This is a genomic window from Vibrio sp. 2092 (genome assembly GCF_033339635.1).
Lineage (GTDB): Bacteria > Pseudomonadota > Gammaproteobacteria > Enterobacterales > Vibrionaceae > Vibrio > Vibrio alginolyticus.
In genome coordinates this window covers 1-115343 of sequence record NZ_JAWOUY010000007.1, presented here as the reverse complement: position 1 = coordinate 115343, position 115343 = coordinate 1, and the positions used below count along the sequence as shown (strand labels likewise).

108 protein-coding genes and 1 pseudogene (1 of these 109 running past the window's edge) are annotated in these 115343 nt (G+C 45.2%); 51 read left to right on the top strand and 58 right to left on the bottom strand.

What is annotated here, in order from left to right:
• Window positions 1-968, top strand: the 3' portion of a protein-coding gene (gene groL, locus R7P80_RS14070; protein ID WP_053304624.1) for a chaperonin GroEL. The gene continues 631 nt to the left of window position 1, outside the view; the window shows 968 of its 1599 coding nt (coding positions 632-1599); its start codon lies off the left edge, out of view; its stop codon occupies window positions 966-968.
• A 105-nt stretch (window positions 969-1073) separates the two neighbouring features.
• Entirely contained in the window at window positions 1074-1283 is a 210-nt protein-coding gene (locus tag R7P80_RS14065; RefSeq protein ID WP_005373984.1) for a hypothetical protein, read from the top strand.
• A gap of 131 nt (window positions 1284-1414) precedes the next feature.
• On the opposite strand, the gene R7P80_RS14060 is transcribed toward R7P80_RS14065, so the two are convergent.
• Window positions 1415-2026: a LysE family translocator gene (locus R7P80_RS14060; RefSeq protein ID WP_033906294.1), complete on the bottom strand. Its 612-nt coding sequence runs from the start codon at window positions 2024-2026 to the stop codon at window positions 1415-1417.
• 109 nt (window positions 2027-2135) lie between these two features.
• Here R7P80_RS14060 and R7P80_RS14055 point away from each other — a divergent pair, with 109 nt between their 5' ends.
• Together R7P80_RS14055 and R7P80_RS14050 are read left to right on the top strand one after the other, a co-directional pair.
• Entirely contained in the window at window positions 2136-3026 is an 891-nt protein-coding gene (locus R7P80_RS14055) for a LysR family transcriptional regulator (RefSeq protein ID WP_225491673.1), read from the top strand.
• A 58-nt stretch (window positions 3027-3084) separates the two neighbouring features.
• On the top strand, window positions 3085-3456 hold the full coding sequence (locus tag R7P80_RS14050; protein ID WP_005373979.1) for a VOC family protein: 372 nt from the start codon (window positions 3085-3087) through the stop codon (window positions 3454-3456).
• A gap of 99 nt (window positions 3457-3555) precedes the next feature.
• Here the strand turns inward: R7P80_RS14050 and R7P80_RS14045 are convergent, their stop codons facing one another.
• Entirely contained in the window at window positions 3556-3777 is a 222-nt protein-coding gene (locus R7P80_RS14045; RefSeq protein WP_017635120.1) for a hypothetical protein, read from the bottom strand.
• Between the two features lie 122 nt (window positions 3778-3899).
• On the opposite strand from R7P80_RS14045, the gene R7P80_RS14040 reads away from it, so the two are divergent.
• On the top strand, window positions 3900-4427 hold the full coding sequence (locus tag R7P80_RS14040; protein WP_005373975.1) for a TetR/AcrR family transcriptional regulator: 528 nt from the start codon (window positions 3900-3902) through the stop codon (window positions 4425-4427).
• 44 nt (window positions 4428-4471) lie between these two features.
• Here the strand turns inward: R7P80_RS14040 and R7P80_RS14035 are convergent, their stop codons facing one another.
• On the bottom strand, window positions 4472-5422 hold the full coding sequence (locus R7P80_RS14035; protein ID WP_225491674.1) for a helix-turn-helix domain-containing protein: 951 nt from the start codon (window positions 5420-5422) through the stop codon (window positions 4472-4474).
• 184 nt (window positions 5423-5606) lie between these two features.
• Between R7P80_RS14035 and R7P80_RS14030 the strand changes: the two genes are divergently transcribed.
• The 4 genes from R7P80_RS14030 (at window position 5607) to R7P80_RS14015 (ending at window position 10554) form a co-directional block, all read left to right on the top strand.
• Window positions 5607-7019 carry an ethanolamine ammonia-lyase subunit EutB gene (locus R7P80_RS14030; RefSeq protein WP_115386484.1) on the top strand — a complete coding sequence of 471 codons (1413 nt, stop codon included), beginning with the start codon at window positions 5607-5609 and terminating at the stop codon, window positions 7017-7019.
• Window positions 7012-7896 carry an ethanolamine ammonia-lyase subunit EutC gene (gene eutC / locus R7P80_RS14025; protein WP_225491675.1) on the top strand — a complete coding sequence of 295 codons (885 nt, stop codon included), beginning with the start codon at window positions 7012-7014 and terminating at the stop codon, window positions 7894-7896. The genes R7P80_RS14030 and eutC overlap by 8 nt, the downstream gene beginning before the upstream one ends.
• A gap of 11 nt (window positions 7897-7907) precedes the next feature.
• Entirely contained in the window at window positions 7908-9311 is a 1404-nt protein-coding gene (gene eat, locus R7P80_RS14020; protein WP_047102787.1) for an ethanolamine permease, read from the top strand.
• Window positions 9312-9498: 187 nt separating this feature from the next.
• Window positions 9499-10554, top strand: a complete 1056-nt coding sequence (locus R7P80_RS14015; RefSeq protein WP_047102786.1) for an NAD(P)H-dependent flavin oxidoreductase — start codon at window positions 9499-9501, stop codon at window positions 10552-10554.
• Window positions 10555-10592: 38 nt separating this feature from the next.
• On the opposite strand, the gene R7P80_RS14010 is transcribed toward R7P80_RS14015, so the two are convergent.
• Complete coding sequence (locus R7P80_RS14010; protein ID WP_005388723.1) at window positions 10593-11072, bottom strand: peptide-methionine (S)-S-oxide reductase; 480 nt, start codon at window positions 11070-11072, stop codon at window positions 10593-10595.
• 217 nt (window positions 11073-11289) lie between these two features.
• Between R7P80_RS14010 and R7P80_RS14005 the strand changes: the two genes are divergently transcribed.
• Window positions 11290-12030, top strand: a complete 741-nt coding sequence (locus R7P80_RS14005) for a DNA-binding transcriptional regulator YciT (protein ID WP_017635127.1) — start codon at window positions 11290-11292, stop codon at window positions 12028-12030.
• Here R7P80_RS14005 and R7P80_RS14000 read toward each other — a convergent pair whose 3' ends face one another.
• The 4 genes from R7P80_RS14000 to R7P80_RS13985 form a co-directional block, all read right to left on the bottom strand.
• A complete protein-coding gene (locus R7P80_RS14000) occupies window positions 12031-12924 on the bottom strand; it encodes a DMT family transporter (RefSeq protein WP_005373960.1) in 894 nt (297 codons plus the stop codon).
• Between the two features lie 154 nt (window positions 12925-13078).
• Window positions 13079-13435: a VOC family protein gene (locus tag R7P80_RS13995; RefSeq protein WP_042523322.1), complete on the bottom strand. Its 357-nt coding sequence runs from the start codon at window positions 13433-13435 to the stop codon at window positions 13079-13081.
• 29 nt (window positions 13436-13464) lie between these two features.
• The gene (locus tag R7P80_RS13990) at window positions 13465-14118 is read right to left on the bottom strand and encodes an isochorismatase family protein (RefSeq protein ID WP_033906301.1); all 654 of its coding nucleotides are present in this window, start codon (window positions 14116-14118) and stop codon (window positions 13465-13467) included.
• A 32-nt stretch (window positions 14119-14150) separates the two neighbouring features.
• A complete protein-coding gene (locus R7P80_RS13985; protein WP_005373953.1) occupies window positions 14151-14876 on the bottom strand; it encodes an NUDIX domain-containing protein in 726 nt (241 codons plus the stop codon).
• A 298-nt stretch (window positions 14877-15174) separates the two neighbouring features.
• On the opposite strand from R7P80_RS13985, the gene pncB reads away from it, so the two are divergent.
• The 4 genes from pncB to R7P80_RS13965 all read left to right on the top strand — a co-directional run bounded on the left by pncB (window position 15175) and on the right by R7P80_RS13965 (window position 18848).
• Window positions 15175-16485 carry a nicotinate phosphoribosyltransferase gene (pncB, locus tag R7P80_RS13980; protein WP_047102848.1) on the top strand — a complete coding sequence of 437 codons (1311 nt, stop codon included), beginning with the start codon at window positions 15175-15177 and terminating at the stop codon, window positions 16483-16485.
• Between the two features lie 320 nt (window positions 16486-16805).
• Complete coding sequence (locus tag R7P80_RS13975; protein WP_005373947.1) at window positions 16806-17165, top strand: hypothetical protein; 360 nt, start codon at window positions 16806-16808, stop codon at window positions 17163-17165.
• Window positions 17166-17379: 214 nt separating this feature from the next.
• Entirely contained in the window at window positions 17380-17898 is a 519-nt protein-coding gene (locus R7P80_RS13970) for a glycine zipper 2TM domain-containing protein (protein ID WP_054576165.1), read from the top strand.
• 170 nt (window positions 17899-18068) lie between these two features.
• Window positions 18069-18848 carry a methyltransferase domain-containing protein gene (locus R7P80_RS13965; RefSeq protein WP_017819786.1) on the top strand — a complete coding sequence of 260 codons (780 nt, stop codon included), beginning with the start codon at window positions 18069-18071 and terminating at the stop codon, window positions 18846-18848.
• 62 nt (window positions 18849-18910) lie between these two features.
• Here R7P80_RS13965 and R7P80_RS13960 read toward each other — a convergent pair whose 3' ends face one another.
• Window positions 18911-19792 carry a DMT family transporter gene (locus R7P80_RS13960; RefSeq protein WP_005373940.1) on the bottom strand — a complete coding sequence of 294 codons (882 nt, stop codon included), beginning with the start codon at window positions 19790-19792 and terminating at the stop codon, window positions 18911-18913.
• A 93-nt stretch (window positions 19793-19885) separates the two neighbouring features.
• Here R7P80_RS13960 and R7P80_RS13955 point away from each other — a divergent pair, with 93 nt between their 5' ends.
• The 3 genes from R7P80_RS13955 to R7P80_RS13945 all read left to right on the top strand — a co-directional run bounded on the left by R7P80_RS13955 (window position 19886) and on the right by R7P80_RS13945 (window position 23393).
• Window positions 19886-20770, top strand: coding sequence for a LysR family transcriptional regulator (locus tag R7P80_RS13955; RefSeq protein ID WP_005387224.1), 885 nt, complete (start codon window positions 19886-19888; stop codon window positions 20768-20770).
• Between the two features lie 180 nt (window positions 20771-20950).
• A complete protein-coding gene (locus R7P80_RS13950) occupies window positions 20951-21565 on the top strand; it encodes an outer membrane beta-barrel protein (RefSeq protein ID WP_005373936.1) in 615 nt (204 codons plus the stop codon).
• A 160-nt stretch (window positions 21566-21725) separates the two neighbouring features.
• The gene (locus R7P80_RS13945; RefSeq protein WP_225491676.1) at window positions 21726-23393 is read left to right on the top strand and encodes an ABC transporter substrate-binding protein; all 1668 of its coding nucleotides are present in this window, start codon (window positions 21726-21728) and stop codon (window positions 23391-23393) included.
• A gap of 75 nt (window positions 23394-23468) precedes the next feature.
• On the opposite strand, the gene ompV is transcribed toward R7P80_RS13945, so the two are convergent.
• The 4 genes from ompV to R7P80_RS13925 form a co-directional block, all read right to left on the bottom strand.
• Window positions 23469-24245 carry an outer membrane protein OmpV gene (ompV, locus tag R7P80_RS13940; RefSeq protein WP_017635134.1) on the bottom strand — a complete coding sequence of 259 codons (777 nt, stop codon included), beginning with the start codon at window positions 24243-24245 and terminating at the stop codon, window positions 23469-23471.
• 222 nt (window positions 24246-24467) lie between these two features.
• Window positions 24468-25001 carry a copper resistance protein NlpE gene (locus R7P80_RS13935; RefSeq protein ID WP_225491677.1) on the bottom strand — a complete coding sequence of 178 codons (534 nt, stop codon included), beginning with the start codon at window positions 24999-25001 and terminating at the stop codon, window positions 24468-24470.
• A 260-nt stretch (window positions 25002-25261) separates the two neighbouring features.
• The gene (locus tag R7P80_RS13930) at window positions 25262-26491 is read right to left on the bottom strand and encodes a glycine betaine/L-proline ABC transporter ATP-binding protein (protein ID WP_225491678.1); all 1230 of its coding nucleotides are present in this window, start codon (window positions 26489-26491) and stop codon (window positions 25262-25264) included.
• Window positions 26484-27383 carry an ABC transporter permease gene (locus R7P80_RS13925; RefSeq protein WP_005373926.1) on the bottom strand — a complete coding sequence of 300 codons (900 nt, stop codon included), beginning with the start codon at window positions 27381-27383 and terminating at the stop codon, window positions 26484-26486. The genes R7P80_RS13930 and R7P80_RS13925 overlap by 8 nt, the downstream gene beginning before the upstream one ends.
• A 500-nt stretch (window positions 27384-27883) precedes the next feature.
• Between R7P80_RS13925 and R7P80_RS13920 the strand changes: the two genes are divergently transcribed.
• The 3 genes from R7P80_RS13920 to nqrM are packed head-to-tail and all read left to right on the top strand — an operon-like array spanning window position 27884 to window position 28888.
• Window positions 27884-28174 carry a DUF134 domain-containing protein gene (locus R7P80_RS13920; RefSeq protein WP_005373924.1) on the top strand — a complete coding sequence of 97 codons (291 nt, stop codon included), beginning with the start codon at window positions 27884-27886 and terminating at the stop codon, window positions 28172-28174.
• Complete coding sequence (locus R7P80_RS13915; protein WP_137282820.1) at window positions 28171-28677, top strand: NifB/NifX family molybdenum-iron cluster-binding protein; 507 nt, start codon at window positions 28171-28173, stop codon at window positions 28675-28677. The genes R7P80_RS13920 and R7P80_RS13915 overlap by 4 nt, the downstream gene beginning before the upstream one ends.
• Window position 28678: 1 nt before the next feature.
• Window positions 28679-28888 carry a (Na+)-NQR maturation NqrM gene (gene nqrM / locus R7P80_RS13910; protein ID WP_017635136.1) on the top strand — a complete coding sequence of 70 codons (210 nt, stop codon included), beginning with the start codon at window positions 28679-28681 and terminating at the stop codon, window positions 28886-28888.
• Here nqrM and R7P80_RS13905 read toward each other — a convergent pair.
• On the bottom strand, window positions 28866-29678 hold the full coding sequence (locus tag R7P80_RS13905; RefSeq protein ID WP_195723030.1) for an aminoglycoside phosphotransferase family protein: 813 nt from the start codon (window positions 29676-29678) through the stop codon (window positions 28866-28868). The two genes, nqrM and R7P80_RS13905, sit on opposite strands and share 23 nt — an antisense overlap.
• Before the next feature lie 187 nt (window positions 29679-29865).
• On the opposite strand from R7P80_RS13905, the gene R7P80_RS13900 reads away from it, so the two are divergent.
• Window positions 29866-30060 (top strand): hypothetical protein, encoded by a 195-nt coding sequence (locus tag R7P80_RS13900; RefSeq protein ID WP_005373920.1) that lies wholly within the window; start codon window positions 29866-29868, stop codon window positions 30058-30060.
• 75 nt (window positions 30061-30135) lie between these two features.
• Here R7P80_RS13900 and fusA read toward each other — a convergent pair whose 3' ends face one another.
• From fusA to R7P80_RS13875, 5 genes are all read right to left on the bottom strand, one after another.
• The gene (gene fusA, locus R7P80_RS13895) at window positions 30136-32160 is read right to left on the bottom strand and encodes an elongation factor G (protein WP_154204193.1); all 2025 of its coding nucleotides are present in this window, start codon (window positions 32158-32160) and stop codon (window positions 30136-30138) included.
• 293 nt (window positions 32161-32453) lie between these two features.
• Window positions 32454-33446, bottom strand: a complete 993-nt coding sequence (dgcA, locus tag R7P80_RS13890) for an N-acetyl-D-Glu racemase DgcA (RefSeq protein WP_154204194.1) — start codon at window positions 33444-33446, stop codon at window positions 32454-32456.
• A gap of 50 nt (window positions 33447-33496) precedes the next feature.
• The gene (dgcN, locus tag R7P80_RS13885) at window positions 33497-34501 is read right to left on the bottom strand and encodes an N-acetyltransferase DgcN (RefSeq protein ID WP_225491692.1); all 1005 of its coding nucleotides are present in this window, start codon (window positions 34499-34501) and stop codon (window positions 33497-33499) included.
• 101 nt (window positions 34502-34602) lie between these two features.
• Window positions 34603-35484, bottom strand: a complete 882-nt coding sequence (locus R7P80_RS13880) for a LysR family transcriptional regulator (protein ID WP_025767997.1) — start codon at window positions 35482-35484, stop codon at window positions 34603-34605.
• 163 nt (window positions 35485-35647) lie between these two features.
• Complete coding sequence (locus R7P80_RS13875; protein WP_225491679.1) at window positions 35648-36856, bottom strand: MFS transporter; 1209 nt, start codon at window positions 36854-36856, stop codon at window positions 35648-35650.
• A gap of 201 nt (window positions 36857-37057) precedes the next feature.
• Here R7P80_RS13875 and soxR point away from each other — a divergent pair, with 201 nt between their 5' ends.
• The gene (gene soxR, locus R7P80_RS13870) at window positions 37058-37492 is read left to right on the top strand and encodes a redox-sensitive transcriptional activator SoxR (protein WP_005373898.1); all 435 of its coding nucleotides are present in this window, start codon (window positions 37058-37060) and stop codon (window positions 37490-37492) included.
• 9 nt (window positions 37493-37501) lie between these two features.
• Here the strand turns inward: soxR and R7P80_RS13865 are convergent, their stop codons facing one another.
• Together R7P80_RS13865 and R7P80_RS13860 are read right to left on the bottom strand one after the other, a co-directional pair.
• Complete coding sequence (locus R7P80_RS13865; RefSeq protein WP_005373896.1) at window positions 37502-37897, bottom strand: DUF2391 family protein; 396 nt, start codon at window positions 37895-37897, stop codon at window positions 37502-37504.
• A gap of 13 nt (window positions 37898-37910) precedes the next feature.
• Complete coding sequence (locus R7P80_RS13860; protein WP_005373890.1) at window positions 37911-38756, bottom strand: tetratricopeptide repeat protein; 846 nt, start codon at window positions 38754-38756, stop codon at window positions 37911-37913.
• Window positions 38757-38956: 200 nt separating this feature from the next.
• On the opposite strand from R7P80_RS13860, the gene R7P80_RS13855 reads away from it, so the two are divergent.
• On the top strand, window positions 38957-39427 hold the full coding sequence (locus R7P80_RS13855) for an ASCH domain-containing protein (protein WP_149192157.1): 471 nt from the start codon (window positions 38957-38959) through the stop codon (window positions 39425-39427).
• A gap of 54 nt (window positions 39428-39481) precedes the next feature.
• On the opposite strand, the gene R7P80_RS13850 is transcribed toward R7P80_RS13855, so the two are convergent.
• Both R7P80_RS13850 and R7P80_RS13845 read right to left on the bottom strand, forming a co-directional pair.
• Window positions 39482-40069: a class I SAM-dependent methyltransferase gene (locus R7P80_RS13850; protein WP_017635142.1), complete on the bottom strand. Its 588-nt coding sequence runs from the start codon at window positions 40067-40069 to the stop codon at window positions 39482-39484.
• A gap of 90 nt (window positions 40070-40159) precedes the next feature.
• Window positions 40160-41677 carry a phospholipase D family protein gene (locus R7P80_RS13845; protein ID WP_149192156.1) on the bottom strand — a complete coding sequence of 506 codons (1518 nt, stop codon included), beginning with the start codon at window positions 41675-41677 and terminating at the stop codon, window positions 40160-40162.
• Window positions 41678-42195: 518 nt separating this feature from the next.
• On the opposite strand from R7P80_RS13845, the gene R7P80_RS13840 reads away from it, so the two are divergent.
• From R7P80_RS13840 to R7P80_RS13820, 5 genes are all read left to right on the top strand, one after another.
• Window positions 42196-43353: an efflux RND transporter periplasmic adaptor subunit gene (locus R7P80_RS13840; protein WP_149192155.1), complete on the top strand. Its 1158-nt coding sequence runs from the start codon at window positions 42196-42198 to the stop codon at window positions 43351-43353.
• Between the two features lie 13 nt (window positions 43354-43366).
• A complete protein-coding gene (locus R7P80_RS13835) occupies window positions 43367-46525 on the top strand; it encodes an efflux RND transporter permease subunit (protein ID WP_158155752.1) in 3159 nt (1052 codons plus the stop codon).
• A 324-nt stretch (window positions 46526-46849) separates the two neighbouring features.
• Window positions 46850-47116 carry a hypothetical protein gene (locus R7P80_RS13830; protein ID WP_005373876.1) on the top strand — a complete coding sequence of 89 codons (267 nt, stop codon included), beginning with the start codon at window positions 46850-46852 and terminating at the stop codon, window positions 47114-47116.
• A 339-nt stretch (window positions 47117-47455) separates the two neighbouring features.
• Window positions 47456-48676 carry a hypothetical protein gene (locus R7P80_RS13825; protein ID WP_025767991.1) on the top strand — a complete coding sequence of 407 codons (1221 nt, stop codon included), beginning with the start codon at window positions 47456-47458 and terminating at the stop codon, window positions 48674-48676.
• Window positions 48677-48680: 4 nt separating this feature from the next.
• Entirely contained in the window at window positions 48681-49520 is an 840-nt protein-coding gene (locus R7P80_RS13820) for a hypothetical protein (RefSeq protein ID WP_025767990.1), read from the top strand.
• 507 nt (window positions 49521-50027) lie between these two features.
• Here R7P80_RS13820 and R7P80_RS13815 read toward each other — a convergent pair.
• The 9 genes from R7P80_RS13815 to R7P80_RS13775 all read right to left on the bottom strand — a co-directional run bounded on the left by R7P80_RS13815 (window position 50028) and on the right by R7P80_RS13775 (window position 60550).
• Window positions 50028-53129 (bottom strand): efflux RND transporter permease subunit, encoded by a 3102-nt coding sequence (locus R7P80_RS13815; protein WP_225491680.1) that lies wholly within the window; start codon window positions 53127-53129, stop codon window positions 50028-50030.
• The gene (locus R7P80_RS13810) at window positions 53126-54454 is read right to left on the bottom strand and encodes an efflux RND transporter periplasmic adaptor subunit (protein WP_053307186.1); all 1329 of its coding nucleotides are present in this window, start codon (window positions 54452-54454) and stop codon (window positions 53126-53128) included. The genes R7P80_RS13815 and R7P80_RS13810 overlap by 4 nt, the downstream gene beginning before the upstream one ends.
• Complete coding sequence (locus tag R7P80_RS13805) at window positions 54441-55097, bottom strand: TetR/AcrR family transcriptional regulator (protein ID WP_225491681.1); 657 nt, start codon at window positions 55095-55097, stop codon at window positions 54441-54443. Before R7P80_RS13805 ends, R7P80_RS13810 begins: the two co-directional genes overlap by 14 nt.
• Before the next feature lie 192 nt (window positions 55098-55289).
• On the bottom strand, window positions 55290-55949 hold the full coding sequence (locus R7P80_RS13800) for an HAD family hydrolase (protein ID WP_017633566.1): 660 nt from the start codon (window positions 55947-55949) through the stop codon (window positions 55290-55292).
• A gap of 2 nt (window positions 55950-55951) precedes the next feature.
• Complete coding sequence (locus R7P80_RS13795; RefSeq protein ID WP_225491682.1) at window positions 55952-56971, bottom strand: ABC transporter ATP-binding protein; 1020 nt, start codon at window positions 56969-56971, stop codon at window positions 55952-55954.
• Window positions 56968-57756, bottom strand: coding sequence for an ABC transporter permease (locus R7P80_RS13790; RefSeq protein WP_025767984.1), 789 nt, complete (start codon window positions 57754-57756; stop codon window positions 56968-56970). The genes R7P80_RS13795 and R7P80_RS13790 overlap by 4 nt, the downstream gene beginning before the upstream one ends.
• 2 nt (window positions 57757-57758) lie before the next feature.
• Window positions 57759-58649, bottom strand: a complete 891-nt coding sequence (locus tag R7P80_RS13785) for an ABC transporter permease (RefSeq protein ID WP_025767983.1) — start codon at window positions 58647-58649, stop codon at window positions 57759-57761.
• Window positions 58646-59470, bottom strand: coding sequence for an alkaline phosphatase family protein (locus R7P80_RS13780; RefSeq protein WP_005373854.1), 825 nt, complete (start codon window positions 59468-59470; stop codon window positions 58646-58648). Before R7P80_RS13780 ends, R7P80_RS13785 begins: the two co-directional genes overlap by 4 nt.
• Before the next feature lie 12 nt (window positions 59471-59482).
• Window positions 59483-60550, bottom strand: coding sequence for an ABC transporter substrate-binding protein (locus R7P80_RS13775; RefSeq protein WP_005373851.1), 1068 nt, complete (start codon window positions 60548-60550; stop codon window positions 59483-59485).
• Window positions 60551-60760: 210 nt separating this feature from the next.
• On the opposite strand from R7P80_RS13775, the gene R7P80_RS13770 reads away from it, so the two are divergent.
• Window positions 60761-61489, top strand: a complete 729-nt coding sequence (locus tag R7P80_RS13770) for a UTRA domain-containing protein (RefSeq protein WP_005387087.1) — start codon at window positions 60761-60763, stop codon at window positions 61487-61489.
• Between the two features lie 62 nt (window positions 61490-61551).
• On the opposite strand, the gene R7P80_RS13765 is transcribed toward R7P80_RS13770, so the two are convergent.
• Window positions 61552-63138 (bottom strand): BCCT family transporter, encoded by a 1587-nt coding sequence (locus R7P80_RS13765; RefSeq protein ID WP_171344237.1) that lies wholly within the window; start codon window positions 63136-63138, stop codon window positions 61552-61554.
• A 303-nt stretch (window positions 63139-63441) separates the two neighbouring features.
• Here R7P80_RS13765 and R7P80_RS13760 point away from each other — a divergent pair, with 303 nt between their 5' ends.
• Window positions 63442-65850: a beta-mannosidase gene (locus R7P80_RS13760; protein WP_225491683.1), complete on the top strand. Its 2409-nt coding sequence runs from the start codon at window positions 63442-63444 to the stop codon at window positions 65848-65850.
• Between the two features lie 101 nt (window positions 65851-65951).
• Here the strand turns inward: R7P80_RS13760 and R7P80_RS13755 are convergent, their stop codons facing one another.
• Window positions 65952-66206 (bottom strand): hypothetical protein, encoded by a 255-nt coding sequence (locus tag R7P80_RS13755; RefSeq protein ID WP_005387084.1) that lies wholly within the window; start codon window positions 66204-66206, stop codon window positions 65952-65954.
• 167 nt (window positions 66207-66373) lie between these two features.
• Between R7P80_RS13755 and R7P80_RS13750 the strand changes: the two genes are divergently transcribed.
• A complete protein-coding gene (locus tag R7P80_RS13750) occupies window positions 66374-66733 on the top strand; it encodes a DUF6559 family protein (RefSeq protein ID WP_054865478.1) in 360 nt (119 codons plus the stop codon).
• 137 nt (window positions 66734-66870) lie between these two features.
• Complete coding sequence (locus tag R7P80_RS13745; RefSeq protein WP_054730624.1) at window positions 66871-67905, top strand: ABC transporter substrate-binding protein; 1035 nt, start codon at window positions 66871-66873, stop codon at window positions 67903-67905.
• Window positions 67906-68012: 107 nt separating this feature from the next.
• On the opposite strand, the gene tyrS is transcribed toward R7P80_RS13745, so the two are convergent.
• From tyrS to ppsA, 4 genes are all read right to left on the bottom strand, one after another.
• Window positions 68013-69272 (bottom strand): tyrosine--tRNA ligase, encoded by a 1260-nt coding sequence (gene tyrS, locus R7P80_RS13740; RefSeq protein WP_225491684.1) that lies wholly within the window; start codon window positions 69270-69272, stop codon window positions 68013-68015.
• 82 nt (window positions 69273-69354) lie between these two features.
• Window positions 69355-70161 (bottom strand): response regulator transcription factor, encoded by an 807-nt coding sequence (locus R7P80_RS13735; protein ID WP_025767978.1) that lies wholly within the window; start codon window positions 70159-70161, stop codon window positions 69355-69357.
• 193 nt (window positions 70162-70354) lie between these two features.
• Complete coding sequence (locus R7P80_RS13730) at window positions 70355-71134, bottom strand: hypothetical protein (protein WP_005373824.1); 780 nt, start codon at window positions 71132-71134, stop codon at window positions 70355-70357.
• Between the two features lie 170 nt (window positions 71135-71304).
• A complete protein-coding gene (gene ppsA / locus R7P80_RS13725) occupies window positions 71305-73677 on the bottom strand; it encodes a phosphoenolpyruvate synthase (protein WP_005373822.1) in 2373 nt (790 codons plus the stop codon).
• 251 nt (window positions 73678-73928) lie between these two features.
• Between ppsA and R7P80_RS13720 the strand changes: the two genes are divergently transcribed.
• The gene (locus R7P80_RS13720) at window positions 73929-74765 is read left to right on the top strand and encodes a pyruvate, water dikinase regulatory protein (protein WP_005373820.1); all 837 of its coding nucleotides are present in this window, start codon (window positions 73929-73931) and stop codon (window positions 74763-74765) included.
• Between the two features lie 76 nt (window positions 74766-74841).
• Here R7P80_RS13720 and ansB read toward each other — a convergent pair whose 3' ends face one another.
• Both ansB and R7P80_RS13710 read right to left on the bottom strand, forming a co-directional pair.
• Complete coding sequence (ansB, locus tag R7P80_RS13715; RefSeq protein WP_136976629.1) at window positions 74842-75906, bottom strand: L-asparaginase 2; 1065 nt, start codon at window positions 75904-75906, stop codon at window positions 74842-74844.
• 370 nt (window positions 75907-76276) lie between these two features.
• The gene (locus R7P80_RS13710) at window positions 76277-77533 is read right to left on the bottom strand and encodes an adenylosuccinate synthase (RefSeq protein WP_017819812.1); all 1257 of its coding nucleotides are present in this window, start codon (window positions 77531-77533) and stop codon (window positions 76277-76279) included.
• Window positions 77534-77638: 105 nt separating this feature from the next.
• On the opposite strand from R7P80_RS13710, the gene R7P80_RS13705 reads away from it, so the two are divergent.
• From R7P80_RS13705 to R7P80_RS13695, 3 genes are all read left to right on the top strand, one after another.
• Window positions 77639-78508: a LysR family transcriptional regulator gene (locus tag R7P80_RS13705; RefSeq protein ID WP_005373812.1), complete on the top strand. Its 870-nt coding sequence runs from the start codon at window positions 77639-77641 to the stop codon at window positions 78506-78508.
• Window positions 78509-78527: 19 nt separating this feature from the next.
• Window positions 78528-78920: a ribosome recycling factor family protein gene (locus tag R7P80_RS13700; protein WP_054577722.1), complete on the top strand. Its 393-nt coding sequence runs from the start codon at window positions 78528-78530 to the stop codon at window positions 78918-78920.
• A gap of 77 nt (window positions 78921-78997) precedes the next feature.
• The gene (locus R7P80_RS13695; RefSeq protein WP_017633575.1) at window positions 78998-79612 is read left to right on the top strand and encodes a LysE family translocator; all 615 of its coding nucleotides are present in this window, start codon (window positions 78998-79000) and stop codon (window positions 79610-79612) included.
• A gap of 92 nt (window positions 79613-79704) precedes the next feature.
• On the opposite strand, the gene R7P80_RS13690 is transcribed toward R7P80_RS13695, so the two are convergent.
• From R7P80_RS13690 to doeA, 6 genes are all read right to left on the bottom strand, one after another.
• The gene (locus tag R7P80_RS13690; RefSeq protein WP_017633576.1) at window positions 79705-80226 is read right to left on the bottom strand and encodes a DUF2058 domain-containing protein; all 522 of its coding nucleotides are present in this window, start codon (window positions 80224-80226) and stop codon (window positions 79705-79707) included.
• Between the two features lie 171 nt (window positions 80227-80397).
• Window positions 80398-81801, bottom strand: a complete 1404-nt coding sequence (locus tag R7P80_RS13685; protein WP_132937004.1) for an aspartate aminotransferase family protein — start codon at window positions 81799-81801, stop codon at window positions 80398-80400.
• 41 nt (window positions 81802-81842) lie between these two features.
• On the bottom strand, window positions 81843-83363 hold the full coding sequence (locus R7P80_RS13680; RefSeq protein WP_065275156.1) for an NAD-dependent succinate-semialdehyde dehydrogenase: 1521 nt from the start codon (window positions 83361-83363) through the stop codon (window positions 81843-81845).
• A 155-nt stretch (window positions 83364-83518) separates the two neighbouring features.
• A complete protein-coding gene (locus R7P80_RS13675; protein ID WP_053349313.1) occupies window positions 83519-83998 on the bottom strand; it encodes an Lrp/AsnC family transcriptional regulator in 480 nt (159 codons plus the stop codon).
• 124 nt (window positions 83999-84122) lie between these two features.
• On the bottom strand, window positions 84123-85130 hold the full coding sequence (gene doeB, locus R7P80_RS13670; RefSeq protein ID WP_005373782.1) for a N(2)-acetyl-L-2,4-diaminobutanoate deacetylase DoeB: 1008 nt from the start codon (window positions 85128-85130) through the stop codon (window positions 84123-84125).
• A 54-nt stretch (window positions 85131-85184) separates the two neighbouring features.
• Entirely contained in the window at window positions 85185-86372 is a 1188-nt protein-coding gene (gene doeA / locus R7P80_RS13665) for an ectoine hydrolase DoeA (RefSeq protein WP_005373780.1), read from the bottom strand.
• 271 nt (window positions 86373-86643) lie between these two features.
• Here doeA and R7P80_RS13660 point away from each other — a divergent pair, with 271 nt between their 5' ends.
• On the top strand, window positions 86644-88077 hold the full coding sequence (locus R7P80_RS13660; protein ID WP_080996739.1) for a PLP-dependent aminotransferase family protein: 1434 nt from the start codon (window positions 86644-86646) through the stop codon (window positions 88075-88077).
• A 20-nt stretch (window positions 88078-88097) separates the two neighbouring features.
• Here the strand turns inward: R7P80_RS13660 and R7P80_RS13655 are convergent, their stop codons facing one another.
• Complete coding sequence (locus tag R7P80_RS13655; RefSeq protein ID WP_170896895.1) at window positions 88098-89120, bottom strand: helix-turn-helix domain-containing protein; 1023 nt, start codon at window positions 89118-89120, stop codon at window positions 88098-88100.
• A 131-nt stretch (window positions 89121-89251) separates the two neighbouring features.
• Between R7P80_RS13655 and R7P80_RS13650 the strand changes: the two genes are divergently transcribed.
• Genes R7P80_RS13650 through R7P80_RS13640 form a run of 3 tightly spaced genes read left to right on the top strand, consistent with a single transcriptional unit; the run spans window position 89252 to window position 91629 of the window.
• Window positions 89252-90013 carry an SDR family NAD(P)-dependent oxidoreductase gene (locus tag R7P80_RS13650; protein WP_054702561.1) on the top strand — a complete coding sequence of 254 codons (762 nt, stop codon included), beginning with the start codon at window positions 89252-89254 and terminating at the stop codon, window positions 90011-90013.
• A gap of 40 nt (window positions 90014-90053) precedes the next feature.
• Window positions 90054-90566 (top strand): 2,4'-dihydroxyacetophenone dioxygenase family protein, encoded by a 513-nt coding sequence (locus R7P80_RS13645; RefSeq protein WP_023585584.1) that lies wholly within the window; start codon window positions 90054-90056, stop codon window positions 90564-90566.
• A gap of 4 nt (window positions 90567-90570) precedes the next feature.
• Window positions 90571-91629, top strand: coding sequence for a zinc-binding dehydrogenase (locus R7P80_RS13640; protein WP_170896896.1), 1059 nt, complete (start codon window positions 90571-90573; stop codon window positions 91627-91629).
• 82 nt (window positions 91630-91711) lie between these two features.
• On the opposite strand, the gene R7P80_RS13635 is transcribed toward R7P80_RS13640, so the two are convergent.
• Window positions 91712-92836 (bottom strand): alkene reductase, encoded by a 1125-nt coding sequence (locus R7P80_RS13635; protein WP_170896897.1) that lies wholly within the window; start codon window positions 92834-92836, stop codon window positions 91712-91714.
• Window positions 92837-92846: 10 nt separating this feature from the next.
• Complete coding sequence (gene grxB / locus R7P80_RS13630; protein WP_170896898.1) at window positions 92847-93476, bottom strand: glutaredoxin 2; 630 nt, start codon at window positions 93474-93476, stop codon at window positions 92847-92849.
• Between the two features lie 199 nt (window positions 93477-93675).
• On the opposite strand from grxB, the gene R7P80_RS13625 reads away from it, so the two are divergent.
• A complete protein-coding gene (locus tag R7P80_RS13625) occupies window positions 93676-94611 on the top strand; it encodes a LysR family transcriptional regulator (protein ID WP_225491685.1) in 936 nt (311 codons plus the stop codon).
• On the opposite strand, the gene R7P80_RS13620 is transcribed toward R7P80_RS13625, so the two are convergent.
• Window positions 94564-95475 (bottom strand): LysR family transcriptional regulator, encoded by a 912-nt coding sequence (locus R7P80_RS13620; protein WP_017447931.1) that lies wholly within the window; start codon window positions 95473-95475, stop codon window positions 94564-94566. The two genes, R7P80_RS13625 and R7P80_RS13620, sit on opposite strands and share 48 nt — an antisense overlap.
• A 220-nt stretch (window positions 95476-95695) precedes the next feature.
• Between R7P80_RS13620 and R7P80_RS13615 the strand changes: the two genes are divergently transcribed.
• Window positions 95696-98575, top strand: a complete 2880-nt coding sequence (locus R7P80_RS13615) for an amylo-alpha-1,6-glucosidase (protein WP_225491686.1) — start codon at window positions 95696-95698, stop codon at window positions 98573-98575.
• Window positions 98576-98681: 106 nt separating this feature from the next.
• Here the strand turns inward: R7P80_RS13615 and R7P80_RS13610 are convergent, their stop codons facing one another.
• The 3 genes from R7P80_RS13610 to R7P80_RS13600 all read right to left on the bottom strand — a co-directional run bounded on the left by R7P80_RS13610 (window position 98682) and on the right by R7P80_RS13600 (window position 101429).
• Window positions 98682-100250: a DEAD/DEAH box helicase gene (locus R7P80_RS13610; protein ID WP_025767967.1), complete on the bottom strand. Its 1569-nt coding sequence runs from the start codon at window positions 100248-100250 to the stop codon at window positions 98682-98684.
• Between the two features lie 285 nt (window positions 100251-100535).
• Window positions 100536-101246: a biotin/lipoate A/B protein ligase family protein gene (locus R7P80_RS13605; RefSeq protein WP_005373753.1), complete on the bottom strand. Its 711-nt coding sequence runs from the start codon at window positions 101244-101246 to the stop codon at window positions 100536-100538.
• A 27-nt stretch (window positions 101247-101273) separates the two neighbouring features.
• Window positions 101274-101429, bottom strand: coding sequence for a hypothetical protein (locus tag R7P80_RS13600; RefSeq protein WP_162171729.1), 156 nt, complete (start codon window positions 101427-101429; stop codon window positions 101274-101276).
• Window positions 101430-101471: 42 nt separating this feature from the next.
• Here R7P80_RS13600 and R7P80_RS13595 point away from each other — a divergent pair, with 42 nt between their 5' ends.
• On the top strand, window positions 101472-101792 hold the full coding sequence (locus tag R7P80_RS13595; protein WP_225491687.1) for a DUF4156 domain-containing protein: 321 nt from the start codon (window positions 101472-101474) through the stop codon (window positions 101790-101792).
• A gap of 79 nt (window positions 101793-101871) precedes the next feature.
• On the opposite strand, the gene R7P80_RS13590 is transcribed toward R7P80_RS13595, so the two are convergent.
• The gene (locus tag R7P80_RS13590) at window positions 101872-102900 is read right to left on the bottom strand and encodes a hypothetical protein (RefSeq protein ID WP_025767965.1); all 1029 of its coding nucleotides are present in this window, start codon (window positions 102898-102900) and stop codon (window positions 101872-101874) included.
• Between the two features lie 411 nt (window positions 102901-103311).
• Window positions 103312-104460: a PLP-dependent aminotransferase family protein gene (locus R7P80_RS13585; RefSeq protein ID WP_017819834.1), complete on the bottom strand. Its 1149-nt coding sequence runs from the start codon at window positions 104458-104460 to the stop codon at window positions 103312-103314.
• Between the two features lie 124 nt (window positions 104461-104584).
• Between R7P80_RS13585 and R7P80_RS13580 the strand changes: the two genes are divergently transcribed.
• Window positions 104585-105454, top strand: a complete 870-nt coding sequence (locus R7P80_RS13580; protein ID WP_025767964.1) for an AraC family transcriptional regulator — start codon at window positions 104585-104587, stop codon at window positions 105452-105454.
• Between the two features lie 80 nt (window positions 105455-105534).
• Window positions 105535-106419: a LysR family transcriptional regulator gene (locus R7P80_RS13575; RefSeq protein WP_225491688.1), complete on the top strand. Its 885-nt coding sequence runs from the start codon at window positions 105535-105537 to the stop codon at window positions 106417-106419.
• Between the two features lie 95 nt (window positions 106420-106514).
• Here R7P80_RS13575 and R7P80_RS13570 read toward each other — a convergent pair whose 3' ends face one another.
• Window positions 106515-107318 carry an SDR family NAD(P)-dependent oxidoreductase gene (locus R7P80_RS13570; protein WP_225491689.1) on the bottom strand — a complete coding sequence of 268 codons (804 nt, stop codon included), beginning with the start codon at window positions 107316-107318 and terminating at the stop codon, window positions 106515-106517.
• Window positions 107319-107546: 228 nt separating this feature from the next.
• Here R7P80_RS13570 and R7P80_RS13565 point away from each other — a divergent pair, with 228 nt between their 5' ends.
• Entirely contained in the window at window positions 107547-107786 is a 240-nt protein-coding gene (locus R7P80_RS13565; RefSeq protein WP_005373737.1) for a YdcH family protein, read from the top strand.
• Between the two features lie 73 nt (window positions 107787-107859).
• On the opposite strand, the gene R7P80_RS13560 is transcribed toward R7P80_RS13565, so the two are convergent.
• Window positions 107860-108531, bottom strand: a complete 672-nt coding sequence (locus R7P80_RS13560; RefSeq protein WP_225491690.1) for a cupin domain-containing protein — start codon at window positions 108529-108531, stop codon at window positions 107860-107862.
• Window positions 108532-108739: 208 nt separating this feature from the next.
• Between R7P80_RS13560 and R7P80_RS13555 the strand changes: the two genes are divergently transcribed.
• The 4 genes from R7P80_RS13555 to fabG all read left to right on the top strand — a co-directional run bounded on the left by R7P80_RS13555 (window position 108740) and on the right by fabG (window position 112615).
• Entirely contained in the window at window positions 108740-109882 is a 1143-nt protein-coding gene (locus R7P80_RS13555; RefSeq protein WP_017633595.1) for a hypothetical protein, read from the top strand.
• On the top strand, window positions 109872-110798 hold the full coding sequence (locus tag R7P80_RS13550; protein ID WP_025767961.1) for a metal ABC transporter solute-binding protein, Zn/Mn family: 927 nt from the start codon (window positions 109872-109874) through the stop codon (window positions 110796-110798). The genes R7P80_RS13555 and R7P80_RS13550 overlap by 11 nt, the downstream gene beginning before the upstream one ends.
• Before the next feature lie 2 nt (window positions 110799-110800).
• Window positions 110801-111595, top strand: coding sequence for a metal ABC transporter permease (locus tag R7P80_RS13545; RefSeq protein ID WP_005373725.1), 795 nt, complete (start codon window positions 110801-110803; stop codon window positions 111593-111595).
• A gap of 300 nt (window positions 111596-111895) precedes the next feature.
• A complete protein-coding gene (gene fabG, locus R7P80_RS13540; protein ID WP_033906346.1) occupies window positions 111896-112615 on the top strand; it encodes a 3-oxoacyl-ACP reductase FabG in 720 nt (239 codons plus the stop codon).
• 261 nt (window positions 112616-112876) lie between these two features.
• On the opposite strand, the gene R7P80_RS13535 is transcribed toward fabG, so the two are convergent.
• Window positions 112877-114481, bottom strand: a complete 1605-nt coding sequence (locus R7P80_RS13535; RefSeq protein ID WP_225491691.1) for a S8 family peptidase — start codon at window positions 114479-114481, stop codon at window positions 112877-112879.
• A 394-nt stretch (window positions 114482-114875) separates the two neighbouring features.
• Between R7P80_RS13535 and R7P80_RS13530 the strand changes: the two are divergent.
• Window positions 114876-115199, top strand: a pseudogene (locus R7P80_RS13530) (IS1-like element transposase); the annotation flags it as partial.
• Window positions 115200-115343: the final 144 nt, after the last annotated feature.

Below are 115343 nucleotides of genomic sequence, written 5' to 3'. Positions count from 1 at the left end.
GCAGCGTAGAGCTAGACAACCCTTACATCCTATTGGTGGACAAAAAAGTCAGTAGCATCCGCGAGCTATTGCCTGTATTAGAAGAAGTGGCGAAATCTTCTCGCTCGCTATTGATCATTGCTGAAGACATCGAAGGTGAAGCGCTAGCGACATTGGTTGTGAACAACATGCGCGGCATCGTGCGTGCGACTGCGGTGAAAGCGCCTGGCTTTGGTGACAACCGTAAAGCGATGATGGAAGACATTGCGGTACTAACTGCTGGTACGGTCATCTCTGAAGAAATCGGCCTAGAGCTCGAAAAAGCAACGTTAGAGCAACTAGGTAGTGCGAAGAAAGTGACCATTACCAAAGACACAACAACCATTGTGGGTGGCGCAGCAGAAGCAAGCGCGATTGCTGATCGTGTGGCTTCGATTGAAAAACAAATCGAAACAACCACTTCTCAATACGACAAAGATAAGCTTCAACAACGTGTTGCGAAGCTATCTGGCGGCGTAGCGGTGATCAAGATCGGCGCTGCAACCGAAGTTGAGATGAAAGAGAAGAAAGATCGCGTGGACGATGCGCTACACGCTACTCGCGCAGCGGTTGAAGAAGGTATTGTTGCTGGTGGTGGTGTTGCCCTAACTAAGATCGCGAAAGAATTGGCGGATCTAAAAGGCGACAATGATGACCAAAACGTGGGTATCCGAGTTGCGCTACGTGCAATGGAAGAGCCTCTTCGTCAAATCGCAACTAACGCAGGTGACGAAGCTTCTGTTGTGGCGAACGCTGTCAAAGCTGGTGATTCCGATTACGGTTACAACGCTGCAACAGGTGAATACGGCAACATGATCGAAATGGGCATCTTGGACCCTGCGAAAGTAACACGTTCAGCGCTTCAATTCGCAGCGTCTGTTGCTGGCTTGATGATCACCACTGAAGCGATGATCACCAACCACGTTGAAGACAAAGAACTTGATATCTAACGTCATCAACCGTTAGTGATTAAGTAAGCGTTAAAATAACAATAACATTGCAAAACCTAAGCGGGCTCGCTTGAGCCCGCTAATCAGTCATTTGAGGTAAGTGTTATGACCCGTTTACCTGCGTTTTCTTTCTCAATATCTGAGCCGGGCGGTAATGAAGCTTCGTCAACGTGGCCGACTGCTATTCACTTCCCCCTCGTTCCAGCTGGGCCAGAGTTTTCGATCGAAAATGCTCTGCCTAAACGTCCGACAGTGACGATATTCACTATCGATCTGTCTCAGTTATTTAAAGGGGACGCTCGGGTCATCCATTAACTGTATCGAAACAGCCAGCGCACGTTGGCTGTTTTTTTCTAATTTAAAGTATTGAAAATGTAGATTTTTAATTGATTACTGCCACTTGTTCAATGATCAATTTGAGTTGGGATAATCGGACCGCAAGCGTACTACACCTTTAAGCCCAGCATCGCGCCGAAAATGATCAATCCCGCCCCACATGCTTGATTGAGTCGATGCTTAATCTTCAACAAGAAAGCTTGTAGCTGGGATGACGTGAATAAAACAGCAACGATAGAAAACCAAATACCATGCAGCGCAATCATATAAATCCCGTAAAAAAAGGCGATGTGTTGCTGACTAGAGTCGGGAGAAATCACTTGGCTAAAAATACTCAGAAAAAACAGCATCGTCTTGGGATTGAGTAAATTACACAGAAATCCCTGCATGAAAAATCGCCACATTGAATACTCGCTCTGTTGAATGGTTTCTGAGTTTGACGCAGGCTGCGAGGAGAATATTCCTTTAATCCCAAGGTAGACAAGATAAGCGGCCCCAAGATAGCGCACGAGATTAAACAACCATTCATTTTGTGAAATTAAGTAACTGATCCCCAGCATGGAGTAAGCGATGTGGATGCTTATCGCCATGCTGATACCAATCGCACTGTACACGCCTGCTTTTCGTCCTTGATTTAAGCTATTTCTTAATACCAAAACAAAGTCTGCGCCAGGGCTAATAACAATAAGCACACCTAATAACGCAAGAGTTACAAATTCCATATCGGTTTCCTGTTTGAATGATGAAGTCTGGGATGTAGCGGAATTGTAGGCGTCTTTATTACTGACTATAATCGAAAAATATTCCCATATTGGTGAGAAAAACTCACAGATGCGTCACCTGAAATCTTTTTATGTCTTCCACGTTGCGGCGAGTTCTTCAAGCTACACTGAAGCGGCTGACAAACTAAACATTACCCACGGAGCCGTGAGTAAGCAGATCAAGCAACTTGAGCAATATCTGTCTCAACCTTTGTTCTTCAAAGAGGGCAGGAAAGTCGTGTTGACGGCAGAAGGCGAATTACTCAAGACATACACAGAAACGGCATTCCAAACGCTAGAAACAGGCGTGAATACGCTTATTCAAGAGAAGCATCAGCATCTTGAAGTGTCTTGTGAACCGACATTAACCATGCGCTGGTTGATGCCAAGGTTGGCCGCGTTTAATGATGAACACCGTGCTGATGTTCGTTTGTCGACGGCTGGTGGCCCGGTAACATTAGGATCAACTGGGCTTTCGATGGCGATTCGTCGAGACGATTTTGCGCAGCATCACGATTACGACAAAACCATTCTTGTGGAAGAGTGGGTGGGGCCGGTATTTTCTCCTGAGTATTGGCAATCCATTAAAGACAATTTGAAAGCAGCTCGATTGTTGAATAGCCAAACCAGACCGAATGCTTGGGCGGATTGGCAGCAATCAACACGTTGTGAAACTTTCAACGGCAACACTCAGCAATCATTCGCGCATTTTTATTTTTGCATACAAGCCGCGGTGGATGGCTTAGGCGTCGCAATGGGATCGTATCCTTTTGTCATGGACGATATTAAGCGTGGTAATTTGGTCGCACCATTTGGGTTTTCTCCATCAAGTTGCAATTACGTTTTATTGAGTCAAGATAAAAAGCGTACAGAACTCGAACATAAATTTATCACGTGTTTACAAACGCAAATGGCAGAGTGTGTGCCACTGTCATCACAGCAGATTAAGCAAGGCGAATAGAAGGCGTAGAGCGAGATTACGTCAGTCAGTTTTATGGAAAAAGCTTAGGAAATTGGAAATGGAAAACCTCAATATTGTTGAAATCAAATCATTTGTTCCGGCGAAAGATTACGCGCTATCAAAACGCTTTTATGAGGCGATTGGCTTTGAAATGGCGTCGGACTTCGGTGATGTAGCATACTTCTCTCAAGGTAGCTGCGCGTTTCTTTTACAGAATTTTTATGAGCCAGAACACGGCAATAACTTCATGATGCACTTGCTCGTAGAAGACGCAGAAAGCTGGCATCAGCACTTATCCAAAGTGGGTCATGAAGAATTTGGTTCGCGTTTGACAGAGCTAGTCGAGCAACCTTGGGGCATGCGCGAATGTTGTTTGTTTGACCCTAGTGGCGTTTTATGGCGAATTGGCCAGAACATGAATACTGACTAACGCCAGTCTTATTTTCACCACATCTACGCGCAGATATTGAGATCTCGATATCTGCGCGTTTTCTTTTTTTACTTAGCCTTGCCAACGTTTGTAGCGCACTCACGCCTTTTTCGAGGTGGTGTGCGATGGGCTAACGCCAAAAAACTCCTCAAGCAGCATGGCTTTGAGTTCCGCTCTGACTTCTGCGCCACCGATTAACGCCAAAAGTGCGAGTCCTCCTGGAATAAGGATGACCATTAATATCGGTCTTAAAATATACGAAAAGCAGAAGATGGTCGGGAAGAAAATCAATCCTTGGCCTAGTTTGTTTAATACGTACATGAGCGATTCCTTTTGTTTTTATATAAAATGAGCATGCTCAATTTTATAAATGAGCACGCTCAATTTGTCAATCTCAACCACGCAAGGTATGATCCTTTCAGGTTCATTAAGCAGACACATCAATGACGAAGCGACAACAAACCAGAGATAAAATTCTAAAAGCCGCATGGGCATCTTTTGCTCAAAATGGCTATGACATGACGACCACAAGGCAGATAGCGAGAGAAGCAGGAGTAGCCGATGGCACAGTGTTTAGCCATTTCCCGACTAAACTGTCGATTTTGCGCGAAGGGATGCTGGCGCAACTGCAACAGATCAGCCAAGAAACGCTAGTCAGTGTGGAAGGTAAAACCGATATCGACATTGGTTTGGCGCTGACGGAGAAATACTATCGCTACTATTTTGCGAACGTTGAGCTGAGCCGAGCTTTGTTGAAAGAGGTGATTTGGGATTTGGATTATTATCAGTCGTTTAACCAAGCTTTGTTTCAATCTGTAAACGGAAGCTCCGTCCTTGAGGGAAAAATACCGCTGATTTTTGACTGCTATTTTATGACGTTAATCTCGCACTTGAGCCGTGCAGAACCGGATGTTGAAGCGGCACTTGAAGAGCTTCATGCTAAGTTTCAGCAAATCATTGCGACTGCATAACATGGCCCCAACGCAGGAGCTGAAAGAATATACTGCCTGTCATTTTATTTGCTGGGCTCCCATTTTCTCGTTTCAGTTGGCGTCTCACCAAATAGCCGCTTGTAGCTTTGACTGAACTGCCCGAGATGGAAAAAACCAAAGTCAAAAGCGATTTCTGCAATTGTTCGATTATCTTCAGGGCTTTGTAGCACTCTACGTACTTGATTCAGGCGCATTCGATGTATGAACTGCTTTGGGGAAGTATTACAGCAATGTTCAAAGGTGTACTGTAGTGTGCGACGACTGACGTGTACTGCGTCACACAGTTCACTGACGGTTATCGGCGTACGGTAGTCTAGATCCTGTAGCTGTTGTTTTATACGGTGCATCACGTGTTGACGATGAGAGATTGATATCGGATGGCTCGTGTGCAGTGAACTGAGTGAGAACAACTCCAGCACAATATCTTTTAAGATTGCTTGATGTGTGGTTTCAGACCATCTTGGCTCGGCGGAACCAAGTAACATGCCTAAGCAGTATTTAAGTTGTTGAATGTGTTTTTCCGTCAACCCCGTTAAGTGCAATGTGTTGTTTTGGATGCTCCCAAGCTCAAGTTGATTTTCTATGATGTGAACGAAGTTTTTGTCGAGCACTATTCCATAGATAGAAAACTGCTCCGGTGTCATTAACTCAAAATCAGCGCCACCTTGCCTAAGCAAAAGTTGGCTTGAATTAAACTGACTGTGATTTAGGTGTAGCGGCTTATTTTCCGTACTCAAACCCAACCAAATACCTCCCTGTTCAATCCTGCATTGCTGTCTTAGCGAGCGGTTACTGTCTTCACGAAATACATGGAAATTGGGAAATCGTCGTTCTCGAATTTGACCTAAAAATCGACCATCGCTGAGTTGGTCATATTCCTGTTGCCAGTTTATCAGACTCGCAGCTTGTTGGTTTGCATCCTTAGTGTGATGGATGCACAGCATTGGTGCAGTTTGGGGCATTTGGTTACTCATCCTTGTGATGCTCATTCCTTTTTTGTGAGTCATGTTGGAGCAGTATTTACATAACTCATTGTTTATTATTGGTTTATAAATGTTGCCAGTTTTTGATAACGCTACGGAACACATTTGGCAATACTTTCTTAAAGCTTATTGATAGTTCAGCAAAAAGCGAACCAAATAGTGAAGAGGAAGAGCAATGACGGCAACTTATCGTCGGCAACAAGGAAGTAAAGTCTATACCTTTAAGTCATTAGCTGACTTGATGGCGAAAGCGACACCGGAGCGCTCAGGCGATGCGTTAGCCGGGGTTTGTGCTCAGTCAGCGGCAGAACGTGTAGTCGCACAAATGGCGCTGTCTGAGTTACCACTTAAAACGTTTCTTAACGAGGCGGTTATTCCATACGAAAGCGACGATATCACTCGCCTAATTATCGATACGCATGACCTTGCAGCCTTTAAGCCGATTGAGCACTTGACGGTCGGAGATTTTCGAAATTGGCTGCTGAGTGAAGAAGCCGATGGTGAAACGTTGGCTAAAATTCGTCAAGGTTTAACACCAGAAATGGTGGCCGCAGTCAGTAAGATTATGCGCAACCAGGATTTGATTCTCGTTGCTAAAAAATGCCAAGTTGTCACGGCTTTTCGGAATACGATTGGTTTGCCGAGTCGCCTGTCTACTCGCTTACAGCCGAATCATCCCACTGATTCTCTCAACGGTATCGCAGCGACCATTTTTGATGGTCTGATGTACGGAAATGGCGATGCGGTTATCGGTATCAATCCGGCAACAGATAATGTACCTCAAGCTATTAAGTTAATGAACTTAATGGATGAGGTGATTCAACACTATCAAATACCGACTCAGTCTTGTGTGTTAACTCATGTCACGAACACGATCGAAGCCATTGAAATGGGTGCACCAGTCGATCTCGTTTTTCAGTCGATAGGCGGCACGCAAGGGACGAATGATACCTTCGGAATCGACTTGTCGATTTTGAAAGAGGCCCATGAAGCCGCGTTGTCTTTGAATCGAGGTAGCGTAGGAAACAATGTGATGTATTTTGAAACCGGACAAGGTACAGCGCTGTCTGCGAATGCATTTCATGGGGTCGATCAGCAGACTTGTGAAGCCCGCGCTTATGCTGTCGCGAAACAGTTCGATCCTTTGTTGGTTAATACTGTCGTTGGGTTTATTGGCCCTGAGTATCTGTTTGATGGCAAACAGATCATTCGTGCTGGGCTTGAAGATCATTTCTGTGGAAAGTTGCTTGGTTTACCTATGGGTTGCGATATCTGTTACACCAATCATGCCTATGCCGATCAGAATGACATGGATAACTTGCTGACACTATTAGGTGTGGCCGAGTGCTCGTTCATCATGGGTATTCCAGGGTCTGATGACATCATGCTCAACTATCAAACTACCTCATTTCACGATGCCCTTTACGCAAGAAAAGTACTCGGTTTGAAGCCAGCACCAGAGTTTGAAAAATGGTTAATGGAGATGCAGATTTTCGAGAGCGTGCAAGACGTTCGGTTAAGTGAGCAAATCTCTCGCTCGTTTTCGGGAGCAATTAACCAACTGAATAAGGGGTATTCTCATGGGTAAAGTAATCACCATTGCTCAGTCCCCACAAGATGAGTCTGGAGTTGTCACACACAACCCTTGGGGCAAGTTACGCGACTTCACCTCTGCTCGGATCGCTCTGGGTCGCAGCGGAAACAGTGTACCAACCAACGAGTTACTCTCATTTCAGCTGGATCATGCCCAAGCTATGGATGCAGTGCATTGCAGTTTGAATGTTGACTCTCTCGTTGCTGGTTTATCGGACTCTTACTCGATTCTTGAAAATACCTTAGAACCTCCAGTGGTAGTGAGCAGTCAAGTGAGTGACCGGCTTATGTACCTGCAAAGGCCCGATCTAGGAAGGCTGCTTGATGAATCTTCTTGGCAAACGCTCAACTTGATAGCAAATGAGCATAACACTGACATTGATCTTGCGATTGTTATTGCTGATGGACTTTCTTCCGTCGCAATTCAAAATCATGCCGTGCCTGTTGTTACTCGATTGATTTCTCTTTTAAGCGCTGATGATGAACATCAATGGAAATTCGCACCTATCACAGTCGTAAAGCAAGGAAGAGTAGCGGTAGGGGATGATGTTGGTGAATGTTTTAACGCCAAGGCCGTGCTGGTTTTAATTGGAGAGAGACCCGGTCTAACTTCTCCGGATAGCATGGGTATGTATCTCACTTGGGGGGCTAAACGAGGCTCTAAAGATTCCCAAAGAAACTGCATTTCCAATGTGCGCCCTCAGGGGCTCAACTATGACGATGCCTGTGAACGCGCATTTTACTTGCTCAAGGAGGCTCGAAAATTACAACTGTCAGGAGTGAATCTGAAAGATCGCTCCGATATCAATGAGCCAAGTGGCGCAAGCGTTGAAGATAAACACAGCGACAACTTTTTAATTTCATCAAAGTAGAAGGATTTACTATGTCTAAACATCAGGAGTACTTGGCCAAAAGGCAGCTAAAAAGAGGCACCGCAGGTTGGATTTTACTTGCTGGCTTAGGTGTCTCGTATGTTATATCTGGTGACTTCGCCGGTTGGAACTTTGGCATCGCTCAAGCAGGATGGGGAGGCTTTCTTATTGCTGCTATCGCGATGGCAGTAATGTATTTCACGCTAGTATTGTCTTTAGCTGAAATGTCTGCGGCTATTCCTGCTGCGGGTGGTGGTTACAGCTTCGCAAGACAGGCGATGGGGCCGACAGGTGGCTTTTTCACTGGCTTATCAGTTTTGATTGAATATGCGCTCGCGCCTGCTGCGATAGTGATTTTTATTGGCTCAGCAGTGAATGAATTGGTTGGTATCGATGGCCCTGTTGTTTACGCACTTTTCTACGCCGTCTTTATCGCTATTCATATGGCAGGGGTTGGCGAAGCTCTCAAAGTAATGATGGTCATCAGCGGTTTGGCTGTGCTAGCTATTCTCATTACTGCTGCTGTGCTTATTGGTCACTTTGACGTTAATAACTTATTCGATATTGCTCCGGCGACGGCTCAGGCAACAGAAATCTTGCCGTTTGGGTGGTATGGCGTATGGGCTGCGTTGCCATTTGCAATGTGGTTGTTTCTTGCGGTTGAAGGTGTGCCTTTAGCGGCAGAGGAGGCAAAAAATCCGGCAAAAGATGTTCCCAAAGGCATCATTGGTGCGATGCTGTTTTTATTGCTAACCGCAACTCTCGTAGTCGTCCTTTTGGCTGGTGCGGTTGGCTCAAAGGTCATAGGCGATAGCGCGGTGCCATTAGTTGACGCCCTAAAGCTTACGGGCAATTCAACGGTAGCAATGGCCGTGAACTTACTTGGATTGGCTGGCCTTATCGCTTCTTTCTTTTCAATCATTTATGGTTACAGTCGCTTGGTGTTTGCGCTTTCCCGCGCGGGTTATTTACCGCAAACTTTGTCATTAACCAGTGACAAAAAAGTGCCTTCTCGTGCGCTTTTGGTTCCGGGCGTTTTTGGGTTCTTGGTTTCACTTACGGGTGAGGGGGACTTAATCTTGGCGATGGCTGTTGTCGGTGCGACTGTATCGTACGCATTAATGTCCTTGAGCCATATTTTATTGCGAATTAAACAGCCGGAATTAACTCGTCCATATAAAACGCCTGGTGGGATAATTACTTCGAGTATTTCTCTGGTGCTTTCTTTGGTCGCAATGACAGGTGTTTATGCTTTTGATCCCTCAGCCTTTTTTATGACAATGGGATTGTTTCTTATCGGTGGTGTTTATTATGGGTTATACAGCCGCAACAAATTGGTGGCAGCAACCGCCGAGGAAGAGTTTGCCATGCTGTCTGTAGCAGAGCTAGAGCTTGAATCAGATGTCGTACGATAGTCACTTTGATTCTTGTTATTCAGCATATTAAGGGAGCCATAGGCTCCCTTTGTCATTTCTATCAAAAGTGCATAGCGCACAAATGCATCACTTTAACTTTATAAGCGGTTAATCATGTGAAAGTCTAGTCTGGATAACGATGGCGAAGATCCATCACAGGTAAAGGTTAAGTTTTCAAGGAAAGAGCATGATAAACAAGGTATTTAATACACTTTTGGGAACAGAGTTACCGATTATTCAAGCGCCAATGGCTGGTGTGCAAGACAGCCAAATGACCATAGCCATCAGTAATGTTGGCGGGCTTGGCTCGTTACCTTGTGGAATGCTGAACAAAGACGCCATCGTAAAAGAACTTCAATTTATCAAGCAGGCAACTAACCGACCGTTTAACCTCAATTTCTTTTGCCATGAAATGCCGGAATATGACGCCAACAAGCACGAAAAGTGGCAAAAAACGCTGCAACCGTATTTTTCCGAGGTTGATGCAACCGTTCAGGCTCAGCCAAACGCTCCGACAAGGATGCCTTTCAATCATGATATTGCTGACGCGATTGAACCATTTGCACCGCCAGTGATCAGTTTCCACTTTGGTTTGCCAGATGATGATCTGTTAGCTCGAATTAGAGGGTGGGGAGGGAAGATCCTTTCGTCAGCGACTACGGTGGACGAGGCACTTTGGCTAGAAGCAAAAGGCGTTGACGGCATTATCGCCCAAGGCTTGGAGGCTGGTGGACACCGAGGTATGTTTTTATCGGATGATTTAACTACTCAATTAAGTTTGATGGCGTTATTACCACAAATCGCCAAACGGGTGAATTTGCCCGTTATTGCTGCAGGCGGAATCGCTGATAGAAGTGGGGTGGAAGCCGCGTTGAGATTAGGAGCGAGTGCCGTTCAAGTTGGCAGCGCCTATTTGTTGTGTGATGAGGCGAAAACATCGTCTTTACATCGATATGCCATTGCCAGTGAACGCGCGCAACATACCGCTGTGACCAATGTTTTCTCGGGCCGACCAGCGAGAGGCATTGTGAATCGCGCGATGTCGGAGCTAGGCTACATCAGTGAGTTTGCGCCGAAATTCCCATACGCCTCCATTGAAATGGCTCAACTAAGAGCGCTTATGGAAAAGCAAAACCGAGATGAATTCACACCGTTGTGGTGCGGACAAAACTCGTCGGGTTGTAAGGAAATATCGGCGGCAGAAATGACATTGTCATTAGTGGAAGGCATCGATTTAAACTGATATGCATCTTGCCTTTTAAAGCGATGCTGACTGAATGGTTACGAGTTATCCCTGTATTTATGTAGTAAATCTAATGGGATGTGGCAGTAATCATTCGGAAAGTTTGTGAGTCTGTCTTGGTGCTCATCATCACTTGGCACATAATTTGTGAGTGGCAGTACTTCTACGGCGATCTTGTCGGCGTCCGGTCGTGCTGCGATAAACGCTTTCGCGATGGTGAGATGCTGTTCGTTTTGGCTATAAACACCAGTACGGTACTTCTCACCTACGTCTTCACCTTGCTTGTTAACGCTGTAAGGGTCGATTATCTCAAACAAATACCCCATTAAAGTTTCAACCGAAACTTGCTCAGCATCGAACTGGGTTTTCACGCACTCTGCGTAGCCATCGTATTCGGATTGAGTGTTATCCGTTGTGCCATTTGCTCGCCCGGCTTCTGTGTTGATTACGCCCGGAAGGTGGCGCATAAATTCTTGCACGCCCCAAAGGCAGCCGCCTGCGAAGTAAATTTCTTCCATTACTTTGATCCTAGTCTCTATCGTTGTTGGGATGTAGGGAGTTAACCCCTCTTCTTCCATCCCATTTTCGTTGCCCTATTATCTGTTGATGGGAGCGATATTCGCAAGGTACAGCTTGGCTAATCAGACCACGCGTTTTTTCCTTTTTACTTTCAAGTTCTTTTCATATGAAACATCAGGTGAGTATACTGTAAGCTCATCAATAAGGAGCGAACCTGTGAACCCAAGACAAAATGAAATCCTGCAATTAGTGAACGACCGTAAACGCGTTCAAGTCACAGAGCTTTCTGACATCATTGGCGTGTCGGGTGTGACCATCAGACAGGATTTGAACTTTCTGGAGCAACAGGGCTACCTAAAGCGCGTTCACGGCGCAGCTACCGCGTTGCAAAGTGATGACATTGATGCCCGTCTAGAAGTACGTTTCGATATTAAACAATCGCTCGCAAACCAAGCTGCGGATTTGGTCGCACCGAATGAGACAGTGCTGATTGAAGGAGGCAGTGCCAATGCGTTGTTGGCTCGGACATTGGCTGAGCGCGGCGATGTGACCATTATTACGCCATCGGCGTATATCGCCCATCTCATCCGTAACACTTCTGCCAACATTATCTTGCTTGGTGGCGTATATCAGCACCAAGGCGAGAGCTTGGTCGGACCGCTGACTAAGTTGTGTATTGAGAACATTCATTTCAGCACGGCCTTCTTGGGTATTGACGGCTTCCATCAAGACACTGGCTTTACTAGCCGCGACATGATGCGTGCTGAGATCGCAGAAACCATCATTGCGAAAAAAAGGCGCAATATTGTTCTAACGGATTCTAGTAAATTTGGGCAAATTTATCCCTCATCAATTGGTAAGACTGACGAAATATCAGTGCTGCTGACTGACAAAGCCGCTCCGAAAAGCGACCTTGAACAAATCAAAAAGCGAGGTGTGGAAGTTATATTAGGCTGATTAAGCCACGCTTCGTTTTCGCTTCGCGAGCATTGCTGTTGGGGAGAAACCGGTGACTAGCATAGTGCCGCTAAGCACTAGAATTGTTCCTATGATGGTGTTAGAGCCGACGGGCTCATCTAGCACCAAGTAGCCCCATAAGATACCAAAAACAGGAACAAGAAAAGTGACAGTCAGTGCTGACGCTGGGCCGATATCAGAAACTAAGCGGAAATAGAGTAAATAAGCGAACCCTGTGCATACAACGCCGAGCGTGACAACAGAGCTCCATTCGAAATGACTTGGTTCTGCACGCATTGGTAAGAATGGTAGCAGCGGCAGTACCCAAATAACCGCCGCCCACATGCTGCCGTGAGCATTGTCAAAAGCAGGTACTTGTGGCGCATTTTTAGTGTAGTTGGTAGCAATGCCATAGCTGAAAGAAGCCATCAAACTGGCGGCAATAGGGAGCATGGCTTCTTCACCTATGGTTGAAGTATCTAAGCCGACCAAGACTGCAACGCCTCCAATGCCTATTAGCATACCGAGAACAGATTTCGCTGTGAGTGGGCTGCGGTACCAAACAAAGCCAACTAGTGCTCCCCATATTGGGGCGGTTGAGTTCAATATTGCTAAAGTTGATGCATTCAGTGTCTGGGCTGCGTACGCAAAGAGTAAAAATGGAACTGCGCTATTGAATAAGCCAATAATAAAGAAGTGTTTAGTATGCGCAGTTAACGTGAGTTTCTTTTTCAAATATACGGCGATCAATAACAAAGCGACGGCGGCAAATGTAACTCGAAATTCGATTAAGTAAGCCGGCCCGAATGTGTTGGCGGCGACTCGCATAAACAGAAACGAGCCACCCCAAATAGCAGCGAGGCAGAGTAAGCGAAAAAAACTGACGGCAGTCATTTGACATCCTTGGTCGAGGTCTAGCGCCTCATCGATTAATTGTTGCGCTAACAGTGAATTAAACCAAGGATGAGGTCAACCAGAAATGTAATGCCAGTTCCGGATCTGGCTAGCTTGGGCTCACGTTGATGGTGTGTTGTTGATTTATGATGACTTAATGGCTCTCTGACCATACTGCGAATTCATTTCCACTCGGTTCAGTGAAGTGGAATCGACAGCCGCCGGGGAATTCGAAAATAGGGCGGATAATTTTTCCACCATGCTGCTCTACTTTTGTCTGAGTGGCCTGAATGTCTGAGCTATAAAATACTAAAAGTGCGCCACCATTTGCGGTTTGGTTTATAAACTCAGATTTGAAGAATCCGCCATCCAACCCTTGTCCTGAAAATGCAGAATATTCTGGACCATAATCGGTAAAGCTCCAGTCAAAAGCACGCTCAAAAAATTGTTTGGTCGCACTGACATTAGTGGAACCAAATTCAACGTAATTCAATTTTTCATGTTGATGCATGGTGAAATCCTTCTCGGTTACTATCGTTTCTAGGCGAACTTTTCTACGATGATGTCGTCCGCTTTTTCGACAAATAATGCGCCATTATCTCTGAGCTCTGTCAGCACATTCTCTACATTATCAGGCAGCACCGCACGAGTTGAAGCAAGATTAACTACCACATTGTAGCCAAGTTCCAGCGCTTGCATGACGGATTTTTTCACGCAAAAGTCTAAGGCAAGGCCACCGATAACTAAGGTATCAATCCCGTTGAACTTTAGAAATTCATGCGCGCCTGTCGTTTTGGTGTCGGCAATATCATGGAAAAAAATACCGTAAGGGTGTGCGTCAGGATCCATACCTTTATTAACTTGAAAATCATAGTCCAACACGGGTGGTAAGCCATCTAGCAGCTCAGAACCTGTTGTGCCAAGCACACAGTGACGGTTCCACTTTATATCCACATTCGGTAAACCAACGGGCTCAAGCATATTGGCTGGCGATTCTGCATCCCATTTTGCTTTCGGTGGGTGCAAGTCACGACTGACCAGTTTTAATCGGCCTTTAGCATGATTGTTCAAAAGCTCCGGTACGATTTCCAACGCACCTGCAACGGGCAGTTCATTTGGACATAACTCACTAAAGCCTTTCTCTGGATCAACGTCGATCACTGCTGTAGTTTGATAGTTTACTCGAACAGTCATGGCAGACTCCTTGTCTGTCTGATTGTCTGCGTTTATCCACGCAAACAGTTTTGAAAAAAGGTTACTTCGTCGCTAGTCAGCGTATATACCATTGCGGGTTTTCCACCTTTGCCTTTGTTGGTAGAAGCGACTTTATTAGTGGGTTTTAGTACGCCTGAATCTATCAAGCGGCGCTTAATCGTCATTCGGCTGATATCAATACCAAACTCTTGATAAGCAGAAATGATGTCCGCAACCAAAAACTCTTTGTCTAATGCAAACAAAAGAACCGATGTGTATTCAATGGATGCACGAAGCTTTTGCCACGCTTTTTCAATGGTTTTTTGATGATCAAATGCGAGGGTTTCTTCTCCATTGAGAATAGCCTGTAGCGAAAACCATTTAAGTTGGCATTCCGGTACACCTGCATTATTTATTTGCTCTACATTGTTACGATCAACTAAGGCGTAGTGCGTAATGTTTAAGCTCCAGTCTTCTGGATCGCGCTTTGGATCACCGTCGATAAATGCTTCGCTAAAATGGCGAGGGTAGGTATGGATTTTCTCACGGCAAATTCGGCGACGCGCCGCTTCAAAGTTTTCATCGGCCGGGCGTCCGCCTTCACTGGTTAAGTCTTTATCAAAGACAAATCCGCCCGGTAGTGCCCAGACTCCATGGTATGGCCGATTTGGATTTGAACGTTTAATCAACAACACTTCCAATCCCTTATCGGCACAGCCAGATAGCCTGAATGGAATAATGTCGACAGATACGATCATGGTTGGGTCCTAATATTGATTTGTAAGTAATCTAGCGCATAACAAGTGGTCAATCAATGGGTAAGTAACGAGTTGTTAGAAACGTTTTCGGTAGTGTTCTTAATACGGTTTGAGCATAAATTTACGGATGACTCTGACTTATTCACAATACTTGCTCGAATTCTAGACAAAAAAACCTTATAAAAATGAGTGGTTAGTAACAAAAGTTGACAAACTATAGATGGGTGTTTATTGTTTACGCAAATTAGTTAGTAACAAAAAGTTATATACCCAGGAAGGGCATGTAGAAGGGCACCTAATGACCACCAAACTATTTTCTTCCCGCATCATTCAAAGCGCTTTGGATTTCGATGTCTACAAAGTCAATATGATGAGTGCTGTAACAGCGCTTTACCCTGATGCGATGGTGTCATATAAGTTTATCGTGCGCAGTGAGGAAGACCTCTCTGAGCTTTTGCCCGAGGTAAAAGCCGAAGTCCTTAAACTGCAAGATATTCAATTTACGCAAGAAGAAATTGAATATATTAAGCGTGTCGCGCCTTACCTGAATCCTGACTTTGTTGATGCACTGCGCCATTTCCGTTTCAACCCACAAAGTGATGTCTCTTTCCATAATAAAGCCATGGCTGATGGCTCAAGCCAGTTAAGAATTACCATTAACGGCTTGTGGCGAGATACCATCTTGTACGAAACGATCATCATGAGCATCGTGTCTGAAGTTCGTAGCCGTCAGCGTTGGTCAGATATCCCTGTTGCGCAATTTACCACTGTTTTAGAAGAGAAAATTCGGCACCTAAAGTCGGAACTAAAACGTCGTAACATCACTAACTTTAAATTTTCTGACATGTCGACGCGTCGACGTTTTTCCTTCCAAGCTCAGCGCACTATGCTGGAATATTTGTGCCAGGAAGTGCCGGAATGTTTGACAGGAACAAGCAACTATCACTTAGCAAAAGAGCTAAACTTGACGCCTATCGGCACCGTTGCTCATGAATGGTTTATGGGACACCAAGCTCTGGTGAATGTGCGAGATTCGCAAAAAGTGGCGTTGCAACGTTGGCAAAAAATGTTTAATGGTGCACTAGGTATTGCGTTAACCGATACGATTGGTATCGATGCTTTCCTTAAAGACTTTGATGAAGAACTAAGTAACGCGTACTTCGGTGTACGTCACGATAGTGGTTGCCCTTATAGCTGGGGTGAAAAAATGATTGCACACTACCAGTCGCTGAATATAGACCCATTAACAAAAACACTGGTGTTTACCGACGGACTTAACTTCGAACAAGCGTTAGATATTTGCGAGTATTTCCAAGGACGTATTCAGGTGAGTTTTGGTATCGGTACTTTTCTTGCCAATGATATGGGTGATTATGTCAATAAAGATGGTGAAGCCTACCAGCCACTTTCTATCGTGATAAAAATGGTCACGTGCAATGGTTCACCGGTCGCCAAAATCAGTGACGAACCTGAGAAAGCCATGTGTGAAGATATCTTCTTTTTGATGAATCTCAAGCGCCGCTTTGAACAACCTCTTGATTTAAATGAGTGTCGTAAAATGATTGATCGTTTAGAAACTGAAGGTCAAAATTATCTCATCGACGCGTAGGCGTTATCCTCTCTCCATGATAAGCACCCTCTATCGTTACGACAAATTTATATAGGTAAACGTGGAGGGTGATTTCGTTATAGTAATATACAGAAGTAACCAGATACAGCGCAGGAAAGCACTCAAAAGTTGATGTGTTATCTGCCTTTGATTGGTGTAAATCGATACGTTACAGCATCGTGGACGGTGTATCTCATCCGACACTAAACTCAGTCTAATCACGTAGTTTATTCCCACGTACCATGAGCTCACTCGGGTATAGACGTCTATCTGCTTTTATGACTTTGGGCTTCACGTAGTTGCTTGAATCAGGAGTCAAAATGAACCTAGTAGTACATTTGCAAAAGAAAGCGATCCGAAAATATGGCTATGAGATGGCCACTCGCCAAGCATGGAAGTGTGGTATCAAGGCAAATCTTGTAAAGCGCGTGATTGGCCTTTTTAAAGGACAAATTGTTTGTGTGGTTGAAGGTTGCCGAGCAGAGTTTTCTTCTCCTCTTAATAACCCCCTTCACGAAGATGACAAGCAGGGGCGATATGTGTTTGTTGGCGGTGTATGCTGGGAACCAAATAACATTATAGCGCCTGGTTTCCCTGATTTTATGTTTATGCACGTGCGTAATCTAAGCCACCGTCATAAGTATTTAACGGATGACGAACTATTTTTGAGCTTGGCTTAAAAATAAATCTCATAGACTAGTCCAGCCCAATCATAATCAGTAGTGATACAGTTTTAGCTCTGTTGACATTCTGCTGAGTGTTTCTTGACGTACCTCTTATAAAACAGTGTTTCTTTACTTGTTAATAACAGAGGGTTTGTTTTCGTCTGATGTGATTTCCCTTTTGCGATTTACCATAACGCTCATCAAAGCAAACCATACTGGGATGTAAATCATGAATATGAAATCTATCGCAATTGCAACGGCAGTTGTTGCTGTACTAGCAGGCTGTAAAGACAAAACGCCACCAGCTCCAACTCAAGCAAACATTACTTTGGTTGAAGCGGTGACTGAAACGGTGAAAAAGCCGCACCAAGTATGTAAAGACGTGGTAGTAACCGAGCAAGTTGCCCCTGCGGATGACAATAAAATTATTGGTACGGTTGGTGGCGCAGCAGCTGGAGCAGCGCTGGGCAACCAAATCGGTGGTGGCTCAGGTAAAGTGATTGCAACTGCAGCTGGTACGATTGCTGGTGCACTGACAGGTCGTAAGATCCAGGAGAATGTGCAAAAAGGTGATGTAGTAACAACGACGAAAAAACAGTGTCATACAGAATATACGACATCTGATAAAGTAGTGGGTTACGACGTCACTTACGAAGTTTCAGGTGCACCAAAGACGGTTCGTTTGGCGAGCAAGCCAGCGACAAAAACGTTCCCAATTCAAGATGGTAACGTTGTTCTACCACAATAGTTAGCGACTTAACCGAAGCGATTAACAAGCCCTTTTATCTTTGAGATGAAAGGGCTTTTTCACACAAGCGGCGTTTTCATCTGTTTTCCTATTGGAATGTGCGGCCAGAAATACCCGTTAATTTCCGTGTTCGATACAATCACTTTTCTAAAAGTACGAACGGAAAAAACATGGAAGATTTTTACCTGACCGAGCACGGTTTGGCTGGTTATTTCGAAGCGCAATGGTTCGACAAGTTCATTGAGGATCAACAGATTGAGATGATAACCAGTCGCTCAAAACAAGTCCCACTTTCTTTTTTGTCATCACCTCACTGCTCCCAAGTTGCTGATTTTATTGCGCAGGCGGTAATCGAAAGCAGCGTTCAGCCGTATTCCCTACTTGAGGTTGGGGCGGCGCTGGGAAGAAATTATTATGAGTTAGTGCAACGCTTACCTAACCTTAGAGAAGCGACGCTTGTGGAGCCTTCAAATAGGTTAATGGATGGCTTGAAGCAACTATTAATAGAAGAACAACGCGTCGAGCTTACTTACCTTCACGATGTGAACACCTTAAACACTTTAGAGGTAGAGAATAGAGATATCGTACAGAAATGTGCTCATGTTGATTTGACGCTAATTAACCAGCCTTTTGAGCTTGATACTCTCCAATCTCGCTTTGATTTAGTCGTATGTTTAAATGTGATTGATCAATGTGAGTCGCCACTTAGCGTGATCAATGCTCTAAAAAAAACCACCAAGGTGGGTGGGCTGATCGTTGTCTCTTGCACTTATCAGTGGAACGCGAAACACATCAAAAATAAAGAAGAGGCGGTTGATGATATCAAAGAATACTTTGCTGAAGGCTGGCGTCTAGTGTCGGAAGCCGAGCATGAATATCGCATCCGGTTTAATGATCGCTTTGCAAGGCAGTTTTTATCTCACGTAGTCGCTTACGTAAAAAACGATTAGAGCCACATAAAAAACCGAGCACTTACGGCTCGGTTTTTTAGTCTTTGGGCTAGAGCACAACTTTAAGTAACGTGCGCTTCTTGTTGCTCTTGCAACTTTTTCTTGCGACGCTCTCGTTTAGAAAGCCAAACCAGAGGCACAACAATCATAATGGTTCCTATTGCCATAAATATATCTGGCACTTCTCCAAACCAAATCAATCCCACAAACACGGCACCAATTAAGCCACTGTATTCAGCGCTAGCAATTTTGTTGCTATCGATCGAGCGGTAAGCGATGACACATGTTGCTGCATAAATCATGATGAACAAACTTGAGCCAGCAGCAACAGGGAAAGCACTCCAGTCCCAAGGTTCTGCTTCGATCAGAACAAGCAAGAAGGCTACTGGAATACCTGCCAAGTTTGTCATCAATAACGTTTGCATCACAGACTGATTTTTTGGCAGTTTTCGAATGAGCAAGTTATTGATTGCTAAAGTAATTGCAACAACTAAAGCTGAAATGGCTGCCCAATCGATTTGGTCTGGACGAATGATGACCAATACACCGGCAAAGCCCATTATCGCTGCAGCGACCGATTGCTTAGACAACTGTTCTCCAAAAAAGATTGCTGCAAGTGGCAACATGATCAATGGCGCGGCGTAAAAGATCGCGTTCGCAGTTGCGAGCGGTAAAGATGAGATCGCCAAAACCATGAATATTGCACCAAGTAACCATACGTGAGCGCGAACAGCATGCCACTTAAACCCTTCAAGAAAAGGCGCATTTTTTGTTAGCAGGTAGACTGGCAGCAGGAAAAGCACCGCTGATATTTGTCGGAAAAAGACAAATTGAAAAATAGGCACTTCATTTCCGACACTTTTAATTAAAGAGTCCGAAAGCACCGCAATGAGATTTCCAACAATTAATAGCAGCATCGCTGCTCCGACCGATGTAACTTTCACTTTTTCCTCTCCTCTTTCTTTGCCAAAGAGTAGGTGATGTCATAGGATGAAGTGAAGTGATATTTATTAGTTTAAGTATGAGATTTTTAGATAATGAAATTGCCACCACTCAGAGCTGTTCACTGTTTTGAATCTGTTGCCAGAAACTCTAGCTTTTCGCTTGCTGCTGAAGAACTCAATGTGACGCAAAGTGCCGTTAGCCACCAGATACGATTATTAGAAGATTATTTGGGTGAATCATTATTTATCCGTCAAGGCAGAAAGCTCTCTTTGTCCGATACGGGCACCCGCTATTTAGAGGATATTAGCCCAGCAATTAGCTCAATTGCGATGGCCAGCCAAAAGGTGCGAGAAGGGGACAAAGGCAGCATACGGTTGGCGATTTATAGCTCGCTTGCCGTAAAGTGGCTTATTCCTCGTTTGTCTGATTTTAAGCGCTTACATCCAGAAATCGATCTGACACTCAATATGGTCGTTGGTGATCCTGAACAGACAGACAGCGTTGGCGATTGTTTTATCACGGTAGAAAAGCCAAAGCGAAACTACATGTCGGTAAAGTTATACGCGGAGACGCTGTATCCGGTCTGCAGCCATAAAATTTGGAAAGAGTTGCAAGATCAACCGATTCCAGAAGCGCTTTGGCGATACCCTATTTTGTCGACAGACTCAATTTATCGTGAGAGAGGAAAAGACTGGGCTGAGTGGTGCAGAGCGGGCGGTTACACCTTGCCGAAAGATGTCGATGTTCAACATTTTAGTCATATGTTGTTGGCAATAGAGGCGGCGCGTTATGACCAAGGCATCGCATTTGCGAATGATTTTATGCTTAATGAAAGAGATAAAGCGCACGATTTGGTGTATATCCCTTCTCATGGATTGGAAACCGGCGACAGCTTTTATTTTATTCATAAAAAGAGTCGAGCCAAGCAAGCGGAAATCATCAAGCTCACTAACTGGTTGAAGCAGCAATGCTTGTGAAATGACTAAATTGTCAAAATTAAGAAAGAAAGTGGCAAAGTTGTGTCTAAATATTTCATGTTTTATTGAGTTTTTATTCATTAACATCCACTTGGTTTTGAAACCAAGTGAAATGGATAGCATGGCATGCTTAAGGATGGGCAAAACACAACCTCAATAATTAACAGGCAGTGAAATACAATGTTTAAAAAAACATGGCTAATGACAGCCCTTCTAGCAACATGTTCTGTTGCAAACGCAGCTCCTTACGTTGGTGCATCTGTAGGTCAAGCATCGTTTGGTGATGTTAATGGCTCTATCAATGGTGGTGGTACTAACGCTAGCACTAAACTTAAACTTGAAGATGACTCAAGCCTTTCAGGCAAAGTATTCGGTGGTTACAAATTCAACGAATACATTTCTCTAGAAGCAGCCATTGGTGGCTACGATGCTTTAGACGGCAAAGTTGTTACTGTTGGTGATATGAAGTATCTATCGATTCAGCCAAAAGCGACTCTACCGATTGGCGATCGTTTCAACCTTTTTGCTAAAGCTGGTCTTTCTTACTTCAATGCTGAATTCAAAATTAGCAACTCTGTGATTGACGGTAGCGCAGGCCATACCACCATTTCTGACAGCACTGTAACAGGCATGTACGGTTTAGGCGCAGAGTTCGCTATTACTGAAAACTTTGCTCTACAAGTTGAATGGGAATACATGATGCCTGAGCTAGACATTGCGAAATTTGGCAATGAAAAAGTAACGGTTGATGCAGACATCAATGTATTCTCTGTAGGTATGAGCTACCGTTTCTAAGAATACTTATTCAAGTTACCTCTTGGCTTAGTAAACGTTTGTGACTTCTGTTGGTCGAGCTGAGTCCAAGATTTGAATTTGTTTAGATATAGCACAGGAAGTTTAGTTGCTAAGCGTCCTGTGCTATTTTTTTGCTTTGGAATAACTCTTAGGAATCTTTGTGAACGATGTCAATCTTAGGTATCTGGATCTACTGTTAAAGCACTTTGAACCTCACCAGTATCACCTTGTTACGCTTTCTGAGCTAGAAGCGGTGGTTTGCACGTCGAGGCGCAATGTTTCTATTGTGATGAAAAAGCTTGCCACTTACGATTGGGTCGATTGGCAACCTGCGATTGGCCGAAGTAACGCTAGCCGTCTCAGTATTAATATTTCCCTCCAACAAGCGATGACCGAGTTTTTGGTTGAGGAGCTTGGCAGAGGAAGAATGAACTCAATAACGAAACTTATTGATTGGTTCGGTCAAACCGCGGTTAGAGCACTAACTATCGCATCTGAAAAAGTGAATCGATTGAATGAATCAAATAACGCTATTTTGATTTCTTCTTACCCTTGGGTATCCAAAATCGACCCTGCGAATACTTACCGTCACACTGAATTACACGTCGCGAAAAGCGTTTATGACGTATTGCTGACCCAAAATTCCAATGGTGGTATCGAGCCATCGTTAGCACACGAATGGAAAATGGAAGGCAAGGTAATGACGTTATGGTTGCGGCCAGGCATATATCGCCATGATGGCGAGCCCCTTAACATACAGGATGTGGTTTGGAGTATAGAAAGACTTAGGGAGATAAAAGGACCAGTTCACGAGCTCTGGCAATGCATTGATAGCGTGGTTGCAGAAACATCTAACTGCTTAAAAATCATATTGAAGTATCCGAACAAGTTGTTTCCATACATGCTAGCAACTCCTCATGCGTCTATTCTGTGTCGAGATGTCGTCTCTTTCGGTTCTAGTTATTCCTACCACATAGGGACTGGGCCATTTAAAATCAGCGGCTGGAACCAGGAGAGTATGACTCTTGAAGCGCACAAAGAGTATTTTTCAGCACGCGCATTGTTAGATCAAATAACGCTGTCTCATGGTGATGTTAAAACCTTAAATATGTTGAGCTTTAACCAAAGCTCCGATCACGTTGAAGTGGAAAAAATTAGCGCATTTTCATATCTGACCTACCGCGAACGCGTGGAATCCCAACTCACAAAAGAGACTTGGTATCAACTCGCTGATTACATCCATGTGCAAAAGCAAATTTATGATGCGCCAAGTGCCGTTGACAGCATTCAGTTAGAGACTCACGAGCAAGATTTATCAATAACAGATGGTGTTGTGATACCTAAACTGAAAGGTAAAGTGGTATTAGCTGAACCTGTCTGGACGATTCCGAGTTTAATTCGTCATTCCGAATGGTTGCACAGTGTGATTCGTGCAACGGGATTAGAGTTAGAGATCATTGTTATTGATGACATTAGTTTTCCTGAGGTAGTGTCTCACCAAGCAGATTTGCTCTTCATTGAGGAAGTCATGGAAGCACCATTTGAATATGGCATCTTCGAATGGCTGTCGATAGCAACTGGACTGCGTTTTAGTTTTGATCAAAGCCAGATGTTAAGCCATAGAGAAAAGGTTCGCAGGGCGATGGCAGATGATCACTCGCTACAGTCTTTATTAAACCTAGAGAAAGCGCTGCGCGATCAGTACCTATATTTGCCTTTGTTTGTTGGCTACGAAGAAGTGACAAAAACACAGCAAGTGCGAGGTGTGCAGGTGAAGAATACAGGCTATAGCGATTTACATAGGTTATGGATTGCTCATTCACACTAGAGTCGGTGTTCAAGATTATGCAAATGTCCAACGCATAAAGCCATCGAAATGATGGCTTTATAAGGGCGTATCGGATTAGAAGTTGTACGACACACTTGCGCCAACAACCCATTGGTTTGCGCTATCAACGATAGAAGAGTCGCTGATACCGCTGCCTAGGCGCGTGTATTGTGTCATTTGGCTTACTTGCCAGTTGTCGTTGATTGGCATAACAAGTTTGTAGCCCACACCATAGCTTACCGTTGAATCACCTTTGTATGCTTTGCGGTTTGCGTTTGCTTCGCGTTGTTTTACACCAAAGTAGTAATCTACGTAGTCTTCACTTTGATAAGTTAGGTTAGCAAAAGGAACAAAATCAACACTACCGAATTTCATTATGTGGAAGTAAGTCGCGCCCGCTAAGTAACCTTTGTAAGCACCGCTGATATCGTGCTGAAGGTATGTAGAAATGACGTTGTTTTGATCCAGTGTAAAGTCTGCGTTTAAACCTAGATCGACGGCGAAACGGCGTTTATCTGTGCCTTTCAGGCTTTTCGCTGTATCACCGTCGCGCATTACACCGCTACCTACAAGGTAGGCACTCATGTTGATTAACTCATTGGTGTTACCGAAGAAGCGGTAGTTAATGCCACTTAGGTCGGCATTAAAGTCGTCACCATGGTAACCACCGTTGAGAATTGGTGCTGTATTATGCTTTTGATCTTTGAAAAGATCGCTGCCTTGAGCCACACCAGCTTCTACGTTCCAACCGCCTTCGTTGTTGTAGATGTTACCGTTACGAATGTAAGTATCGCCAGCGAAAGCTGAGCCAGCAGCTGTCAGAGTAAGTAGTGCAATTAATGTTTTTTTCATCATTTTTCCGAGTTGTTCTGTTTTGTTTTGAACACTGTACAAAATGACGTTGTAAGCATCTATCGGCAAAGCGTATGGAAATGTAATGAACAATCAGGGTAAGAAGCAGAATGTTGCTTCAGAATAGAAAGGTTGCTGGAATAGCTTTCGTTAAAACAGCGAAAAAATCCGAGCTGGGGTGGCTCGGATTTTGGGTATTTATCAGGTATTGATACTAGCTTCTTACTGTTTCGTTAAGTTGTATAGTGGTGCTAGGTCACCCGTTACTTTTTCGCCATTCATGTCTAGCTTCATAAGTACGTTTTCACCAGCAAAGTATTGGTTTGGTGCATCTTCATTTGTCAACGTTACGATGCTGCCATTTGCGTCCCAAGTGAATTGACCTTCAGATTTTGATTGACCGTCTTCTTTGTCTTGGTAGCTTTCTTCAAGTACGTAAGTGCCATCTTGATTTAGTGTGATGGTCATATCGATACCAGCACAATCCGCGCAAGGTAGTGTTCCTTTGTAGGTGCCGTTCCAGTCCAGAGCACTTTGTGCGTTGTGTTCAGAGTCTACAAATGTCTCTTCAGTAATTACCTGTTCTTCTTCTACTGGTAACGTGTCAATTGTCTCAGTCGTAACGTCTGCACTGGTGGTGACTTCAGTTTCCGTTGCCTGAGGTACTTCAACTGCGCTTGTTTCGGCAGGTTTCTCATCTTGACAGCCTGCAAGAATGATTACCGCGCCTGTTAGTGCCAACATTGTCTTTTTCATTTTATCCCTCTTTAAATCAAGATTTTGTATGAGAGTAATAGTAGACATTTATCGAGGATTTGCGTCATCAAAAAGCAATAGAATGATCTAACTATGTCAATAAAACCGGATATGAGCATGAAATTGTCAGGAAAATCAGAACAATGTAAATGTTGCTTTGGGTATCAAGCTTGAGCCCACAGACAAATATCTAAAAGGGGATTGTGAGCGAGTTAATTGATAACAGCCCACATTGTTGTGAGCTGTATTATCAACATCATCTAAGAAACGTTATTGAAGCTTGAGCGTGAAGTGCCTCGTTTTGTGCTTCGTTGATCAGAAAACAGCTCCGCAATAACCTGACGATTTAATTCGCCTTTCAAATTGCCGTGCTTATCGATGACGGGCAGTGAATATTCACACGACATGACTTCAGTCAGCACTTGCTCAATGGCTAAATGTGGAGAGATGATAGGCACCTCTTCATAGATATCATCACGCCAATCTGATATATGAGTTAACTTCGCTGCGTTTAGCAATCCTTGCTGTGTTATCACGCCTTGATAGCCTGCATTGGTCTCATGGTAGGCATAATCACGTTTAACACGTTTCATTTCACTTAGTGCATCTTCAATGGTTTCAGCGCGAACACAGTACGAAGGTGGCTGCATCAGCGTTTCGACTGTCAGTGCTCGCGCTCTATTGACGTCTTTTACAAAGGCTTCAACGTACTCATCGGCAGGATGCAGTAAAATTTCGTCTGGTGAACCTTGTTGGACAAGTTCACCGTCTTTAAGAATCGCGATGCGATCGCCAAGTCGAAGCGCTTCATCTAAATCATGAGTAATGAAAATAATGGTTTTGTGCAGCTTCTGTTGCAGCTCTACCAGCTGATCTTGCATTTCGCTCCGAATCAGAGGGTCCAATGCTGAAAAAGCCTCGTCCATCAACAGTATTTCGGCGTCGGTAGCCAGTGCCCGTGCAAGGCCCACACGCTGTTGCTGTCCACCCGATAGTTGAGCAGGATACTGGTGCTTATAACCCGTCAGTCCAACGGTTTCTAACCATTCATTTGCTTTTTCTAAGCGCGCCTCTTTATTCATTCCCTGAACTTCCAAACCATATGCGATGTTGTCGATAACAGTGCGATGAGGCAGTAAGCCAAAGCGTTGGAACACCATAGACATCTTGTGACGGCGAAACTGTTCAAGTTCTTTGTTAGAAAGTTGCATGACATCCACCCCTTCTACCAAGATCTGCCCCATGGTTGGATCGATTAATCGGTTGAAGTGGCGAATCATGGTGGATTTTCCAGAACCGGATAACCCCATAATGACAAAAATTTCACCCTTTTGAATTTGCAGGTTGATGTCTTTTAGTCCGACCGTATGGCCCGTTTCCGCTAAAACCTGCTCTTTACTATGTCCCAACTTAACGCGCTCAATCACGCTATTGGGCTTGGGGCCGAAGATTTTATACAGACCGCTGATTTCGATAAGTGGACTAGTCATGTTTTGAGTCTCCTAAATGAGCTTGAGTGCGTTTCGCATACGCTTGTGAAGCACGATCAAAAAGGATTGCTAGGGCGACAATTGCTAAACCATTGAGAAGACCAAGAGTGAAATATTGATTGGTAATAGACTTTAGAACAGGCTGACCTAAACCTTTTACCCCAATCATTGATGCGATGACCACCATTGACAGTGCCATCATGATCGTTTGGTTAATTCCCGCCATGATGGTTGGCATTGCAAGCGGAAGCTGAACCCCAAAAAGCCGTTGCCGAGTGCTGGCACCAAATGCGGTTGCGGCTTCCAATACTTCTTTATCAACTAGACGAATGCCCAAATTGGTTAAACGAATAACCGGTGGAATCGCGTAGATCACTACTGCGATAAGGCCAGGAATTTTCCCGATGCCCAATAACATCACAACTGGAATGAGATACACAAATGCCGGCATGGTTTGCATGACGTCGAGTAATGGTGTTACCACCGACTGAATGCGATTAGAGCGCGCCATAGCGATGCCGATAGGGATACCAAGTGCTATGGCAAGCATAGTACATACAGTGATGATACTGAGCGTGCGCATAGTGTCTTCCCACATTCCAAAATAGCCAATCAGAATCAGCGAACCAAAACATGCAGCGGCCAGTTTCCAAGAGCGGCTGGCGGCATAAACGAGAGTGGTGCAGACACCTAAAATAATGAACCAAGGTGTAGAAATCAGAAGTTTTTCAAACCAGACAAGAAAAGCAAGGAGCGGATCAAACAGAGACTCAATGAGTTCACCATACTCGCGAGAGAAATCTCTATAGGCGCCGTCGAGTGTTTTGCGAATCGCCCTGAGATCAGAGGCATCCATTTCCGGGAATTCGCTGAGCCAATTTGAGTCAGACATATGTACTTCCTTTTTCTGATATACCTAAGCGCTCTCAAGAAACTTAATTTGGCAAGAAGAGTAGGGCACCTAGGCCAAGTAATGGTCGTTCGACAGGTTCTGTATCGAAAGTATTACCCTTTAAGCTCAGGCCAATGTCGTCAAACTTCTCTTTTTCGTTCTTTAGGTATACATCCTTTTAAATAAAACAATCATTAGTGTTCAAACTAATGATTTGCTTGGATTATAGTTTTTCTTCTTCAATAAAATGAACACATTAGCGTGTATTTGTATGAAAAATCTGCGCAAACTAACGTTTTTATTATCCGGTTAATTAGAATTGATCTTTTTGTTCGTTTGTCATCAAAATTCCTAAATTATTAGATGTCTAATTAATGCTGATGTATTACGTATTTGTCGTGTTGATTTTTGCAAACTTAGTTTATTGGCATATGCTAAAAATGTTATTGGCATATGCCAGTTTAAGGCGTAATTTGACTCTGTGTTTTTGAGGGACAATGATGGCAAGACCAAAGATAGAAAGACGAATATGCGGACGTGCGGCTCACCACTGCTTTAAGCCCAATGGCATTCCATTTAATCAGTTGGAGCAAGTCGCCATATTACCAGAAGAGTTAGAAGCGCTACGTTTAGCCGACTTAGAGGGGCTTAGCCAGCAGCAAGCTGCGGAGCAGATGGGCGTTTCTAGACAAACTTTTGGTAACACAGTAAAAAGTGCAAGATTGAAAGTCGCAAAAAGTTTAGTTGAAGGTCATGCATTAGTTTTTCCGAATGAGGAGTCAAACTTATGATTTATGCTATTCCTAATGATGGTGAGCGGGTGGCAAACCACTTTGTAAAAGCACCATACATCGCTATTTATTCTGATACTGACGGTATGCTAAAAAACTTAGCGAACATTGCTTCTATGCCACAAGCGGGTTGCAATGCGAAGTCTCAGTTGATTCAGTCTCTACAAGGGTACAATGTGGATGCTGTTCTTGTGCGAAATATTGGTGAACGTGTATTGGCAAAGCTACTTAGCAGTGGCACGCCAGTATTTAGGCTGTCTACTCGTAGTTCCTTGGAAGATGTGCTTGCGGTTCCAAGAGAGCCTTTGATTGAGCCCTCTCAAGGACGCCCATCAAACAATCATAAGAAAAGTGTTCACCAACAAAAAGGCGGCTGCGGCTCCTGTGGTTGTGGTGGCCAAAAATCAAAACCCTCCTTGTTGGCAAGACCTAAAGCGCTACTCAAAGCAACATCTAGCCCTGCTATACTTAAGCTAGAGTCGATGGCTAATAAGGCAGGTTAATATGGTTTGGTTATTTACCTTTCTTGGTTTTCTCGCAATCATTTTGTTGATGTCACTTGGCGTCATTTTTCACAACAAGCGCATTCAAGGGAGTTGTGGTGGTTTGAATAATGTCGGCGTTGACAAGGTGTGCAATTGTGAAACCTCATGCGCAGAACCTGAAAGGCGTTTATATCAAATCTCAGAGCCTAACTCATCACCTGAGCGCTAAGGCTTTTGGCCCATTGCGGCAAGGTTTGCCGAAACCAGTCCAAATATTTGCTGGTCTGCGGATTCTCTCTGGAGACCAGTATGTTGACTACCTCGACAACGATCCACGCTTTTGCTAGTCCGATATCGCGCGCCAATTCTGTTGTTTCACCTTTCTCTGCGCACTCTATATACTTGCCTGCTACGTTCAAGTAATCATCAAATGTGCCCATGCCCTCGATGAGCGGCGCTAAATCTATCGCGACATGCCCTGTAGAAAAGCGTTCCCAGTCGAACAGCACTAGCTCGCCATTTTCGCGCTGTCCCCAGTTTCCAGCATTCGAGTCTCCGGAGATCAAGTTCTGTCCATCGAAAAGATGCGCCGATCGTTGTTGGAGGTTGTGGAAGAACTGCTCTGTCTCTGAGCCCAGTTCAAGTGTAGCGAGTGCTTGTTGAGTCGCTTGTGGTGTCCACTGGTGGCGGTGATAAACACCATTTGATGTTGGTGGAAGTTGGTGCAGTTTGACGAGTTGTTCAATGACTCGATCATCTTCAAGTAAGAATGCTTGCTCGACTGCGTGGGGAACGTATTCAATGTGCAGAACGTTTTTCTGGTCGTCGAATTGAATCAAGCGCGGTACGTGTATTCCAAGCGCGTTAAACTGTTCGGCATAGCGTTGATAAAACGCGACTTCTATTTGAGTAGGGTTACGTTTTTCTATTACTTGGACGCCATCTTTTTCGATGAGAAAAACTTTGGCACTGCCCATTTGGTTGAGTTCTTGCTGCGACACCGGACTTCCTGTCTTCATGTAGAGAGAGCTCACCTTAATCGCTGCACTCACGTTTGCCAATAGCCACGACAAAGTGCCTCAAAAATATTAAATGCAACTGTTTAAATATGATTTTGTCGTTGGTGTCTAAATTTTACACAGTTACGCCTGTACTCCGATAAATTCGTTCTACGCTTACTATTCGTCTTAATAAAGGAGAACCAAAATGGCTGTAATGAAGCAGGATATTCCAAATCGTGTAACGGTTTACCATGACAATATCGATCAAGAACAAGAGCTGAAAAATGCGATGCTGCCAGAGAAACCGCGCTACTTTAACGGTGCTCCGACTTACAAAGCGAACAGCATCGAAGAGTTTGAAAGCAAAATCAGTCAGATAGGTTTGTCTCTCGATAAATAATTTTTCTTTTACCTAAAAGCGCCCTCAAAATGAGGGCGCTTTTTTATTTGTATGATTGATTTGAATCGTAGGGAATTAACCTTGTTGTGCACTGCCTTGGCAGACTTGCTTCTGCACTGCTGGTGGCGCGGGCTCGTAATGGCTTAAGGTCATACTAAAGCTGCCTTCGCCACCGGTGATGGAGCGTAATCGACGAGCGTAATCTTGCAGCTCGTTTACTGGTGACTTGGCTCTGAGTAAGGTGAAGCTGCTGTCGATTGGCTCGGTGCCTTCGATCAAGCCTCGGTTTCCAGATAAATCACCAGAAACATCGCCAACGTTCGCGGTTGGGATGTGCAGTTCCATCTGGACAATGGGTTCTAGCACAATAGGATCGGCGTTGTTAATCGCATCTAAAAAGGCTTTCTTACCTGCGATGACAAATGCAATTTCTTTCGAATCGACGGAGTGATATTTACCGTCATAAACGGTGACTTCCACATCCTTAATTGGGTTGCCAGAAATCGCGCCTTCCTCTAACGCTTGCAAAATACCTTTTTCAACAGCAGGAATGAGCGCGGTTGGAATGGCGCCACCCACCACTTTGTTGATGAACTTAAATCCGGCGCCACGCTCGAGTGGACGAACCTTCAATTGCACTTCACCAAACTGGCCTGCACCGCCACTTTGTTTTTTGTGTCGATAATGCCCTTCGGCAGGTTTGGTGATGGTTTCAAAGTACTCGACGCTTGGTTGGCAGGTTTCGACGTCCAGTTTGTACACGTTCGCCATCTTTTCTAATGCGACTTTGAGGTGAAACTCCCCTTGTCCGCTGATGATGGTTTCGTTGGTGCGAGCGCGATGTTCGATGCGCAGCGAAGGATCTTCACTGGCGATTTTATTCAGCACATCTCCTAATTTTTGCTCATCTCCACGCTTAAGAGGCTTCAAGCACAAAGAATACATGGAGTCAGGAAGGTCCAACGTTTTGAGTTGAACTCCATCTTCTTCGTGAGAGTCATGAACGATTGAATCGAATTCGAGATCATCCACTTTGGCTAAAACGCAGAAGTCGCCTGCAAGCGCGCGAGGGATCTCGGTTCTATCTTTGCCCTGCAGTTGATATAAGTGCCCAACTTTAAATGCCTTGTTGCTTTCGCCAATATAAAGCTGGCTGCCCGCATTGATTTCACCCTGATACACACGTAAGTAGGCAAGTTTTCCCATATATGGGTCGACGCTGACTTTGTACACGTGTGCGACGGTGTGCTCTAAGGTTTCGCAATTTACTTTGATTTTTTTGCCGTTCTTTTCCAGTAGAGGAGGGTTACCCTCGTTTGGCATGGGCATGATCTCCGCCAAGGTGCGCAGCAGCAACTCGACGCCCGCGCCGGTTTGTGCTGAGACAAAACAGACCGGAATCACATGTCCAGTTCTCAGTGCTTCTTCAAACGGATCATGCAGTTGCTCTGCGGTGAGTTCGGAGCCTTGTTCCAGATACAGTTCCATCAGTTCTTCATCGACTTCGATGACTTGGTCAATTAAGGTCTCATGAGCTTCATCTACCGTTGCAAGTAAGGTTTCTCGTCCCAATTCTGGTTCGAAATAGCAGTCAACTACAGATTCCCCGTCAGCCGAAGGTAAGTTGATCGGCAAGCAGTGGTCACCAAAATGCTCAACGATGTTCTCCATCAATCTTTCTAACTGATTACCGTGGTTATCGAGCTTATTGATGATGATCATCTGACATTTTTGCTGCTCTTTAGCAAAGGTGAATAAGCGATCGGAAGTTTGGTTAAGTGGGGTTTGAGGGGCGATGACAAGGGCAGATGTTTCAACGGCAGGAAAAACGCTGATAGTACGGCCAAGTAACTCGTTTTGTCCCGGAGTGTCGATGATATTGAGCCGGTGTTTATTCCAGCGCAGTGCGACTGGCGTTGCTTCAATACTGTGTTGATATTGGATGGATTGAGGGTCGAAGTCGGTAACGGTATCGCCTTTTTCTACGCTGCCTAAATGGTGCGTGGCATCGCAGGTGAAGAGCAGTTTTTCTATCAGCGTGGTTTTACCGGTCCCGGTTTGGCCGACAAAAGCGATATTGCGTATTTTGTTGATAGGCATAGAGCCTCCTTGCAAGATGGCGTGAAAAACCTACGAATTGCTAGGAAGTGGGTTGTTATAGAAACCCACGCACTGCATTGGAGTAGGGCGGGATTACCGCCTATTCGTTTTCCACGTCATTTTCCGGATGACTCGATGCATAAGACCACCTTCTTGGACTACTGGAATCTTAGCATGCCTCAATAACCATATAATTTATGTGACTTATTTCATGATGGGGCTGATTGTTTTTTAATCGATATCATAAACTCAGAGGTTCTGACTTTTGGAGCAAAACCTCTGGATTGTTTAGGCTATTTGGAAAGAACGATTTCGCCGTCGCGATAAACCAAGCTTGGCGTTACATCTTGTCCGAGCAACACCGGGCCATCAAGATCGACAACGCTTGCCTGAGCAGCAATGGGTAAGGCAGCACGCATCGCCAGCGACGTCCCCAACATACAACCGGACATGAGGCTAAAACCGAGTTTTTGGGCGTCGTCGGCTAATAATAGTGCCTCAGTGAGCCCACCTGTTTTATCTAGCTTAATGTTCACCATTTCATATTTGCCAACCAGCTGATGCAATTGCTCTCTGGTGTGACAACTTTCATCGGCGCAAAGTGGAATGGGGTGCGGAATGCTAGCGAGTACGTCATCGCAGTCTTGTGGCAACGGTTGTTCGATCATGGTGATGTCTAGCGGTTCGAGTTGAGCAAATACTGTCGCGAGATCGAGGCCTTGCCACGCTTCATTCGCATCTAAAACAATTTGCGCGTGCGGCGCGGCATCGCGTACTGCTGCAACGCGCTCAATCACGTTTTCACCATCCAGTTTTACCTTAAGCAGTTTTGCGCCTTGGCTAAGGTAAGCTTGTGCCTGTTTTGCCATCGCTTGCGGCGTGTCGATAGAAACCGTCATCGCCGTCACAATCGCCTCTGGTAACGTAAAGAGGTCGTTAACCTGCTGCTTGTGGCTCAAAAGCGCGTGAAGATGCCAAAGGGCGCAATCCAATGCATTTCTTGCCGCCCCTGCGGGTAATAACGATTGAAGCTGGCTTTTGAGAACCATGACATCAGCTTCGCCTTTGGCATACAAACTTTGCAGTTCATGTGCGGCGTGAGAAATCGCCTTAATCACCGATTCAACCGATTCACCATAACGAGGGTATGGCGTGCATTCACCTTGGGCGGTCATGCCTCGATGTTCAATGGTCACTCGGACTACGTGGCACTCTGTCCGACTGCCGCGAGAGATGCGAAATGGTGTCGCCATGGCAAGCGTGACAGGTTCTACATGAATTTTCATCTCACTAGTTTTCCCTAAACCACAGTTATTTTCTAAACCGTAAATGTTTCTTAAATCGTAAGGAGCCTATCTGCAACCGCATCAACGCCAAAACGTACAGGGTCGGTGACGGGCACTTGGTATTTGTCGCTCCAATCCTGGCATAACTGGGCAGCATCTTCTTCGCTGAGCGCCGAAGTGTTTAAGCAAATACCCACTAATTGAGCGTTTGGATTTGTTAGGCGAGCAGCGGCCAGATTCGCTTCTATCGTTTGTTCAATGGTTGGCAAGCTCGCATGTGGTAAGTTGCGGATGTGCGGGCGACCAATCTCATGGCACAGTATCAGAGCGTCAGCTTGTGCGCCGTGAAGTAAGCCCAAACTTACGCCAGCAAATGAAGGGTTAAACAATGAACCTTGCCCTTCGATGATGTCCCAATCGTGATCGGTGAACTCAGGGCTGATCGCTTCTACTGCGCCGGAGATAAAATCGGCAACTACAGCATCAATCGAAATACCACTGCCTGCGATGAGAATTCCGGTTTGACCCGTTGCTTTGAACTCTGCACGACAGTTTTTACGCTTCAATGCATGCTCAATGGCAAGGGCAGAGTACATTTTGCCAACGGAGCAATCTGTTCCTACAGTAAGTACTCGCTTGCCTGCACGAGCTTTGCCATTGCCGACCTTGAGCGGGGCATCATAATGGCGAACATCATACAGTTTGGTTAATCCGCGTTGTTCTAGATCGGCAAGAGGAGAAAATTCCGCCAAACGTTGATGCATGCCCGATGCAATTTCAAATCCCATCTCTGCCGCTTCAAGTAAGGTTGCTTGCCAAGCTTCGGGAATGACGCCTCCTGGATTTGCCGTGCCGAGCACCAGCGTTTTTGCTCCTTGCTGCTGCGCTTGTTGTATTGTCATGTCGGTTAAACCAAGCGATACGGTTTCTGGCGTCAGGCGGATTTGGCCAAGGCAAATCTCAGGTCGCCATTGGTAAATGCCACGCGCGGTTTTTGCTGCAAGTGGATCGGTTACATCGCCAAGAAAAAGTAGGTAAGGTTGAGCAATTTGCATGATGGTTCCCTTCGTCATCGTTATTGCTCATTAATTTAGCCAGACTGATTTAGGAAACCGAATGCTTATTTGTTAGGCAGGTATAACTTCAGGTTATACCTTTAAACCATCTGTTGTTTTAGAGCGGTGATAAATTGCTTTGTCGCAATGGATTGAGGTGTGTGCTCTGCGAATAAAATAGAGACAGAGAAGGACATATTTGGCTCCAAAGCATGCACGGAAACGGCATTATCTTGGCGATATTGTTTTGCAGTCCAAGGGTCTACAATCGCGAATCCTGCTTCGTTTTTCACCAGTTCAGCCGCCGCGGAGTAGCTGCGGACGGTAATGGCATGTTGATAATGCTCGTCACGCGCTGACAAGGTTTGATGTAACAGCAAGCCCAGAGGGTCTCGGCTATCTAAACCGATAATGGGTAAATCGTGACTGATGAGTTCTTCTAAAATGACGGTTTTTTCTGCGGGTATCGCTGCGCTTTTAGGAGCGATCAGTGCTAAGTTTTCTTTCAATAACACGTGCCCCATGATCGCTGGTGGTGTTTCTTCACCGAACGCAATGGCGACATCCAGTTCATGTTTCAGTAATCCTGAGCACAGCTCATCGCGATTGGCCGTTAATAGCTCAAAGGAGATGCCGTGCTCTTTCGACAACAACGCGACAGTCGGCGCTAACAAGTGCGCGGCCAAAACAGGCGGGGCACCGACTCGTAAATGTTGAGTTCCCTGTTTGACTTTGTTGGTCAGAGAGCGAAATTGTCCGAGTTGTTGATAGACTTTTTCAGCCTCTGGCAATAAGGCTTTGGCTTCTTGAGTGGGAACGAGGCGACCTTTTACACGCTCAAATAAAGCGAAGCTCAGTTGTTGTTCTGTATGGGCGAGAACTCGAGTGACATTAGGTTGGGAAACGTGCAGTAAGCGAGCCGCGCCTGACACCGTTCCTGCTTGCATAATGGCGTAAAAGACTTCTAATTGCCTTAAGTTCACTGCGATTTCCCCCTGCTCATGTTGGTCACCTCAGAATACCCAACCTTGCTGATAAGCGATAGAGGCAAAAGTGCTGGCGTAAAAAATAGGAAGACGATGTTGGTTGCCTTCTTAATCTCGCTTTTTCAATTTCTCAACTTCTCAACTTCTCAACTTCTATGCTTCACTTTGCTGCTGCATGAAGGGGCAGGTCGTTAAACGGCTCGACGTCTCGGCTGAGTAATCCCATCAAAACCACTGCTAACACCATGACAACAGCTGCTATTGCAAAACCGTATTGTGTTAGCTCGTAATGACTTAACATCGCGATTAACACGTAACTGAGAGATTGAATGGTGGTGGCAAACATGCTGATGCCGCCATCGACGCGACCTCGTTGATGAACCGCTACGGTATGATGCATCCAGTTGACTCTCGCAATGCGATTTAGCGCGTTAAATACGCCAAACAGCGCCGTAAACAATAAGATGGTCAGCGGGCTCATCGCAAAACTCATACCGATAAGCGCAAAAGAGACCATAACCATCGAAGCGAACATAATGTGGCTATGGGAGGCACGGCTTAGCACTTTGGTGACAATAAAGCCGGTTAGCAACGAGCCGAGGCCAAAACTGATGTTGAACCCTGCAAACCAATCGCCAGAGATGCCTTGTTCAGAAAACCAAATCGGCACCAGTTTGCTCAAATACGTCAATGTAGGATAAGAGAGGCAAGAGAGCAGAATAAAGCCATAAAATCGAGGTTCGAGACGGAATATTTGTTTGCTCTCTTTGAGTTGCGCGATGAAAGCAACGGATTTTGATGCCCTTAATTGTTGGGTATAAGGCGTCAGAATATAGAACATCGCTGCTAACGCAGAGGCGCTGGCCGCAAACAAAGCAAACTCTTTCATACCCCACATTTCAAGCAAAACAATACCCAACGCGCCAGCTCCGAGGGTTGTGGATTGCATTACAATTTCTTGCTGACCCGAAATTTTCGCATACTCATGGTGCTGATAATTTTCTTGGGTGAAGGCGTTGTTGGTCGTCCATGCAAAATTACTCGAAACCCAATACACCAATTGTGCAAAAGCCAGTAACCAGTGTGACTCAAACCCTAACCAATAAGCAATGAACACCACCAAAGCCATACCCGATTGAATCCATTGATTGAGCACGAGTAGTACTTTGCGTGAATGTCGGTCAATTAAAGTGGAAAAGAAAGGCGTTGCTAGAAAAGAAATCGCGGTGCAGCTCAGAGAAACTAAAGCGACGAATGTACCCATGTTAGGTTCGGAAAGCATGACCCATGGCAGCGCCATCATGAATAAGCCAGAGGAGATACTGTCGAAGAAGCGGCCAGCTAAGTACGGCTGAGTTTTATTTTTCATTATGTTTGCCTCTAACTCCCGATGTATTTCAAAAGGTTGATGTCCAACTGTCTTGTGTTTAACAACCAAGTCGTTCGCGCTGAACACATTATCTTGAGCTCGCCGGGGTTTAGCGTTAATTAAGATGGTGCAACTTTAAAACCTCAAGTAAACTTGAGGTAAAGCGTTTTTTTAACAAAATTGATATACAGGGAGTCAAGGATGGAAATCAGCGTAGGAGAAGTGGCAAAACGTTCTGGAGTGAAAGTATCTGCCCTACATTTTTACGAGCAAAAAGGACTGATTTCGAGTTGGAGAAATCAAGGTAATCAGCGTCGCTACCATCGCAGTGTGTTGCGCCGTGTTGCGGTGATCAAAGCAGCGCAGCAAGTTGGGTTGTCGTTAGAAGAAATTAAACATGCGTTAGATGAACTGCCGAAACACCAAGCCCCTAACAAAGCGCAATGGGAAGAAATGGCAAGCCATTGGCATGAACAGTTAGAACAAAAGATTCAAAAACTTAAAGCGTTGCAAAACGATTTAGGCGGATGCATTGGCTGCGGGTGCTTGTCGTTAGAAACCTGCGCACTGCGAAACCCAGAAGATGTATTAGGGAAAGACCACTCGGGGTCGAACTTAACGTTAGAAGAAGAGTAGCGATTATCTCTATTCTTTGTCGAAACTGTCGACTACGATCGCGCCCATCGAAGCAGGCATTGTGATGACGATAACGCGCTTTATCGCAACCAAAGGCTCATTCATGAGTGGCAGCTTATCAAGACAGAAAAGAACTAACGCTACCACAACTGCCGCAATGAGGTACGCGATAACCACACGAAAAATAAAGATGGATACGCGATTCTTGATGTGGCTTTGAAACACGCTTTGATACGCGAAAAAACTGAGGAAAATGACAGAAAGACTTAACAGCATGAGCAAGTTTGCCATTGGTAGGCTCTCACCCAATCGCCACGCTTCCTCCGAAAATGAGATCGGGACTGCTAGGGCAAAAGCGCCAACCAATACTTGGCTAGCGTCTTCTAGATTAAAGTGGCTGCTCATGCTGTTTATTCCATTATTCGCTTGCTAGATGTAAGAGCTTTTCAAAACGCTCATTACCGTGCAGCAATTCGAGGTCTCGTTCTTCGGCAAGTAAATCACGAATGGATGGGCTGTATTCAATTGCGCGTTCCAAGTCTTCAATAGCTTGCTCTTCGATACCAAGGCGAGAGTATGCACACGCGCGTTGATACAGTGCAGGGCCGTTGGTGTAATCGACTTCAAGTACGCGGTTACAAATGCTAAGTGCCCAATGGTATTCGTTGATTTCCATCGCTGCGTCGGCTTTGTAAGTCAACGCTTCTAAATCACCTGGACGAATTAATAAGATTTCATCATAGATCTCAATACGTTGTTCTGGAGTTTGAGAGCTTTGTGCACGTAGCCATAAGTTATGGATCTCGTTGATTTTCTCAATCTCTTTGTTGTTTTCGCTGATAATGCGAGTTTTGCGTTTTAAATCTCGCTCAAGGGCGACAAACTTTTTCTCGTATTCTTGGGCGATCTTCTCCAATCGTTTATCAGCCATCTCTTTGGTGTTGTGTTTAAACTCGCGCAGAGATTGCCATCCGACAAAGGCAATCAGCGATGCGACACCAGCAATGATGTAGAAGAAGTATGTAACGGTCACGTTGGCATAGTTCAACGATTTATCTGCGACCGTTAGCTCGCGATCGGTGATCTCTGTGATCATTCGCTTTTCTAGGCTTTGATAGTCCTGACGCAGCGCTTTTAGTTCATCTAAAATATAGCGTTCCATTAATGGTCTATCTAACAGATCCGATTCTGAATACTTTTCCTCCGATGCCATTGTTGGCAAGGCAAGTATCAGCGAGAAAAAAATACCAATAAATAAGCGCATATAACGTCCTTTCACGAGAAGAGTACAGATAGACCATGCAACAATAGCAAATAGCACAAACGTTTAGCAAAGTTATTACAAAAGAAATAACAGTCGTCTTCGTAGAAGTCATATTCTTGTTGTTTTTCAGTTTGTTCCTGATGGTTATTTGTTGTGATATCTTTTATCCTCCTTGCGAATTTATGATTAATGGAGTGAGCATGGACGCGCGAGCTAAGGATTACTTAGAACAATTCCTAGAATTATTATCACCAGAACAAAGGGAAGCTGTACCATCAGTCAGTGCTGACTATTATTGTGCCGATGAATACAACGCGAATGTATGCGCAGATTTGGTTCGTATTGGACAGAAAACTGCATCGTGCAGTTTGGAGCTTTGGTATCGAGAGCATGGTGAAATCATGCCCCAAGTCGGTCATTTACAAGTAGTGACGAATTGGGATGGGGACCCGGTTTGCGTGATACGAATTACTGACGTAAGTACATGCAAATATGAGGATGTAACCGCAGAGTTTGCCTTCGCAGAAGGCGAAGGTGATAGAACCTTAAACTGGTGGCGTGATGCTCATACTGCATTTTTTAAAGCTGAATGCGATGAGTTGAACATCGCTTGGCATGAGAAACGTACGCTGGTTTTAGAGCGTTTTGAAGTGGTGTATCCCGTCAATTAATCTCTGATAGCAGCACTGATTTGAAGTGCTGCTTTCTTTACTGAGAGACCATTTTTAGCGCTTTCGAGCGGTCACACTAAACATGTGCCAATGTTTTTGGCTTCCGACTACAGTGGTCCCGTCTTCATCTCTTTCATGCAATGAAATGAGGTCGTAACCTTCGAATAAGCTTTCCACTTCCTTTTTTGTTAATGCGGTAATGTTTGGGTGCATTTCGGAGGTAACCCAGGAGTCTTTCACTCCCAAGAAATCGCCGGAGAAGATACCGCCCGGTTGTAATGCGCTGTCTATTTTTGTCCAGACTTGTTTGAAGCCTGTGTCAGGGCAAAAGAACAAACTGGCATTTGCGATAACCAAGCTGCACTTAGGGTAATTAAATTCAGTAAAACAGCACTGCGAAACCGAAAATCGTTTATTACCTTCAAAGCGTGTTAAACAAGTTTTTACTGCATTTTCATTGCTATCACATGCGTGAACCTTAAATCCCTGTTCGAGGAGAAAGTGGCTGTCTCGACCTATTCCGCAGCCAATATCGAGAGCGACTTTGCCTTCTATCTTAAGTAGGTTCAGGGCATTTTCCACGTTTGGGCGGTGAGGTTGGCTTAAAATTTTCTGATAGTATTCATTCCATTGCGCTGGCATTGAACTTCCTTATGTTGGTTGTGTCCCCTGCCCAAAACTAGCGTCCATTTTGTTTTGCTTGACTGGGGAGGTTTGCAGTATTGGCAGCTGTTATAGCTGATCTTCAATCGGTAATATTCCGGAGAACCAAGCGCCCATTTTTCGCCATACTCCTGCTTCTGGTTCGGAGTCGTATTCTTCGCCTGTTTTTACGTCGGTCCAGACAATGTCCCCGTCGCGCAGAGTTAAGGCGTAGGCGTTACTCGACAGTTGATTCGGCAGTTGTTCTAGAAACATTTGCACATATTCTGGCTGTTCGATAACAACGGCCATTTCGGTATTCAAAGCGGCCGAACGTGGGTCCCAGTTCATCGAACCAACGAAAAGTGTTTTGTTATCAATCGTCATTGCTTTAGCGTGTAAACTTGCTCTGCTACTCCCCGTGAGGCTCCACTTACTTTTGAGTTTCGCGCTCGCTTTTACTTCCCAAAGCTTGATTCCAGCTTCGAGTAGATCTTTTCGATATTTTGCGTACCAACCATGCACGGCAAACACATCGTTAGACGCGAGGCTATTGGTCACAATCGTGATATCAACGCCTCGCTTGGCCGCGTTACTTAATGCTTGAGTACCTGTTTCAGTTGGAACGAAATAGGGAGAAATGAGCACAAATGAATCCTCAACACTTTTAACCAGTTCCGTTAAATTATCAATAAGTTGGCTCTCTCGGGTCGCGACTTTATCGGGCAGGTCAAACCATACTTTCGCTTCTCCCCAGTAGAGCTTGAGTTTGCCTTGTTTTAGATCTTGGTACATATCCAGTTGAGTGAAGTCATAGCGGCCGGTTGAAAACTTTTCCTCTAACCGGAGTTTATTGACCTGCTTTTGAATCGCTTGGTCGGTAATTTGCTGTGAATTCGGTGTAATCCATTCCATTGGTATCGAATAGGCGCTATTCCAGTAGAGGTCGAACTGATCGGCAGTTTGTTGTACCGCCTCACCATAGAGCAGAAGATCAAAATCACCAAACTCAACTTGCGATTCAAAAGAGAAGTATTCATTGCCGATATTTCTACCTCCGACAATGGCGGAAACACTGTCTGCAATCAGAGACTTATTGTGCATACGACGATTAAGACGTTCAAAATCGCTAGCAAGAGCGAACCAACGGGAGTCGCGATACTGATGCGGGTTAAATAAGCGGATTTCTATATTAGGATGTGCATTGAGGGCAGCCATCACATCGTCGTTTCGCTTTTGCATATCGTCAAGCAACAGCCTTACTCGAACACCACGCTTTGCCGCTTCATACAAGCGCCACGTTATTAGCTGACTCGTTTCGTCACCACGGTAAATATAGTATTGAAGATCAAGACTTTTCTGGGCGGACTCGATCAAAGAGGTTCGAGCAAGAAGGGCATCGTGTCCCTGATTTAACGGTGCAAAGCCAGTTATGGACTTAGGATCTCTCCCGTAAGCTTCAAAGTACTGCGCAAGAACAGAATCCTTTTGATAACCGAGCTGAAAGCTGGTGGACTTTTCACTGGCGTCATTCAACGATACGGATGAGCATGCCGATAAAATAGTGAGCAGCGAGGGGAAGAGCAACTTGGCGAGCGTTTGTAACAAAGCACATTTCCTTGTCTTACAGAGTGTTACCTACTCCAAATTATAGACTTAAGCTGACGCCACATGCACCCAGAACCGTTTGATAACGAGCGATTAATCAATGAATTGCCATAGAGCCTGCACCAAGTTCAACTTTTAGAGCGCAGATAATCATTTATTTTAATTATCATTATGGCCGTATTGGTCATAATCACTAATATCTGGTGATTATGACCAGTAGCACACTGGATAAAATAATGGTTTTTATATAACCATATGATTTTTAATAAATAAATGCTTGGCATGTCATTTGCTGTTTAGAATAAAAGTTAAGTCAGAGCAACTTGCGCAGTTGGTTAATTTTTTGTTAATTTTATTAACTTTGAATTGGCAATAACTATCTAGTTCGCTGCTTAAAAGACTAGGCAAGCGCCGCTTTGATGTTTATTCAAATTCAATTCTCTCACCACCATGCTTACCGGGAGCAATGGACTGAATAAAAGTGTGGTGTTGAAAACAACAATAAAAAAGGATTTTCGATGTTAGCAAAACCCATATTACGTTGGCTTTTACCCTTCGTCGTCGTTGGAGGCTCTTATGCAGGATATGCTGCAATTGCCGCAACTGCGCCGGAAAAAGAGTCAACCAAAGATGCAATTACAGAACCTACTGTTCAGGCTTCTTCTCTTTTTCCTACTGATCACAAAGTGGTGATTACCAGTCACGGTGAATTAGTCCCTTTTGAAAAAACACACCTTTCCGCGCAAGTCAGTGGTGAAGTGATAAGTTGGCACCCGAATTTTGTAACGGGTGGCATCGTGAAACGAGGAGAGGTTCTTTTCACAATTGAAAGCGACAACTATGAAGCGTCGGTTTTACAAGCTGAAGCCGATTTAGCTAGTGCACGCGCAAACTTGATTGAGGAACAAGCGAAAGCCGAAGTGGCAAAACGTCAGGCAAAGAGACTGAGCGATAAGCAAGTGACGGATCTGTATTTACGCAAACCTCACGTTTTGAGCGCACAAGCCCAAGTGAAGTCGGCTCAAGCGGCACTCAAACGAGCAAAAAGAGAGTTAGAAAATTGCAAAGTCGTTGCACCTTACGATGCGCTGGTTGTTGAGCGTGATATTGGTGTTGGTCAATTTGTTACATCTGGTTCTCGAGTTGCCACGTTAAACAACATCGAAGTGGCAGAGGTGCACGTACCCATTGCCGGTTTTGATAGTGCATTTTTACCTGAATCCATTGGTGAACTCACTGCGACAGTGACGCAGCAAGGTGTGTTTTCTACCACTAGAGAAGGTCGAGTAGTTCGTGATCTAGGCATGATTGATAGCGCTACCCGAATGATTAACATGGTCATTCAAATCGCGGACCCATACGGTGTCGATAACCAGCTGCCTCCAATTAAATTCGGCTCCTACGTTGAAGTGAGCTTCACTGGTAAGGAACTTAAGCACATCTACCGCTTGCCACAGGAATTAGTTAAAAACCGTACCGTGTGGGTGGTGAATGGCGATAATCAACTTCAACCCAGAACCGTCACGGTTTTGAGAGCAGAAGGTGAGTTTTTGCTGGTTGGCGAAGGTTTAGAGCAAAGTGATAAGTTGGTACTGACCTTACCAGAGTACCCTCAAAAAGGCATGGCGGTACAAATCGCAAAAAAGAGTGACGACTCCGAAACCGTCGTACAGTAAGTAGGAGTATGTCATGGAAGATACTAAACAAAAGGGCTTAATTGCCTATTTTGCGAATAATCCCGTCGCTGCCAACCTTTTGATGGTGTTCATCATTATCATGGGTGTGGTGAGTTTTCTCTTTATTCAAAGGCAGATGTTTCCGAATATTGAGGTGAACTACATTGATGTTCGTGCGACTTATCCTGGCGCTTCTCCTCAAGAGATAGAAGAGAGTATTCTCGTTAAGGTCGAGGAATCGATTAAAGACGTCACCGGGATTAAAAAAGCAGTCTCAACGGCCTCTAGAGGTAGCGCGTATGTTTCCATCGAGGTAGACGTTAATGCCGATATCAAGCGTGTCTTGGATGATGTAAACCAACGTATTGATACCTTGTCTAACTTACCAGCGGGTATGGAACCAATCAATGTCTACCAAGTTGAATGGCGCCAAGATGTAATCGAAATGGGGTTAGTTGGGGACCGACCGCTCGAGGAGCTTAAACCGCTTGCTAAGCAAATCGAAGATGAATTACTTCAGTTAGAAAACGTCATGCTGGTGTATCTGAGTGCGCCAGAAGAAGAAATAGCGATTGAAGTTGACCCACTTGTTCTTCGTAAATACGACCTTACGTTGAGCGATATCAGCAGCGCGATCAGCCGTTATTCAGCTAACTTTTCTGCGGGCGAAGTAAAAACAAACTCAGGGATGATTGCAGTAAGGATTGAAAACCAATACTACCGTGGTGATGAGTTTAGAAATATTCCTGTAAAGCTTGGCGCAAATGGTGCGAAGGTTTTACTGCAAGATATCGCCACGATCAAAGATGGCTTTACGGAAGAAGAGCGCTATTTTGAATACTCAGGGCAAAATGCGATCTACATGTCTGTTGAAGCAACTCGTGATCAGAACATTATCCCTGTTGCACAGTCCGTTCGTAATTATATTGAAGCAAAAAACAAGACATTGCCGCAGGATGTTAAGCTCAAAGTCTTAGTTGATACGACTTATTATTTAAATGGGCGTCTCGACATGATGTTGAAAAACTTGCTGCAAGGCGCTGCATTAGTCGCGATTATGCTGACCATTTTCCTACGTTTCCGCTTGGCTATGTGGGTAATGATTGGGCTACCTGTCTGTTTCCTCGGTGCTGTAATGATGATGCCAGCTTTGGGTATTACAGTGAACATCGTCTCGCTGTTTGCTTTCATCATGGTGCTCGGAATTGTGGTGGATGACGCCATCGTCATGGGAGAAAGTGCGTACAGTGAAATCGAAGAAAAGGGCGGCGGTGTCGAGAACGTGGTACGCGGTGTCAAACGTGTTGCTACGCCAGCGACATTTGGTGTTCTGACAACGATTGCTGTATTCGCACCATTCTTGCTTTCGAGTGGTATTGATAGCGCTTTCTTTTACGGCATTGCTGGTGTCGTGATTCTGTGTTTGATCTTCAGTTTGATTGAATCAAAGTTGATCCTACCAGCGCACTTGGCGCATACCCATTTTAAGCCAGTTAAACCAGGTGGCTGGCGTGACCGATTTAACCAACGTTTTTTTGGTTTTGTAAATGGTCCATATCGTAACTTTGTAACAACATGCACCCATTGGCGCTGGACAGTGTTTGCGGTGTTCTGTGGTTTACTGCTGATCAGCGCGGCTTTGATCAACGCGAATTATGTTCGGGTGATCCCTAACCCTAAAGTGCCGACTGACTATCCTGCGATCACTATTGAAATGAATGATACCGTTTCAAGTGAGCAGACAATCAGTGCACTCAAGACTATTGAACGTGTCATGCAAAAGATCGAATCTGAGACCATTGCAGAACATGGTCAAGGAATGATTCGTGATGTGCTGTCTTACAACAGAAGCCGCACCGAAGGTCGTGTATTAGTACCTCTGGTTGATGAAGAGTTACGCCCGTTCAATACATTTGAACTGGCTCGACGTTGGCGTGAAGCTATGCCTGTTATTCCCGGTATGAAGAGCATCAAAATCCGTGAGCAGAGTGCGGGTGGTGGTGACAGAGATGAGTTTGGCTACTTGTTGTTTGGCTCTAACATCAATGAGCTCAACGAGGCTGGGCGTTACTTGATAGAGCGTTTACAGCAGGAAGAAGGGTTATATGATATTTCATCTTCTATTGATTCTGGAAGCAAAGAAGTACTCCTGTCTCTTGCGCCTGTAGCGTACGATCTCGGTCTGGATCTCACCATGATCGCAGAGCAAGTTGGTGGCAGCTTTTATGGTGGCGAAGCACAGCGCATTATTCGTGATGGTGAAGAAATTAAAGTTATGGTGCGTTACCCGCAACTGACGCGTGAAGCATTCTCATCATTGCGTTACGCTGTGATTACCACACCAGCAGGTAAGAAGGTCATGCTAGGTGATGTGGTGAAGATCAACGAGCAGCCGGGCGTGAGTAGCATTCGACGTGAAGGCGGGTATCAAACCGTTTATGTCTATGGTTCGATAGACGAAGAATTGGTTGAACCTCAAGAAATCGTGAAGGTCATTGACGACAATATCTTACCGGATATGAAGCAAGCGTTCTCGAGTGTGAAAACAGAATTGGGTGGTGATATTGAAGAGCAGGCTGCGCAGCGTAATGAACAGATTTTGTTCTTTATTGCAGGCATGATCATCGTCTACATCTTGTTAGCTGTACCGTTAAAAAGTTATACCCAACCTTTGATTGTAATGTCCGTCATTCCGTTTAGTCTGACGGGGGCGATTTGGGGCCATTTCTGGCTAGGTTTAGACATCAGTATGATGTCGACATTTGGTTTGATCGCCGCTGCTGGCGTGGTTATCAACGACTCTCTGGTTATGACAGATTACGTAAACCAAGTGAGAGAAAAGGGTATGAACATCAAACAAGCGGTTGTTGAGGCGGGTTGTGCTCGTTTTCGAGCTATCACGCTCACCTCAATAACGACGTTTGCGGGTGTATTGCCGATAATGTTTGAAACGAGTTTGCAGGCGCGTTTTGTCATACCGATGGCTGTCGCTTTGGGCTTTGCGGTGTTGTACGCAACGGTTCTGACTTTAGTGTTGGTGCCTTGTTTGTATTTAATGCTTGAAGATATTAAAAATATTTTCAGATCGATTAAGAGGTTTATCCATCGTTTGATTAATCGTTTCAGAAAGTCGCCAGTGACGTCGAGCGTTGAAGCAAGCGTATCGAGTTAACAAGCTTGATGTTAACGATTAGGAGCAGCCTTCGGGCTGCTTTTTTGTTTCCGCATTTTGATTCAAAGTGATTTTTTAGTGGGCAGTTACGTAATTATCTGATGAGAAAACTGCCTGACAAAGCATTTATAATATGTATGTTTCTAATGTTTTAAATTCGCATGGTTAATTTGACACTTGGTTAGCGAAATTTACCAGACGAAGATAACGTTGAATATGAGGTTTTATTTAAGCTGTTGAAAAATAACAAAATAAAAGTTGGCATCGTATGTGCAATATATGAATTGTAATTAAAATTAACTGCTAATCCTCAAGGAGCTTATTATGAAAAGCGTATTTCTATCTACTCTAAGTCTTATTGCTGTAATGTCATCACCAATCGCTGCTGCTAACACTTTAGACAAAGAGGAGTGGAGCTCAGATTTACGTCAGGACTTTTCTGAAATGAAACATGAAGCTATAGCAGATATTCAGCAAATGAACATGGATGCCATTCACGCACGTGATGAGCGTATCGTGAAAAACATTAAAGATGAGCAAGAACAGTTAGTAAAGGTAACGTGCCACAAAGAGAAAGCAAGCAAGTCATAAACGCCGATAAAAGAGACTAACAGACGAAAATGAATCCAATACGAGTTCGGTGTTAGTTAGCAGTAAGCACTGACCTTGTTGCTCTACTTGCCAGCCTTTTAAGGCTGGCTTTTTTGTTTCTCATTTCATGGGTGGAGATCAGATCCTCAAGCTTATTATCAATAGTTGGCGTGTTTGATGAGCTATTGCTGGATGGAGCGGATGTAACTTTTAAAAGTGTAGATTTCAGTAAAGTGGAGGTGATGTTAGATATTTAAAATTTAGAAAAGATCCGATCTCCTTTTTGACCTTCATAATACCTTAGTATGTGGTTCACTTTTATTTGAAGAGGGATTAGTAATGACTTGGGAATTTATTGAAAGGAAAGAGGCTTTTGATTACATTGGGCTAAATAATAAGTCGGTTAATGAGGTTGAACAATTCTTACATGGAAGAGTGAGACTTTCAGCTGCACTCTTTAGCAATAAAAAACTATACTTATCAAGACAATCCCTCGTCATGCTTGCGTCTCTGAATGAATATGATCAGAAGCAAGTTGTCAAAGAAATGTATTTTCTTTCATCTAATCCAAGCACACCCTCTGTAGTTAGACACAAACGCAATCCATTGCTTCGAATATTTCGAACTAGGTATCCCTTCAAAAATTATCATTACTTATTAACTTGTATCCTTAGAGACGGGAAAGTTGTAATTCATGATATTGCTTTTGATCGACAGTTGCATGGTAAGTCTATTTTTAAGCATTCACATCAAAGAACCCAAATGTATCATGTGAAGAAAGAAACAGGTAAAAATGGTGAGTATAATGGAGTGCAGAACAATGATGAAGCAAAGTTATTGTTGGCTGAGTGGGACCACACTAAAGCTCAAGTAACTCATCAAGTCAATACGCTTCATGCAACGGTAAATGGAATGTTGAATGATTATGAGAAAGCGGCGACACTGATGGGGGTACATACGCAGGTGGCGTACAAAGAAGATAAGCCAACAGAGTATACGTTGTTTCACAACCCTTCTGATAATGCGAAGCTGGACCTTATTGAATGTGTTTATGACAAAACTCGTTTTACTTCGCACAATGCTCAACACCTAGCAGCAGTAATGAAACAATGTGCAGAGCAGGGTAAGGAAGTAAAATGGACAGTGCATAGCCAAGGTGCCATTATTTTTAACTCTGCTCTTGAGTATGTTAGAAAAAATAATCCGAGCTTAAGATTATTGAATCAACAAATCGTTGTGCATGCAGGGGGAACAAATACAACGAAGATAGGGAAAAATGCACAGCAGCTTGGTTTGAAAGTTAATTACACAAAAACCCGAACGAATCCCTTTGATATTGTCCCAAATATTGCTGCGAGACAAACTCCATTATCTGCAAGTAGTCTCGTTCGTTGTTGTAAATTCTTGGGATTAGTGATGAATGGAGAGGTCACAGAGAGCCCACATACATTACCCTATTTCGGTGTGGAATCTTATCGACGACAACTGATGATGTCTGGTAATAATATGGCTAGTAAACGTTTAAAAGATATTGATGAATATTTAAAGAACAAGGGTTAGATATATGGGCCTTATTAAAATGTATAAAGATGGCTTTCGAGGAAAGCCAGATTTTGCAAACTTGTTACATAATGTATTCCAGATAGATGACTTAGTGCTGTCATTTGAGTGTCCGAACAACATATATGAAGGACATGTATACCAAGATTTTATTGAATTACAACGGTTCAATATTGATTCAAAAGTAGAGCGGCATGAAAAGTTTATAAAATTGGCCACGATTTATTTCTCTTTTCAAAATAAAATAATAAATCCACTATTACCAATCAATAAACAAGGTGGTTTATATATTCGGTTAAGGATTAAATCTTCAGATAAATATATTACTAGTGTTAATGAACTATCTTCATTTATAGAGAAAGAGTACGTGGATTTTTATCATGCTGTAGAGTCACCTGACGGCTCTCGAAAAGGTGATCATACAGAGTTGATGAATGATGCCATTGCGTACGCAAATCATCGTTGGGGAATGGACCCGATAAACGAAGAAAAAAAGAGAGCGAAAGAAGAGTTCCTTGTAGGAGAGTTTCTTCGTGGTTACCCTCCAATCAAATGCCAAGATATCAAGATTGGTGAAAATACATTTTCAAAATATGTAGAAGGAAATTTGGAGTATAAAAAAGACTATCGAAGAGTGTACAATTTGCCTATCAAAAATGAGTTTTACTTTAGTATTGAATTTTTATATGAAATCGAGCCTATGTTTGCTCAAAAAAAGTTTTTAGATTGGGTAAGACACGCGGATGAAATCTTTGAAAAAAATGTTTTAGAGTTGCTAGCACTGTCTCCGCTTATTGATTCACATACTACCTCCAAATCCGAAAGGTTGACAAAAAAAAGTTGATCCAGAGCGTTCATACTTAACTTAAAGAAAAAAGCCCGCGAAAAATGCTTTCACGGGCGAAAAAAGGGCACCAAATTGGGTGTCTATTCATTTTGGAGGTGGTCGAACGTCCATATAAAACTGACAATAGGCTTGGTGAGAGGCTTACCACCAGCACGACCAACGAGGCTAAAGTTAACATTGTTGTAATGATTGTTAAAATGTTAATTCTTCAATCAATGTTTTCATTATCGTGAGTTTAAATTGTGAATGTGTTGCCTGCGTGTATTTTTACTCTGTGAAATTCCGTTTTTGACAATAAGACATATTATAAATCTTGTGTTGGTTATTTGATTTGGTTATATAAAACTCAACATACTTAATCCTTAACTGTTCATATTCACACTTAATGAGACACAATAACCCTCTGTTTGTTAAGCGATTGTGTGTTTTTTAACGCATTGGTATTGAACAAAAAGCGACCTAAGCCGCTCTTGTGCATTTTGATAAGTTTACTTATCAGTCGTTTTAGATTTCTTCGTGCTTATGGACTAGGCCGAAGTCAGCTAAAATGGCATACGCAGCAGGGATCATAAACAACACCAGCAGAGTGGATGCGAAAATACCAAACACGATAGAGATAACCAGTGGTTGGATAACCTGTGCTTGCAAACTGGTTTCAGTCAGTAACGGAAGCAAACCTGCTGCAGTGGTCATTGATGTCAGGAATACTGCTCTAAAGCGTTCCCGACTGGCTTTGACTACTGAGTCGTGCACATTATCCCCTTCATCGACATGATGGCGTATGTACTGAACTAACAGAATCGAGTCATTCACCACAATCCCCGCTAGTGAGACAAAGCCCATCATACTCGGCATACTTAATGAGTGACCGAGTAGGATGTGTCCCCATACCACGCCAATAAAAGCGAGGGGAATCGCAAGCATGACGACGAATGGTTCCAAATAACTGCGGAATTGGTAACTCAGAATCGCAAACACGCCAAACAAACCAAGCAAGAAGCCTTTACCCATTGATGCGCCAGTTTCAGCGGTATCTTTGGCTTCACCTTCAAAATCAAAGCGAAGACCAGGATACTTTTGCATAAGCGTTGGTGCTTCATCCTGTTGGAACTGACGAATAATGGCGGTTGAGTTGGCTTTCGTATTGTCGATCTCGCCGAATACGCTTACAGTGCGCAAGCCATCAATGCGCTGGATTCTTACGTAATTACGCTGGAAATCCAAAGTTGCAATGGTCGCGAGTGGGATTTGATTACCATCGGACAAGATTATTGGGAAGTTTGCCAATTGCTGTAAGTCACCAGCTTGCGCTTTATTGAGGCGAACTTCGATGGAAATGTTTTCTACCCCAACTTGGATCTCGTCTGCGGTTTGGCCAAAGAAAGCCGCGCGCAATTGATTGGCGATGAGTTGGCCGTTAATCCCATAAGCTTCCGCTCCCGGACGCAGTTTAACCAAGACTTCTTCTTTACCCATACGCATGTCATCCAACACGCCATGGACACCGTCAAACTCATTCAAGTATTGCTGAATGTTGATAGAGGCTGCTTTGAGCGCATCAAGATCATCATGTTTCGCTCGAATTTCAATCGCTCGTCCACCCGGCCCCATAGTCGGTTGTTTAAATACCAGTGAGATAGGATCGGCAAGTTCACCAATGTCTTCACGCCATGCATCGATAAATTCATCGATGAGTGTGTTACGGCTCTCGGCGCCCAGCAAATCCAGACGTACCGTCGCAATGTGAGGGCCAGATTCGTTCGCGTCGGCGTTAGCATTGAATTGACTAGTGATGTGCAGAACCAATGGATTGCCGTCTTCCACTTTCTCTGTCCATTCTTTATCTAGCTTTTGAGCGGAAGCGACGATCTTATCGACGACAGCTTCCGTTTGAGACAGAGAAGAACCCGGAGGAAGAATAATGCGCGCTTCTGCAATATCGCCATCCAGTTCAGGGAAGGGTTGGAACTTGAGCAAACCACCTACTAACGTGGCAGCGGAGATAAGAAGCAAGGCAACCACACCGCCCATAAAGGCATAGCGATACTCGACCACTTTATCCACTGCGTTGACCAAGGTGGTGTTGCGGAAGTTTTCAAAAGAAGCGAGCAGCTTTTGTTTGAACTTCGGTGTTTTTCGCTCTTGCTTTTGTTTGTGTAGTGAGTGAGAAAGGTGGTTAGGTAGAATCAAGAAGGCTTCCACCAAACTTAAACTCAGTACGAGGATCAGAACTTGAGGAACCGCTTTAAGTACCGCACCCATTTCACCTTGCAAAAATAACAAGCTACCGAAAATACACACCGTAGTTAAAAAGGAAGAGATGACCCCCGGCAGTACCTTTTTCACTCCTTTTATCACGGCATCATCGATCTCTTCTCCTCGGTCGAGGTGAGCGGCAATCGATTCGGCAATAACGATGGCGTCATCCATCATGATACCGATGGCCATGAGTAACCCGACCAAAGACATGATGTTGATGGACAGGCCAAGTTGCGCCATCAAAAATAACCCACCTAAGAAGGCAACAGGTAAACCAGCTGCGACCCAAAAAGAGTAGCGAAAACTAAAGAACAACCACATGGTGGCGAAGACCAGAATGATACCTTGCCAACCGTTTTTGACCATCATGGTCAGGCGATCCCAAAGCACGGATGAAAGGTCATTGGTCATTTGTAGCATCACACCGTCTGGCGCGATGGCTTGTTGTTCTTCGACAAATTGAGCAACACGTTCTTTAATGCGCAGTGCATCGTCTTCTTTGTTTTTGCTGACTTTTAGTAGGGCAGAAGGGTGACCATCGAAGAGGACTTTCTGTTCGTCCAATTCAAACCCGTCGGTAATCGTCGAAATATCTCTTAGACGGATGATTGAGCCATTTGTACCAGAGCCCACGACGATAGTCTCAAGCTCTTCCGGCGTCACGCGTCGTTCGTCAAAGCGGATCAGAAAGTTCTTATCTGGCGTTTCGACATTACCACTTGGCAACTTGACGTTTTGACGACCAATCTGGTCCGCAATATCACCAACACTCAAACCAAGTTGTCGGATAGCTTGAGTGTCTAACTCTACTCGGTATTGGTGGTCAGAGAAGCCAGCAACTTCAACCAAAGAGACATCGTAATCGATTTTTAACGTGCGTTTAAGCTGTTCGGCATACGCTTTTAGCTCTGGCCATGTGGTATCTGCGGTGATGGCGACATCCACAACTGGCTCATTCCAATCTAGCTCTTGTACCACAGGTGATTCAATCTCTTGCGGGAAGTCATTAATCGAGTTGATCTGAGTTTGAACGTCGACCAGCATACGGCCGATGTCGGCTTCTTCATTCAGTTTTAAGATAAGACGCGCAGAGCCTTCAATCGCTTCACATTGCGTTTCTTCAATGTTGGCAAGGCCATCAACAGCATCTTCCATTCGGACACAGATACTCTCTTCGACTTCTTGCGGGGAAGCGCCAGGGTAAACCACACCGGCTAGGATGTAGGGCGGATCAAACTCAGGAAAGGTTTCCCGCTTAATCGTGGAAAGCGAAGAAATCCCCAATATCAACAGCGTTAGCATCAACAAGTTGGCTGCTGTTGGGTGCTTGGCGAAGAATCGGATCATGAATCAGACTCCTCAATAACCGCTTCTGACTGTTCAGGGGACTCTTTCAATAGCATACCGTTAATCGCAGGCAGCAAATCGTTGATGATCAGCTTCTGGCCTTGCTCTAGTTCACCATCGATCACCACTTGGTTATTTCGGCGATATAACACTTCAACCGTCACCACTTGCAGACGATTGTCATCGCCCATCAGGTAAATCTTATCGCCATGAAGCGCACGCTCTGGTATGACCCAACTCGGATTCTCTTGCCCCTCAATCAAGGCACGCACAAACATGCCGTTCACCAATGGAGGCGCAGACGTTGGGTTTAATGCACGGTAGTCTTGTTCAATTTCCAGAATCACACCGGCAGTCGCTTGGCTTGGATCAACCGTTTCACTGATGCGTGCAACTTTCGCAGGCCAGCTTGCAGAGAGGTTACCGCTGCTGAGTTCAATGTTGGCATGAATTGCATTCATATCTGGTTGTGGAATACCAGATTCATCACGAACAAACTCACCGATGCTCACCGCCAAAGTTTGCATGTCATGAATGGACAGTTGAGCTTCCACTTCCATGACATCGATACCATGCCCGGTCACCATGGTCTGTTGTAGGTTAACTACTTGGTTTTGCTCAATTTCGACTTCTGCAATACGCAAGTCGTAAGGAAGGGTGATAATGGTTTTATCAAGCGAACGTTTCGCTTCGTCCACCTTTGATGCATTGACCTTTACTAGGGCTTCTGCGACGCGCTTTTCATCTGGCATCAAACCGATTTGGTTTTCGATATCCAGCACTAACTTACGTTGAGAGAGCGCGCTTTGCTCTTGCTGATCTACATCCGATTGCGAGGTTAAGCCTTTCTTACGTAGGTTTTGTTTACGGTCTAACTCTTTGTTGGCGATAACCAGACGGTTGGCTTCTATCTTGAGTGTGCTTTTGAGATTCGCTTCTTCTTGGTTCAGCTTAGCCAGAGAGGTTTGAGCAGATTTGAGATCGGCTTGAGCTTGAACCAGTTTCAGTTCGTAATCGAGTGGGTCGATTCGCAAGATTTCTGTCCCTGCTTGCAACACTTGTCCTTTTTCCAGCTGCGGATGGCGGTAGACCACTTTCCCCGTCACTTCGGCTATCGCTTTCCATTCCACTTTTGGGGCGATCTTGCCAAACCCTATGGCTACTGGAGCAATGGCTTTGAGCTCAAGTGGAATCGTCTCGACCAACCGTGCACGATCTCCAGCGGGTTTTACGGGCAAATCTGGTTTGAGGCTAATCGCCAAAAACAGAATGACGACCCCCACCGCAAGAGCAGGAAAGAACAGCAGCTTTTTATTTATCTTCATATTGGTCGCCCGAGTCTAAAAATCCATGTTTCATCAGTTGTATGTTGTGTTCGAATAATCGGTTCAAGAAGGCTTCAGAAAGTTCAATGCCATGAATGGCGAGCAGTGCTGGTGGTGCCATAAAAGGAAATACCATCAAGCTGATGTAAGAGACGCGACAAAGTTGAGGGTCGGCGTCTTTTCGTAAAACGCCACTGTCGATCAACTTATCAAAGATCACGCCTTGCATTGGCTTACTGATATCTGCGAAGACTTTTTCGAGCAGTTTGCGTTGGGTTTCCGATGGGGGCATATTCATAACTTGGGCAACTAAGCGTGGGAACTGTGGTACCTTGATCATTTCGCGGTAGTAGGTGCGCATTAGATCGAGAAAGTTTTGCTCGTTACTGTTGGATACCAACGTCTGCATCTGCTTTTGCATCGGTGACAGTGTTTCGCGCAACATGGTCTCGAACAAGCCTTCTTTGTTGCCAAAGTAGTAACGAATCATCGCCACGTTCACGCCTGCTTTCTGCGCGACTAGGCGAGTAGAGACCTTGTCGTAAGCCATAATGGTGAAGAGTTCGCGCGCGTGGAAAATCAGTTTTTTCCTTGCGTCGATATTATCTGTGGGTCTTCCCGCCCTTCGATGCGCTTCCGTCACAATCTTCTCTCAAAATATTAAACATTTGATTAATTATAAGACGCTGATTTCTCATGCGACATGTGAAAAATTAATCAGTATTTAATCAAGTGATTAATTTGTGATGAAGAGAAGTAAAAAAGAGCAGAAAGAACTGCTCTTTGAACAAATAGAAAAGTATATACTTAGGAAGAACGGTCTTGTGAGGCTATATCACCCCCAACTTAACACACTCCAATTCGGTCTGTTGGCGTGTTCTTTTAGTTGTGGGCATGGATTTACCAGATAAGCGTAGTTCGCGTATTCACAAAGCGGTAAATCGTTGATTGAATCGGTATAGAAATGGATTTCGGAATAAGGCTCAGGCTGATTTTCTAGCCACTGTTTTAATCGCGTGACTTTGCCTTCACGATAACTCGGGATACCGTCGATTTCAGCAGTATAACGGTTGTTTTTCTCGATTAAATCAATTCCGAGTGCGGTTGGAATATTAAGACGGCGACCAACGGCTTCCACCAAAAAAGTGACGCTGGCAGAGATGATAACCATATCTATACCATCACGAGACAGTTGCTCAATCAGGGTTTTGGCTTGAGGGAACTGTTTAGGCAAAATATGGCTTTCAACACATTCTTCAACCAAGGCGTTTACTTCTTCAATCGGCATGTTTTCTAGTGGCTTCATGGAGAACGCTAGGTAATCTTCCATGTCCATTTTGCCTTCAGAGTACAAGGCCATTAGACGCTGATCTTCCATAATAAATAAAGGATCAGTCGCGATGCCTTTCTCAACCATAAACTCGTTCCAAATCATTGCGCAGTCAGCGTTTATTAGGGTTTCATCCATATCAAAAACATACAAAGGTTTGGACATGTTTAGGCTCTCACTGGTTGAATTTCGTTTAGGTTAAAGAGTAGTTCTAGTTGGCTGCCATTCGCTAGTAAGCGTTCTGAAGAGCGGTTAAGTAAGTCAACAGTGAGCTCACACTCTTCAACGTTCACTTGATAGCGAATAACATTACCTAGAAGCTGGTGGTTGGTGATCGTACCTACTTGTGGCGCTGAGATGTGGCTATCATATTGACGACCTTGCTCTTTTACATATATAGACTCTGGGCGAATCGCTACTTTCCATTCGGTATCAATGTTGAAGAGTTGCTTGGCTTTATTGGCCTCTACAAGGTTGTAGTGCCCCATGAAACCGGCCACAAACTCGTTAGCAGGATGAGTATAAATTTCTTCAGGTGTTCCTGCTTGAACAATTTCCCCTTTACTCATTAGGAAGATACGATCAGACATAATCATCGCCTCTTCTTGGTCATGAGTTACGAAGATAGTGGTGAGATTCATCTCTTTCTGAATGTCTCGGATTTGCTGACGAAGGTGTTTGCGGATTTTGGCATCAAGCGCAGAAAGTGGCTCATCAAGCAATAATATGCGAGGTTTCACCACCAATGCTCGAGCGAGTGCGACACGCTGGCGCTGACCGCCAGAAAGTTGATGCGGATAGTGTTTTTCTTTACCTGCCAGATCCACCAGTTTGATGACTTTAGCCACTTCACGTCGAATATCATCATTCGCAAGCTTTTTCATTTTTAAGCCAAATGCAATGTTGCCTTCGACGGTCATATTGGGAAACAGCGCATACGATTGAAAGACCATCCCAATACCACGCTCTTGCGGGACTTGATGCGTGATATCTTCTCCGTTTACCCAAACCTCGCCTCCATCGACAGGGTTAATCCCAGCAAGGCTGCGAAGTAGTGTCGATTTACCACAACCGCTAGGGCCCAAAAGCGTAATGAATTCACCTTGCTCGATGTTAAAGTGAATGTCCTCAAATACGGTGTTATCACCAAAACGTTTAGTCAGATTTTTCGCTGTTACGTAGCTCATTGTTTGACTCCTCGGCTGAAACGACTTGCCAACCAAGTCAGTAAAAAAATAAATAGGAAGTAGGTCATCACTAAGGCAGACGTAAAGTGGCCGCTCGTCTGACGCATGTTATACAAGTAGATTTGCAGGGTTTCATAACGTGTGCCGACTAAAATATTGGCGAACACAAACTCTCCCAATAGAAATGAAAATGAAAGGAAAAGCGATGCCATCAGTCCTTTTTTGAGGTTAGGTAAAATGACCATCAAAAACGCTTTGGTTGTGCTTGCCCCTAGCAAGTGTGCAGCGTCCATTAAATCGTTAAGGTTAATTGCTTCGAAGCTATTAGAAATCGCACGATACATGAACGGTAACGCTATGGTGAAGTAAGTACCTACTAGAATCCAAGGAGTACCGATAAGGGAGATTTCACTGTCAGCATAAAGTTGAAGCAAGCCGACGGAGGACACCACTGGTGGTACAGCGAATGGTAGCAAAATCAATACGTTCATGAGCTTATCGAGCTTCGGAAAGTAGTAAAACACCACGAATATCGCTGGCAGAACTAGAATCACACTGAGGGTTAGCGAAGCAATACAAATAAACAGCGAACGCCCAAACGCTTGCAAAAAGCGTGGGTCGGTCAGCAATTTAACGTACCAATCAAAAGTGAAACCATCTGGAAGCACCGTGGCGCCCCAGCGTGATGAAAGCGAATAGACAAAGGTCGCTAAAATCGGGATGAGCATGATCCCAACAATGGAATAAACCACCGTTTTATGGAATCGAGTATTAACGTTGTTCATGACTACTTCCTACCTGCATAGCTTTTCGAAATGAGCCATTGGTTAATCACTGTGATAAAGGCAAGTAACGCCATTAGAATCACCGAAATTGCAGCGGCGAGATTAGGTTCAAGGAACAGGTCTCCCGATACCAGACTCGCAATTCGAATTGTGATGACGTTATAGTTACCGGAGGTCAGCGCATAAACACTCGCATAAGCGCCAATTGCGTTGGCTATTAAGATAATAAAGGTACCGAATAAGGCTGGTGAGAGCACTGGCAGCGCGATTTTCGCCCAATACTGTGATGTTTTGGCTCCCAGTAGCGCAGCAGCAGCTTGCCAATCATCACTCAACGCGTCGAACGCAGGGTAGAGCAACAACACCGCCAGCGGGATTTGAAAGTAGATGTAAATGACCAGCAGACCCCATTTACCATAAAGGTCGAAATCACCGAGTAAGCCATACTGCTTGAGCAAAAGGGTAATCGCCCCATTGGTGCCCAAAATAATGATAAAAGCGAATGACAGAGGTACGCCTGCAAAGTTGCTGCTCATGTTCGTAAACGCAATCACACCATCGCGGACTTTAGAATCGATTCTGCGCAGAGAAGAGACCAACAGAGTCGCAATGGCTAAGCCAAAAATGCTCGACCATATAGCTAACCACAAACTGTTGCCAAACGCCTGCATCATAAAGGTGGAGTCGAGCACTTCAATGTAGTTATCGAAGGCAAACTCGCCATCGTAGATAAAGCTGTTTAACAGCACCCAAATCATCGGTGCGAGTTGAAATAGGTAGAAAAACAGTGCGAAAGGCGCCAACCAAACGGCTGGCTTAAAGCGCTTTAACCAAGTACTTGCCAAATTTGAACGTGATTCGCTAGAGCTTGGGGAGAGGACTGAACTGCTCATAGTGCTAACAATTCCTGAGTGTATGGCTTCGTGTGGTCAAGGTTTAGCAATTGACAAACGGTGCCACAAATATCAGTTTGCTTAATATGACAATCTTGATGGGTAAACTTATCACCAATGACAAACAGGGGAACTTCTCGCTCTTCAGGTAAAATCCCACCGTGAGAAAGATCGTTGTTCATGCCATGATCGCTTGTCACAATGATTTGATACCCATCAGCAAGCCATTGATCGATGTAGTTGGAAAGAATAATGTCTGCACCTCGCGCACAATTGCGGTATTGGCGAGAGTCTAGGCCAAACTTATGCCCTGTATCGTCGATATTCATCGGATGGATCAGTAAGAAATCAGGTTGATAGTTGCGGCGTAAATACTCTGCGTCCAGGAACAAGGCTTCATCAGGATAATGATCCCAATGGTAAAAGCAGCCGTGCTGGATATTCAGGGTTTCATCATGCGTGAAACGATCGCGAACAGGTTCAAATGGCGCGCGATTATAAAGCTCACTTACCCAGTGGTAGGCAGCCGCAGCGGTCACTTTTCCTTGGGCTTTTGCCAAACTGAAAATGGAATCGTGTTTGGATAGACGAACGATATTGTTGTTTACGATGCCGCTTTCTACAGGGCGAACGCCCGTTAAAATGCACTCATAAAGTGGGCGAGACATAGAGGGCAGCTCACACTGCACAGGATAAAGCGTTGCGCGAGTTTCTTGTTGGGAACGACTTTGTTCTAGAAGACCATTGAGGTAGCCCATGCAATCACGGGCTACCTGATAGTTCAGTCCATCTAGAACAACAAGGATGACCTTATTGCTCATAACGACTTACTCTTATTGCTGGTGGATTAAGACACTTTCTTGCCATTGACGTGGCAGCTTACGTGCGGACTTTTCCCAAGCTGAGAAGTCAGTCACTGGGTGAACATTGCTGTATTGGTCATTAGCAATTAGCTTGTCTTGCACTGCTTGAGGCAGTGTGATGTTGGTGCGGATTGGACGCGCATAACCTTCTGCTAAGTTGATTTGCCCTTGATCGCTGAAGATGTATTCACGAGCAAGCTTTGCTGCATTAGGGTTCTTCGCGTATTTATTGATTATGGTTGTATAACCAGAAATCACAGAGCCATCTTGAGGAATGCTCACTGTAAAGCGGTCGCGGTCAATTTTGTCGCGGTAGTTCAATGCATTGAAGTCCCACATGATCGCCACTTCAACTTCGCCTTTTTCTAGGTTGGCGATGTTCGGATCGGTAAATGAAAGACGACCTTGCTTCGCGAGTTCAGAAAAGAATTTGAGCGCAGGCTTGAGGTTGGATTCGTCCCCACCGTTGGCGAACGCTGCGGCGAGAACCGCGTTGTTTGCCTGTGCTGCTACGCCTACGTCACCTACGGTCACTTTGTAGTCGCCTTTTAATAGGTCATCCCACGTTTTTGGCGCGTCTTTTACGAGGTTATTGTTGGAGATAAAAGAAATAGTGCCAGTGTAGGCAAGTGCCCAATGACCATCTTCGTCTTTTGCCCAATCTGGGATGTCATTCCAAGTTGTTGGTTTATATGGCTGAGTGACGCCTTTTTTTACCGCTACACGTGCAAAGGCAAAGCCTACGTCACCAATGTCTGCGGTCGCGTTTTTCTTCTCAGCTTCGAATTTTGCGATTTCTTGAGCCGAGCTCATATCCGTGTCTTGGTGCTTAAGGTTGTAATTTGACTTTAAATCAGCCCAAGTGTCTTTCCAGTTTGCCCAACTGTCAGGCATACCCACACTGTAAACCGCCCCTTCTTTTTGTGCTGCTGCTACCAAAGATTCAATATCGGCTTCTTTCGCTACTGTTGGCGTAGCGAGCGTTACCGCAATGATTGCCGCTGGTGCGGTAATTGAACGACTTAGCAAAGTTTTCATTGTCTCCATCCTTCTGGACTAGGTCAGTAAGTTCGCTTTGTATGCTATGGATGGAATGTGACGATTTAGCGCAAGTAATTTGACAGTTTTGCTGATTTTATATGGCACTTATATTTCATACGTTCAGTATGTGTTCTGTTGATTAATGTCATATTTTTGTTACGTAAACGCCTTATGTTATTCGTCAAATTATCCTTGGACTAGATCAGAATGAGAGCGACAGGCACCGGACAATTTGGTACCCAATTAGGAAAAATTAGAAGCAGCTTAAAACAGCAGATTCTTTCCGGCATCATGTCGGAAGGACAAAAACTGCCGTCAGAGAGAGAGCTCAGTGAGCTGTTTTCTACGACTCGAATCACAATCAAAGATGCGTTGGTGTCTTTGGAAACGGAAGGTCTTATTTATCGAGAAGAGCGCCGGGGTTGGTATGTATCTCCTGAGCGTATCTGTTACAACCCGTTGTCTCGTTCTCACTTCCATCAGATGATTCGAGAGCAGCATCGTATTGCAGAAACTAAGTTACTCAATGTGCGAAGTGAAATGGCCGCAGGTGAGTATGCCAAATCGTTAGAGGTGGAGCGAATTACCCCAATTTATGTGATTGAACGGTTACGTTTTATTGATGGGCGAGCGGTATTGTTTGTTGAGAACGTGCTCAAAGCGGCACTGTTTGAGGGTATATTGTCTGAGAACCTCACCATGTCCCTGACGGGCATTTATCGTGAGAAGTATGGTTACGAAACAAAGCGCTCTCGTTTTGATGTGATTCCAACGTCAGCACCTGCTCATGTCGCTAAAGCGTTGAACTTGGCTGAAGGACAACCCGTTCTGAAAATTCGGCGGGTAAACTACAAACAAGATGGGCATTTAATGGACTGCGAATTCGAGTATTGGCGTCCAGACGCAGTGATGATTCGCATTGATAGCGTAGGATAAAGCGCAGAATTAAAAAGAGCCCAATGAAGGGCTCTTTTTCGCATATTGGTTAGAGAGGCGGTTTAAACGAGGCCTTGCTCTTTCGCCATTCTGCTTGCAATGCCGGGTGCTTTCCAAATGCTTGGCAGCAAAATGAAAGACACAGGTACGGCAGTAATTACAATGAAAGACTGCAATGCAGAAATACCACCAGAGCCCATTGAGATGAGCGCAATAGCGACAATACCCATAATCAGCCCCCAGAACGAGCGAATCACTGCGTTTGGTTCTGTTGAGCCCGTCATCACTACACTGATTGTGTAAGTCATCGAGTCACCCGTCGTCACGATAAATGTTGTCGTTAAGATCAGGAACAGAACCGAAATGATCATTGGGTAAGGTAATTCACCAGTAATCGCTAGCAGTGCTGCAGGCAAGTTAAAGCCTTCAAACGCAGATGAAATCAAACCAGGGTTATCAAGTTCAAACGCAAGGCCACTGCCACCAACGATACTAAACCAGAAGCAAGTAATCAGCGGTGCCACGATGCTAATAGACATGATTAATTGGCGAATTGTACGACCACGAGAGATACGAGCAATAAAGATCGCCATCATTGGGCCATAACCGATAAACCAACCCCAGAAGAATACTGTCCACCAACTTAGCCAGCCTGTATCACCACGGTAAAGTGCCATAGGGAAGAAGTTATCCACCATACGACCAACGCCTTGCACGTAGCCATCAACGATAAAGCTTGTCGGCCCGAAGAACAGGATGTAACCAATTAATAGTACAGACAAAATGATGTTGTAACGACTGACGATTTGAATACCCTTGCTCAAACCGCTCAGTGCGGAAAGGGTATACATCAGGATCGCCGCCATGATAACCATGCTTTGCGTTACGAACGTATCTGGCAGGCCAAACAATGAGTTTAGCGCGTAGCTAATTTGTAAACCTAAGAAGCCGATAGGACCGATGGTTCCTGCTGCTACTGCAATGATGCTACATGCGTCAGCAACATCACCAATCCAGCCTTTAATGGCTTTATCACCAAAAACAGGGTAAAGCAGAGTACGCGGCTTAAGAGGCAGGCCTTTATCGTAATGCAAGTGCATTAAGACAATGGAAGATAGACCACCAAGGATCGCCCAAGCTAAGAAGCCCCAGTGCATAAAAGACTGAGATAGGGCATTGATTGCGGCAGTTTTCGGTGAGGCTTCCCCGTATAGAGGCGGAGCAGTCACAAAGTGCGCGATAGGCTCAGCTGCGGCCCAGAACACACCACCACCTGCAAGTAGAGTACAGAGTACGATTGACAACCACTTAAAGTTATCAATATCAGGTTTCGCTAGACCACCTAGGCGCACATAACCAGTGCGACCAAACGCAAGAGCCAAACCAATTAGGAAATTCAGAAGAAGCAGTACTTGCCAGTAAGCTCCGAAATATTTAGTAGCAAAGCCGAAGCCGGTGTTAACCATTGCGGTTAGAGAGTCGGTATTCGTTAGAGCAAGTAAAACGAATAGAGTGAGGAAGCTACCACTTAACCAAAAGACAGGATTGGTGAGTTCGAGGCGCTTGAGTAAAGATGGGGGATGAATAGCAGAATAGTCAGCATCCTGAATAGGCGCTGTGTGGGAGGCGGCATTCGTCATATTTGACATAATTACTTCGCTTTTTAGGGCTATGAAGCCGTGCATTTCCCCTCACATCGTTTCAACGAAAAGTGTGAGGATGTTCAAAAAGCCGATGATGTTAACATGTCGAAGTTGCAAATATAACCTTAGATTTCGATTAATTTTTAACAGGTTAGCCAAGTTGCTGATTTTTGGGTAGAGATCAAAAGAAAGAGTTTTTACGTGAAATGCACCGCATTTCGTATGTAATTAACATTTCCCTTGTTTTTGCATGGGATTATCAGGATTACATTGAGAAAATATGTTTTTCCCAAGCTAAGGTTTAACTCGATGACTCACTTCGAACTTAACGGGCAGTGGATGCTTACCTCGCCACAGCGTCCCAATCTTGAAATTCCAATGTTTATTCCGGGCGATAATGTGTCGGCGCTTTTACAAGCAGAGCAGATTCCAGATCCTTATTTTGCCGATAATGAAAACAAAGTTCGATGGATTGAAGAGTGTGAGTGGCATATCTCACGTGAGTTTGAAGTCGACGCGTTTACGTTGTCTGCCAAGCAAATTTGGATGACGCTAACTCGTGTAGATACCTTGGCAACCTTCTATGTTAATGGTGAGTTAGCACTAACTTGCAGCAACATGTTTACCCAGCAACGTGTGGATATTAAACCGCATTTAAAGCAAGGTACTAACACGATTCGGGTTGAGTTTGCTCGGGTGGATTTAGAAGGTATCGCAAGAGCAAAAAAACTGCCATTTCCTATTCCATCGGCAATGGGCAACAACCAAATTCCACACATGAACTTGATCCGCAAAACACAATGCCATTCCGGATGGGACTGGGGCATTTGCTTGATGGTATCGGGTATTTACGACCCCATTCAAATCGACATTGTGAATGAGCTTTGGCTCAAAGGCTTCTCGACAGAGCAGCAATGGCAAGCCGATGGGAGTGTGTTTCTTGATGTAGTAGTTGAAGTGGAAACGGACAGTCAACGCCATGAAATGATTGTTGAATTTAATGGTGAGCGTCAATGTATTCAAACAAAAGGAAGTGGTCACTATCATTGCCAGTTCCACATTTTGGAGCCTCAACGCTGGTGGCCATCGGGTTATGGCGAAGCGTATCTCTATCCCATTACCATTTCTTGCAGAGAGCAAAAGTTAACGCACAACATTGGTTTGCGTCAGTTAACCCTAAATAACCAAGCTGATGAGCACGGCTCTGCAATGGAATTTATCGTCAATGGCGTACCGATTAATGCTAAAGGTGCCAACTGGATCCCTATTGACGCAATGCCGGGGCGAGAGTACGAAACACGTTATCGCAACCTTTTGCAAAGTGCGGTTGACGCCAACATGAACATGATTCGCGTATGGGGCGGTGGTCAGTACGAGAGTGAAACCTTTTATAACCTTTGTGATGAACTTGGCTTGTTGGTGTGGCAAGACATGATGTTCGCCTGCTCGTTGTACCCATCAAACGACGAGTTTTTAAAAGACGTAGAAGAAGAACTTAGATTCCAAATCCCGAGGCTTAAGAAGCACCCATCAATCGCACTTTGGTGTGGTGACAATGAAGTGATTGGAGCTATTGGTTGGTATGACGAATCTAAGCGCAGCAAAGTCAAATACACGGTTAACTACGATCGCCTCAACCGCATGATTGAGAAGGAGGTTACCGAGCAAGATAGCACTCGCCGTTTCTGGCCAAGTTCCCCATGTAATGGTGAACTGGATTTCGGTGATGCGTGGCATGATGATAGTAAAGGCGATATGCACTTTTGGGACGTTTGGCATTCAGGAAAATCATTCAGTGCCTACCTTGACGTGAATCCTCGTTTTTGCTCTGAGTTTGGTTTTCAATCTTGGCCATCTTTTGCTGAAGTTAAGCGGTTTGTCCCTGAGCAAGACTGGAATATTACATCCCCAACTTTCGAACAACATCAGAAGAACCCTCGAGGTAATAGTATTATCACAGAGATGTTCACGCGCTATTTTCGTTTTCCCTCTGGATTCGAGAGCATGCTGTATTTAAGTCAAGTTCAGCAGGCAATCGCGATCAAAACTGCATGCGATCATTGGCGTGCCATTTCTCCAGTTTGTCGCGGCATGCTGTACTGGCAACTCAACGACAATTGGCCTGTCAGTTCTTGGTCTAGTTTGGAATACAGTGGTCGATGGAAGCAGTTGCACTACCATGCGAAGCGATTTTTTGCGCCACAGTATTTGGTATTTTCCGAGCATACAGGCAAGTTGAGCCTACATTTGCTCAATGATGCCAAAGAGTCCGCAAGCGTCAACGCACTGCTTAAGTGGGTAGATTGGCAAGGGGAAGAAAAGCAATGTTGGAGCTTAGAACAAACAGTCATAGCAGACAGCAATACGATTTTGTGGCAATTGGATGAATCGATCGAGAAGGACGAACTTACGTCAGGCTTCTTCTATGTTGAAGCGCAAATCGGTGAAGACAGAATAAGCAACACATGGTTTAGTACTCACGAGCTAAAAACCTTGCCGATAGCGAAAGCCAATATAGGTGTCTCTATTGAAGGGAGGAAAATTACATTGATTGCGGATAAGCCTGCGTTTTTTGTTCATTTGGAGAGTGATGCTGATGGAAGGTTCAGTGACTCTAGTTTTACTCTGTTGGCCAAGGTTCCAATGACGGTTGAGTATTTAGGTGATGATGTTTCAGGTATGCAGCAGTCGTTGAGGGTATGCCACCTTAATGATTAAAGCGGGCATAGAACATCTACATGCTGATAACTAAAAAGGGAGCGTTTGCTCCCTTTTTAGTTATCAAGTATCCGTTATTAAGCTCAGGTGGAGACAGAGGACTATTTAAGTTTCTGATGAACCCGATAGCTAACGACAAAGCCAATGTAGAATAGTGCAGCAAGAGTAATCACTGCCGTCGCGTACGCCAGCAGGCTGTTTAACCCTAAACCAAAAGCCAAAGTGAAGGCGATACCATGAATGGCTTCCGCAGGGATTCGGTACCAAGCAGCGTGGACGGAAGATCCGAATAGGATAAAGGTACTAAGTAAGACAATCGTGCCGCCTATAAAGCCGACCCATCTGCTGTTGTTCATGTTGCAGTCTCAGGGGTTACCGAGGTAACGTAACAAAATATTTCAGAGTCGTATTATACAACCGATCATCGCGAAAAGCGCTAGAGAAATTTCGCGGATAAAACAGAGTGTTTTAATTCGAACAAAAGAATACGACCATAGCCAACTTAATACAGGAATAACAAAACATGTTGAGATTTATACAACGTCGTCGCATTAAGAAAGTGATTAAACTAATGAGTACCAGATTGGTGGTGGGATACGGCAGTCGTGACTACTTTTCGGTTGGTCAGGTAAAGACGAGCACCAGCGAGTTAAGCGCGTGCCAACAAAAAATTGCGTTGGCATTATATGCGGATCCGCAAGATCTTGATTTGGAAAACCAACCAGAGTTGCAAGCAATACGCTCAGACGTGGCGCATGACTTCTTCGCTGGTGTCGATTATACCGCTCAAGATGTGCTTAATTTACTCGGTTCTGGTGGCTGGAAAGGTGGCCGAATGGAAGATGGAATGTCTCATCATTTTGGTATGCACAGTCGCTATTAAAAACATGCGTTAATTTTATAAATTCGATAAATATTTTTGCTGTTAAAGATTAATTAAATTTTCTTTCAATTGGGTAACAATTACCTAATTATGCACCCGAATCCCAGCGCGTCGCTGGACTGGTTGGATTGCATACCATGAAATTAATCATCAAAGGATTGGGGCTGAGTGCTCTTGTGCTCAGCATGTTTGCTCATGCAGATAGCAAAACGTTGAACGTTTATGCATGGGGTGGCTATTTGCCGGAAGCATCGTTAAAAGCGTTTGAAAAACAAGAAGGTATTACGATTAATTATTCGACTTTTGAGAATAATGAATCAATGTACACCAAGCTAAAATTGCTAAAAGGTTCTGGCTACGATGTGGTTTTTGCTTCTGCGTACTTCATTGAAAAAATGGGGCGAGAAGGGCTGCTTTCGAAAATAGATCACGCTCAAGTGCCAAACATGCAAGACACAATGGACGGTTTACTTGGCCAAGCGCACGATCCTAAAAATGATTACTCGCTGCCTTATATTTGGGGCATTACCGGGATCAGCTACAACGAATCCATGGTTGAGCAACCAGTGACCAAATGGGCAGACTTATGGGAGTCTCAATACGAACAACAAGTCATGCTGATTGATGACGTTCGCGATGTGTTCGGTATGGCGCTGAAGAAAAATGGCCATAGCGTGAACACAAAAGACGAAGCAGAAATCGAGCAGGCTTTTGATTCTCTAGTCGCGCTGAAAAACAACGTATTACTGTACAACTCAGATGCGCCGCAAGTCCCTTACGTGTCCGGTGAAACATCGGTCGGCATGCAATGGAACGGCAACGCATTCCAAGGACAGGTTGAAATGCCTGAGCTGAAGTTCGTGATGCCGGAAGAGGGCGCGGTATTGTGGATGGACAACTTCACTATTCCGTCTGGCAGTAAAAACAAAGCATTGGCGCATAAATTTATTAACTTCATGTACCAATCAGAGAACCAAGCGGAAATCGTGACCAGTTTGGGTTATGCGTCGGCAACGAACGCTGGGCGTGACAAATTGCCAGAAGAGTTGAAAAACAACCGTACTATTTTCCCTTCATCAGAAGACTTGAAAAAAGGCGAGTTTATTAATGATGTTGGCGCAGAAACGTTAGCGATTTACGAAAAGTACTGGCAACGTTTAAGAACGCAATAAGCAACGTCTTTGCCTATTGTTAGGCTTAAAATCGTTCAAATTTGGATTCCCCTCATCACGAAAGTGGTGAGGGGAATTTTTTTATAGGTTTTGTACTGCGAGTGTTGCTACGCGGCACGCTTTACGAGGCAGAAGTGCTTTTTACCGCGTTGCAGTAACCAATATTGATCAAACAGTGGGAAGCTTAAACTCGGGTTATCAGCCGCCACTCTTTCACCGTTTACACTGATGGCGTTGTTGCTGATGTGTTCGCGTGCAACACGCTTCGAACTTGCTAAGCCCGACTCAATCAACAGCTCAACCAAATCTTGTTGTGTGCTCTCAATGCTTGGTAAACCATCCAACTCCAACTGTTTTAATTCACCCAAACTCAGTTGTTGCACATTACCGCTGAATAAAGCTTGAGTGATACGCTCGGCACTGGCTAGGCCTTCTTCGCCATGAACAAATCGCGTCATTTCTTCAGCGAGAATACGTTGTGCTTGTGGCTTACCTTGGCTTGCTTGGTCTTGCGCTTCAATGCTGGCAATTTCTTCGCAGCTCAAGAATGTGTAGTGACGCAAGAAGTGGTAAACGTCGGCGTCTTCTGCGCCAAGCCAGAACTGGTAGAACGCGTAAGGAGAGGTTTTGCTAGGATCTAGCCATACTGCACCGCCTTCGGTTTTGCCAAATTTGGTGCCATCGGATTTGGTGATCAGCGGCAGAGTTAAGCCAAATACTTGCTCACCATTTTGACGGCGAGTTAAATCGATCCCGCTGACGATGTTTCCCCATTGGTCATTGCCACCGATTTGCAAACGGCAACCGTATCGACGGTTTAGCTCGGCAAAATCGTACGATTGCAGTAGGGCGTAGCTAAATTCGGTGAAGGAGATACCTTGGTCAGGTCGTTGCAGGCGTTGTTTTACCGATTCTCGGTTGACCATAGTATTGATTGAGAAGTGCTTACCCACATCGCGAAAGAAGTCGATCACATTGATCGCTTTCATCCAGTCAGCGTTGTTTACCATGATCATCGGCTTGGCCAGTTGGTGATTCATCAACTGCTGAATTTGATTAGAAAGATCGTTAACCCAGCCTGAGACGATTTCCTCTGAGTTCAGACTGCGCTCAGTCGCTTTAAAGCTTGGGTCGCCAATCATGCCCGTTGCACCGCCAATCAAGGCAACAGCTTGGTGTCCGGCATCTTGAAAGCGCTTAAGCATAATCAAAGGCACGAGGTGGCCGATATGTAAGCTGCCAGCTGTAGGATCGAAGCCGCAGTAAACGGTTTGTGGCTGTGAGAGAAGTGTCTGAATTTCTTCCAAATCGCTGGCTTGTGCAATCAAGCCGCGATCTTGTAAATCTTGCAGTAATGGTGTCGTCATTCTTTTTGTCTGTTTTAGTGGTTGTTACATTCAGACTAAAACGCGACACCTTTTCTCGATATATCCCTTAAGGGACAGTTTTTTATCTTGAATGGAGAATGAGGTGATTGAGGAAAAGCTGGAATAACTCACTCAATGAAGACACATTTAATTGCGAGTAAATTCGCTTTCGATGATTTTTGACCGTGCCTTGAACTAAGTGTAACCGCGCGGCAATTTCTTTGGTGTCAAACCCTTGAGCGAGAAGCGAAGCCACCTCTTGTTCGCGACGGGTGAGTGATTCTACGCCAAACGTTGCTAAAGCTTGCTCAATGGCTAATCGCATACTGCCAGAATAAGCACTCTGTGCAAAAACAGGCTCAGAAAAGGTAAATTCCGTTTGTTTCCAATGCTGCTGACAAAGCGACTGAATTATCGGGAAATAGGGCTTTAGCTTATTGATTTGTTGCTGAGAAAAGTATTTTCCATCATTCATATACCCGAAGTACAGCATGACCCAACGGCCAGATTCAACTTCGACTAGCATGCTCAGTTCGTCTTTCCACCCGGTCTGATGGTAGAACTGTTCGCAGTAGGAAGTAAAATCAACGCCTTTACGCGCCACGTCTTTGAGCGTAAATACGCCTTGTTGCTTTGTCTCGTTTAGTTTGAGAAAAAAAGGGTCATTTTGAAATGAGTCAGTAAGGTAGCGTTGAAAAAGTAACTCTCGCTCGTTCTCAATTGAGTCGTAGAGATAAATAGGATGTTTACCTTCTCGGTAACCTAAAATAACTGCGCAATCAAAATGAAAAAGAGTGCGAATGACACGCATAAGTTTAGGAGTAAAGTTAGGCGTGTTAAGAGCAGAAATTGCTTCTGCTAGCAGATTATTAAAGTTATTGTCAGGCATGGGATACCGAATTGCAGGTGGTTTTGCGCAAGCATAACCAAAAGCAATCCAACGAGAAAGGGAAGTCGCCATCTTCTGGTGACTTCCATAGAGAAAGTTGCGTAAGTGCTCAGTTTTGAGGAATCATATCCCCGTTAACTTATTGATAAGGGTGCATAACAACGGTTTTATTTAAGCGATTAGTTGCTATGCATTACTGCGAGTTAGTGAGCTCTTCGTTAACCCAATATTTAGAACCAGACACGTTAGCATCGATGAGCAAACCTTTAGCGTTCAACTGATAGACGGCGACGCCGCTGTTAAATTGTTTTGAAAGTTGCTCTGAATCTTCGCCCGCAACAGCAGAGGCTTCACTTGTGGCCTCCCATCCTTCGTTGACGAACGTATCAAAGTCTTCTTTGCTCTCAAACAGAACCACTTGTTGGTAAAATTTGCCGCCAGCCCCAAGTGCAACGCCCAAACCAAACATATTCATATAAGTGCGTTCTTCTGTTTCCTTATTCACTGCGACTCCTGACCCTGAGTTGGTGTGGAACAGCAAAGATAATTTACGAGAATCAAAGACCGCGTAGCCGTACGCGTTGTCGTAAATAGCTTTTGCCTCCGGCTTTTCATTAAATAACTTGAGCAAAGCGCTATCTGCCATTAAGTCCACGGCTTGGCGAGCTTCTTCTGGCGTATCGCCTTCCATCAGCTCATCAATTTTTTTGTCGGCAGCATCTATCCATTCTTTGCTTTTCTCGATGCTGGCTTCTGTCCATTCGCCTGCGGTATTGATCGCTTCCTCGGACCAGTTCGTGAAATCTTGCCACGCTTGTTTTGAAAACGCTTTGGTGTCGTCCCAAGCATCTTGTGCAGTATCAGAAACTGCGTCGCCAAGCTCAGACATTTTATTGGAAATTTCATCCCAATCGGCATAAGCAGGGGATGCCAGGAGCATCAATGTAGTAAGGAGTGCGATAGGCTTTTTCATCAAATTCTCTCTGGAGTTATCGATATACCATTCATTTTAGGTCATCAGACTTTGATAATGAAATTGACTAAATGACGAACTTGAGAGAGGAATCACGAACTGATTGTGAAATGACGTGTGAATAACAAAGCCCTCACAAGGGGAGTGTGAGGGCTAGAGTTTATCGTGTGTTACTTGCTGCTAACTTTACCGAGTTTTAACCAAGTATCGATAACCGTATCTGGGTTTAGTGATACAGAGCTAATACCTTGATCCATTAGCCATTCCGCTAGGTCGTCGTGGTCTGATGGGCCTTGACCACAAATACCAACGTATTTGCCTGCTTTTGTTGCCGCATCAATCGCCATCTGAAGCATCACCTTAACCGCTGGGTTGCGCTCATCAAATAGATGTGCGACATCGCCAGAGTCACGGTCAAGACCAAGCGTTAGCTGAGTCATGTCGTTTGAGCCAATCGAGAAGCCATCAAAGTACTTCAAGAACTCATCGGCAAGGACCGCGTTGGATGGCAGTTCGCACATCATGATGACTTTAAGACCCTGATCGCCACGGCGCAGATCAAACTTCGCTAGCAAATCAATCACTGATGCTGCTTCGCTTGGTGTACGCACAAATGGGATCATGATTTCAACGTTTTTCAGACCCATTTCGTTACGAACGCGTTTGATTGCTTGAGTTTCTAGCTCGAAGCAGTCTTCAAACACTGGAGAAATGTAACGAGACGCGCCACGGAAGCCCAGCATTGGGTTTTCTTCATGCGGTTCGTAGGCTTTACCGCCAACCAAGTTGCTGTATTCGTTAGACTTAAAGTCAGACATACGAACAATAACGCGTTTCGGCCAAAATGCCGCAGCAATGGTTGCGATACCTTCTGTCAGTTTGCTTACGTAGAAATCGATAGGATCTTTGTAACCACGAATACGCTGAGTGATTTCTGCTTTTAGCTCATCGCTTTGTGCATCAAAGTTAAGTAATGCTTTCGGGTGGATACCAATCATCTTATTGATGATGAATTCAAGACGAGCAAGACCAACACCTTCATTTGGAATTTGTGCGAAGTCAAACGCGCGATCAGGGTTACCCACGTTCATCATCACTTTTGTTGGTAGCAGTGGCAGTTCATCAACAGAAGAGCGTTTTACGTCAAACTCAAGTTCACCTTGGTAAACGTAGCCCGTTTCACCTTCAGAACAAGATACGGTCACGGTTGCACCATCGGTTAACTTGCTTGTCGCATCGCCACAGCCAACGATCGCAGGAATACCAAGCTCACGAGCGATGATGGCTGCGTGGCAAGTACGGCCACCACGGTTGGTTACGATTGCAGATGCTTTTTTCATCACTGGTTCCCAATCTGGGTCAGTCATGTCTGTAACTAGCACGTCACCTTCTTGGACTAAAGACATTTGGTCCAGAGAGTCAACCAAGCGAACCACGCCTTTACCGATGCGCTGACCGATTGCACGACCTTCAACTAAAACATCCGCTTTGTTTTGTAGCTCGTAGCGCTCAATCACGTTTTGTTCCGTTTGTGAACATACGGTTTCAGGACGCGCTTGAACAATGTACAGCTTGCCATCAATGCCATCTTTTGCCCATTCAATGTCCATTGGACGCTGATAGTGCTTTTCGATGATCATTGCTTGTTTTGCGAGCTCTTTGATCTCGTCGTCGTTCAATGAGAACGTGTTGCGCTCTTCATCAGAAGTATCAACGATATCAACTTGTTTGCCGATTTCTTGGTTATCTGAGTAGATCATTTTGATCAACTTAGAACCAAATGTTTTCTTAACGATTGGGTGTTCGCCTGCTTCAAGCATTGGCTTGTGAACGTAGAACTCGTCAGGGTTTACTGCACCTTGAACGACCATCTCGCCTAGACCCCATGAAGAGGTGATGAAGACAACTTGGTCGAAACCCGATTCAGTGTCTAGTGTAAACATAACACCCGACGAGGCTTTATCTGAACGCACCATACGTTGGATACCCGCAGATAGCGAGATGCCACGGTGGTCGAACCCTTGGTGAACGCGGTAAGAAATCGCACGGTCGTTAAATAGAGAAGCGTAAACGTGCTTAGTTGCTTCTAGTACTGCGTCGATGCCTTTCACGTTCAAAAACGTTTCTTGCTGACCAGCAAAAGAAGCATCAGGTAGGTCTTCTGCCGTAGCAGATGAACGAACTGCGACTGAAAGCTCAGGATTGCCTTCGATCAGTTCTTGGTAATTTTCACGAATTTCTTGTTCAAGGTCCGCAGGGAAAGGGGCCTCTAATACCCATTGACGAATGTTTGCACCTGTCTTACGCAGAGCTTCTACATCTTCAACGTCTAGTTCATCGAGTAATTGGTGAATACGCTCATCCAAACCTTCGTGGTCAAGGAATTGGTTAAACGCGTATGAGGTTGTCGCAAAACCATTTGGTACAGAAACGCCTGCGTTTGCTAGGTTAGAAACCATTTCGCCAAGTGAAGCATTCTTACCGCCGACTTTGTCGACATCATCCATGGATAGGCCATTGAACCAGAGGGTGTTCTTTTGCATGTCTTTCTCCAGAAACATTGCAGCTTAGTAGGGGGACTTAAATCGATCTAAACAATCGCATGTTGGCTGTTATTACACGTTGACCATACATTGCTTCATTTAGATTGATATCAAAGGCAAACGATTACGTTCTGGCTGAAAAAAATTCAAAAGAATTTTTAAAGCTGTGGTGAACCTAACTGAAAGCCAAACTGATTTATTAATATTATGTGTACCATCCTACTCAAAAGATTTTGAAAAATTAAACAGAAATGCAAATAAATAACCAAAGTCGTGATGTATTCTATGTTTCTGACGGTACGGCGATAACATGTGAGACATTAGGGCATGTTGTTCTCGGTCAATTTCCGTTCATTCCTAACGAAAAAACCTTTCCGTTTGTAGAAAGCCAGGACAAAGCTACTGACGTAGTCAAAGAAATTGAAACTTCCTACCAGCGCAATGGCGTCAAACCTCTGGTCTTTTTCTCAATTGTCGTTCCAGAAGTACGTGAAATGCTGCTTGAAGCGCCGGCATACAGTTACGATGTGTTGGAGAGTATTGTGCAGAAAGTGCAAGACGACATTCAGATGGCACCAAAGCCTAAGTTGCAGCGTTCTCGCAGTGTGGGGAAAGATTCCGACACCTATTTTGACCGTATTGCGGCTATTGAATACACATTGGCGCATGATGATGGCATCACGCTAAAAGGGTTGGAACAAGCCGATATTATCCTGCTGGGAGTATCGCGCAGCGGAAAAACGCCGACTAGCTTGTACATGGCGATGCAATTTGGTTTACGTGTTGTGAACTATCCGTTCATTGCGGAAGATGTGAAGATGATGCGTTTGTTGCCTGAGTTTGAGATCCATCGTCATAAGTTGTTTGGGCTGACTATCGATCCCGAGCGCTTGACTGAAATCCGTGAAAATCGTTTGTCTGGAAGTGATTACGCTAGCACAGAGCAGTGCAAGCTGGAGCTAGACACTGTTGAGGCGTTGTTTAGAAGAGAGGCGATCCCATATATCAATACGTCCTCTCTGTCTGTTGAGGAAATTACTACGCGTATTCTGGAAAAAGCAGGAATGAAGCGTCGCTTGTTTGGCTAACAAGAGACGCTCATGTCGCTATGTGTAAGAGGAGGTAAGGTGTGTACCTCCTCTATCGAATGAACCTTAGACAGAATTAATAGTATTGGAACATCTTTTGGATGTCTTGATAGTTTTTGGTCTGAGTCAGTGACAGCATCAGTAAGATACGTGCTTTTTGTGGGTTCAATGTACCAGCGGCAACAAAGCCGTATTTTTCGTCATCAATTTCAGCATCCAAAGTGGTTGAGCCGCTAGGCGTTCGGGAGCTTCTTACAACAACAACGCCATCTTTACTCGCTTTCTCTAGCTCATCAAACACAGTGTGGTACAAGTTACCATTACCGACACCAGCACTTACGATGCCGTCAAACTTCGCATCCACAAAGGCTTTCACTGGCAAATTGGAGGCATTTGCATAGTTATAAACAATACCGACCTTAGGCAACTTAGTAAGCTTTGATACATCGAATGGGGTTTCTGTCGTATGTTTACGCTCTGGGCTTCGTTGATATTTGGCATCGCTATTATGAATGTAGCCGATAGCACCAAAGTTGGGTGACTGGAAAGTGCTGACGGAGGTTGTATTGGTTTTTGTCACATCTCGCGCATCGAAAATCGTGTCATTCATTGCGACTAGCACGCCACGTCCTTCTGAATCTTCATCGGTGGCTGTTACGACTGCATTGTATAAGTTGACTGGTCCATCAGCACTCATTGCGGTGGAAGGACGCATTGCCCCGACGATCACGACAGGCTTTTTGCTCTTGACGGTCAGATCAAGGAAGTAAGCGGTTTCCTCTAACGTATCCGTACCATGAGTAATGACGATGCCGTCAACATCATCTTGAGCGAGTAGCTCATTAACTCTTTTCGATAATTTTAGCCACACTTCATCATTCATATCTTGTGAACCGATACTGACCACTTGCTCTCCAGAAATATCGGCAATGTTGGTCATACTCGGCACCACAGAAATCAATGATTCAACGCCGACTTTACCTGCTGTGTAGTTTGACTCTGTTGCAGATTGACCTGCGCCTGCTATGGTGCCGCCAGTGGCAAGAATTTTAATGTTCGGAAGATCGGATTGCGCGAAAGACAAAGAACTAAGGCACAAACCAAGGGTTATCGTACTGAGGCTGAAAAGATTTTTCGTCATGGGAATCACCTGCTGTTAGGTTGGATGTTGGGGAACTCATCTATCCTAAAAACAGCGGGTTAGATTTTTTGAGTACTAGTTCAACAAATTGCAGATGAAGATCGTGATCAACTAATCACTTAAAGAATATCAAATCAACCAGTTAACCTAATTGACGTGCTTCTTTAACAAGTGAGATGTGCTAGTAACGTGCACAACGTGTTAAGCCCTATAATTTATTGATTTATAAATAAAGGAGGTAGGAGTCTCGTGATGAGGTTACTAAACATGAATTTAACCGTGCAATTTTTCAAAGTTTACAGTGTAAAAAAAAGCGGCTTTACCCCGGAACAGATAAAAGCCGCTTGCCAATGATGTGTTAATTCACATCTTATCGCATAATCATTTGTTCACGACCAGGACCCACAGACACCATTTTTACTGGTACGCCCATGAGTTCCTCAATGCGTAGAACGTATTTCTGTGCTGCTACTGGAAGCTCTTCAAACTTACGACAACCAGTGATGTCCTCGCTCCAGCTTTCCATCTTCTCGTAGATTGGTGCAAGAGAGGCAGTTTGAGGCCAGATTGGGTTTTCGTTGTGGTCGCCTTCGTAGCCAACACAGATTTTCAGATCGTTAAGGCCAGTCAAACAGTCTACTTTAGTTAGCGCAATTTCAGTTGCTGCTTGCAGTTCAACACCATTCTTAGTAGCGACTGCGTCGAAGTAGCCCATATCGCGTGGACGACCTGTAGTTGCACCGAACTCGCCTGCAAGTTCGCGGAAAGCATCTTGCTCTTCCATTGCAGTGATCAACGTACCAGTACCTACTGATGAGCTGAATGCTTTTGCAACCGCAATAACGCGCTCAGGGCGAAGTGCCGGAAGACCACTGCCGATACCCGCGTACATTGATACAACGTTAGAAGATGTTGTCCAAGGGTACTCACCGTAAACAAGGTCACGACCTGCGCCAAGCTGTGCTTCGAACAATAGTGTTTTGTCTTTCGCTTGTAGTTCTTTTAGAGGAAGCGTTACGTTGCAAATTGAATCGCGCCAAGGTGCAGAAACTTCTAGCAGCCAGTTCGCCAGTTCTTCAGCGGTTTGTTCAAACTCGAACGTCGGGTAAAGTGCACGCAGTTGCGGCAGTTTCCAATCCATCATGAATTGAAGGCGTTCAACCAATACTTCTGGTTGCTTCAACCAACCAACTAGGATGCCTTTCTTCATTACGCGGTCACCGTACGCAGGTGCAATACCTTGACGAGTTGAACCGTATGCTTTGTCGCCTAAACGTTGTTCTTCTAGCGTATCTTCTAGTGCGTGTAGAGGTAGACACAGTGTTGCGCGATCAGAGATGCACATATTCACTTTTACGCCCGCTTCTTCAACTTCCGCAATCTCCTGAGACAGCAACGCAGGGCTGATAACCATACCCGGACCTAACACTGCCAAACAATCTGGGTTGAATACGCCACTTGGTAGCTGGTGCAGCTTAAACGTACCTAGATCGTTAACCACGGTGTGACCCGCGTTGTTACCACCTTGGAAACGAATGCTCGCAGAAGCTTGCTCTGCCAAAAAGTCAACGATGCGGCCTTTGCCTTCATCACCCCAGTTTGCACCCACAACAACGATAGACGACATAATTTAATCTCCAAAAACAGATGCAAAAATCTTAAGACGTTCGCCATAATAAGAGAAATTAATTATACTCATTAACTTGATAAGAATTTCATATCGGAATTGGCAATGTTAGATTTGAACTGGCTGCGAACCTTCGTAACTCTTGCAGAGGTAAAACATTTCGGCAAAACAGCGACGGAACTGCACATGACGCAGCCGAACGTAAGTTTGCATATCAAGCAGTTGGAGCAAGCCACGCGCACGAAATTGATTGAGCGAAATCCCGTGCAGTTGACGCAAGCGGGGAAGCGTTTGTTAGCTACGGCGCAGCGGATGCTCAATGAGCTGCAAATTTGTCAGTCGGATCTCAATGCCATCAACGATCTTACGCAGGGGACGCTTTCTATTGCGGCGAGCGATATTGTTTCACGTTTACTGCTTATCAAACCATTTCAGCAATTCAAAAGTGAATATCCGGGGATCGACTTGGCATTGTTCAATACCACATCTTCTCAAGCGGTGGATTTGGTGAAAAGTGCGCGTGCCGATATCGGCTTTGTAATCGCACAAAAAGAGAGTCAACCGCTGCATTTTACGCCTCTCACGCAAATTCACTGGTGTGCGTTTGGCGATAACATTTTTGAGTGGCAAGACAATCGAAAAGAGAGCCAGACGCTGATCCTGCTAGGGCACGATACTCGAACCCGAGAGCTGATTGATGCGTCTTTACCTGAGCTAAATCTGCCTAAGCATCGCGTGATGGAAGTGGGCAGTGTGGAAGCACAAATCGACTGGGCGGAAGCGGGGTTTGGGACTGCTATTGTGCCGGATTTTTCGCTCGATCCGAGATTAAAGCTTTCTCGAGAAGTTACGCCTTTGCCAAGTTTTCCAAACACTGATTTCGGCTACATCGTGCGTCAAAATCAGGTGTTATCCAAAGCGGCAAAACAGTTGTTGGCTTGGGTTGGCGAGAATGTGTCGGTGGTTGAGGGCTAAGACGATGAAAGAAAAGGCCATGAAAGAGACGAAGATTACGATTTCGCTCCCATCCTTGATTCACCGTATTGGGGGCGACCATGCCAAGCGAGCGAAAACACTCGCAGCAGAAAAACAGTGCGATCTTAAGCGAATTAGACGATCTCGTCACTGGCAAATCTCAGGCGAGGCTTTGGATGTAAAAGCGTTTTTAGAGCTTCTCAAAAACGAAGAAGCAGAGACGATGCGATTTGCGATCAACAAAATCGAACAAGCTCTACTTGCTCACCAAGACAAATTGGAACCTTTGGACGTGAAGTTGATACGTTTGGTGAGACAAAACCCAAACATCACCTTAGCGGAGCTGATGGCTGAAACGAACTGCACGTTAGTTCAAGCTCGCACGGCACGATTTGATGCTGAGTTGCTTTAAGATCGGTTTGTGGTTTACTCACTTTATTAACAGATGTTAGGGTACCGATCAAAATCACTCACTAAGACCATTTTATTATGGATATTTGGCAGCTTCTCCTTTTTATCCCTGCTTGCTTTGCTCTCAATATGGCTCCAGGCCCAAACAATTTATTGGCAATGAATAATGCTCGTTGTTACGGCTTTAGGGCCGCGTTTACGGCTAGTTTAGGCAGAATTGCCGCTTTTTCAGCGATGATTGCGTTGTCTGCATCAGGTCTGGCTGTGATTTTGTATACGTCAGAAATGCTATTTTTGGCAATAAAGTTGGTAGGGGCGCTGTATCTACTATGGATTGCGTTCAACCTTTGGCGCTCAGAGTCCAGCCCGATCTCTGACTTGGACAATTCGCGCAACTACGCAGGACTGGCGAAACAAGAATTTACGCTCGCTGCTGGCAACCCGAAAGCGATTCTTATTTTTACTGCATTCTTGCCGCAATTTGTTGATGCCAATGCCAACGTTCAAGAGCAGTTTTTTGCCCTTGGCTCCACGTTTTTGATATTAGAAATGGTCGCCATTTCAATCTATGCCATCTTTGGTTTGTACTTGAGACACTGGTTTTCAAACCCCAAAATGGCGAAACGTTTCAATCGCGGATGTTCGTTGTTTTTAGCCGCATCAGGTGCGAATTTGCTACTAAGTAAGCAATAACAACACATCATCTCCGTAGATTATTTTTCTATAAAAAGAGCCGCTGATGTTACATCAGCGGCTCTTTTAGTTGATGCATCGATTATTTATTGTTACCACATCAAATCGTCAGGCACGACGAAATCTGCGTATGGATCGTCTTCTGCTGGAATGTCCGATTCAGGTTCTTTTTGTTCGATGATGACGGACTCATCACGCTGAGCAATTTTATTCGCTACTCCACGTGGAATGACAACATAGCTTTCACCAACAATTGCGATTGCCAAAATACCTTTGATCAACTGCTCGCGGATAAGTGAATCTACATAAAGAGATTTCACTAGCGTACCGTGAGTGAAGTTGTATTTGATGTCGCCATCTTTTAAGTCGATCTTGTTCATCTCAATCAACTGATTGATCTGCGCTTTGATCTCTTTATTTAATCGCTCAGCATTTTGCTGCTCGCTCAATTGTTTATCACGCTCTAACTGTTGGCGTTTATTCTCTTCAACCGCCGCTTTTACTTCGCGTGCTTGAACGCGTGATTTTTTAGAGCCTTTCTTCGCTTTCTTTAGTTTCTTTTCATTAACTAAGCCAGCTTTCAGCATTTGTTCTTGAAGGGTAAGTTTTGCCATGTTTTATCCAGTTAGTGCGCAATTTTGGGCATTTTACCCACTATTGCCACTTGTAGTAAATAATAGTGCTTCCTATGGGTCTAAAATGTTTGGTTGGCTTGTTATTTCTTTAAGGAAAGTGCAAAGCGGGCCTTCTCCAAAGCCCGCGAGCGTTACTGAAATCTAGGTGGGTTATGGCTGCCACTGTTTAGATGTGACGAGGTTATCCATCACTTTGTTTACCGCTTGATGCGCTTTGTCGACAATGGTGTCTATATCGTTACGATTCGCGATAAGCGGTGGAGCAAAACCGAGGATGTCACCATGTGGCATAGCGCGAGCGATTAAGCCTTGCTCTAAACAGGCCGCCGCGATTTGCGGGCCTACTTTCAAGTTTGGATCAAAGTGTGCTCGGCGAAGCTTGTCTGAAGAAAACTCCAACGCATGCAACAAGCCAACGCCACGAGTATCACCGACTAATGGATGATCGTTAAACGTCTCTGCCATACGTTGCTGCAAGTAAGCGCCGACTTCGGCCGCGTTTTGCACTAAGCCTTCACGTTCAATGATATCGAGGTTGCAGTTCGCGGCTGCCGCTCCCATTGGGTGACCAGAGTAGGTATAACCGTGTCCGATAGCGCCCCATTGGTCGGTGCCGTTTTCTAGCACACTCCAAACTCGTTCACCGACGATCACGCCAGACAGCGGTTGATACGCTGAGGTTAACCCTTTCGCTACCGTGATGAGATCTGGTTTCATGTCGTAGTGCAGTGAGCCAAAATCGGAGCCGAGGCGACCAAAGCCACACACCACTTCATCCGCAATCAAGAGTACATCGTATTTGTCGAGCACTTTGCGAATCGCCTGCCAGTACCCTGCTGGTGGTGGCACAATACCGCCAGTACCGAGCACTGGTTCTGCAATCATTGCTGCTACCGTTTCTGGGCCTTCTTCCAAGATCATCGCTTCGAGTTGATCTGCGCAATATTGAGAGAATTCGAGCTCAGACATACTCTCGTCTTCACGGCGATAATAATATGGCGCGATGGTGTGTTTGATACGCTCAAGTGGTAAATCAAAATGGGCGTGGAACAGCGGCAAACCTGTCATTGAACCGGACGCGATACTTGAACCATGGTAGCCGCGGTCACGCGAAATGATTTTTTTCTTCTCTGGTAGAGCACGAGCATTGTTGTAATACCATACCAACTTAAGTTGAGTTTCGTTCGCGTCGCTGCCTGACATGCCGTAGTAAACTTTGCTCATGCCTTCAGGCGCCATTTTGATGATGCGATCTGACAGTGTCACGAGCGCTTCGTTCGTATGACCGACGTACGTGTGGTAGTACGCCAGTTCTTTGGCTTGCTCATAAATCGCATCGGCCATTTCGGTCCTGCCATAGCCAATGTTTACACAATACAACCCGGCAAAGCCGTCTATCAGCTCGATGCCTTCTGAATCGGTGATGCGTATTCCGCTTCCGCTCGAGATAATTCTTCCCGGAAGCTCCCCGGCCGCATACTGCTTCAGGTGGGTTGAGGCATGAAATACTCTCTGACGATCGATCTCTAAAAGTTGTTGGGTTTTGTTACTCATGATCCTTCTCCTCGAATAATTGGATATCCATATTTCGTGTCTCAACTGCCACTGACGGTTGGTAAAGCGCCTAAGCAGCAGTATTTGATTTCGCTGTATTCTTCAAATCCGTGACGGCTTCCTTCTCGTCCAAGACCAGACTGTTTCACGCCGCCGAATGGGATAGGGTGCCCTGTCATTTTGACGGAGTTCACGCTCACCATGCCAAACTCCAAACCGCGCATGCAGTGCCAAATTTGGTGAATATCGTGACCATAAACATAGGCAGCTAAGCCGTACTCAGTGTCGTTGCTCATTTCAATCACGGTATCTAAGTCTTGGTAAGGCAATACGCCTGCCACAGGACAAAAATTCTCTTCGCGATACACCGCCATTTCAGGGGTTACATCGGCTAGCAATGTCGGCGCGAAGAAGTTTTCGCCTGGTACGGGCTGGTTGTATCCCGCTACCAATCGCGCGCCTTTGTCGAGCGCGTCACGCACCAAATCATGCGCTTTATCCACCGCAGTGCGATTAATAAGTGGTCCCATGGTGGTTTTTTCGTCTAAGCCATTGCCCAAAACGATGTGGCTCATTTCTTTGGCAAACGCTTCCAAAAACGCTTCGTACTTATCGTCAGGGACGAAAATACGGTTTGCGGCCAAGCAGTCTTGTCCTGCGGTTTGAAACTTCGCATCCACGGCGGCTTTGGCTGCTTGCTCGACATCCATATCTGGCAGCACGATGAAAGGGGCGTTACCACCGAGTTCCATACTGCACTTCTTCACGGTTTGTGCCGCGTCGCGTAGCAATAGTTTGCCTACTCGAGTTGAGCCTGTGAACGAGAGCGCTTTGACTTTATCGGAGTGACACAAGGTTTGTGACACCATCACCGCATCGCCAGTGATCACGTTAAACACACCAGGTGGAAAGCCAGCTCGATCTGCTAACTCTGCCAACGCTAACGCAGAAAAAGGCGTTTCACTGGCTGGCTTAATGAGCACCGGACAGCCTATTGCTAGTGCGGCTGCGGCTTTGCGTGTGATCATGGCATTAGGAAAGTTCCATGGCGTAATCAGTGCTGCGACACCAATTGGCTCGCGCACCGTTGATAGCTGCGCATTCGGAATATGACTTGGGATGGTTTCGCCATAACAGCGGCGTGCTTCTTCGGCAAACCAACGAACAAAGGATGCGCCGTAGTCAATCTCACCTACAGCATCACCTAGTGTTTTTCCTTGCTCCATCACCATCAAATGAGCAAGGTCTTGCTTTGATTCTAGAATCAGGTCGTGCCAACGCATGAGAATTTCAGCGCGCTCTTCTGCTTGCATTTTTCGCCATTGACGAAAGGCTTGGTCGGCTTCATCAATCGCTTGATAGAGTTGTTGCTGAGATAGCTTAGTGATGTAACCGATGACCGTGCCATCTGCTGGATTATCCACCGGATGAAATTGATCACCACTTACCCATTTGCCATTCACGTACGCTAAACCTCTCACCAAACGTACGTCTTTCATTATCGCCATCATGTCGTGCGAGGCTTTTAATTCTTCAGCGTGTAAGCTGTGCAGTGCTGCCATGAGTCCTTCTCCCAGCATCGTTGTCCATAATGAAACTGTAATGGAGAAGTGACCGAAATAATTTCTGATACCGAGGTTTAAAACGTCAGAACTTTCTTTTTAGTGCCGTTAAATATGGTGTTTTTTCTGTTCACGCCTGATACGCATTTTCCCTTTTATAACAAAGCGTTTTGGTTTACTTCGAATGTGCCCGCATCACGTTTGATTGTTTTTGTCACAATGTAAGTAAAGTAGCGCTCAATGCCCACATCTGAGTCTAACCAGTTGTCGATAAGCCGCTGATATTGGTCGATATCTTCTGACTGAATTTTAAGGATGTAATCGACACCACCGCCCGTGGCATAGCAATCAGTGACTTCTTGTGAATGTTGAACCAGTTGCTCGAAGCGTTTGAACGCTTGGGCGTTGTGTTCTTTGAGCGTAACTTCAACCATAACTGACGTTCGTTTGAACAAAATATCGGTATTTACTTTTGCTCCGTAACCTTCAATGATGCCTGCTTCTTCCAGTTTTTTGACACGCTCCCAGCAAGGGCTCACGGATAGGTTGATGGCCTCGGCAAGGTGAGATTTGGTGATACGACCATTATCATGAAGTATTTGTAGAATTTTTACGTCGTAGCGATCGAGGCGCATTATGAGTCTCCCTGTTGAATACTAATCATTTCATGAAAGGCTGATGACTGGTCGCTGTTATAAGGTGCTTTCCAGTTTGCTTCTGGTATGCCATTTGTTTTGATTTCTTTAGTTGGCTTTTCAATCAGCCTATCTCGCCGCAGTCTTCGGCTATAACTGCGATAGTGTCACCGATATTCACCATAGCAGGAAAACGACGTGCCGCGAAAATACCATTGCGCTGTGACTTGTACTCAACGGGGGCGGTACCTGTGCGCTCGGTCGAGAAGATTCTCACTAATACATCGCCCTTTTTGACGGTATCGCCAAGATCAAATAAGTATTCTGTGATGCCGTGGTGTTGGCTTTGCACATAACAACTTGCATCAGGCATATCTAATAATTTAGTTGGTTGGGTTGGTTGTTCGTAGTCACCGGGCAAGTTGCCTGAGAAGCGCAAGAAGTTGCGAATGCCACGGTCAGAATAAGCGATGGTTTCTGGAGTGCTGGTTCCGCCTCCTCTTAGTTCGGTGGTAACAAAGATTTTTCCCTGAGACTCCACGGCAGTGTCATACAGGCTGGTGGCGTCCATTTCGAGCAAGATCATGGTGTAAGGTGCGCCAAACAGTTTTGCACCTAATATGCAGGCTTCTTCTTGATCGAGATTGTCGAGACGATGGGCAGCGGCGAACGGCACGATATCTAACGTTTTACCACCTGAGTGAATGTCTAACGCAAAATCGCACTTAGGAACTAGGTAACGAGTAAAATAATCCGCAATTTTCTCGGTCACTGTGCCTATGGGGTTGCCGGGAAAGCTGCGATTTAAATTCCCTTTATCGATAAACGACGTACGTGAGGCATTTTGTACCGCAGGTAAGTTCATCATGGGTACAATAATGACACGACCTTGGATTTGATCTGCCTGAAGCGAGTTCGTCAATTTTAGCAGGCTGGTGATGCCTTCGTATTCGTCTCCGTGATTACCGCCAGTAAGCAGTGCGGTTGGTCCGTGACCATTTTTGATCACGGTGATAGGTATCATAATACTGCCCCAGGCGGAGTCGTCATGTGAATAGGGCAGCGTTAAAAAGCCGTGCTGTACACCTTCTCGGTCAAAGTCTATGGTGGCTGTGATCGAGCTTTTTTGCATATCAAGTCCTTTTAGTTCTCAGACCTAGCTCAACAGAGCCTGAGGTTTGAAAAATTAGTGTTTAACAAATAAGTGGCGTGGAAAGTCACACAGCGTTTTTGCTCCATCATGGGTAATGACGATACTTTCCGTTGTTTCTAACCCCCAATCTTTGAACCACAGCCCCGGCATAAAATGGAATGTCATGCCTTCTCTCAAGATGGTTTTATCGGTGTCTCGCAAACTCATGGTTCGTTCCCCCCAATCTGGTGGGTAGCTCAAACCTATTGGGTAGCCACAACGGGCACCTTCGCGTGAGAATCCCGCTTTATCGAGAACCTGGTTTAGTGCATTGGCGATGTCGGCGCAGGTATTTCCGGGCTTTGCCACTTTCAAGCCCGCTTCAAGTCCTAGAGTCAGGGCTTCGTCGGCTCGTTTGAACTTGTCGTCAGGCTCGCCAAGAAAAATAGTGCGTGAGAGTGGGCAGTGGTAACGGCGGTGCGCCCCAGCGATTTCAAAAAACGTCCCTTCGCCTTTCTTGAAGGGTCTGTCATCCCAAGTCAGGTGAGGTGCGGAAGCATCAGAACCTGATGGCAAAAGCGGCACAATCGCGGTGTAATCGCCAAAGTGGTCTTCATGCCCGAGCACGGCTTGGCGGTTAATCTCGGCAACAAGGTGGTGTTTCGGTAATCCTGGTTCAATCATGTCGAACGCGACGCGGTGCATATTTTCAACAATGCGAGCGGCACGGTACATGTATGCCAGTTCTTGATCGGATTTAACGGCGCGGCACCAGTTGACTAGTCCAGTTGCATCGAGAAGTTGAGCATTCGGTAGGTGCGTAGTGAGTGATTCGTAAGCGGTGGCGCTAAAGTAATAGTTATCTTTTTCTACACCGATGCGACCACGATCCCAAAGGCGCGGAGCCAGTACGGCTTCGACCAGGAAATCCATCGGGTGTAGCGGCGGATTCATTACATAATGGTCTGGATAGTAGGTGATGTTTTCTGCCGACATATACGCAGTCCTGTATGCTCCGTTGGCATCTTGGCAGCGTCCAAACCAAACTGGCTCATCAGATGGACCAACAACGACACATTGTGGCACGTAAAAAGACCACCCATCATAGCCTGTCAGCCACGCCATGTTAGAAGGGTCATGAATGATAAGGACATCCAATTCTCTTTCTTCCATCGATTGCCGAACTTTCGTTAACCGATCCTGGAACTCATCCAGTGTAAAATGCAAAGCAACGCCTCTCATATTTTCTCCTTGTTAGAAATCCGACGCCTTATGGGCCTTCGGAGACGCTGAGGTATTTCTACCTTCTACCAGCTAGCCAGATCTGCGTTAAAAATGATTGCAATTTACCTCTGGGGTTGTATTTGGATTGAACGATGCTGTTTAACATGTTTGTTTAACCCATACATTTCATGTCAATCATTACAATTGTGGTTTATTTTTGTGCATTTCACCTCGTTTTGTGAGTTAAAGTTCGCCATTTGTTAAATAGAAGTTACAATGAGCGTTAAAAATGAATCAATTAAAATATTGTGTCATGACAATTTCTTTGAACCCGATCATTCGGCCAGGCACCGCTAAATACATCTCCATTGGTAACTATCTTGTCGAATGTGTCCGCAGTGGTTATCTAAAACCGGGAACTCGATTACCCACACATCGTGAGTTTGCAGAGCAAATTGGCGTCAGCGTACAAACGGTGAGCCATGCATATGGTTATGCAGAGAAAAAAGGGGCGATCGAGTCTTGGGTTGGAAATGGTACTTTTGTCAAATCAGGTTTTGTGGATGAAAGTACGGACACGGAGTTCATGCTGACACAAGAGATGAAAGAAACGCCGGATGAAATTGATATGTCGATTGCACATCCAGTGGTGACCGATCGCCACATTACGCTTTTTAATCAGGCGTTAATGGAGATTGCTGGGCAAACAAACAATCGTGGTTTGATCAGTAAAGCAAAGCCGGTAACAGGTCAGCCTCATCATATTGAGTCAGGAGCACGATTTCTAAGTAGCCAAGGGTTGGATGTGGGTGCCGATCAAATATTACTCACAAATGGCGCATGCCATGGTTTAACGTTGGCTTTAAGCACAGTTGTTGAACACGGCGATTTAGTTGCTTGTGGTCACTTGGTTGATCATGGCTTGATCTCTCGCTCGAGAATGCTTGGATTTAAGTTGCAACCACTTGAAATGGATGAGTTTGGTATAACGCCGGATGCATTTGAATGGGCATGTAAACACAAACCAATCAAGGTATTGTGTTGCACACCGAGCATGGCTAACCCGACTAGTGCGCATATGGATGTTGAACGCCGAGAGGCGATAGCGAATATTGCGCAGCAATACGACATCTATGTAATTGAAGATGACGTGTATGGAGCACTAGAACCTAACCGTGTCCCACCCCTTGCCACATTGTTACCCGAACAAGCTTTCTATGTCACCAGTTTAACCAAAGTTGTAGCGCCAGGCATGCGCACTGGCTATCTGACGGTCCCACGTCATTTTCTGCAGCACGCGATTGGTCGTTTAGCGGCTACGAGTTGGTCTGCGACTCCATTACCATTTGAAGTCGCTCATTTGTGGATCGAAAACGGTACGTTAAATCGACTTATTCGCTTTCAAGTCAATGAGTTTGCTAAGCGACAGCGAATAGCAAAAGCCGCTTTAGAAGGGCATGTTTATAGCTCGCACCCGAATGGACAGCATATTTGGTTGAGACTACCCGAGCAGTGGAATAGCGATGACCTGGTTGCTTCGGCTAAGCGTTCAGGGGTGCAGATCACGGGATACAAACCGTTTGTTCTCGATACTAATCAGCCAATGCCTTACGTGCGAATCAGTTTGGGAGCAGAGACTAATCGAGGCTACATCAAACACGGGTTATCTGTGATTGCTGAAATTCTCGATACCAACCCTCCCACCTCACACTTTTTGGTCTGAGCGATAGGTTATCTATGCTTTTAACTGATGGGCTTAAACGTTTGTAACTGAGTTTTTTCTTGTCGCCATCGCCTTGGCGATTTTCCCGTCCAGCGACGAAAGTGGCGGCTGAAGACCGCAGTTTCTGCATAGCCCAGTTGCAACGCGATATCGGTAATACTCTGAATATTCTCATGCAATCGCTGTTCGGCGAAATCCTGACGCACTTGTTGTAAAAGCTGCCGATAATTTGTGCCCTGTTGTTTCAGCTTGTTTTGCAGCATTCTCGGATGCAGATCCAATGCTCTTGCAACGCGCTCAACGCTGCATTCTCCGGTTGAGAGCAGACGGCCAATCATGTTTGCTGCTTGGTCACTGAGATTGTTGGGGTAACGAGTTTGCAGCTCTTTGAGGTGCTGCTGAAAATGGCGCTCTAGTGCGTCTTCATCTTGGTGGTTCTTAGCGTTAAGCAGACTCGCTTTAAGTAGGATACCGTCAAACTTATCACCGAAACGCAGTTTGTTCTGCTGGGCAAATTCGCTCTGTTCTGCCTCGAAGCTTGCGTGTTGGGTAAGGTGTAAAGTGAAGTAGCTCGCTTCAATATCAAGTAAGCTCGCAACAAACATGGCTAAGTGCGACACACTGAGCTGCATCAGCTGTGCGATACCTCGTTCGCTGTGCACATCAATATTGAGCGACAACCGTACCCAATCATCTTGTGGGGTCATGTTGAGAGTGACTCCTGACGAATGCAGATAGAGAAAATCATTCACCCGCGCCAAGGCTTCACCGACCGTTTGCGCCCGGGAAACCAGCATTGGCAAATCGCCCAAACTTTGCAGGTTTTGGCGCTCGGCGAGTAACGCACCAAACAACGGCTGCTGACAACGAGCAGCCGCTTCCTCCAGCAATTCAGCCAACCTTGGATAAGCGAGATAGGTATCGGGGTCGCGAAATTGCGCCGCAGACAGCCCGACGGCAGCCATAATTTCAACCGGATTCTGCCCTAGTTCGGAAACCAAGCTATCAAATTTATCGGCGGCGCCACTTCTTACGATATGCATGTCTCGATTTTCAAATGTTAACAACTTGTAAATCGCAATATATCAAATTTACTTCGCAAAAGGTCAAGTGAGTGTCAATGAGTTGATCTAAGTTACATTTTGATAACAACAACACATGGACGAGAAGCCGTATGGAACTTATCAATAAAACCGCGATTGTCACCGGCGCTGCGGGTGGAATTGGCCAAGCCATTATTCACAAACTGCTGGAACAAGGCGCGAAAGTACTTGCTGTCGACATTTCCCCTCAATCACTGAATGTGTATCAAGACTTCGATGCAGATCAGCTACGAACATTTGTTGCGGACGTCACCGAATACCAAGAAGTGGAAGCCATGGTCAAGCATGCAGCCGAACAGTTTGGCTCGCTCGATATCATGATCAACAACGCGGGCATCGGCGCCCCGAAACCTCTGCTTGACCACGACCCAATTGCCGATTTTGAGCCGATCTCTAAGGTCAACCAAAATGGCGTTTACTACGGCATTCTTGCCTCTGGAAGACAATTCCAAGCGCAAGGCACGCCGGGCGTGATCCTCAATACTTCTTCTGTTTACGCACGAATGGCGTCTGAGATGACCTTTACCTACAACGTCAGTAAAGCCGCAGTCGATATGATGACCAAATGCGCCGCATTAGAACTCGCACCATTGGGTATTCGTGTTTGCGCTGTCGCTCCGGGACGCGTTGATACTCCTATGTTAAGGCAATACGAAGAGATTGGCCTGTGGGACCACATCCGCAAAGAACAGATGCGTCAAAACTTCACACAACCAGAAGAGATTGCTGATGTGGTGGCGTTTCTGGTCAGCGAGAAAGCCAACTGTATCAACGGTTGTACCATCAGCGCATCTGACGGTTTCGAGAATTTTAAGTACCCACTTATGGGATAGGCGAGTACGCCACATTACAGCAATAGCGAGGATGTAAGTTATGTCATTACCAGAAGTTATTCAGCACCAAGATTTCTTATTAACTCTTAATACTAATGAAGAGTCGATCATCGAAGACGCGTTACCGGGTGTGGATGTTTACCCGTTGTTTCTTGATCCAGAAAACGGGACTTGGGTGGTTCGCGCCAAATTCAAACCGGGTATCACTCTGCCTAAGCACTACCACACTGGTGTGGTGCATTTCTATACCCTGAGTGGCGCTTGGCACTACATCGAGTATCCGGACCAAGTCCAAACCGCTGGCAGCTACTTATATGAGCCGGGCGGTTCAATTCATACCTTCCACTGCCCTGAAAGCTCAGGCGGTGCCGACGGATTTATGGTGATCCAAGGTGCCAACATTAACTTTGACGAAGAAGGTAACTTCATCAACATCATGGATGCAGGTTGGATTGAGCAAGTTGTTATTGCAACAGCGAAAGCACAAGGCTTTACCGCGCGTTACATCAAACCGGGTGCGATTGCTGGCCTAAGCGATGAGCTAGCGGAGTAACCCCATGCAACAGATGAACAGTATCGTAATGCAAGATGGTAGTGTCCGCCTGAAGCAAGTCGAAATCCCTAAACCTGCAGCGGGACAAGTGTTGGTTCGCAGCCTTGCCTGTGGCATTTGTGGCTCCGACCTTCACATTACTCGACACGCGGATGAGGTATTTGATGTATTCCACCAGCTCGGGTTGATGCCTGATGAAGCCGGTGAGCACGCTCAAGTGATGTTGGGGCATGAGTTCTGTGCGGAAATTATCGAATACGGTGCCGATACGCAGCAAACGTTGTCCGTTGGTAGCCGAGTCACCTCAGTGCCGATGTTGCTCAGCCAAAATGGCGCGGGCGTTGGTGTTACTCCGGGTACTTATGGCGCTTACTCTGAGTACTTCCTGCTTGATGAAGCGTTATTGCTACCTGTGCCAGACGGAATGCCATCTGAGGCGGCGGCACTGACTGAACCACTGGCGGTCGGTTTGCACGCGGTCAATCGCAGTGAAATCGAGACGGAAGAAACAGCGCTGGTTGTCGGTTGCGGTCCTATAGGGCTGGCTGTGATTGCTGCACTGAAACAACGTGGCGTCAGCAATATTCTTGCGGTCGATCTTCAGGAAGAAAAGCTGCAACTTGCCAGCGAGTTTGGCGCAAATCGATTGATCAACCCGACCAAGGAAGACGAGATCGCCGTTGGTGAGCAGTACGCGATGAACTCACATCTGGTCATTTATGAATGTGTGGGCAAGCATACCTTGATTGACGATTTTATGCGCCGCGCCCCTGCCCGAGCGCGAATCGTCATCTCGGGTATCCATACGACACCCGCAATCATTAACTACGCGTACGCAACGGTAAAAGAGCTCGACTTGAGATTCTCTTACTACTACCAACCGCACGAGTTTGAGCAATGCCTACAAGCGATTGCCGAACATAAGTTGCCTTGGCAGAAAATGCTCACTGCCAAAGTAGGGATCGATGGTGTGGAAGATGCGTTTAGACAGTTAATGACTCCCAACGACCACATCAAAGTGGTTATCGAACCTTGGCGCAGCGGCGCGTTAGAAGTGATTTAACTCTTAGCCAGATTTAGCTAGCTAAAACCAATTTTAGTTTGGTGACAGCCCCAACCGTAGCAGCTAGGTTGGGGCTTTTTTGTTAGGCCTGTTCTGCGCATTCCTGTTGCAGAGCAGGGTAATCGGTGTAGCCTCGTTCGTTTCCGCCAAACAACGTTGAGCCATCGAGTTCTGCCAACGGATGGTGATGTTGCAAGCGAGAGACTAAGTCTGGGTTTGCTACGAATGGCCGTCCGAATGCGACAAGATCCGCGTAGCCTTTCTCTAACACTTCGTTTGCTCGTTGAGGATTGTAGCGACCTGCGACAATGATAGCGTTGCGAAAGCGCTTTCTAAGTTCGATTCGGAACGTCTCTGGAATCGTTGGTGCATCGGCCCAATCGGCCTCGGACAAGTGCAAGTAGGCAATGTCGCGCTCCTGTAGCTGTTTTGATGCCTCTAAGATCGTTGGCACGATATCTGGGCAGTCCATATCTTTAAACGTAATAAATGGTGCCAATCTCACTCCAACTCGATGCGCACCAACAGCGGCGATAACTGCATCCACTACTTCGATAAGAAAACGGATACGATTTTCTCGTGAACCGCCGTAGTTGTCTGTTCGATGGTTTGAATTGGTTCTTAAGAACTGGTCTATCAGATACCCATTCCCGCCGTGGATTTCTACACCATCAAAACCCGATTCAATGGCGCGTTTGGCTGCGTTCGCGAAATCACCGACAACTCGGTTGATATCCGCTTGTGTCATGGCGCGAGGCTCAACACAATCGACCATATTGCCGTTGCCTTGTTCATCTGCAATCCAAACTTGCGTCTCTACCGGAGCGAGCGCAGATGGTGCGATAGGCTGTTCACCATTTTGGAATGTTGGGTGAGAGACTCTGCCCACATGCCATAGCTGACAAAACATCGCTGCGCCTTGTGATTTGACCGCTTTGGTCACACCTTGCCAGCCCGCCACTTGCGCATCGGTGTAAACGCCAGGGGTGAACGAATAGCCTTGAGAATCGTCCGAAATTTGCGTGGCTTCGGAAATGATCAGCCCGGCAGAAGCGCGCTGTTGATAATACGTTGCCATCATCTCATTCGGGATGTTGCCAGGCTGAGTGGTGCGTGCGCGAGTCATTGGTGCCATGACAATACGGTTTTGTAGTGACAACGCTTTTAGTTGAGCTGGTTCAAACAGCTTATTTGTTCTTTGTTGCATGTTGCGCTCCTTAGATAAGTACAGGCACGTTGGTCGCTTTACGAGCGGTTGCCATCCAGTGAAGTACGGCTGGATCCCATTGCACTTCGGGCGCACTGAAAAAGCCGCGTAGAATGGAAAACATAATGGCTTGATCAACCAGTGACGTTTGCTTTTCTGAACTTAGGTTGAGCAAGGGTTTGGTTTGTTCTATCAAAGCGGCGACTTCTTTCGCAATCGCAGGTGTATCGTTAATCAAGGCTTCAAAATTTAACGCTTCGGTTTCTTTTTTTGCACGCCATGCTTGTTTAGCGGTTTCTGTTGCAAATTCCGGTAACGTCATGTTTGACCAACGCGGATACCCGACTTTTTGTAGCGGTAAAAACGCTTGTTTTTGCCAGTCTAAAACCGGTTTGGAGGGTTGGCTGTTTTCGCTGGAAGGTGCCAATTCAAGGAAGTAGTTGATGATGTCTAAGCTTTCCGCCATCGCTTCACCATCGTCTTTGATCAAAAGAGGAACTTGTTTTGCGCCGATGATGTTTGTGGTGGTGCTCTCGTCGTCATAAGCAATGTTGATGACGTCGAGCTGAATATTCAGCATGCCTGCGACAAAACGGACGCGGGCGCTAAAGGGGCAATGTTCATAAATGTACAGTTTCATTTTTTGTTTCCTATCTCTTGGCTGGGTAGGGCGTGTTGTTGTGCGTTGAACAGCGTTACGGCGTTTAACTTTGCCCTGTCACATAACGTTCTGGGTCTAAACAATGTCGATAGGGTCAGTATATGGATTCGACTTAATTTGATAATTGGGTTATATCTGAATTGATTATTCAGTTTTTCCAAATAATAAGGGCGCGAAGGTGGATAAGTTTTCGGATATGACGTTGTTTGTCAGCATCGTTAAACATCAAGGTCTGGCAGCGGCGGGAAGGGAGTTAGGTTTGTCTCCGGCGACGGTAACGGCAAGGCTGCAAGCGATAGAAGAACGCTATGGCGTAAAGCTGCTCAACCGAAGCACACGCCACGTATCACTCACGGACGCAGGGGCAATGTACTATCAAGCTTGTCTTAACATCATTGATAGCGTGAAAGAGACGGAAAACTTGCTGCAAACGGGTATTTCGCAAGTGCGCGGAACGTTGAAAATTTCAGCTCCACGAGATATTGGCAAACAAATTATTTCGCCGATGGTGTCGGCTTTTTCTGAGCAATATCCGGATGTGACGCCTTATCTTTATCTTAATGACAATTTATCGAACTTGGCTGAATCGGGGCTCGATTTGGTGATTCGTTATGGCGAGTTAGCGGACAGCAATCTCATTTCGCGCAGGCTGGCGTCGAGTCAACGCGTGCTGTGCGCATCACCTGACTATTTGTCGAAGCAAGGTGTCCCAAACTGCCCACAAGATCTCGCGGATCATCGCTGCTTAGCCATGGTGCGCAGCAATGAAGAATTAAAAACGTGGCACTTTAAAGATGAAGAGTCTCACCAAACGATCACGGTCACGCCAAAGCGCTTTTCTGATGATGGTGAAGTGATTCGACAATGGGCGTTGGAGGGGGCGGGGATTGCGTTGAAATCGATTTTAGATATTCAGCAAGACCTCAAACAGCAACGTTTAGTAACGGTTTTGGATGGGTATATGAAAAACTTCAGCGCCTTCTCGCAAGGTGCTGAAGCGGATCTGCATGTCATTTATCAAAGCCGTCAATATCAACCGAAAAGAGTTCGCCTGTTTTTGGACTTTCTAGTTGAGCAATTTAGCGCGCTGAGTGATGCCCGCAATCAGATCTAGATGCGATTCCGAGGTTTCTCGGCGGTGGCGATAAATCCCGACGGTGCCAGGGTTTGGTTCGTTTTTCATGGTTAAGCATCGTAAGCCAAAGGATTCCAAATACGGTTGCAGATGGCGGGTATAAGACATCACCGCGACGCTTTCTTTCAGTACATCAATACTGGCGAGCAGAGAATCCACTTCGTAAGTCGGTCGGTCATCCAGTTGCTGCCTTTCGCGTTCATTTTGTTTCGGGATTGGGTTATCGATGACGTGAGCGAATTTCTTCGCGTCATAAGTGACCGAAAGAGCGGGGTATTCGTGCAGCATCTCTTCGGTGACGGTTTTCCCTAGCAGTGGATGGTTTGGGGAAACAAAATAGGCATCAACCGTTTGAAATAGCGGAATAAACGTAACATCGCATTTAGACGACAAGCCGACAATCTCGTGGCCGATGAAGAATTCAATCTGTTCGTTGATTAATGAATCCATCAAGCCTAAGTGGTTGCCAAATTCGACGTGCGTAGATGCCGATGGCTGCTTGGTCAGATGGTCATTGAGTGCTTGTTTGACGAACAGCGGCCACCACGCATCGCCAGTACCCATTTTAATTTTTCCGACTTGGTACTGTTTCCGCTCATCAATGCTTTGCATCATTTGGTTGTATTCATGCTGCATCGCGTTGCTATGGCGATAGAGGATGCGCCCGTATTCGGTCAACACCATGCCATTAGGGTGACGTTCAAACAGCGTTACGCCGAGATTCTCTTCCAGCTTCTTTAAATTGCTTGTTACCGTTGGCTGGCTTAACCCTGCCATTCTTGCCGCAGCGCTGATGCTTTGGCAGCGTGCAACCAGTAAAAATTGCTGCAGAGATTTGTCCATTTTCTTTCCCCTCTAAGAACGAGGGGTATTTTGCACAATTTCATTTATAAATCACAAATCTGTAATCTCATTTGATTGAAATTATGCGCATTTCATAGATCTACATCACTGTTGGGGTCTGACGTATAGATGTTATCTATAGCTCGCTCCTGACTTCCTATTTTCCCCTCAAAAAGGTGTTCTTTAGACTGTCGCCAAAACAACAATCTAAGGGATGAACATGAAACCGAGTTTTATTGCGCTTGCTGTCGCGTCTTGTATTGGTCTTGCTGGATGTGGGTCAGATTCCTCTGATGCGCCAGTGTCAGTCGACAAACCAATTATTTCAGCCGACTTATATTTACGTGGTTTAAATGGGGATTGGGGCACGGCAGAGCATGCCAAGCTAAACTATTTGGGTAATAACGAGTACGAAACCGTACTGCGCGTCGCTCGAGGTAGCAATCAGTTCAAGATTGCTGATCCGGGTTGGCAGATCCAATACACCTATTTTGAGGAGCCCGCGGCGTTCGATAAAGCTCAAGAGTACCTGCCAAAACCAGACACGAATGAAGCGTGTATGAACGATGATTGCAACTCTGAGATCACGTTTGAAGACAAAGGGTATTACAAGTTTTCTGTGAGCTTTGCCGATGAAAGTCGTGCGACAATGACTGTGACGAAAGCAACGCAAGAAGAAGCGGAAAAATACTACTCTGATGCGATTCTCGACCCTGCAATGGTGCATCAAGGGCATCAGAATAAAGAAGTGAAACTGTTCGCCAATTACGATGACTCGAGTGATACCGTGATTTTCTCGGTGAAAGATCCTAAAGCGGAGCTGCGTGAATTTGGTATTTCAACGACGACAGAATTGCGTGATGCGCTCGACCAAGGCTTAGTGATTAATGAACAAACAGGGCCGCGAGTGGTGTCGGGTGATGTCGCTTTTGACGCGTTGTTTGCGTTGACGATGAAAGAGCTAGACCAGCTTGCTGTTTCTGAAATCAAAGACGGCAATTACAACTACAACAACCCAATCAAAGCGGAAGTTTTTGAGACGGGCGCGAAGTGGCATTACGTGTGGACGCGTGATTTGGCGTACGCAGCAGACCTTTCGCTTGCATTGATGAATCCAACTCGCGTGCAAAATGGTTTGAATTTCAAATTGTCTGCTTTCCGCGACACGACCGATCAGCAATATGATGGCGAGCAGATTGTGCAAGATACGGGCACTGGCGGCAGCTGGCCAATCAGTACCGACCGCACGACTTGGGCGCTTGGTGCTGAACGCTTACTTTCGGCATTGGATGGAGAAGAGTACAACCAGTTTGCTGAGCGCGCATATAAAGCGATCAGTAATACACTTGAAGCCGATCGCCTGGCGGCTTTTGATTCTAAATCCGGTTTATACACTGGTGAGCAATCCTTCCTCGATTGGCGTGAGCAAACTTACTCAACGTGGACGCCAAACGATGTCAATGCGATTGGTAGCAGCAAAGCGTTATCGACAAACGTGGTTCACTACCGCGCGATTCAGTTCGCGGCTAAGTTGGCAGAGAAGTACGATTCAACCAACGCGGTCAAATACACCGATTGGGCTGCACAGCTAAAAACCGCTATCAACGAGCAGTTTTGGAATGCCGAACGCGGTATGTACGTAAGTTATTTGTTTGATAATGGCAAAGACATCGCGGTCGACAAATATGACATGTTGGGCGAAGCACTTGCGATCATCAGTGGTGTGGCAAGTGATGCGCAGGCGAAACAAATCATGGCCAATTACCCACACAGTGAGTTTGGCGTGCCGGTTTACTTCCCTCAGCAACCGGACGTGCCTGTGTACCATAACCGCGCAATTTGGCCATTTGTTACCGCGTACAGCTTGCGCGCCGCGCATCAAACACAAAACGTGGCAGCAGTGAACAATGCCATTCAATCGTTGGTTCGTGGTACGGCAACTAATTTATCCAACATGGAAAACTTAGAGTGGCTTTCTGGTAAGTCATTCATCATCCATAGTGATCATGGCGAAGATCCGAGCTTGGATGGCCCAGTGATTAACTCTCAGCGTCAGCTTTGGTCTGTGGGTGGCTACTTGAACATGGTGGTAGAGACCCTATTCGGCATCCATACCGAAACAGGTAAGTTGGAAGTGAAGCCATTTATCACAAGTTGGGTGCGCAATAATTTGTTGGCTCAGTCTGAACAAATCACGTTGGAAAACTTTGCCTTCAAAGGAAAGAACTACTCGGTAACGATTGACTTGCCTGAAGTAAGCAAAAATGAAACAGGTTACTACCCAGTTGAAAATGTCACGATGGACGAAGAGGGGCATTTCCACGTGACACTGGGCGCGCTTGTGAATGTAGATAGTAGCATTACTTTAGTTTCTGGGGTGAAACCGTATGTGAGTGAAGATAGCCGCGTATATTCTCCGCAAGAGCCAACATTGGTGGTAAAAAGCGTTGATAATTCGGTTTCGATTGACGTGACGAGCAAGTACAACGTGAACTTGTATCGCAATGGCGAGCTGATTCAAAAGAACGTGATTGCTCAATCTTATTCCGATACGCCAACAGGTTTTGCTTGTTATTTGGCTGAAAGCATTAACGATAAAGGCTTCCGTTCTAACCCAAGCCAACCAGTTTGTGTCGGTGAAGAGATCCGCATCAAACTTGATGGCGAATATCAGCCACTCAAAGACAATATCTCAGTGGTTACGGTGAGCAAAGAGAGTGGCGTTGTAAAAGGTGCAGAGTCGTTTACAGCTCCTGTAACGGGCACTTACCAGTTCGATGCTTGGTACAACAATAACCTAGGACAACTTAATACTGGCATCACGAACACCGTGAAATTGTTAGAGGTATTGGATGATGCAGGTAAGGTGGTTGGCCAAGGTTACTTGCAGATGGGCCATATTGGTGAAAACCAAGGTATGCGTTACTCAACGCCAATTGAAGTGGCGTTGGAGCAGGGGGAAACCTATCAGATCGCGCTGAAGGACCACTTCAATATGAGTTACCTCACATCGAATGAAACCTACATCTACGCTGGTGGTATTGAGGGTGAAAAGAACGAAGCACAAATCGCAGATATTCGAATCACACCTTTAATGTAGGCTGTTTTAACAAAGCTGTGTTTTAGAAAACTGTGTTCTAAGAAAGACAAAGCCGCTGAGATTATCAGCGGCTTTGTTGTATTTGCTATCGGTGGCCGTTTACAGATTAGTTTGCAGCCTGCGGACGAGGTTTACGGCGCTGACCTGACGGTTTGTTTCCTGCAGGCTTAGCATTGTTTGGCTTGCGGTTACCAGACGGTTTACCAGCGTTGCCACTCTTATTACCGTTTGGTTTATTTCCACTCGGTTTATTGCCATTTGGCTTGTTGCCGTTAGGTTTACGGTCATCTGGTTTACTGTTTGCACGACCTTGGCCTTCACGGTTGCCTTTAGGCTTGCCCGCACCGCCTTGGTTGGTGCTGTTTTTGTTGCCGTTGTTACCACCGTTGAAGCGACGTTTAGGTTTGTTTGCACCATTGCCTGCTTTCTTTTCGGCTGCTGGGGCGTTTTCACTTGCAGCATTTGGCGCTTTTGGTTTTTTCGGCTTCTTAGGTTTTTTCGGTTTGATTGGGCGAGTATCCAGTTTAGATTCTGGCACCACATTGGTTGGCGCAAAACCTTCCAACTCTTTACGTGGTAGTACTTCTTGAATCAAACGTTCAATCGCAAACAACTCAGATGCTTCTAGCGCACACACCAGTGAAATCGCTTTACCTACTTCGCCCGCGCGGCCAGTACGACCAATACGGTGAACGTAGTCTTCTGCCACTTTCGGTAGCTCAAAGTTCACCACTTGCGGTAATTGCGGAATATCAATACCGCGCGCAGCAATGTCCGTCGCGACCAAAACACGAATTTCACCCGATTTGAAATCCGCCAGTGCTTTGGTACGTGCGCCTTGGCTCTTGTTGCCGTGGATGGCAGCAGCCGGTAGATTTTGTTCGATCAGGAACTTCGCTAGACGGTTTGCGCCGTGTTTCGTTTTCGTAAACACCAGCACTTGCTTCCAATCGCCGTCTTTGATCAATTTAACCAACATCGGTGCTTTTTTCTTCACGTCTGCTGGGTAGATGCTTTGCTCAACCGTTCTCGCCGTCGAGTTTGCCGGGTTCACTGAAATCTCAACCGGGTTGTTCACCAAGCCTTTCGCAAGGTCGCGGATCTCATCCGAGAAAGTCGCCGAGAACAGTAGGTTCTGACGTTGTTTTGGTAGCAGAGCTAGGATCTTACGAATGTCACGGATAAAGCCCATATCCAACATGCGGTCAGCTTCATCCAGTACCAGAACTTCTAGTTGGTCGAACTTCACTGCATTTTGGTTGTACAAATCCATCAGGCGGCCTGGTGTTGCTACCAACACATCCGCACCTTTGCGAAGACGCAGCATTTGCGGGTTGATCTTCACACCACCAAAAACAACCGCACTGCTTAGTGGAAGATGACGGCCGTACATAAACACGTTTTCTTGCACCTGAGCCGCAAGTTCACGCGTTGGCGTCAGGATAAGTCCACGAACTTGGTTAGCACGAACGCGAGGGCCGTTCGATAAACGCTCAAGAATCGGTAGCGTAAAGCCTGCAGTTTTACCTGTACCAGTCTGCGCTGCTGCCATTACGTCTTTCCCTTCCAAAATAGCAGGAATTGCTTTTGCCTGAATTGGCGAAGGGGTGTCGTAGCCTTTCTCTTGAATAGCTTTAAGGATTGGAGCAGATAGACCTAACGAGGTAAAACCCATATGTATGATTCTCAATTGTAGAGTTAGATAACAACGCGCCGAAAACAAATCGGTGCGAAAAGTGCGACATTCTGAGGCTTTTACGCGCAGGCTTCAACTAATTCCGTCATGGATAAATATTTGAACTGGATCTCATTTCTTTTTGGCAGGCAAAACTGATAACTGGTTTGGTCGATCGATTGAATGGTTTTACGTTGGCGATGCCCATTCTTACATCGTTATCACGGCATGCAGTTTTAGTTTATCAAATGCTGTTCGGAGTGTGGGGGAGGCTTGCTCCTTTCATTACTCCGCTTTTGCATGCGTTAAAAACGCACTCGTCAATTGCTGAAAGAGCGAATCTACCGATGGGCGGTCGGATACATGATGGAAGAGCGGTGTGTGGACATCACCACGAATATCATCGCTGTGACCGCAAAGCTGATTACACATTCGTACTGGTTCGACAATCTTCTCGACGTCGGCATCAATCAGAATGCATGCTTGTGACAATACCACTTGTCCGCCGCCTTTTTTAAGTAAAACACGCTGCGCGGTTCCCACGACTTTTTGCCCGCCAATGTTGAGGTTGTACTCGCCATCGCAGTAGGAATAAGGCGTAGCATGAACATCCACTTTCACGCCGAGCTGTTTAAAGAAAACCGTTAATATCGCACATAAATCGAGATACGCTTTTTTGATGTTGTAAGGCTCGCCTTCTGGCCAGTGGTAAATGTGGGATAGATTGATAATACCTGGCACCTGAGGGACTGGGGCACCACCGGTTTTACGAGAAAAGAGCTTCCAGCCAGACGTATTTAACGCATGTTCTAACTCATTAGACACTGGCCATTTCTTACCCGCGGGAAGCACGAGCGTTGGACTTTTTACTTGCCAAAGCAATAGCACTTGCGAGAGTTGGTTGGACTGAACTTGTTTAATGAGCTCATCTTCTTTGTCAAATGCATCAGCGACTTCCGTAGCTGTGTAGCGAATTAGCTTATTTTTAGCAACCAAAGTCTATCCCTCGCGGCTATTTAATCATTACTGTTGTATCTCAGATACAGCTTTATTGCTAGGTCTGTGATTATTAGGTTTTTGCTCGCTAGCTGCATGATCACCTTTTGGATCTTTTCCGTTGTCCATTAAGTTTGCTTGAACACGCGATAAAAAGTTTTTGCTAGTCATCACATCAGCCATTCATAAAATCTGCCATCTATGAAAAATTTTGGCGATATAAGTATGAAAAAGCGAGTGATGACTCTCGCGTTAGCGGCATCATTAACGGGATGTGTGACTTTCCCAACGCAAGAATCTGAGCAAGTACAGGTGCTTTGGGACAATGCGATTGAAAACTGTGAACTAATGGGTACCGTGATCGGCTCAGAAGGACACTTTTACGACTACTGGCTTCATGCAGATAAAGACATGGTTTGGGGGACGCTAAACCAAATGCGCATCAAGGCGGCGGATTTAGGCGCAGATACCTTGTACTTGTATCAACCGTTGAGCTTTTCTACGTCAGTGACGATGTTTGCAAATGCTTACAAGTGCAAACAGTAGCTATTGGCTTGATCATAATTGAAAGACAGGCGCTGCTCGCCTGTCTTTGATGCGTTCTACAAATACTGGCTACTTTGCGTTAATTAACGTTTGCTGTCGCCACCGCTGATGTATCAGAAAACGACAATGTAAAGTCTCGCTCAGTATTAAGCACTTTGGCTGGAAACTCTAAGCTCAACTGCGTATGTGGCGCGACTTCTGAAGCAATGCTAGTAACGAATTTTCGGGTTTCTCCAGGAGAGATCGATATGTCACTTCCACCTTGTGATGAGAGCTCAGCGATACCCATTGTTTCAAGTGTGTTACCTGCAGTATCCGCCAGGTGTAATAAAGATTCTGACTTGTAGATTAATTCTCCACTTTCTGTGCGATATGCATTAAACGAGTTGAAATTTGGTTGCAATGATCCTTGTGAACCAATGTTAGTAACGGAAAATGTCACATTAGCGCCATCAAAGTTCTCGACTCTTACAAGTACGTTACTGTCTTGGTAACGAGCGGCTACAGCCGCAGTTGCTTGCTGTTTCTGCCTCTGTTTCTCTTTTTCAATGTCGCTTAACTGTTTCTGCTCATTAGCGATTCGATTCTTTGCCATGTAGTACGACTGATCGACCATTGCTATTAAAGCGGGGATTGAATACAAAGTGAGGCCTTCCAAATGGTCAAAGTCGATTTTGGCATGTTGAGTACGTTTATGATTAGAAAATTGGCAGTAACCATCAATCAAACTGATTAAAGCCACTTCAAAAGTGCCCTGTAATCGGCTTACTTCCTGTGCTGCTTTCTCTAGATTTGAGCGGACTTTCCGAATCTCTTCCAAACTCTTTTGTGAAAGACGACCGTTTGGCGATACGTCGTTAGAAACCGAAACCAGTTCTTCGGTCACAAATGGATTGTTTTCGGCAGGAATCACCGTAGTGATACGGTTAGATTTGGTGATGTCTTCGCCTAATAAAACTATCATTTTTTGCGATGCGGCGGTTGTGTTGCCCGCTAATACGTCACTACAGTTTGGCGACGTATTGGCATACACGGCGAATGCGGTAAAAAGTGAAAGTGTAACGGACCAGCCGATGGTGACGAGTCCAGTCGTGGTTCGAGTATTCATCCTGATAACCCCTCTGTCATTTGGTGCGATTCACTGACGTAATTGCCAATCAAAAGATTGGCTCGCGACATTCAGAATGGTTCTGGTCAACCCTTCGTAGTGGGTATGCCCACAGATGCTTTTTTAGTCGTTTATCAACCGCTAAGCCACGATTGATAAAGTGTCTGAAATTGAGAGCATTAACGCTGCGAAGTTGATGTCTTTGACTGAAAGATAGACGTAACTTTTCTAACCATCAAATACGTGATTGAGTTCTCATTTTTATATGAGTGAGAGGTTCAAGAGAAAACAGGCACTTACTGTAGAGAGTTGATTTGAAGGAAAAATATAAATTTTTTTGGGGAACTTTTTTGATGCTGCCTTTGAGACTTTTTTTGAATCTCAAAGGCAGGTTCTTACACTCGCGTTCAATTACAACGTGTTGAGGACATCCGCGAGTCGAGAGACAGCTGTCGTCAGTTCTTCTGGTGTAGCATTGGTAAAGTTAAGACGCAGAGCGGCTTTTACCTTTGAACCTTCTGGATAAAAGACCGGGCTCGGCACTACAGCAACCCAGTTTGCGAGAAGGTTTTTCGCCAGTTCGAAGGTGTCGCATTCTGGAATCTCGACCCAAACGAACATACCACCATCGACGGGTTTGAGTACGCAACTTTCTGGCAGCTGTTTTTGCAGTTCAGCAAACATGACATCGTAACGTGATTTGTAAAGAGCACAGATGGTTGAAATGTGCGTTTCGAAGTTGTCATGTTGCAGTAGACCATGCAGCAAAGCTTGCATAGGAATACTAGAGTGCAGATCGGCACCTTGTTTAATTTTGATAAGTGGCTCAAGGTAGCTGCTTTTGCCCGTAACTACACCAATACGCAAGCCTGGTGAAGCTATTTTGGAGAAAGATCGCAATACGATTGAGTGTTGCGGGCAGAAATCTGAAACTAGCGGTAGTGCTTCACCAGAAAAACGCAGCTCACGGTATGGTGCGTCTTCAATGAATGCAACGTCGTATTGGATACAAAGCTCGGCAACTTTTTGGCGAGTCTCTAGCGCCCAGCATACGCCCGTTGGGTTGTGAAAATCGGGTACGGCGTAGAACATTTTTGGTTGCTGCGTGGCAAAGCATTGTTCGAGTTCTTCAAGGTTTGGGCCACACTCGGTTTGTGAAACGGTCACGATGTTGGCTTGCACTAGACCGAATACTTGCATAGCACCAAGGTAGCTCGGTGCTTCCATCACCACTTTATCGCCCGGATTTACGTACGCACGCGCAATCAAATCTAGCCCTTGCTGAGAGCCCGTTGTGATCATAGCCAAATGAGATTCTGGCAGCTGGTAATAATCGGTCAAAAAGTTAAGTAGCGGGGCGTAGCCTGCTGTTGCGCCGTATTGAAACACCTCTGGCATATTAGCGAGGTTTTCGAGCGTCGGTTTCATTAAGTCGATCGGGAAGGTTTTTTCGTCCGGCAAGCCACCTGCAAGAGAAATGACGTTCTTATCGCTCGCTGCTGCGAGGATCTCTCGGATGTAGGATGACTTAGTTTGTTGTAATGACTGTGCGATTTCCATGTGCTGTGCTTCTCGTAATTGTCTTTTTTATGTCAGAAATAGTATAGGTAAATTGCCAAGCTTGGTGTGTCCATTTATGCTGTTAAACATGTCCATTTATGCTATTTAAGCGAAAGTTTACTCCGTGAGCCATCAACAAGTTTCCAGAATCAATGACGTGCTGTTTTACATTCACCAGGACATTAACAGAGATTTATCGGCTAAAGAGCTAGCAGATGTAGCAGCCTATTCTGAACAGCACTTCCATCGTATTTTTAAAGATGTGGTAGGGGAGTCTGTCCATCAATATATCCGTCGAACAAGAATGGAATACGCCGCCAATCAACTGATGTTTGATACCAGCTCGTCGGTGTTAGACATTGCTAACAAGTGCGGCTTTAGCTCGGTATCTTCTTTTAGCCGAGCGTTTAAAGCAACGTTCGCTATGTCTCCTGGCGCGTGGCGAAAGCATGATTTACAAGTCGCAGAAAAGCCGTATCTAAAAGATCCGGAAGTGGCTGCGGGTTACCATCGGGTTGCGAAACGCGAGTTGCCAGAACCTAAAATTATGGAGGTTCCACAACGCTTCGCGGCTTATGTGCGGCATGAGGGTTATAGCCGTTCCATTCGCAATGCGTGGCTGATTTTGAAGGCGTGGGCAAGCTCTGAGAATCGGGACTTTTCGGTTCAATACGGTTTGCATCACTCCAACCCCGCTTGGGTCGAGCTCGATAAGTGTCGCTATGTGGCTTGTATGGCGATTGATAAGCCGCTTAAAGTACGCGGTGTCGTAAATCAAATGACGATTCCGGGTGGTTTGCATGCTGTTTTTCGCTTAACAGGGGTATATGGAGAGCTTCTTCCTCAATTGAGTATGGTGTTAGAGAAGTGGTTGCCGAATTCAGGCTTTAAGCAGCGTTCTACTCCCGCTTATGTTCACTATCATAAAAACCATTTCCTTAGCCATGATGAGGTGTTTGAGCTGGACTTCTATCTGCCCATCAGTTTTTTCTAACTGGAGTATTTATTTACTATCCGTAAGGAAGAAAATGCTAAGCTCTATATGGTGATTTTTTACAAATAATTGAAAATTAAATGAACATCGATCATGTAAAGCTATTTGTCCGTTTGGCTTCGACACACAACATCAGCATGGCTGGTCAGGAGCTTGGACTTTCTCCTGCTGTCGCTAGCGCACACATCAATAAACTTGAGGACAGCTTAGGAGTTCGTTTAGTTCATCGCACCACACGCAAAGTTTCCTTAACTGAAGAGGGGCAGGCTTTTTTACCTCACGCGGAGGAGGTCCTTGCAACAGTGGAGGCAGCAAGGGGAGCTGTTGGCTCAGGGCAGAGTGCGCCAACGGGAGTATTACGTATAACCGCCTCTGCAACTTTTGGTCGCTTGCATATTGTGCCCGCATTAAAAGGTTTTATGGCGCGTTACCCAGGGTTAACCGTGGACTGCCGATTTTCTGATTCCATTATTGATCTGGTTGAGGGAGGTTTTGATGTCGCCATTCGTGTCGCTGAGTTGAAAGATTCTTCATTGGTTGCAAGAAAGCTTGCGCCAGATCGTCGTATTATCGTTGCATCACCAGATTATATTGAACAATTTGGGAGACCTAACAAGCCCCAAGACTTGGCGAATCATGAATGTATTAACTTAGTTGGAATGAATAATTGGTCATTCAATACAAAAGATGGAATGCTCAATGTAAGAACTTCTGGTCGTTTTAAAACTGATAATGGTGATGCGATGAGAGACGCGACGGTAAACGGGTTAGGTATTTCTATCAACTCAGTTTGGAGTGTTTATCAAGAATTACAAAGTGGTCAGCTAGTGGAAGTACTCGAAGATCACCCTTTAGCGATGGATGCTGGGATTTGGGCTGTGTACCCAAGCTCTCGTTTAATTGCGCCTAAGGTGCGTGCCTTTATTGATTACTTTGCTGAATACTATGGCACGCCGCCTTATTGAGAGTTTGCGGAAAAGTGATAACAAGTTTCACTTATCGAATACATTGTTTTTAAGGTCCGAATAAAAACGAACCTCAAGATAATTCTTAATTGTTATTAATAGGGTTTGCTTAGGATTAATTCAATACTATCAATTATCTGCTGTGTTTTGCTTTGATCTAATGCATCAGGGTGTGGGGGCGCAAATGCTTCAATGTCATTATCGAAGTACATACCATGCGCTTGGGCAAACTCTTCTGATAGCGCAGCGCGAGTTAGAATATCTGCCCCTGAGCGGATATCACCACCAGCAACCCCATAAGCATCTTTAACCATCTTACTACCTAGGAATGATTTTGGGTTTACTGATACCAACATAGGGCCAGTGTTCTTAAGCTTTAGTCCGATTGCTCGTGACCACATCGTTAATGCCAATTTGCTTTGGGCATATGCTTCGCCATCTGACAATGGTTTGTTACCGAGTAAAGCGCTAGTGTTTACTGTTGTTTGTGCAGCTGAAGACAAATTAACCACACGACCCGTATCACCGAGCAACGGCAATAGCTCTCTAGTGAGTAAGTAGGGAGCAATGGTGTTGACTGCGAAGCGTACATCAAGACCCTCTTTAGTTCTTGGATTTGGTGTTGCGTACACACCAGCATTGTTAATGATGACGTCTAAATGATTGAACCGTTCTGTTATCTCCATCACTATCTGTTTTACCGCATTGGGAGAGGATAGATCAGCAACAAGGCTTTCAACTTTACCACTTTTCATCTCCCTCAAACTTTGCTCAACTTGTTGAACTTTCTCTATATTCCGGCCATGGATTATTACGTGTTGTTCACGCTTAATTAACACTTTCGCGGTTTCTAAACCAATACCGTCAGTAGATCCAGTAACTAGAATTGTCTTTCGCATGATCGCTCTCATTGTTGAGGGTTATTATAGAACGATCATGGTGGCATCTTTTGCATTCGACTATTGAGACTAAAAAGAAAACACTTTCTAGGAAAAATTGAAAATAACTTTGTTGTTCTTTTTGTGGACGGTGCGACGAATTAACGTCTCATTAGATGCTACGGTTATACATGTGGTGCTCAAAAATTAGGCACTATTTTGTACTCAAATAATAGCCAAGAGGTCTCTATGTTAGGTGAAAATCACTCATTAACTCATGAATTCCCAGAACATTTGGATACCATTACCCAGCTTACCGAAAACGATGCATCATTTGCTGAAACCGTTAAAAACTACAATGCTTTAGATAAGGAAATCCGCGTACTAGAACTTCAAGGAAGCCCGATTGATGATCACGAAATGAACGTGTTAAAACATAACCGGGCTGAGCTCAAAGACTGGCTCCACTCGCGAATAATGGGTTCTTAGTGACGAAATGATCATCGGCTCGTAAATAGCGGGCCGATTTTAGTTCCAATGGACGATGCCAAGTGTGCAAACATTAGGAGTGCTGAGCAGGAGCTTGGAGCGGCAGGTGACCAGTTTTTACCCAAATGATCGTTTCTTGCTCTACAAAAGGAAAATGCTCGCTCATATGTGGGCTTCGGATCCAAGAGAGAGCGGGATAGGTACCTAGCTCGTCTCTAAACTCTCCTGACAATACGAAAATCTCTTCACCACCAAAGTGACGGTGTGGTTGAAATTTCTCACCTTTTGGCCACTTAACCAACGCGACATGTTCGTGCTCAAAATTATGTAGAGGCATGACTTGCAACCCACCGACACCACTCTGCCAGCTCGCTTGGTTTGTATTAATGCGAACTGTTTCAAGATCCTCAGATTCGAACTGATTTAGTTTAACTAAAATCACACAGCCTTCTTTGCTAAATGGTGCGTGTTGACTTCCTGGAGGGTTACGAAGGTAAGTGCCGGCAGGGTAGTCACCGTATTCGTCAGAGAATACTCCCTTGAGCACCAATATTTCTTCTCCTTGAGGGTGAGGATGAGTCGAAAACTGCGAATTTGGCTCGTATTTAACGACGCTGGTGGTATGCCCTGATTCTTTGGCTTCTCGTTCCAAAGGTTTGCGCCACACACCTTTGGAAGGGCTGGCGATCCACTCCTGTTGAGCAGTATCTATCACGATTCTTTTTGAAAAATCCATATTCAACATATTGAAATTCCGTTACTTATTTAATTACTAATTCTCATTAGTATACGTATAAAAAACATCAATTGATTCATTTGTTGATAGCCCAATTCATGGATTGAGTACGAACATGAAATCGGAGCCTAATTTAAATTTCTGCTTGTGTAATGAGAATTGTTATATTATAACATCGCAAAATTAAATGTTATAACATAACAAAAAGGAAAAAGTAGTGAATAAGAAATTGGTGTCTCTCGTGATCGGTAGCATTTTTGCATCCCCTGTTTTTGCCGACACACTATCGAACCCACAGATTGGTGTTGTTGTTGATGGCTACTACCAAGATGGCCAACGTCATAATTCTGAGCGCGAAGAAGGCTTTGGTCTAGGCCATACGGAATTAAACTTCTCATCAAATATCGACGACAAGTTTTACGGCGCATTGACCGCGGTTCTTGAAAGTCATGGTGATGAGACAGAATTAGAGCTTGAAGAGGCATTCATCGAAACTTTGGCATTGCCATATGGTGTAAACGTGCGCGCTGGCCGATTCCTATCTGACTTTGGTTACCTGAACAACCAACACATGCACACCGATAGCTTTGTTGAGCGTCCAATTGCTTATCGTACTTTCCTTGGCTCGCACTACTACGATGATGGTGTACGTGCAAACATCGTGTTGCCAACCGACCTTTATGTAAAACTTGGTGTAGAAGCGCTCAGTGGTAGCAAAATGTCTTCTGTCGAAGATGGTTCTGAAGTTGGCGTGTACACCACGACGCTGAAGCTTGGTAGTGACTTCTCCGAATCTTCAAGTTGGCAGTTTGGTTTAAGTTACCTGCGTAACGAAAACGGCAAGGTTAAAGAATTCGAAGATCACGACCACGGTCATGAAGAAGAGCATGAGCACGATCACCATCATGGCGCAGCAGTGACAGGTGCGAACCTTTACGGTGCTGATTTTGTTTGGAAATGGGCACCAGACGGTAATTACAAATACAGCAACTTCACGCTATCGGCTGAATACATGCTGTTAGACGGTGTGGTAGATAGCAAATATAAAAACGATGCAGAGTCACCAGACAACTTAAGCGCTTACTATGTTTCGGGTGTTTATCGCTTCAACCCAAGCTGGTCAGCAGGTCTACGTTACGGCGAAGCAGAAAGCTACGATGGTCATGCACATGGCGACCACATGCATTTTACTGAGCTGAATGATAAAGAAATGGATGCGATGATCGCATGGGATTCTTCTCACTTCGGTACTATCCGTGCGCAATACACTCGCATTGATAACCAAGACAGTGAGACAGACAACGTGTTCACTCTGCAATACGTGATGACATTTGGAGCGCACGGTGCTCATGCGTTCTAAGCTGACATTAAATAAATGCAGTTTGGTGATGATGGCGGCAGGAGCTGCCATCATTGCTTCGCCTGCTTCGGCTCTAAACATTTTCGTTTGTGAGCCAGAATGGAAAGCCTTTCTTGAAAGCCACGCGCCAGATGCCAGTATTTATTCAGCGACAACGGCTAAGCAAGACCCACATTACGTACAAGCTCGTCCTTCTTTGATTGCGAAGATGCGCCAAGCGGACATGGCAATGTGTTCGGGCGCAGAGCTAGAGGTGGGGTGGTTACCTATGCTGCAAGTTCGTAGCAGCAATGCGGCGGTGCAAAATGGTGCGCCGAGCATGATCTACGCGACGGACTTCGTGCGCATGTTAGATACTCATGCTCACGTTGACCGTAGCATGGGAGATATACACGCTCACGGTAACCCACATGTTCAATTTGCGGCAAATGACATGATTCCATTATCTCGTAAAGTCACGGAGCGCCTAAAAGCGATTGATCCCGACAACGCACAAAGTTACCAAGTGAATGGTATGAAGTTTCGTGCTCATTGGCGTAAAAAGCTTAAAGAATGGAATGAGAAAGGGGCTGCTTTAAAGGGTAAGCAAGTTGTCGGTTATCACGCGACGTATCGTTATTTGTACGATTGGCTCGGAATGAAGCAGATTGCCGATCTCGAACCTAAACCGGGCATTTCACCGACCACATCTCACCTGCAATCACTCACCAAGTTAAATGCCGACAGTTTTGATGCGATTGTTTACTCCTCTCATCAGGATCAGCGTCCAGCGAACTGGTTGCAAGATCATACTGACAAACCTGTGATTCAACTGCCATTGACCGTTTCTGAGGGTGAAAGCTTGGATGAGATGTACGATCAGGTCATTGATGATTTACTGGATGTGTTAGTGCCGCCCGTTCCTGTGAGGATCTAAGTATGGCGGATTATGCATGGCTTTTACCTGCGGTTTTGTGTGGTTTAATTGCGTTGGTCGGCAACATCGTTCTGGGGCAACAAGTTCTTAATCGTCAGATCATCTTTATAGATTTGGCGGTGGCGCAAGTTGCGGCATTGGGGGCAGCACTAAGCCACTACTGGTTGAGCCAATACGCGCTGTTCTCAGGCTCATTCTTTGGCGAAATGATTGGCCCTTGGGTGATGTCTTTGATGCTTTGCGGTTTGATTGCCTTAATGGAGAAACGATACCAGCAACATTTAGAGCCCATGATTGGCAGCTTGTTTGTCGTGTCTGCATCGCTGGCGATCCTGCTGGTGAGTAAAGACCCACACGGCGGAGACTTTATTCAAGGCATTCTTAATGGGCAATTGTTATGGGCGACTTGGGCAGACGTTTGGCCTCTGGCACTCATTACCGCTGCGATGTTGCTATTGGTTTGGTTAAAACCTGCGTTTATGCGCGGTAGTGGTTTTTATCTGATCTTTGCAATCCTGATGCCCATTACGGTCAAGTTAACCGGCATTTATTTAGAATTTGCTTTGTTGGTTATTCCAGCTTTATGTGCGGCAGCATTGAAGGGAACTCGATTCTTTGTCGCTAGTATCAGCATTGGTATTGTTGGGATCTTATCGGGTATTGCCGCATCGGCTCGCTATGACTTACCGAGTGGTGCGAGTATTGTGATCACCCTGTTTATTGCTGGCATGTTGTTTAATCTCTTGCTTCAGCCTTTTCTGGTGAAAATAACAAAACCAGCTTTTGTAAGAGATTAAGAGACAAGTAATATTGGTCTGATGAAGTAGTATTTGATTAATCAGACCAATACTTTTCTATCCAAGTCCTCCAATCGTGTAACTTTGCGCCTTCCAACACACTTTCTTACGTTGATCTTGCCATAGTCATCAAGTTGCCTTGATTAGTTCACATTCGACTCCCAGACTGTTTCTATAGTTTTTATAAGATATAAAAGACCCTGCGTATGAGAAGCGCAGCTGTAACGCGACTAGGCATAAAAACAAAAAACGCTAGGGATACAAGCGAATTTGTAATCTCAACATTTAAGGAAGACCAAGATGAAACCGGAAAAAGTAGCAGTAGTCACTGGTGCGGCTCGTGGTATTGGCCAAGCGATTTGTGAGCAATTACTGGAGGATGGATTCCACGTAATCGGGCTAGACATATCGCCCGTGGAATGGAGCCAGTCGGCGCAGCTAAGCAGTTATCAAGTCAACTTGTGTGATGCCGAAGCCGTCAGTGAAGTAGTAGAAAGTGTTGTAGAGCAGCACGGAAGAATCGATGCTCTGGTTAACAACGCGGGCATCACTCGAGATGCATTGTTGCCAGATATGTTAGAGCAAGACTGGGACAGCGTGATCGACGTGAACCTAAAAGCGGTGTTCTTACTCACCCAACGTGTTGCTCCTGTCATGCTAGAGCAGGGTGCAGGTAGTATTGTCAGTATTTCTTCTATAGTGGGAACGGATGGTAACATCGGCCAGAGCAACTATGGCGCAAGTAAAGGCGGCGTCATCTCAATGAGCAAAGGCTGGGCGAAAGAGCTGTCAAGAAAGGGTGCACAGATACGCGTCAACTGTGTCGCGCCAGGCTTTATCGCCACCGATATGACCAAGAACCTGCCAGAGAAAGTCATTCAAATGATGGAAGGCAAAACCCCATTAGGGCGCATGGGCTCAGTTCAAGATATTGCCAATGGCGTCTCTTTCCTAACCTCAGACAAGAGCGCCTACATCACAGGCCAAGTGCTCAAGATTGACGGTGGGTTGGTATTATAGCTCGCTAATCAAAACGTCAAATAACAAACGCCCTTTACTTATATGAAGGGCGTTTTTGTTTGAGGAACCCGACTTATGTGAGTACTACTAACTACTAATAGAAAGCTTCGATGCCGCTTCGAGTTGAGTTTTTGAAGCAAAAGGCCAATACGTTTGAATAGCGTCTCCTCTTAAACACTGCATTCCCTAAAGCACAGTATTCCCAAAAGAAAAGCCCACCGAAAAGCGGGCTTTGTTCTCTTCTAATAACGAGAAAAATAACTAGTAGCTCGCTTGAATGCTGACACCGCTATAGTTTGAGTAACCTTGAATCATGACGTGATAACGTCCACTTTGCGTCGCACTGACCGTACATGTTTCATTGTTACCGTATTTGAAAGGTCGGCAGTCCCATGCATTCAGTGCTGGTTTTGCTCCAAAACGGAGATACAAATCCGCATCGCCACTGCCACCATACATTTGTACGGTTAAGCGCTGCCCAGCTTCTACATCAACATAGTAATACGCTACTTGACCAGTTGAACCACTTAAACCACTTACTGGCACGCCCGAGGTTAATTTGCCTTCTGGGTCCGGTGTTGGATCTGGGCCACCGCAGTCTTGGCCACAATCTGTATCCGTTAAGCTATAAAGTAGCTTGTTCACGCTGCCTCTTGTGTCCGTCACTTTTCCGCTAGTTGCGCGGCTAACGATCAAGGCCTCTACTTGGCTTGGAGACAGTGAACGGTTTTCTTGAAGATACAATGCTGCTACACCCGCCACATGTGGCGTCGCCATCGAAGTGCCACTAATGGTTTTGTAGCCACCGTCATACCATGCGGATTTGATTTGTGAACCTGGCGCAAACACGTCCACACAACTGCCCCAGTTTGAAAAACTCGAACGTACGTCCGTGCTGGTGGTCGAGCCGACAGTTACTCCGGAAGCAACGCGTGCTGGAGAATAGTTACATGCATCGGCGTTGGAGTTACCTGCTGCAAGCATAAAGCTGACACCTGACTGAACCGCACTTTGCACCGCACTATCCAGAGCGACGGATTGACCGCCGCCTAAACTCATGTTGGCGACTGAAGGTCCGGAAGCGTTCGCAGCCACCCAGTCCACACCGGCAATAACACCAGAAGTAGAACCCGATCCGGTACAGCTCAATACTCTCACGCCGACAAGGTTGACGTTTTTTGCAACACCATACAAGCTGCCGCCAATGGTGCCAGCTACGTGTGTGCCGTGTCCATTACAGTCACTTGCATCTGCATCGTTATCGACAAAGTCATACCCTGAAACTGAGCGACCACCGAACTCAACATGCGCGTTATTCACACCCGTATCGATAACATAAGCCGTTACCCCAGTCCCATCAAAGTTGGCACTGTAGTTGTTATCGAGTGGCAAGTTTCGTTGGTCGATTCGGTCTAGTCCCCAAATGGCATTGGTTTGATTTGCGTCTGCCGAGACTATTGGGTCAAGCGATAGGATTCTGTCTTGCTCAATGTAGTCCACACGAGGATCAGAACGCAGATCTTTTAGTTGCTCAGGACTCAAGTTAGCGACAAATCCACTTATCGAGTGGTCAAAAACCGACTCCACTTGTATCGAATACAAACCAGACATGCGGTCTACGGATTGTTGCGTGAATTGCTCGAATTCCGTTGAATTGCTCACCATCATTTGCGGCTGTTGAAATACCACAATATAGCGATCTGCAATGGCGATGTCGTCCGGTGCAAGCATCAAAGTGGCAGGCAATGCGTCGGGAGCTTGTTGTAACTCTGCACTGTCCGCAATCTCATTGGGTTGCGAAAAAGCGAGAGAAGAATGAAAACAGAGCGCGGAGGTGATACAACAACTTAGTAGTTTCTTTAACATAAAATGTTCCTTGAAATCATAGTCTTGTTGATTTTTACCTAGTACCAAACTGTCAACACGAAAACACAGACAATCAGCGTAGTGCGTGCTGAAGTGACGTTACACAAGTCAAACTAGACAATGAGCAATCATATGCATAACTGATAATAATTCGCATACTCAGAAACATGATCAATAACCAAGCTTTATTGAAATTGAAATGCAAAGATTCATTTAGACTTAGAGCAAAATCCCTAAAATAGAATAATTCTACACACCTGACATATTGCCTGTTATATGACTTCATCTTACCGATAATTTACGCAATAAAAACCTAACTATCCTTTTATTGGTCATAACTCAAATCGGTTGATAGATGTTAATATAGCCACCTGATTTCTGATGTTTTTAACTCATGGTTACTATCCAAGTTCAATATCGTTTCTGTAATAAAACAGAGCCCGTTCGTGAACATGGAAAAGGGCATTCTGGCTTTCCTCGCTCCAGATGTATCGAGTGTCGAAAGAGCTTTAACTCGATTACGTTTACGAGGCCCGCAAGCCAGATGTAAAAGAAAAAACTGTTGATATGTCAATGAATAGCTCTGGCGTTAGGGAAACAGTACAAGTGTTGAATGTCGTATACAACACAGTATTGAGTACTTTAAAAAATCTCGCCAAGGTAAGTAACCTCAATGCCTTTCGATAAAGCAAATATAAGACTAATTTGTAAACTTGAAAGGCTAGCTGTATTGGTTGAGGTATATGAGGAAAACACTTCCCCATTTAAGAACTGAAACACACTTTTGTCGAGTAGACGATACTTGTTACCAAGTGCCGTCCCTCTAAGAACCCAGCGTGCAACTTTCACCGCACTAGGCTCA

Bases quoted from the DNA above. Each gene is read 5' to 3' on its own strand.
- R7P80_RS14065 (WP_005373984.1), top strand. From the start codon at position 1,074: ATGACCCGTTTACCTGCGTTTTCTTTCTCAATATCTGAGCCGGGCGGT.
- R7P80_RS14060 (WP_033906294.1), bottom strand. From the start codon at position 2,026: ATGGAATTTGTAACTCTTGCGTTATTAGGTGTGCTTATTGTTATTAGC.
- R7P80_RS14055 (WP_225491673.1), top strand. From the start codon at position 2,136: ATGCGTCACCTGAAATCTTTTTATGTCTTCCACGTTGCGGCGAGTTCT.
- R7P80_RS14050 (WP_005373979.1), top strand. From the start codon at position 3,085: ATGGAAAACCTCAATATTGTTGAAATCAAATCATTTGTTCCGGCGAAA.
- R7P80_RS14045 (WP_017635120.1), bottom strand. From the start codon at position 3,777: ATGTACGTATTAAACAAACTAGGCCAAGGATTGATTTTCTTCCCGACC.
- R7P80_RS14040 (WP_005373975.1), top strand. From the start codon at position 3,900: ATGACGAAGCGACAACAAACCAGAGATAAAATTCTAAAAGCCGCATGG.
- R7P80_RS14035 (WP_225491674.1), bottom strand. From the start codon at position 5,422: ATGAGTAACCAAATGCCCCAAACTGCACCAATGCTGTGCATCCATCAC.
- R7P80_RS14030 (WP_115386484.1), top strand. From the start codon at position 5,607: ATGACGGCAACTTATCGTCGGCAACAAGGAAGTAAAGTCTATACCTTT.
- eutC (WP_225491675.1), top strand. From the start codon at position 7,012: ATGGGTAAAGTAATCACCATTGCTCAGTCCCCACAAGATGAGTCTGGA.
- eat (WP_047102787.1), top strand. From the start codon at position 7,908: ATGTCTAAACATCAGGAGTACTTGGCCAAAAGGCAGCTAAAAAGAGGC.
- R7P80_RS14015 (WP_047102786.1), top strand. From the start codon at position 9,499: ATGATAAACAAGGTATTTAATACACTTTTGGGAACAGAGTTACCGATT.
- R7P80_RS14010 (WP_005388723.1), bottom strand. From the start codon at position 11,072: ATGGAAGAAATTTACTTCGCAGGCGGCTGCCTTTGGGGCGTGCAAGAA.
- R7P80_RS14000 (WP_005373960.1), bottom strand. From the start codon at position 12,924: ATGACTGCCGTCAGTTTTTTTCGCTTACTCTGCCTCGCTGCTATTTGG.
- R7P80_RS13995 (WP_042523322.1), bottom strand. From the start codon at position 13,435: ATGCATCAACATGAAAAATTGAATTACGTTGAATTTGGTTCCACTAAT.
- R7P80_RS13990 (WP_033906301.1), bottom strand. From the start codon at position 14,118: ATGACTGTTCGAGTAAACTATCAAACTACAGCAGTGATCGACGTTGAT.
- R7P80_RS13985 (WP_005373953.1), bottom strand. From the start codon at position 14,876: ATGATCGTATCTGTCGACATTATTCCATTCAGGCTATCTGGCTGTGCC.
- pncB (WP_047102848.1), top strand. From the start codon at position 15,175: ATGACCACCAAACTATTTTCTTCCCGCATCATTCAAAGCGCTTTGGAT.
- R7P80_RS13975 (WP_005373947.1), top strand. From the start codon at position 16,806: ATGAACCTAGTAGTACATTTGCAAAAGAAAGCGATCCGAAAATATGGC.
- R7P80_RS13970 (WP_054576165.1), top strand. From the start codon at position 17,380: ATGAATATGAAATCTATCGCAATTGCAACGGCAGTTGTTGCTGTACTA.
- R7P80_RS13965 (WP_017819786.1), top strand. From the start codon at position 18,069: ATGGAAGATTTTTACCTGACCGAGCACGGTTTGGCTGGTTATTTCGAA.
- R7P80_RS13955 (WP_005387224.1), top strand. From the start codon at position 19,886: ATGAAATTGCCACCACTCAGAGCTGTTCACTGTTTTGAATCTGTTGCC.
- R7P80_RS13950 (WP_005373936.1), top strand. From the start codon at position 20,951: ATGTTTAAAAAAACATGGCTAATGACAGCCCTTCTAGCAACATGTTCT.
- ompV (WP_017635134.1), bottom strand. From the start codon at position 24,245: ATGAAAAAAACATTAATTGCACTACTTACTCTGACAGCTGCTGGCTCA.
- R7P80_RS13935 (WP_225491677.1), bottom strand. From the start codon at position 25,001: ATGAAAAAGACAATGTTGGCACTAACAGGCGCGGTAATCATTCTTGCA.
- R7P80_RS13930 (WP_225491678.1), bottom strand. From the start codon at position 26,491: ATGACTAGTCCACTTATCGAAATCAGCGGTCTGTATAAAATCTTCGGC.
- R7P80_RS13925 (WP_005373926.1), bottom strand. From the start codon at position 27,383: ATGTCTGACTCAAATTGGCTCAGCGAATTCCCGGAAATGGATGCCTCT.
- R7P80_RS13920 (WP_005373924.1), top strand. From the start codon at position 27,884: ATGGCAAGACCAAAGATAGAAAGACGAATATGCGGACGTGCGGCTCAC.
- R7P80_RS13915 (WP_137282820.1), top strand. From the start codon at position 28,171: ATGATTTATGCTATTCCTAATGATGGTGAGCGGGTGGCAAACCACTTT.
- nqrM (WP_017635136.1), top strand. From the start codon at position 28,679: ATGGTTTGGTTATTTACCTTTCTTGGTTTTCTCGCAATCATTTTGTTG.
- R7P80_RS13905 (WP_195723030.1), bottom strand. From the start codon at position 29,678: ATGAAGACAGGAAGTCCGGTGTCGCAGCAAGAACTCAACCAAATGGGC.
- R7P80_RS13900 (WP_005373920.1), top strand. From the start codon at position 29,866: ATGGCTGTAATGAAGCAGGATATTCCAAATCGTGTAACGGTTTACCAT.
- fusA (WP_154204193.1), bottom strand. From the start codon at position 32,160: ATGCCTATCAACAAAATACGCAATATCGCTTTTGTCGGCCAAACCGGG.
- dgcA (WP_154204194.1), bottom strand. From the start codon at position 33,446: ATGAAAATTCATGTAGAACCTGTCACGCTTGCCATGGCGACACCATTT.
- dgcN (WP_225491692.1), bottom strand. From the start codon at position 34,501: ATGCAAATTGCTCAACCTTACCTACTTTTTCTTGGCGATGTAACCGAT.
- R7P80_RS13875 (WP_225491679.1), bottom strand. From the start codon at position 36,856: ATGAAAAATAAAACTCAGCCGTACTTAGCTGGCCGCTTCTTCGACAGT.
- soxR (WP_005373898.1), top strand. From the start codon at position 37,058: ATGGAAATCAGCGTAGGAGAAGTGGCAAAACGTTCTGGAGTGAAAGTA.
- R7P80_RS13865 (WP_005373896.1), bottom strand. From the start codon at position 37,897: ATGAGCAGCCACTTTAATCTAGAAGACGCTAGCCAAGTATTGGTTGGC.
- R7P80_RS13860 (WP_005373890.1), bottom strand. From the start codon at position 38,756: ATGCGCTTATTTATTGGTATTTTTTTCTCGCTGATACTTGCCTTGCCA.
- R7P80_RS13855 (WP_149192157.1), top strand. From the start codon at position 38,957: ATGGACGCGCGAGCTAAGGATTACTTAGAACAATTCCTAGAATTATTA.
- R7P80_RS13850 (WP_017635142.1), bottom strand. From the start codon at position 40,069: ATGCCAGCGCAATGGAATGAATACTATCAGAAAATTTTAAGCCAACCT.
- R7P80_RS13840 (WP_149192155.1), top strand. From the start codon at position 42,196: ATGTTAGCAAAACCCATATTACGTTGGCTTTTACCCTTCGTCGTCGTT.
- R7P80_RS13835 (WP_158155752.1), top strand. From the start codon at position 43,367: ATGGAAGATACTAAACAAAAGGGCTTAATTGCCTATTTTGCGAATAAT.
- R7P80_RS13830 (WP_005373876.1), top strand. From the start codon at position 46,850: ATGAAAAGCGTATTTCTATCTACTCTAAGTCTTATTGCTGTAATGTCA.
- R7P80_RS13825 (WP_025767991.1), top strand. From the start codon at position 47,456: ATGACTTGGGAATTTATTGAAAGGAAAGAGGCTTTTGATTACATTGGG.
- R7P80_RS13820 (WP_025767990.1), top strand. From the start codon at position 48,681: ATGGGCCTTATTAAAATGTATAAAGATGGCTTTCGAGGAAAGCCAGAT.
- R7P80_RS13815 (WP_225491680.1), bottom strand. From the start codon at position 53,129: ATGATCCGATTCTTCGCCAAGCACCCAACAGCAGCCAACTTGTTGATG.
- R7P80_RS13810 (WP_053307186.1), bottom strand. From the start codon at position 54,454: ATGAAGATAAATAAAAAGCTGCTGTTCTTTCCTGCTCTTGCGGTGGGG.
- R7P80_RS13800 (WP_017633566.1), bottom strand. From the start codon at position 55,949: ATGTCCAAACCTTTGTATGTTTTTGATATGGATGAAACCCTAATAAAC.
- R7P80_RS13795 (WP_225491682.1), bottom strand. From the start codon at position 56,971: ATGAGCTACGTAACAGCGAAAAATCTGACTAAACGTTTTGGTGATAAC.
- R7P80_RS13790 (WP_025767984.1), bottom strand. From the start codon at position 57,756: ATGAACAACGTTAATACTCGATTCCATAAAACGGTGGTTTATTCCATT.
- R7P80_RS13785 (WP_025767983.1), bottom strand. From the start codon at position 58,649: ATGAGCAGTTCAGTCCTCTCCCCAAGCTCTAGCGAATCACGTTCAAAT.
- R7P80_RS13780 (WP_005373854.1), bottom strand. From the start codon at position 59,470: ATGAGCAATAAGGTCATCCTTGTTGTTCTAGATGGACTGAACTATCAG.
- R7P80_RS13775 (WP_005373851.1), bottom strand. From the start codon at position 60,550: ATGAAAACTTTGCTAAGTCGTTCAATTACCGCACCAGCGGCAATCATT.
- R7P80_RS13770 (WP_005387087.1), top strand. From the start codon at position 60,761: ATGAGAGCGACAGGCACCGGACAATTTGGTACCCAATTAGGAAAAATT.
- R7P80_RS13765 (WP_171344237.1), bottom strand. From the start codon at position 63,138: ATGTCAAATATGACGAATGCCGCCTCCCACACAGCGCCTATTCAGGAT.
- R7P80_RS13760 (WP_225491683.1), top strand. From the start codon at position 63,442: ATGACTCACTTCGAACTTAACGGGCAGTGGATGCTTACCTCGCCACAG.
- R7P80_RS13755 (WP_005387084.1), bottom strand. From the start codon at position 66,206: ATGAACAACAGCAGATGGGTCGGCTTTATAGGCGGCACGATTGTCTTA.
- R7P80_RS13750 (WP_054865478.1), top strand. From the start codon at position 66,374: ATGTTGAGATTTATACAACGTCGTCGCATTAAGAAAGTGATTAAACTA.
- R7P80_RS13745 (WP_054730624.1), top strand. From the start codon at position 66,871: ATGAAATTAATCATCAAAGGATTGGGGCTGAGTGCTCTTGTGCTCAGC.
- tyrS (WP_225491684.1), bottom strand. From the start codon at position 69,272: ATGACGACACCATTACTGCAAGATTTACAAGATCGCGGCTTGATTGCA.
- R7P80_RS13735 (WP_025767978.1), bottom strand. From the start codon at position 70,161: ATGCCTGACAATAACTTTAATAATCTGCTAGCAGAAGCAATTTCTGCT.
- R7P80_RS13730 (WP_005373824.1), bottom strand. From the start codon at position 71,134: ATGAAAAAGCCTATCGCACTCCTTACTACATTGATGCTCCTGGCATCC.
- ppsA (WP_005373822.1), bottom strand. From the start codon at position 73,677: ATGCAAAAGAACACCCTCTGGTTCAATGGCCTATCCATGGATGATGTC.
- R7P80_RS13720 (WP_005373820.1), top strand. From the start codon at position 73,929: ATGCAAATAAATAACCAAAGTCGTGATGTATTCTATGTTTCTGACGGT.
- ansB (WP_136976629.1), bottom strand. From the start codon at position 75,906: ATGACGAAAAATCTTTTCAGCCTCAGTACGATAACCCTTGGTTTGTGC.
- R7P80_RS13710 (WP_017819812.1), bottom strand. From the start codon at position 77,533: ATGTCGTCTATCGTTGTTGTGGGTGCAAACTGGGGTGATGAAGGCAAA.
- R7P80_RS13705 (WP_005373812.1), top strand. From the start codon at position 77,639: ATGTTAGATTTGAACTGGCTGCGAACCTTCGTAACTCTTGCAGAGGTA.
- R7P80_RS13700 (WP_054577722.1), top strand. From the start codon at position 78,528: ATGAAAGAGACGAAGATTACGATTTCGCTCCCATCCTTGATTCACCGT.
- R7P80_RS13695 (WP_017633575.1), top strand. From the start codon at position 78,998: ATGGATATTTGGCAGCTTCTCCTTTTTATCCCTGCTTGCTTTGCTCTC.
- R7P80_RS13690 (WP_017633576.1), bottom strand. From the start codon at position 80,226: ATGGCAAAACTTACCCTTCAAGAACAAATGCTGAAAGCTGGCTTAGTT.
- R7P80_RS13685 (WP_132937004.1), bottom strand. From the start codon at position 81,801: ATGAGTAACAAAACCCAACAACTTTTAGAGATCGATCGTCAGAGAGTA.
- R7P80_RS13680 (WP_065275156.1), bottom strand. From the start codon at position 83,363: ATGGCAGCACTGCACAGCTTACACGCTGAAGAATTAAAAGCCTCGCAC.
- R7P80_RS13675 (WP_053349313.1), bottom strand. From the start codon at position 83,998: ATGCGCCTCGATCGCTACGACGTAAAAATTCTACAAATACTTCATGAT.
- doeB (WP_005373782.1), bottom strand. From the start codon at position 85,130: ATGCAAAAAAGCTCGATCACAGCCACCATAGACTTTGACCGAGAAGGT.
- doeA (WP_005373780.1), bottom strand. From the start codon at position 86,372: ATGAGAGGCGTTGCTTTGCATTTTACACTGGATGAGTTCCAGGATCGG.
- R7P80_RS13660 (WP_080996739.1), top strand. From the start codon at position 86,644: ATGAATCAATTAAAATATTGTGTCATGACAATTTCTTTGAACCCGATC.
- R7P80_RS13655 (WP_170896895.1), bottom strand. From the start codon at position 89,120: ATGCATATCGTAAGAAGTGGCGCCGCCGATAAATTTGATAGCTTGGTT.
- R7P80_RS13650 (WP_054702561.1), top strand. From the start codon at position 89,252: ATGGAACTTATCAATAAAACCGCGATTGTCACCGGCGCTGCGGGTGGA.
- R7P80_RS13645 (WP_023585584.1), top strand. From the start codon at position 90,054: ATGTCATTACCAGAAGTTATTCAGCACCAAGATTTCTTATTAACTCTT.
- R7P80_RS13640 (WP_170896896.1), top strand. From the start codon at position 90,571: ATGCAACAGATGAACAGTATCGTAATGCAAGATGGTAGTGTCCGCCTG.
- R7P80_RS13635 (WP_170896897.1), bottom strand. From the start codon at position 92,836: ATGCAACAAAGAACAAATAAGCTGTTTGAACCAGCTCAACTAAAAGCG.
- grxB (WP_170896898.1), bottom strand. From the start codon at position 93,476: ATGAAACTGTACATTTATGAACATTGCCCCTTTAGCGCCCGCGTCCGT.
- R7P80_RS13620 (WP_017447931.1), bottom strand. From the start codon at position 95,475: ATGGACAAATCTCTGCAGCAATTTTTACTGGTTGCACGCTGCCAAAGC.
- R7P80_RS13615 (WP_225491686.1), top strand. From the start codon at position 95,696: ATGAAACCGAGTTTTATTGCGCTTGCTGTCGCGTCTTGTATTGGTCTT.
- R7P80_RS13610 (WP_025767967.1), bottom strand. From the start codon at position 100,250: ATGGGTTTTACCTCGTTAGGTCTATCTGCTCCAATCCTTAAAGCTATT.
- R7P80_RS13600 (WP_162171729.1), bottom strand. From the start codon at position 101,429: ATGGCTGATGTGATGACTAGCAAAAACTTTTTATCGCGTGTTCAAGCA.
- R7P80_RS13595 (WP_225491687.1), top strand. From the start codon at position 101,472: ATGAAAAAGCGAGTGATGACTCTCGCGTTAGCGGCATCATTAACGGGA.
- R7P80_RS13590 (WP_025767965.1), bottom strand. From the start codon at position 102,900: ATGAATACTCGAACCACGACTGGACTCGTCACCATCGGCTGGTCCGTT.
- R7P80_RS13585 (WP_017819834.1), bottom strand. From the start codon at position 104,460: ATGGAAATCGCACAGTCATTACAACAAACTAAGTCATCCTACATCCGA.
- R7P80_RS13575 (WP_225491688.1), top strand. From the start codon at position 105,535: ATGAACATCGATCATGTAAAGCTATTTGTCCGTTTGGCTTCGACACAC.
- R7P80_RS13570 (WP_225491689.1), bottom strand. From the start codon at position 107,318: ATGCGAAAGACAATTCTAGTTACTGGATCTACTGACGGTATTGGTTTA.
- R7P80_RS13565 (WP_005373737.1), top strand. From the start codon at position 107,547: ATGTTAGGTGAAAATCACTCATTAACTCATGAATTCCCAGAACATTTG.
- R7P80_RS13560 (WP_225491690.1), bottom strand. From the start codon at position 108,531: ATGTTGAATATGGATTTTTCAAAAAGAATCGTGATAGATACTGCTCAA.
- R7P80_RS13550 (WP_025767961.1), top strand. From the start codon at position 109,872: ATGCGTTCTAAGCTGACATTAAATAAATGCAGTTTGGTGATGATGGCG.
- R7P80_RS13545 (WP_005373725.1), top strand. From the start codon at position 110,801: ATGGCGGATTATGCATGGCTTTTACCTGCGGTTTTGTGTGGTTTAATT.
- fabG (WP_033906346.1), top strand. From the start codon at position 111,896: ATGAAACCGGAAAAAGTAGCAGTAGTCACTGGTGCGGCTCGTGGTATT.
- R7P80_RS13535 (WP_225491691.1), bottom strand. From the start codon at position 114,481: ATGTTAAAGAAACTACTAAGTTGTTGTATCACCTCCGCGCTCTGTTTT.